Annotated in this window: 98 protein-coding genes, 2 pseudogenes and 1 riboswitch (1 of these 101 running past the window's edge); of the genes and pseudogenes, 65 read left to right on the top strand and 35 right to left on the bottom strand. The window is 73.1% G+C overall.

Features of this window, described 5'->3' with window-relative positions; genetic code table 11:
* From carB to ACFYZ3_RS05085, 9 genes are all read left to right on the top strand, one after another.
* Positions 1-370, top strand: the final stretch of a protein-coding gene (gene carB, locus ACFYZ3_RS05125) for a carbamoyl-phosphate synthase large subunit (RefSeq protein ID WP_388514100.1). The gene continues 2939 nt to the left of window position 1, outside the view; only the last 370 of its 3309 coding nucleotides appear in the window; its start codon lies beyond the left edge, outside the window; it ends in the stop codon at positions 368-370.
* 51 nt (positions 371-421) lie between these two features.
* Positions 422-1528, top strand: coding sequence for a quinone-dependent dihydroorotate dehydrogenase (locus ACFYZ3_RS05120; protein WP_388514098.1), 1107 nt, complete (start codon positions 422-424; stop codon positions 1526-1528).
* Positions 1525-2370 carry an orotidine-5'-phosphate decarboxylase gene (pyrF, locus tag ACFYZ3_RS05115; protein WP_388514097.1) on the top strand — a complete coding sequence of 282 codons (846 nt, stop codon included), beginning with the start codon at positions 1525-1527 and terminating at the stop codon, positions 2368-2370. Before ACFYZ3_RS05120 ends, pyrF begins: the two co-directional genes overlap by 4 nt.
* Positions 2371-2593: 223 nt before the next feature.
* The gene (locus tag ACFYZ3_RS05110) at positions 2594-2917 is read left to right on the top strand and encodes an integration host factor (RefSeq protein ID WP_003977346.1); all 324 of its coding nucleotides are present in this window, start codon (positions 2594-2596) and stop codon (positions 2915-2917) included.
* Positions 2918-2954: 37 nt separating this feature from the next.
* Positions 2955-3548, top strand: a complete 594-nt coding sequence (gene gmk, locus ACFYZ3_RS05105; RefSeq protein WP_003977347.1) for a guanylate kinase — start codon at positions 2955-2957, stop codon at positions 3546-3548.
* A gap of 62 nt (positions 3549-3610) precedes the next feature.
* The gene (gene rpoZ, locus ACFYZ3_RS05100) at positions 3611-3883 is read left to right on the top strand and encodes a DNA-directed RNA polymerase subunit omega (RefSeq protein ID WP_003977348.1); all 273 of its coding nucleotides are present in this window, start codon (positions 3611-3613) and stop codon (positions 3881-3883) included.
* 169 nt (positions 3884-4052) lie between these two features.
* The gene (gene coaBC, locus ACFYZ3_RS05095) at positions 4053-5255 is read left to right on the top strand and encodes a bifunctional phosphopantothenoylcysteine decarboxylase/phosphopantothenate--cysteine ligase CoaBC (RefSeq protein ID WP_388514096.1); all 1203 of its coding nucleotides are present in this window, start codon (positions 4053-4055) and stop codon (positions 5253-5255) included.
* A gap of 239 nt (positions 5256-5494) precedes the next feature.
* The gene (metK, locus tag ACFYZ3_RS05090) at positions 5495-6703 is read left to right on the top strand and encodes a methionine adenosyltransferase (RefSeq protein ID WP_087810371.1); all 1209 of its coding nucleotides are present in this window, start codon (positions 5495-5497) and stop codon (positions 6701-6703) included.
* Positions 6704-6827: 124 nt separating this feature from the next.
* Positions 6828-8978 carry a primosomal protein N' gene (locus ACFYZ3_RS05085; RefSeq protein WP_388514094.1) on the top strand — a complete coding sequence of 717 codons (2151 nt, stop codon included), beginning with the start codon at positions 6828-6830 and terminating at the stop codon, positions 8976-8978.
* A 62-nt stretch (positions 8979-9040) separates the two neighbouring features.
* Here ACFYZ3_RS05085 and ACFYZ3_RS05080 read toward each other — a convergent pair whose 3' ends face one another.
* The gene (locus ACFYZ3_RS05080; protein ID WP_388514092.1) at positions 9041-9592 is read right to left on the bottom strand and encodes a hypothetical protein; all 552 of its coding nucleotides are present in this window, start codon (positions 9590-9592) and stop codon (positions 9041-9043) included.
* 307 nt (positions 9593-9899) lie between these two features.
* On the opposite strand from ACFYZ3_RS05080, the gene fmt reads away from it, so the two are divergent.
* Complete coding sequence (fmt, locus tag ACFYZ3_RS05075; protein ID WP_388514091.1) at positions 9900-10832, top strand: methionyl-tRNA formyltransferase; 933 nt, start codon at positions 9900-9902, stop codon at positions 10830-10832.
* A gap of 88 nt (positions 10833-10920) precedes the next feature.
* Positions 10921-12348, top strand: a complete 1428-nt coding sequence (locus tag ACFYZ3_RS05070) for an RsmB/NOP family class I SAM-dependent RNA methyltransferase (RefSeq protein ID WP_388514090.1) — start codon at positions 10921-10923, stop codon at positions 12346-12348.
* Positions 12349-12384: 36 nt separating this feature from the next.
* Here ACFYZ3_RS05070 and ACFYZ3_RS05065 read toward each other — a convergent pair whose 3' ends face one another.
* Positions 12385-12681, bottom strand: a complete 297-nt coding sequence (locus tag ACFYZ3_RS05065) for a trypco2 family protein (RefSeq protein WP_016325785.1) — start codon at positions 12679-12681, stop codon at positions 12385-12387.
* A 75-nt stretch (positions 12682-12756) separates the two neighbouring features.
* On the opposite strand from ACFYZ3_RS05065, the gene ACFYZ3_RS05060 reads away from it, so the two are divergent.
* The 13 genes from ACFYZ3_RS05060 (at position 12757) to ACFYZ3_RS05000 (ending at position 28731) form a co-directional block, all read left to right on the top strand.
* A complete protein-coding gene (locus tag ACFYZ3_RS05060; RefSeq protein WP_388514089.1) occupies positions 12757-14646 on the top strand; it encodes a trypsin-like serine protease in 1890 nt (629 codons plus the stop codon).
* Positions 14647-14695: 49 nt separating this feature from the next.
* Complete coding sequence (locus ACFYZ3_RS05055; protein WP_388514087.1) at positions 14696-17059, top strand: tetratricopeptide repeat protein; 2364 nt, start codon at positions 14696-14698, stop codon at positions 17057-17059.
* A 67-nt stretch (positions 17060-17126) separates the two neighbouring features.
* Entirely contained in the window at positions 17127-18602 is a 1476-nt protein-coding gene (locus tag ACFYZ3_RS05050) for a VWA domain-containing protein (protein WP_388514086.1), read from the top strand.
* The gene (locus ACFYZ3_RS05045; protein ID WP_361010929.1) at positions 18599-19537 is read left to right on the top strand and encodes a hypothetical protein; all 939 of its coding nucleotides are present in this window, start codon (positions 18599-18601) and stop codon (positions 19535-19537) included. Before ACFYZ3_RS05050 ends, ACFYZ3_RS05045 begins: the two co-directional genes overlap by 4 nt.
* On the top strand, positions 19534-20739 hold the full coding sequence (locus ACFYZ3_RS05040; RefSeq protein WP_388514085.1) for an ABC transporter substrate-binding protein: 1206 nt from the start codon (positions 19534-19536) through the stop codon (positions 20737-20739). The genes ACFYZ3_RS05045 and ACFYZ3_RS05040 overlap by 4 nt, the downstream gene beginning before the upstream one ends.
* A gap of 128 nt (positions 20740-20867) precedes the next feature.
* On the top strand, positions 20868-21554 hold the full coding sequence (rpe, locus tag ACFYZ3_RS05035) for a ribulose-phosphate 3-epimerase (protein WP_388514084.1): 687 nt from the start codon (positions 20868-20870) through the stop codon (positions 21552-21554).
* A 77-nt stretch (positions 21555-21631) separates the two neighbouring features.
* Positions 21632-22675, top strand: a complete 1044-nt coding sequence (locus ACFYZ3_RS05030) for a sugar-binding transcriptional regulator (RefSeq protein ID WP_087810377.1) — start codon at positions 21632-21634, stop codon at positions 22673-22675.
* Between the two features lie 40 nt (positions 22676-22715).
* Positions 22716-23069 (top strand): barstar family protein, encoded by a 354-nt coding sequence (locus ACFYZ3_RS05025; RefSeq protein ID WP_388514083.1) that lies wholly within the window; start codon positions 22716-22718, stop codon positions 23067-23069.
* 108 nt (positions 23070-23177) lie between these two features.
* Positions 23178-24620, top strand: a complete 1443-nt coding sequence (locus tag ACFYZ3_RS05020; protein WP_388514081.1) for a GuaB1 family IMP dehydrogenase-related protein — start codon at positions 23178-23180, stop codon at positions 24618-24620.
* Between the two features lie 72 nt (positions 24621-24692).
* The gene (locus ACFYZ3_RS05015; protein WP_388514079.1) at positions 24693-25088 is read left to right on the top strand and encodes a hypothetical protein; all 396 of its coding nucleotides are present in this window, start codon (positions 24693-24695) and stop codon (positions 25086-25088) included.
* 297 nt (positions 25089-25385) lie between these two features.
* Positions 25386-26876, top strand: coding sequence for an amino acid permease (locus ACFYZ3_RS05010; protein ID WP_388514077.1), 1491 nt, complete (start codon positions 25386-25388; stop codon positions 26874-26876).
* 15 nt (positions 26877-26891) lie between these two features.
* A complete protein-coding gene (locus ACFYZ3_RS05005; protein ID WP_003977367.1) occupies positions 26892-27344 on the top strand; it encodes an Lrp/AsnC family transcriptional regulator in 453 nt (150 codons plus the stop codon).
* 148 nt (positions 27345-27492) lie between these two features.
* Entirely contained in the window at positions 27493-28731 is a 1239-nt protein-coding gene (locus ACFYZ3_RS05000) for an MFS transporter (RefSeq protein WP_388514075.1), read from the top strand.
* Here the strand turns inward: ACFYZ3_RS05000 and ACFYZ3_RS04995 are convergent.
* On the bottom strand, positions 28679-29236 hold the full coding sequence (locus tag ACFYZ3_RS04995) for a Repetin (protein ID WP_388514073.1): 558 nt from the start codon (positions 29234-29236) through the stop codon (positions 28679-28681). The genes ACFYZ3_RS05000 and ACFYZ3_RS04995 overlap by 53 nt on opposite strands.
* Positions 29237-29545: 309 nt before the next feature.
* On the opposite strand from ACFYZ3_RS04995, the gene ACFYZ3_RS04990 reads away from it, so the two are divergent.
* Positions 29546-30334 (top strand): carbon-nitrogen hydrolase family protein, encoded by a 789-nt coding sequence (locus ACFYZ3_RS04990; protein ID WP_388514072.1) that lies wholly within the window; start codon positions 29546-29548, stop codon positions 30332-30334.
* Between the two features lie 61 nt (positions 30335-30395).
* On the top strand, positions 30396-32093 hold the full coding sequence (locus ACFYZ3_RS04985; RefSeq protein ID WP_388514071.1) for a flavin monoamine oxidase family protein: 1698 nt from the start codon (positions 30396-30398) through the stop codon (positions 32091-32093).
* Positions 32094-32098: 5 nt separating this feature from the next.
* Here ACFYZ3_RS04985 and ACFYZ3_RS04980 read toward each other — a convergent pair whose 3' ends face one another.
* Both ACFYZ3_RS04980 and ACFYZ3_RS04975 read right to left on the bottom strand, forming a co-directional pair.
* Complete coding sequence (locus ACFYZ3_RS04980; protein WP_388514070.1) at positions 32099-33031, bottom strand: LLM class F420-dependent oxidoreductase; 933 nt, start codon at positions 33029-33031, stop codon at positions 32099-32101.
* A gap of 132 nt (positions 33032-33163) precedes the next feature.
* Complete coding sequence (locus tag ACFYZ3_RS04975) at positions 33164-33859, bottom strand: DUF5995 family protein (protein WP_388514068.1); 696 nt, start codon at positions 33857-33859, stop codon at positions 33164-33166.
* Between the two features lie 173 nt (positions 33860-34032).
* Here ACFYZ3_RS04975 and ACFYZ3_RS04970 point away from each other — a divergent pair, with 173 nt between their 5' ends.
* Positions 34033-35178: a glycoside hydrolase family 6 protein gene (locus tag ACFYZ3_RS04970; protein WP_388514067.1), complete on the top strand. Its 1146-nt coding sequence runs from the start codon at positions 34033-34035 to the stop codon at positions 35176-35178.
* On the opposite strand, the gene ACFYZ3_RS04965 is transcribed toward ACFYZ3_RS04970, so the two are convergent.
* Entirely contained in the window at positions 35160-36590 is a 1431-nt protein-coding gene (locus ACFYZ3_RS04965) for a uracil-xanthine permease family protein (protein ID WP_388514066.1), read from the bottom strand. The genes ACFYZ3_RS04970 and ACFYZ3_RS04965 overlap by 19 nt on opposite strands.
* Before the next feature lie 181 nt (positions 36591-36771).
* Between ACFYZ3_RS04965 and ACFYZ3_RS04960 the strand changes: the two genes are divergently transcribed.
* A complete protein-coding gene (locus ACFYZ3_RS04960; RefSeq protein WP_388514065.1) occupies positions 36772-37239 on the top strand; it encodes an acyl-CoA thioesterase in 468 nt (155 codons plus the stop codon).
* On the opposite strand, the gene ACFYZ3_RS04955 is transcribed toward ACFYZ3_RS04960, so the two are convergent.
* A complete protein-coding gene (locus ACFYZ3_RS04955; protein WP_388514063.1) occupies positions 37199-38410 on the bottom strand; it encodes an MFS transporter in 1212 nt (403 codons plus the stop codon). The two genes, ACFYZ3_RS04960 and ACFYZ3_RS04955, sit on opposite strands and share 41 nt — an antisense overlap.
* A 112-nt stretch (positions 38411-38522) precedes the next feature.
* Here ACFYZ3_RS04955 and ACFYZ3_RS04950 point away from each other — a divergent pair, with 112 nt between their 5' ends.
* Entirely contained in the window at positions 38523-39722 is a 1200-nt protein-coding gene (locus ACFYZ3_RS04950) for an ROK family transcriptional regulator (RefSeq protein ID WP_388514061.1), read from the top strand.
* Positions 39723-40142: 420 nt separating this feature from the next.
* Here the strand turns inward: ACFYZ3_RS04950 and ACFYZ3_RS04945 are convergent, their stop codons facing one another.
* The 5 genes and pseudogenes from ACFYZ3_RS04945 to ACFYZ3_RS04925 form a co-directional block, all read right to left on the bottom strand.
* Complete coding sequence (locus ACFYZ3_RS04945; protein WP_388514060.1) at positions 40143-40592, bottom strand: hypothetical protein; 450 nt, start codon at positions 40590-40592, stop codon at positions 40143-40145.
* Positions 40589-41353, bottom strand: coding sequence for an SDR family oxidoreductase (locus tag ACFYZ3_RS04940; RefSeq protein WP_388514059.1), 765 nt, complete (start codon positions 41351-41353; stop codon positions 40589-40591). Before ACFYZ3_RS04940 ends, ACFYZ3_RS04945 begins: the two co-directional genes overlap by 4 nt.
* Positions 41354-41456: 103 nt before the next feature.
* Positions 41457-42062, bottom strand: a complete 606-nt coding sequence (locus tag ACFYZ3_RS04935) for a sigma factor-like helix-turn-helix DNA-binding protein (protein WP_388514057.1) — start codon at positions 42060-42062, stop codon at positions 41457-41459.
* 158 nt (positions 42063-42220) lie between these two features.
* Positions 42221-42310, bottom strand: a pseudogene (locus tag ACFYZ3_RS04930) (RNA polymerase subunit sigma-24); the annotation flags it as partial.
* 172 nt (positions 42311-42482) lie between these two features.
* Entirely contained in the window at positions 42483-44852 is a 2370-nt protein-coding gene (locus tag ACFYZ3_RS04925; RefSeq protein ID WP_388514056.1) for a chitinase C-terminal domain-containing protein, read from the bottom strand.
* Positions 44853-45067: 215 nt separating this feature from the next.
* A riboswitch (FMN riboswitch) is annotated at positions 45068-45198 on the top strand.
* Positions 45199-45346: 148 nt separating this feature from the next.
* On the opposite strand from ACFYZ3_RS04925, the gene ACFYZ3_RS04920 reads away from it, so the two are divergent.
* The 9 genes from ACFYZ3_RS04920 (at position 45347) to ACFYZ3_RS04880 (ending at position 52690) form a co-directional block, all read left to right on the top strand.
* Entirely contained in the window at positions 45347-45949 is a 603-nt protein-coding gene (locus tag ACFYZ3_RS04920) for a riboflavin synthase (protein WP_388514055.1), read from the top strand.
* Positions 45946-46590 (top strand): nicotinamide mononucleotide transporter family protein, encoded by a 645-nt coding sequence (locus ACFYZ3_RS04915; protein ID WP_356866685.1) that lies wholly within the window; start codon positions 45946-45948, stop codon positions 46588-46590. The genes ACFYZ3_RS04920 and ACFYZ3_RS04915 overlap by 4 nt, the downstream gene beginning before the upstream one ends.
* Positions 46587-47876, top strand: coding sequence for a bifunctional 3,4-dihydroxy-2-butanone-4-phosphate synthase/GTP cyclohydrolase II (locus tag ACFYZ3_RS04910; protein ID WP_388514053.1), 1290 nt, complete (start codon positions 46587-46589; stop codon positions 47874-47876). The genes ACFYZ3_RS04915 and ACFYZ3_RS04910 overlap by 4 nt, the downstream gene beginning before the upstream one ends.
* Before the next feature lie 27 nt (positions 47877-47903).
* Entirely contained in the window at positions 47904-48389 is a 486-nt protein-coding gene (gene ribH / locus ACFYZ3_RS04905) for a 6,7-dimethyl-8-ribityllumazine synthase (RefSeq protein ID WP_003977385.1), read from the top strand.
* Positions 48390-48423: 34 nt separating this feature from the next.
* Entirely contained in the window at positions 48424-48696 is a 273-nt protein-coding gene (locus ACFYZ3_RS04900) for a phosphoribosyl-ATP diphosphatase (protein ID WP_289911437.1), read from the top strand.
* Positions 48697-48744: 48 nt separating this feature from the next.
* A complete protein-coding gene (gene hisG / locus ACFYZ3_RS04895) occupies positions 48745-49602 on the top strand; it encodes an ATP phosphoribosyltransferase (RefSeq protein ID WP_388514052.1) in 858 nt (285 codons plus the stop codon).
* A gap of 41 nt (positions 49603-49643) precedes the next feature.
* The gene (locus ACFYZ3_RS04890) at positions 49644-50114 is read left to right on the top strand and encodes a PH domain-containing protein (protein WP_388514051.1); all 471 of its coding nucleotides are present in this window, start codon (positions 49644-49646) and stop codon (positions 50112-50114) included.
* A gap of 204 nt (positions 50115-50318) precedes the next feature.
* Entirely contained in the window at positions 50319-51650 is a 1332-nt protein-coding gene (locus ACFYZ3_RS04885) for a hemolysin family protein (protein ID WP_388514050.1), read from the top strand.
* Positions 51647-52690: a hemolysin family protein gene (locus ACFYZ3_RS04880; protein WP_388514049.1), complete on the top strand. Its 1044-nt coding sequence runs from the start codon at positions 51647-51649 to the stop codon at positions 52688-52690. Before ACFYZ3_RS04885 ends, ACFYZ3_RS04880 begins: the two co-directional genes overlap by 4 nt.
* 166 nt (positions 52691-52856) lie before the next feature.
* Here ACFYZ3_RS04880 and ACFYZ3_RS04875 read toward each other — a convergent pair whose 3' ends face one another.
* Positions 52857-54713 (bottom strand): AAA family ATPase, encoded by a 1857-nt coding sequence (locus tag ACFYZ3_RS04875; RefSeq protein ID WP_388514048.1) that lies wholly within the window; start codon positions 54711-54713, stop codon positions 52857-52859.
* A gap of 428 nt (positions 54714-55141) precedes the next feature.
* Positions 55142-55762 (bottom strand): uridine kinase, encoded by a 621-nt coding sequence (locus ACFYZ3_RS04870; protein ID WP_388514839.1) that lies wholly within the window; start codon positions 55760-55762, stop codon positions 55142-55144.
* A gap of 184 nt (positions 55763-55946) precedes the next feature.
* Here ACFYZ3_RS04870 and ACFYZ3_RS04865 point away from each other — a divergent pair, with 184 nt between their 5' ends.
* The 3 genes from ACFYZ3_RS04865 (at position 55947) to ACFYZ3_RS04855 (ending at position 58369) form a co-directional block, all read left to right on the top strand.
* Complete coding sequence (locus ACFYZ3_RS04865) at positions 55947-57338, top strand: peptidase C39 family protein (protein WP_388514046.1); 1392 nt, start codon at positions 55947-55949, stop codon at positions 57336-57338.
* Positions 57339-57457: 119 nt separating this feature from the next.
* Entirely contained in the window at positions 57458-57601 is a 144-nt protein-coding gene (locus ACFYZ3_RS04860) for an SCO1431 family membrane protein (protein WP_385360057.1), read from the top strand.
* A gap of 105 nt (positions 57602-57706) precedes the next feature.
* Positions 57707-58369 carry a TetR/AcrR family transcriptional regulator gene (locus tag ACFYZ3_RS04855; RefSeq protein WP_388514044.1) on the top strand — a complete coding sequence of 221 codons (663 nt, stop codon included), beginning with the start codon at positions 57707-57709 and terminating at the stop codon, positions 58367-58369.
* A 97-nt stretch (positions 58370-58466) separates the two neighbouring features.
* Here the strand turns inward: ACFYZ3_RS04855 and ACFYZ3_RS04850 are convergent, their stop codons facing one another.
* The gene (locus ACFYZ3_RS04850) at positions 58467-59720 is read right to left on the bottom strand and encodes a glycoside hydrolase family 18 protein (RefSeq protein ID WP_388514043.1); all 1254 of its coding nucleotides are present in this window, start codon (positions 59718-59720) and stop codon (positions 58467-58469) included.
* 380 nt (positions 59721-60100) lie between these two features.
* On the opposite strand from ACFYZ3_RS04850, the gene ACFYZ3_RS04845 reads away from it, so the two are divergent.
* Positions 60101-61276 (top strand): acyl-CoA dehydrogenase family protein, encoded by a 1176-nt coding sequence (locus ACFYZ3_RS04845; RefSeq protein ID WP_388514042.1) that lies wholly within the window; start codon positions 60101-60103, stop codon positions 61274-61276.
* On the opposite strand, the gene ACFYZ3_RS04840 is transcribed toward ACFYZ3_RS04845, so the two are convergent.
* Together ACFYZ3_RS04840 and ACFYZ3_RS04835 are read right to left on the bottom strand one after the other, a co-directional pair.
* Positions 61239-61553 (bottom strand): hypothetical protein, encoded by a 315-nt coding sequence (locus tag ACFYZ3_RS04840; RefSeq protein WP_388514041.1) that lies wholly within the window; start codon positions 61551-61553, stop codon positions 61239-61241. The genes ACFYZ3_RS04845 and ACFYZ3_RS04840 overlap by 38 nt on opposite strands.
* 164 nt (positions 61554-61717) lie before the next feature.
* Entirely contained in the window at positions 61718-62155 is a 438-nt protein-coding gene (locus tag ACFYZ3_RS04835) for a hypothetical protein (RefSeq protein ID WP_388514039.1), read from the bottom strand.
* A gap of 267 nt (positions 62156-62422) precedes the next feature.
* Between ACFYZ3_RS04835 and ACFYZ3_RS04830 the strand changes: the two genes are divergently transcribed.
* The 4 genes from ACFYZ3_RS04830 to fxsA all read left to right on the top strand — a co-directional run bounded on the left by ACFYZ3_RS04830 (position 62423) and on the right by fxsA (position 66638).
* A complete protein-coding gene (locus ACFYZ3_RS04830) occupies positions 62423-62863 on the top strand; it encodes an Lrp/AsnC family transcriptional regulator (protein WP_104633953.1) in 441 nt (146 codons plus the stop codon).
* Positions 62864-62952: 89 nt separating this feature from the next.
* Positions 62953-64557 carry an amidohydrolase gene (locus ACFYZ3_RS04825; RefSeq protein ID WP_388514037.1) on the top strand — a complete coding sequence of 535 codons (1605 nt, stop codon included), beginning with the start codon at positions 62953-62955 and terminating at the stop codon, positions 64555-64557.
* A gap of 525 nt (positions 64558-65082) precedes the next feature.
* Positions 65083-66006, top strand: a complete 924-nt coding sequence (locus tag ACFYZ3_RS04820) for a polyprenol monophosphomannose synthase (protein WP_388514035.1) — start codon at positions 65083-65085, stop codon at positions 66004-66006.
* 47 nt (positions 66007-66053) lie between these two features.
* Positions 66054-66638 carry an FxsA family membrane protein gene (fxsA, locus tag ACFYZ3_RS04815; protein WP_388514033.1) on the top strand — a complete coding sequence of 195 codons (585 nt, stop codon included), beginning with the start codon at positions 66054-66056 and terminating at the stop codon, positions 66636-66638.
* A 103-nt stretch (positions 66639-66741) separates the two neighbouring features.
* On the opposite strand, the gene ACFYZ3_RS04810 is transcribed toward fxsA, so the two are convergent.
* From ACFYZ3_RS04810 to ACFYZ3_RS04795, 4 genes are all read right to left on the bottom strand, one after another.
* Positions 66742-67116: an RNA polymerase-binding protein RbpA gene (locus tag ACFYZ3_RS04810; RefSeq protein WP_003977404.1), complete on the bottom strand. Its 375-nt coding sequence runs from the start codon at positions 67114-67116 to the stop codon at positions 66742-66744.
* Between the two features lie 277 nt (positions 67117-67393).
* On the bottom strand, positions 67394-68749 hold the full coding sequence (locus tag ACFYZ3_RS04805) for an MFS transporter (protein ID WP_388514031.1): 1356 nt from the start codon (positions 68747-68749) through the stop codon (positions 67394-67396).
* 52 nt (positions 68750-68801) lie between these two features.
* Positions 68802-69569: a glycerophosphodiester phosphodiesterase gene (locus tag ACFYZ3_RS04800; protein WP_388514030.1), complete on the bottom strand. Its 768-nt coding sequence runs from the start codon at positions 69567-69569 to the stop codon at positions 68802-68804.
* Complete coding sequence (locus tag ACFYZ3_RS04795) at positions 69566-70330, bottom strand: YitT family protein (protein WP_388514028.1); 765 nt, start codon at positions 70328-70330, stop codon at positions 69566-69568. Before ACFYZ3_RS04795 ends, ACFYZ3_RS04800 begins: the two co-directional genes overlap by 4 nt.
* 66 nt (positions 70331-70396) lie before the next feature.
* Here ACFYZ3_RS04795 and ACFYZ3_RS04790 point away from each other — a divergent pair, with 66 nt between their 5' ends.
* The gene (locus ACFYZ3_RS04790; RefSeq protein ID WP_388514027.1) at positions 70397-71899 is read left to right on the top strand and encodes a PLP-dependent aminotransferase family protein; all 1503 of its coding nucleotides are present in this window, start codon (positions 70397-70399) and stop codon (positions 71897-71899) included.
* Between the two features lie 362 nt (positions 71900-72261).
* On the opposite strand, the gene ACFYZ3_RS04785 is transcribed toward ACFYZ3_RS04790, so the two are convergent.
* Entirely contained in the window at positions 72262-74028 is a 1767-nt protein-coding gene (locus ACFYZ3_RS04785) for a hypothetical protein (RefSeq protein ID WP_388514026.1), read from the bottom strand.
* Positions 74029-74080: 52 nt separating this feature from the next.
* Positions 74081-74275, bottom strand: coding sequence for a hypothetical protein (locus tag ACFYZ3_RS04780; RefSeq protein WP_003977410.1), 195 nt, complete (start codon positions 74273-74275; stop codon positions 74081-74083).
* Positions 74276-74476: 201 nt separating this feature from the next.
* On the opposite strand from ACFYZ3_RS04780, the gene ACFYZ3_RS04775 reads away from it, so the two are divergent.
* The 4 genes and pseudogenes from ACFYZ3_RS04775 to ACFYZ3_RS04760 all read left to right on the top strand — a co-directional run bounded on the left by ACFYZ3_RS04775 (position 74477) and on the right by ACFYZ3_RS04760 (position 79132).
* Positions 74477-74869 carry an ankyrin repeat domain-containing protein gene (locus ACFYZ3_RS04775; RefSeq protein WP_361011061.1) on the top strand — a complete coding sequence of 131 codons (393 nt, stop codon included), beginning with the start codon at positions 74477-74479 and terminating at the stop codon, positions 74867-74869.
* Positions 74870-75203: 334 nt separating this feature from the next.
* Positions 75204-76622 carry a HEAT repeat domain-containing protein gene (locus tag ACFYZ3_RS04770; protein WP_388514025.1) on the top strand — a complete coding sequence of 473 codons (1419 nt, stop codon included), beginning with the start codon at positions 75204-75206 and terminating at the stop codon, positions 76620-76622.
* A gap of 214 nt (positions 76623-76836) precedes the next feature.
* Positions 76837-77963, top strand: a pseudogene (locus ACFYZ3_RS04765) (glycosyltransferase family 4 protein).
* Positions 77960-79132 (top strand): glycosyltransferase, encoded by a 1173-nt coding sequence (locus ACFYZ3_RS04760; protein WP_388514023.1) that lies wholly within the window; start codon positions 77960-77962, stop codon positions 79130-79132. Before ACFYZ3_RS04765 ends, ACFYZ3_RS04760 begins: the two are co-directional and overlap by 4 nt.
* A 142-nt stretch (positions 79133-79274) precedes the next feature.
* Here the strand turns inward: ACFYZ3_RS04760 and ACFYZ3_RS04755 are convergent, their stop codons facing one another.
* Together ACFYZ3_RS04755 and ACFYZ3_RS04750 are read right to left on the bottom strand one after the other, a co-directional pair.
* The gene (locus ACFYZ3_RS04755; RefSeq protein WP_388514022.1) at positions 79275-80114 is read right to left on the bottom strand and encodes a putative hydro-lyase; all 840 of its coding nucleotides are present in this window, start codon (positions 80112-80114) and stop codon (positions 79275-79277) included.
* Positions 80111-81433 carry an MFS transporter gene (locus ACFYZ3_RS04750; protein WP_388514020.1) on the bottom strand — a complete coding sequence of 441 codons (1323 nt, stop codon included), beginning with the start codon at positions 81431-81433 and terminating at the stop codon, positions 80111-80113. The genes ACFYZ3_RS04755 and ACFYZ3_RS04750 overlap by 4 nt, the downstream gene beginning before the upstream one ends.
* A gap of 129 nt (positions 81434-81562) precedes the next feature.
* On the opposite strand from ACFYZ3_RS04750, the gene ACFYZ3_RS04745 reads away from it, so the two are divergent.
* The 4 genes from ACFYZ3_RS04745 (at position 81563) to ACFYZ3_RS04730 (ending at position 89580) form a co-directional block, all read left to right on the top strand.
* On the top strand, positions 81563-82258 hold the full coding sequence (locus ACFYZ3_RS04745) for a GntR family transcriptional regulator (RefSeq protein ID WP_388514018.1): 696 nt from the start codon (positions 81563-81565) through the stop codon (positions 82256-82258).
* Between the two features lie 105 nt (positions 82259-82363).
* A complete protein-coding gene (locus tag ACFYZ3_RS04740) occupies positions 82364-83890 on the top strand; it encodes a hypothetical protein (RefSeq protein ID WP_388514016.1) in 1527 nt (508 codons plus the stop codon).
* 88 nt (positions 83891-83978) lie between these two features.
* Entirely contained in the window at positions 83979-84860 is an 882-nt protein-coding gene (locus ACFYZ3_RS04735) for a hypothetical protein (RefSeq protein WP_388514015.1), read from the top strand.
* A 55-nt stretch (positions 84861-84915) separates the two neighbouring features.
* Entirely contained in the window at positions 84916-89580 is a 4665-nt protein-coding gene (locus ACFYZ3_RS04730) for a hypothetical protein (RefSeq protein WP_388514013.1), read from the top strand.
* On the opposite strand, the gene ACFYZ3_RS04725 is transcribed toward ACFYZ3_RS04730, so the two are convergent.
* The 5 genes from ACFYZ3_RS04725 to ACFYZ3_RS04705 form a co-directional block, all read right to left on the bottom strand.
* On the bottom strand, positions 89577-90707 hold the full coding sequence (locus ACFYZ3_RS04725) for an aromatic ring-hydroxylating dioxygenase subunit alpha (RefSeq protein ID WP_388514011.1): 1131 nt from the start codon (positions 90705-90707) through the stop codon (positions 89577-89579). The genes ACFYZ3_RS04730 and ACFYZ3_RS04725 overlap by 4 nt on opposite strands.
* Positions 90704-91852: an N-methyl-L-tryptophan oxidase gene (gene solA, locus ACFYZ3_RS04720; RefSeq protein ID WP_388514009.1), complete on the bottom strand. Its 1149-nt coding sequence runs from the start codon at positions 91850-91852 to the stop codon at positions 90704-90706. The genes ACFYZ3_RS04725 and solA overlap by 4 nt, the downstream gene beginning before the upstream one ends.
* 21 nt (positions 91853-91873) lie before the next feature.
* Entirely contained in the window at positions 91874-94330 is a 2457-nt protein-coding gene (locus ACFYZ3_RS04715) for an FAD-dependent oxidoreductase (protein ID WP_388514008.1), read from the bottom strand.
* Positions 94327-95412 carry an S-(hydroxymethyl)mycothiol dehydrogenase gene (locus tag ACFYZ3_RS04710; protein ID WP_388514006.1) on the bottom strand — a complete coding sequence of 362 codons (1086 nt, stop codon included), beginning with the start codon at positions 95410-95412 and terminating at the stop codon, positions 94327-94329. Before ACFYZ3_RS04710 ends, ACFYZ3_RS04715 begins: the two co-directional genes overlap by 4 nt.
* A 158-nt stretch (positions 95413-95570) precedes the next feature.
* On the bottom strand, positions 95571-96398 hold the full coding sequence (locus ACFYZ3_RS04705; protein ID WP_388514004.1) for an IclR family transcriptional regulator: 828 nt from the start codon (positions 96396-96398) through the stop codon (positions 95571-95573).
* A gap of 208 nt (positions 96399-96606) precedes the next feature.
* On the opposite strand from ACFYZ3_RS04705, the gene ACFYZ3_RS04700 reads away from it, so the two are divergent.
* Both ACFYZ3_RS04700 and ACFYZ3_RS04695 read left to right on the top strand, forming a co-directional pair.
* Positions 96607-96933: a bifunctional 3-phenylpropionate/cinnamic acid dioxygenase ferredoxin subunit gene (locus ACFYZ3_RS04700; RefSeq protein WP_388514002.1), complete on the top strand. Its 327-nt coding sequence runs from the start codon at positions 96607-96609 to the stop codon at positions 96931-96933.
* Positions 96930-98168, top strand: a complete 1239-nt coding sequence (locus tag ACFYZ3_RS04695; RefSeq protein ID WP_388514001.1) for an NAD(P)/FAD-dependent oxidoreductase — start codon at positions 96930-96932, stop codon at positions 98166-98168. Before ACFYZ3_RS04700 ends, ACFYZ3_RS04695 begins: the two co-directional genes overlap by 4 nt.
* A 39-nt stretch (positions 98169-98207) precedes the next feature.
* Here ACFYZ3_RS04695 and ACFYZ3_RS04690 read toward each other — a convergent pair whose 3' ends face one another.
* Positions 98208-98744, bottom strand: coding sequence for a hypothetical protein (locus ACFYZ3_RS04690; protein ID WP_388514838.1), 537 nt, complete (start codon positions 98742-98744; stop codon positions 98208-98210).
* Between the two features lie 425 nt (positions 98745-99169).
* On the opposite strand from ACFYZ3_RS04690, the gene ACFYZ3_RS04685 reads away from it, so the two are divergent.
* The 4 genes from ACFYZ3_RS04685 to ACFYZ3_RS04670 are packed head-to-tail and all read left to right on the top strand — an operon-like array spanning position 99170 to position 103445.
* On the top strand, positions 99170-101953 hold the full coding sequence (locus ACFYZ3_RS04685; protein ID WP_388513999.1) for a nitrate- and nitrite sensing domain-containing protein: 2784 nt from the start codon (positions 99170-99172) through the stop codon (positions 101951-101953).
* Positions 101950-102384, top strand: a complete 435-nt coding sequence (locus tag ACFYZ3_RS04680; RefSeq protein ID WP_052837959.1) for a roadblock/LC7 domain-containing protein — start codon at positions 101950-101952, stop codon at positions 102382-102384. Before ACFYZ3_RS04685 ends, ACFYZ3_RS04680 begins: the two co-directional genes overlap by 4 nt.
* A gap of 10 nt (positions 102385-102394) precedes the next feature.
* The gene (locus ACFYZ3_RS04675; protein ID WP_361011105.1) at positions 102395-102790 is read left to right on the top strand and encodes a DUF742 domain-containing protein; all 396 of its coding nucleotides are present in this window, start codon (positions 102395-102397) and stop codon (positions 102788-102790) included.
* Between the two features lie 49 nt (positions 102791-102839).
* Positions 102840-103445, top strand: coding sequence for an ATP/GTP-binding protein (locus ACFYZ3_RS04670; RefSeq protein WP_388513998.1), 606 nt, complete (start codon positions 102840-102842; stop codon positions 103443-103445).
* A 265-nt stretch (positions 103446-103710) separates the two neighbouring features.
* Here ACFYZ3_RS04670 and ACFYZ3_RS04665 read toward each other — a convergent pair whose 3' ends face one another.
* Positions 103711-105336 (bottom strand): GGDEF domain-containing protein, encoded by a 1626-nt coding sequence (locus ACFYZ3_RS04665; RefSeq protein WP_388513997.1) that lies wholly within the window; start codon positions 105334-105336, stop codon positions 103711-103713.
* 149 nt (positions 105337-105485) lie between these two features.
* Between ACFYZ3_RS04665 and ACFYZ3_RS04660 the strand changes: the two genes are divergently transcribed.
* Both ACFYZ3_RS04660 and ACFYZ3_RS04655 read left to right on the top strand, forming a co-directional pair.
* Positions 105486-106310, top strand: coding sequence for a M15 family metallopeptidase (locus tag ACFYZ3_RS04660; RefSeq protein ID WP_388513996.1), 825 nt, complete (start codon positions 105486-105488; stop codon positions 106308-106310).
* 47 nt (positions 106311-106357) lie between these two features.
* Positions 106358-106894: an NUDIX domain-containing protein gene (locus ACFYZ3_RS04655; RefSeq protein ID WP_388513995.1), complete on the top strand. Its 537-nt coding sequence runs from the start codon at positions 106358-106360 to the stop codon at positions 106892-106894.
* Here the strand turns inward: ACFYZ3_RS04655 and ACFYZ3_RS04650 are convergent.
* Positions 106885-109272: a glycoside hydrolase family 31 protein gene (locus ACFYZ3_RS04650; RefSeq protein ID WP_388513994.1), complete on the bottom strand. Its 2388-nt coding sequence runs from the start codon at positions 109270-109272 to the stop codon at positions 106885-106887. The genes ACFYZ3_RS04655 and ACFYZ3_RS04650 overlap by 10 nt on opposite strands.
* A 213-nt stretch (positions 109273-109485) precedes the next feature.
* Here ACFYZ3_RS04650 and ACFYZ3_RS04645 point away from each other — a divergent pair, with 213 nt between their 5' ends.
* On the top strand, positions 109486-111462 hold the full coding sequence (locus ACFYZ3_RS04645; RefSeq protein WP_388513993.1) for an acetoacetate--CoA ligase: 1977 nt from the start codon (positions 109486-109488) through the stop codon (positions 111460-111462).
* 121 nt (positions 111463-111583) lie between these two features.
* Positions 111584-112486: a hypothetical protein gene (locus tag ACFYZ3_RS04640; RefSeq protein ID WP_388513992.1), complete on the top strand. Its 903-nt coding sequence runs from the start codon at positions 111584-111586 to the stop codon at positions 112484-112486.
* A 75-nt stretch (positions 112487-112561) separates the two neighbouring features.
* On the opposite strand, the gene ptsP is transcribed toward ACFYZ3_RS04640, so the two are convergent.
* Both ptsP and ACFYZ3_RS04630 read right to left on the bottom strand, forming a co-directional pair.
* Positions 112562-114232 carry a phosphoenolpyruvate--protein phosphotransferase gene (ptsP, locus tag ACFYZ3_RS04635; RefSeq protein WP_388513991.1) on the bottom strand — a complete coding sequence of 557 codons (1671 nt, stop codon included), beginning with the start codon at positions 114230-114232 and terminating at the stop codon, positions 112562-112564.
* An 86-nt stretch (positions 114233-114318) separates the two neighbouring features.
* A complete protein-coding gene (locus ACFYZ3_RS04630; protein WP_104635706.1) occupies positions 114319-114768 on the bottom strand; it encodes a PTS glucose transporter subunit IIA in 450 nt (149 codons plus the stop codon).
* Positions 114769-115343 lie beyond the last annotated feature (575 nt).

The following is a 115343-nucleotide window of genomic DNA, read 5'->3' as shown; positions in this document are numbered from 1 at the left end:
CGAACTGGTCGCCCACGGCTTCGAGCTGATGGCCACCTCCGGCACCGCCGAGGTCCTCAAGCGCAACGGCATCAACGCCACGGTCGTGCGCAAGCAGTCCGAGGGCACCGGCCCGAACGGCGAGAAGACCATCGTCCAGCTGATCCACGACGGCGAGGTCGACCTCATCGTCAACACCCCGTACGGCACCGGCGGCCGCCTCGACGGCTACGACATCCGGACGGCGGCCGTGGCCCGCTCCGTGCCCTGCCTGACCACGGTCCAGGCGCTGGCGGCGGCGGTGCAGGGCATCGACGCCCTCAACCACGGCGACGTGGGAGTGCGCTCACTCCAGGAACACGCCGAATTCCTGATCGCCGCCCGCGACTAGCAGCCCCGAGGGGGACACCGGAAACGGTGTCCCCCTCTTCATGAGGACACCATGTACAAGATCTTCTTCTCTCTCGTCTTCAAGCGGATGGACCCGGAGCAGGCCCACCACCTCGCCTTCCGCTGGATCCGCCTGGCCGTCCGCGTCCCCGTCCTGCGCACCTTCGTCGCCGCCGCGCTCGCGCCCCGGTACGAGGAACTGCGCACCGAGGCGCTCGGTCTGCGCATGCACGGCCCCTTCGGGCTCGCCGCGGGCTTCGACAAGAACGCGGTCGCGATCGACGGCATGGCGATGCTGGGCTTCGACCACGTCGAGATCGGCACGGTCACGGGGGAGCCGCAGCCCGGCAACCCCAAGAAGCGGCTGTTCCGGCTGGTGGGCGACCGCGCGCTGATCAACCGCATGGGCTTCAACAACGACGGCTCGCTGGCCGTCGCGGCCCGGCTGGCCTCCCGCACGCCCGTCTTCCGCACCGTCGTCGGCGTCAACATCGGCAAGACGAAGGTCGTCCCGGAGGAGGAGGCCGTCGGCGACTACGTGAAGTCCGCCGAGCGGCTGGCCCCGCACGCCGACTACCTCGTCGTCAACGTCTCCTCGCCCAACACGCCCGGCCTGCGCAACCTCCAGGCCACCGAGGCGCTGCGCCCGCTGCTGAGCGCGGTCCGCGAGGCCGCCGACCGCGCGGTGACCGCCCGGCGGGTGCCGCTGCTGGTCAAGATCGCGCCCGACCTCGCCGACGAGGACGTGGACGCGGTGGCCGACCTGGCCGTGGAGCTGGGCCTGGACGGCATCATCGCCACCAACACCACCATCGCGCGCGAGGGCCTCGGCCTGACCTCCTCGCCCGCCCTCGTCGGGGAGACCGGCGGTCTGTCCGGGGCCCCGCTCAAGGCACGCTCCCTGGAGGTGCTGCGCCGCCTCTACGCGCGCGTGGGCGACCGGATCATCCTGGTCGGCGTCGGCGGCGTGGAGACGGCCGAGGACGCCTGGGAGCGCATCCTGGCCGGTGCCACGCTGGTCCAGGGCTACAGCGCGTTCATCTACGAAGGGCCCTTCTGGGGCCGAGCCATCCACAAGGGGCTCGCCGCCCGCCTGCGGCAGAGCCCGTACGCCACCCTCGCCGACGCGGTCGGCGCCGACGTGAGGAAGCACGCATGACGGTGATGGAACCCTTCGGTGCCCGGCTGCGCCGCGCGATGGACGAGCGCGGCCCCCTGTGCGTCGGCATCGACCCGCACGCCTCCCTGCTCGCCGAGTGGGGCCTGAACGACGACGTGGCCGGGCTGGAGCGCTTCAGCCGCACCGTCGTGGAGGCGATGGCCGACCGGGTCGCCGTCCTCAAGCCGCAGAGCGCCTTCTTCGAGCGGTTCGGCTCGCGCGGTGTCGCGGTCCTGGAGAAGTCGGTCGAGGAGGCGCGGGCGGCCGGTGCGCTGGTCGTCATGGACGCCAAGCGCGGCGACATCGGCTCGACCATGACCGCGTACGCCGAGTCGTTCCTGCACAAGGACGCGCCGCTGTTCTCGGACGCGCTGACCGTGTCCCCGTACCTCGGCTACGGCTCGCTGAAGCCGGCCGTCGACCTGGCGCGCGAGAGCGGCGCGGGCCTGTTCGTGCTGGCGCTGACCTCCAACCCGGAGGGCGGCGAGGTCCAGCACGCGGTCCGGGGCGACGGGCGCAGCGTCGGGGCGACGATGCTGGCTCACCTGGCCGCCGAGAACGCGGGCGAGGAGCCGCTGGGCTCCTTCGGCGCGGTGGTCGGTGCCACGCTCGGCGACCTGTCCTCGTACGACCTGGGCATCAACGGTCCGCTGCTGGCGCCGGGCATCGGTGCCCAGGGGGCCACGCCCGCGGACCTGCCGCGCGTGTTCGGCGCGGCGGTGCGCAACGTGGTGCCGAACGTCAGCCGGGGTGTCCTTCGTCACGGCCCCGACGTGGCCGCGTTGCGGACGGCCGCCGACCGCTTCGCGGCGGAGATCCGGACCGCGGTCACGGCGTCCTGACCCTGGATACATCCTCAAATCAGAGGGAGTATGTCCTAAATGTCCGGCCTGGCGGAGGCTGACCAGGACTTTTCCGCTGTTCTCGCTGACTCTGGCGGACTTGACCGCTAGTCTCCGTCGAGAGTCAACGGGCGAGCGTGTTGCTCGTGGCTCACCAGGTGAGGGGCGACTAGGTTCCTCACCGGTCCGTATCCGACAGTTCGACATCCGAGGTGACGTAGGCGTGGCTCTTCCGCCCCTTACCCCTGAACAGCGCGCAGCCGCGCTCGAAAAGGCCGCCGCGGCTCGCCGGGAGCGGGCCGAGGTCAAGAATCGACTCAAGCACTCCGGCGCCTCCCTCCACGAGGTCATCAAGCAGGGTCAGGAGAACGACGTCATCGGCAAGATGAAGGTCTCCGCCCTCCTCGAGTCCCTGCCGGGCGTGGGCAAAGTCCGCGCCAAGCAGATCATGGAGCGACTGGGCATCTCCGAGAGCCGCCGCGTGCGCGGTCTCGGGTCCAACCAGATCGCGTCCCTGGAGCGCGAGTTCGGCAGCACCGGCAGCTGAGTCCGGACCACTCCGGGATTGCTGGAATAATCGCTGCATGGCTGCAACACCCCGGGGGACGTCCCCCGTACCCCCGGACGCACGTCCGCGGCTGACCGTGCTCTCCGGCCCCTCGGGGGTCGGCAAGAGCACGGTCGTCGCCCATATGCGCAAGGAACACCCCGAGGTATGGCTGTCGGTCTCGGCGACGACCCGCAGGCCCCGCCCCGGCGAGCAGCACGGTGTCCACTACTTCTTCGTCAGCGACGAGGAGATGGACAAGCTGATCGCCAACGGCGAGCTGCTGGAGTGGGCCGAGTTCGCCGGCAACCGCTACGGCACGCCGCGCACGGCCGTACTGGAGCGCCTGGAGGCCGGTGAGCCGGTCCTCCTGGAGATCGACCTCCAGGGAGCGCGGCAGGTCCGCGAGTCCATGCCCGAGGCCCGGCTGGTGTTCCTGGCCCCGCCCTCCTGGGACGAGCTGGTGCGCAGGCTCACCGGCCGGGGCACCGAACCGCCCGAGGTGATCGAGCGCCGCCTCGCCGCGGCCAAGGTCGAGCTGGCGGCCGAGCCGGAGTTCGACCAGACCCTGGTGAACACCTCCGTCGAGGACGTGGCCCGCGAGCTGCTAGCCTTGACGAACGTCGTGTGATCGCCACTGGTCACCCCGTGGTCATCCCGACTGAATCTTTCCCATCCATCGGAAGGTAGAGCGTGTCCTCTTCCATCTCCGCGCCCGAGGGCATCATCAACCCGCCGATCGACGAGCTCCTCGAGGCCACGGACTCGAAGTACAGCCTCGTGATCTACGCGGCCAAGCGGGCCCGCCAGATCAACGCGTACTACTCGCAGCTCGGCGAGGGCCTCCTCGAGTACGTCGGTCCGCTCGTCGACACCCACGTCCACGAGAAGCCGCTCTCGATCGCCCTGCGCGAGATCAACGCGGGGCTGCTGACCTCCGAGGCCATCGAGGGTCCGGCGCAGTAACACCGGCGACATCGGCGGTAGTATCTTCAGCCTTACGCTGACTTATCCACAGGCCCGGCAGCCCGACTGTCGGGCCTGTGGTGTGTGATGGGTCGTACACGCAGTCCGCACGGCGCGCAGTCCGCACGGGGGCGTGGTCCGAGCGCGTAATCCGAGCCGGGGAGAGACGGTGGACAAGCCCAAGGTCGTTCTGGGGGTCAGCGGCGGCATCGCCGCGTACAAGGCCTGTGAGCTGCTGCGCAGACTCACCGAGTCCGGGCACGAGGTCCGGGTCGTCCCCACCGCCTCCGCGCTGCACTTCGTCGGCGCCGCCACCTGGTCCGCCCTGTCCGGCAACCCCGTGTCGACCGAGGTCTGGGACGACGTCCACGAGGTCCCGCACGTGCGCATCGGCCAGCACGCCGACCTGGTCGTCGTCGCCCCGGCCACCGCCGACATGCTCGCCAAGGCCGCCCATGGACTGGCCGACGACCTGCTCACCAACACCCTGCTCACCGCCCGCTGCCCGGTCGTCTTCGCGCCCGCGATGCACACCGAGATGTGGGAGCACCCGGCCACCCAGGAGAACGTGGCGACGCTGCGCCGCCGCGGCGCCGTGGTGATCGAGCCCGCCGTCGGCCGCCTCACCGGCGTCGACACCGGCAAGGGCCGGCTGCCCGACCCGGGCGAGATCTTCGAGGTCTGCCGCCGGGTGCTGGCCCGCGGTGTGCGCGAGCCCGACCTCGCCGGACGCCACGTCGTGGTCAGCGCGGGCGGCACCCGTGAGCCCCTCGACCCGGTCCGCTTCCTCGGCAACCGCTCCTCCGGCAAGCAGGGCTACGCCCTCGCCCGTACCGCGGCCGCCCGCGGCGCCCGCGTCACGCTCGTCGCGGCGAACGCCTCGATGCCGGACCCGGCCGGCGTGGACGTGGTGCCGGTCGGCACGGCGGTGGAGCTGCGCGAGGCGATGCTGCGCGCCGCGGCCGACGCCGACGCCGTCGTCATGGCCGCGGCGGTGGCGGACTTCCGGCCCGCGACGTACGCCGCCGGGAAGATCAAGAAGAAGGACGACCAGGAGCCCGCGCCGATCACCCTGGTGCGTAATCCGGACATCCTCGCGGAGATCTCCACGACCCGGGTCCGCTCCGGACAGGTGGTCGTCGGCTTCGCGGCCGAGACCGACGACGTGCTGGCCAACGGCCGGGCCAAGCTGAAGCGCAAGGGCTGCGACCTCCTCGTGGTGAACGAGGTGGGGGAGCGCAAGACCTTCGGCTCCGAGGAGAACGAGGCGGTGGTCCTGGGCGCCGACGGCAGCGAGACACCGGTCGCCCACGGCCCCAAGGAGGCCCTGGCCGACACGGTCTGGGACCTCGTCGCCCGGCGGCTGGAATGAATGACCCATTTGCTCGAAGGAGCCGCGAAGACGACGCATTCGAGCGTGGCGCCCCTGGCCAAGGACGCTTCCTTCTGGGCAGAATGCCCGTGCCGCAGGTCACAGCCCTCCCGAGAGCTGAGACAGGTGGGCCCGCGGCGAAGTGCGACCGATAAACTGTTCTCGGACGTCGCCGGGTGCAGCTCCCCGTGCCGTCCACCAATGATCAGCCAGCAGCCGCTGCAACCCCAGGGAGCGTTGTGTCCCGTCGCCTGTTCACCTCGGAGTCCGTGACCGAAGGTCACCCCGACAAGATCGCTGACCAGATCAGCGACACGATTCTCGACGCGCTTCTGCGCGAGGACCCGACCTCCCGGGTCGCCGTCGAAACCCTGATCACCACCGGCCTGGTGCACGTGGCCGGCGAGGTCACGACCAAGGCCTACGCGGACATCGCCAACCTGGTCCGCGGCAAGATCCTGGAGATCGGCTACGACTCCTCCAAGAAGGGCTTCGACGGCGCCTCCTGCGGCGTCTCGGTCTCCATCGGCGCCCAGTCCCCGGACATCGCCCAGGGCGTGGACACGGCCTACGAGAACCGAGTCGAGGGTGACGAGGACGAGCTGGACCGGCAGGGCGCCGGCGACCAGGGCCTGATGTTCGGCTACGCGTCCGACGAGACGCCGACGCTGATGCCGCTGCCGGTCTTCCTGGCGCACCGCCTGTCCAAGCGCCTGTCCGAGGTCCGCAAGAACGGCACGATCCCCTACCTGCGTCCGGACGGCAAGACCCAGGTCACCATCGAGTACGACGGCGACAAGGCCGTCCGGCTGGACACGGTCGTCGTCTCCTCCCAGCACGCGAGCGACATCGACCTGGAGTCGTTGCTGGCCCCGGACATCAAGGAGTTCGTCGTCGAGCCGGAGCTGAAGGCGCTCCTCGAGGACGGCATCAAGATCGACACGGAGAACTACCGCCTCCTGGTCAACCCGACCGGCCGCTTCGAGATCGGCGGCCCGATGGGCGACGCCGGTCTGACCGGCCGCAAGATCATCATCGACACCTACGGCGGCATGGCCCGGCACGGCGGCGGCGCCTTCTCCGGCAAGGACCCGTCGAAGGTGGACCGCTCCGCGGCGTACGCGATGCGCTGGGTCGCCAAGAACGTCGTGGCCGCGGGTCTCGCCGCGCGCTGCGAGGTCCAGGTCGCCTACGCCATCGGCAAGGCCGAGCCGGTCGGTCTGTTCGTGGAGACCTTCGGCACCGCCAAGGTCGACACCGAGAAGATCGAGAAGGCGATCGACGAGGTCTTCGACCTGCGCCCGGCCGCCATCATCCGCGATCTCGACCTGCTGCGCCCGATCTACGCCCAGACCGCGGCGTACGGTCACTTCGGCCGTGAGCTGCCCGACTTCACGTGGGAGCGCACCGACCGCGTGGACGCGCTGCGCGAGGCCGCGGGCCTGTAGGGATCCGGGGCGCACCGCGCCCCAGGGCACGTGACGAGGCCCGGCGCTCCCCGAGGGGGCGCCGGGCCTCGCCACATGTTCCGGCCCGGGCGGTGTTGTCAGTGGCCTTTGCGAGAATGCAGGCGTGAGCAGCGAGAACGGACCGGAGCAGGACGGCGCGCGGGACGCGCCGCCCGAGCAGCTCGCGCTCATCCGGGAGACGGTGCGCAGGACGGCGACGCCGAGGGCCAAGCCGCGCACCTGGCGCGGGGCCGCGCTCGCCAAGGAGCTGCCGGTCGCCAGGGTCCTCGTCGACAAGGGCGTGCTGCACCTCGACCGGTACTTCGACTACGCCGTACCCGAGGAGCTGGACGCCGAGGCCCAGCCGGGCGTGCGGGTGCGGGTGCGCTTCGGCGCCGGACGGCACCGGGTGCGGGACGGTCGGCGCGAGGGCGGCGGGCTCATCGACGGCTACCTCGTCGAGCGGCGGGCGGAGTCCGACTACGCCGGGCCGCTGGCCGCGCTGGCCCAGGTCGTCTCGCCCGAGCGGATCCTCGACGAAGAGCTGCTCGGCCTCGTCCGGGCGGTCGCGGACCGGTACGCGGGCAGCGTCGCCGACGTCCTCCAGCTCGCCGTACCACCGCGCAACGCGCGCGCCGAGAAGCGGACCTCGCCGCAGCCGCTGCCCGCACCACCGGTCCCCGAGCCGGGGTCGTGGGCGCGATACGAGCAGGGGGCCCCGTTCGTGGCCGCCCTCGCGTCCGGCGGCTCGCCCCGGGCGGTGTGGAACGCGCTGCCCGGCCCGCAGTGGACGGACGAGCTGGCGCGGGCCGTCGCGGCGACGCTGGCCTCCGGCCGGGGCGCCCTCGTGGTCCTCCCGGACGGGCGGGCGGTGGCCCGCGCCGACGCCGCGCTCACCGCGCTCCTGGGCGAGGGACGGCACGCGGTGCTCACCGCCGACGCCGGTCCCGAGAAGCGGTACGCGCAGTGGCTCGCGGTGCGCCGGGGGGCCGTACGGGCCGTGATCGGGACCAGGGCCGCCATGTTCGCGCCGGTTCGGGACCTCGGCCTGGTCGCCCTGTGGGACGACGGCGACGACAGCCACAGCGAGCCGCACGCCCCGCAGCCGCACGCGCGCGAGGTGCTGCTGCTGCGCGCCGCCCAGGACCGGTGCGCCTTCCTGCTGGGCGGCTGGAGCTGCACCGTGGAGGCGGCCCAGCTCGTGGAGACCGGCTGGGCCCGGCCGCTGATCGCCGCGCGGGAGCAGGTACGGGCCGCCGTGCCGCTGGTGCGGACCGTGGGGGACCAGGACCTGGCCCGGGACGAGGCCGCCCGCGCCGCGCGGCTGCCCACCCTGGCCTGGCAGGCCGTCCGGGACGGGCTGCGGCACGGACCGGTACTCGTGCAGGTGCCCCGGCGGGGTTACGTACCCCGGATGGCCTGCGCGGCGTGCCGGACCCCCGCGCGGTGCCGGCACTGTTCGGGGCCCCTGGAGGGGCAGGAGTCCGGATCCGCCCTGCGGTGCGGCTGGTGCGGGCGTGAGGAGAACGCCTGGCACTGCCCGGAGTGCGGGGCGTTCCGGTTGCGGGCGCAGATCGTGGGTGCCCGGCGCACCGCGGAGGAGCTGGGGCGGGCCTTCCCGGCCGTGCCCGTGCGCACCTCCGGGCGGGAGCACGTGCTGGACACCGTGCCCGAGACCCCGGCGCTGGTGGTGAGCACCCCGGGGGCCGAACCCGTGGCGGAGGGCGGCTACGCGGCGGCGCTGCTGCTCGACGGCTGGGCGATGCTCGGCCGTCCCGATCTGCGTGCCGGAGAGGACGCGCTGCGGCGTTGGCTGGCCGCCGCCGCCCTGGTACGCCCGCAGAGTGCCGGGGGCACCGTCGTCGCGGTCGCCGAGCCGACGCTGCGGCCGGTGCAGGCGCTGGTGCGCTGGGACCCGGCCGGACACGCGCTGCGAGAGCTGGCGGAACGGGCCGAGCTGGGCTTTCCGCCGGTGTCGCGGATGGCGGCCGTGGCGGGGCCGCCGGAGGCCGTGACCGGCTTCCTCGACGCGGTCGAACTGCCCCGGGAGGCGGAGGTGCTCGGCCCGGTGCCGCTGCCGGTCACGCCGGCGGGGCGGCCGCGGCGGGTCGGGGGGCCGCCGCCCGGGGAGCACTGGGAGCGTGCGCTGGTCCGGGTCCCGCCGGGGCGCGGGGCGGCGCTGGCCGGTGCGCTGAAGGCCGCCCAGGCGGCACGGACGGCCCGGGGGAGCGAAACGGCGGTGTGGGTGCGGATCGATCCGCCCGACATCGGGTGAGGCGTGGGACACGCCGCGGCCCCGCCCTCCCGGGGGTGCAGGGAGGGCGGGGCCGGTGCCGATCAGCCGTTGCGCGGGCCGGGGAAGGCGGTCGGACGGACCTCGTCGCGCAGGGACGGGCTGCCGGACGTCGGCTGGGTCGGCATGGAGCGGGCTGCCGGGACCGTGGGCACCGGAGGGAGACCCGAGCCCACGTTGACCGGGTGCGTACCCGTCGGCTCCTGGGTGTGCTCGGTGGCCTCGGCGGCGGACACCGTCTGGGCGGCGGCGCGTCGGGAGCCGTAGCGCCGGTGCACCGCCTGCTTGGTGACGCCGAGGGCGGAGCCCACCGCGTCCCACGAGAAGCCGAGCGAACGGTCGAAGTCGACGGCGGCCGTGACCAGGGTCTCGACGCTGTCCCGCAGCTCCTGGGCGAGACGGACGGTCGGGGCGGGGGCGCGTCCGTAGACGACGAAGCCCGTGGAGGGGCCGGAGCGGCGCGGGCGGTAGACGTTGCCCAACTGGGCGGTGAGGGTGCGCAGTGCGTCCACCTGCCGGCGGACCCGCTCGATGTCCCGCACCAGCAAGTGCAGGCTGGCCCGAGCCTGGGCGTCGTGGGTTGCGTGGTCGGCCATGAACAAGCCTCTCGAACCGGCGTTGAAAGGAATCGGGCCGCGCGGGCGGCCCGGTGTGTCAACTCTTTCTTGACCAACGTGCGGGTGCGGGGTTGGTCACGGGGTGGGGGCGTGGGGGTTTGTTCGTGCGCCCCCTCGGCCTTCGGCCTCGGGGGGTCTCCCACCCGCGCACCACCCGTTCGCCGTCGGTCGAGAGGCTGAGCTCTCCCGTGACGGTGCCGCGCCGTCGGCGGCTTTCCCTCGTTCGACGGCTCGTAGACTGGGGCGTCGCCCGCAACAGCCCCCGCCCGAGAGGCCCGTCCCACCCATGAAGCTCGTCTTCGCCGGTACCCCTGAGGTCGCCGTTCCCGCCCTGGACGCCCTGATCGCCTCCGGGCGGCACGAGGTGGCCGCCGTCGTCACGCGGCCCGACGCTCCGGCCGGGCGGGGGCGCCGGCTGGTCGCCTCTCCCGTGGCCGAGCGGGCGGAGGAGGCGGGCATCGAGGTGCTCAAGCCCGCGAAGCCGCGCGACCCCGACTTCCTGGAGCGGCTGCGCGAGATCGCACCCGACTGCTGCCCCGTCGTCGCCTACGGCGCCCTGCTGCCCCGCGTCGCCCTGGACGTGCCCGCCCGCGGCTGGGTCAACCTGCACTTCTCGCTGCTGCCCGCCTGGCGCGGCGCCGCCCCCGTGCAGCACGCGCTGATGGCGGGCGACGAGATCACCGGCGCGTCCACCTTCCTGATCGAGGAGGGCCTGGACTCCGGCCCCGTCTACGGGACGGTCACCGAGACCGTCCGCCCCACCGACACCAGCGGCGACCTGCTGACCCGGCTGGCCTTCGCCGGGGCCGGCCTGCTCGCGGCCACCATGGACGGCATCGAGGACGGCAGCCTGGAGGCCGTGCCGCAGCCGGGCGAGGGCGTCACCCTGGCACCGAAGATCACCGTCGAGGACGCCCGGGTCGACTGGACCGCCCCGGCGCTGCGCGTGGACCGGGTGGTGCGCGGCTGCACCCCTGCCCCCGGCGCCTGGACCACCTTCCGGGGCGAGCGGCTCAAGCTCGTGCAGGCCGTTCCGCTGCCCGACCGGAGCGACCTCGCTCCGGGGCAGCTCGCCGCCGGGAAGAACAACGTGTACGTCGGCACCGGCTCGCACGCCGTCGAGCTGCTGTGGGTCCAGGCGCAGGGCAAGAAGCCGATGCGGGCCGCGGACTGGGCGCGCGGGGCGCGGATCACCGAGGGCGAGCGGGTCGGCGACTGACCCGCGCCGCAGCGTCTCCGCTTCACCGTTCACCTGCCCGGCGTACGCTGGTCAGCGCACTTCACCCCACACCCGGAGCACCTTTTTCGTGAGCGAGCAGCCCCGCCGTCCCCGCAAACCCGGCAAGCCGTACCGCAGGCCCCAGAAGGACCCCGTCCGCATGCTCGCCTTCGAGGCGCTCAGGGCGGTGGACGAGCGGGACGCGTACGCCAACCTCGTCCTGCCGCCCCTGCTGCGCAAGGCGCGGGAGAAGGAGGGCCCCGAGAAGTTCGACGCCCGGGACGCGGCCCTGGCGACCGAGCTGGTGTACGGGACGCTGCGGCGGCAGGGGACGTACGACGCGATCATCGCGGACTGCGTGGACCGGCCGCTGCGCGAGGTCGACCCGCCGGTGCTCGACGTCCTCAGCCTGGGCGTGCACCAGCTGCTCGGGACGCGCATCCCGAGCCACGCCGCCGTCTCCGCCTCCGTGGAGCTGGCGCGGGTCGTGCTCGGGGACGGACGGGCCAAGTTCGTCAACGCCGTGCTGCGCAAGGTCGCCCGGGACGACCTGGACGGCTGGCTGGAGCGGGTCGCCCCGCCCTACGACGAGGATCCCGAGGACCACCTGGCCGTCGTGCACTCGCACCCGCGCTGGGTCGTCTCGGCGCTGTGGGACTCGCTGGGCGGCGGCCGGGCGGGCATCGAGGAGCTGCTGGCCGCCGACAACGAACGCCCCGAGGTCACCCTCGTCGCGCGGCCGGGCCGGGCCACCCGCGAGGAACTGCTCGGCGAGGAGGCCGCCGTACCGGGGCGCTGGTCGCCGTACGCGGTGCGGCTGAGCGAGGGCGGCGAACCCGGGGCCGTCGAGGCCGTGCGGGAGGGCCGCGCCGGCGTGCAGGACGAGGGCAGCCAGCTGGTCGCCCTGGCCCTCGCCAACGCGCCCCTGGACGGACCGGACCGGCGCTGGCTGGACGGGTGCGCGGGCCCGGGGGGCAAGGCCGCGCTCCTCGCCGCGCTCGCCGCCGAGCGGGGTGCCTTCCTGCTGGCCTCCGAGAAGCAGCCGCACCGCGCCGGGCTCGTGGCCAGGGCCCTGGACGGAAATCCCGGCCCGTACCAGGTGATCGCCGCCGACGGGACCCGCCCGGCGTGGCGGCCCGGGAGCTTCGACCGCGTCCTGGTCGACGTGCCGTGCACGGGCCTGGGCGCTCTGCGGCGCCGCCCCGAGGCGCGCTGGCGGCGCCGCCCCGAGGACCTGGACGGCTTCGCCCCGCTCCAGCGCGGGCTGCTGCGCAGCGCCCTGGAGGCCGTACGGGTCGGGGGCGTCGTCGCCTACGCGACCTGCTCGCCGCATCTCGCCGAGACCCGCGCCGTCGTCACGGACGTCCTGAAGCAGCACCCCGGCACCGAGCTGCTCGACGCCCGGCCGCTGCTGCCCGGCGTCCCCGGCCTGGGCGAGGGGCCCGACGTCCAGCTGTGGCCGCATGTGCACGGCACGGACGCCATGTACCTGGCGCTCGTGCGCCGGACCTCGTGAACGACGTCGTCGGCCGGACCTCGTGAACGACACCCCCTAGCGTCTGCTCACCTTCACCCGCTCCCCGCCCGCCAGCTCCGGTTTCAGGTCCACCTGGACCTGATGCGTGGTCTGGTGGTCGACGGAGCCGCCCAGTTCGGCCGTCACCACGCCGATCCGGACGCCGCCCCGGCCGCTGCCCGCGCGGTGGACCTGCACGGTGAAGGTCAGGCTCACGTTCTCCACGGCGAAACCGAGGTCCCGGCCCTCCGCGTCGGCGCGGGCCTCCTCCAGTTCGCCCCGGATCCGGCCGATCACCTCGGCCAGTCCCACGAAACCCGGTTCGTTCGTCAAATCGCCTCCGTACAAAGCCCGTTCACTCTTGTCGCAGCAGTATGCGACAGGAGCAGACGCCCGTATAGTTCGCATATGGCTGCTGGCGGGGGAGGCCCGGCCGTCTCGTCGATGACGACGCCGAGCTGGGCGGTGCGGATCCGGGGCGCGGACGGGGAGATCGCGGGAGCCGGCATTCTGCTGACTCCGCACTGGGTGCTCACCTGCGCCCATGTGGTGGACCGGACGGCGGACGTGATGACCGCGGAGTTCGTCGGCGCGGCCGGCCACGGCGTGCCCGCGGTCCCCGCCAGGCTGGAGCGCGACGCCTACGTGCCCGAGACGCTGGACGCCGACGGCGACCCCAGCGGAGATGTGGCGCTGCTGCGGCTGGAGCGGCCCCGCCCCGTCGAGGAAACGGTTCGGCTGCACCGGCTGTCCGCACCCAACCGTGAGGTGCGGATGTACGGCTTCCCGTACGAGCACAACGGCGGCATCTGGTTCCGCGCCACCGCCGTCGGGGTCTGCGGACGCGACGGACAGGTCCAGCTGATCCCTGCCAGCCCCGGTGAGCTGGCCAGCCCGGGGTGCAGCGGCGCGGGCGTCGCCGACAGCGACACCGGCGAGGTCATCGGCATGGTGCTCAGCGGCCAGGAGGACCGGCACGGCAACCGGTTCTCCTTCATGAGTCCGGTCGAGACCATCGTGCGCCACCTGCCCCGGCTCGACGACGTCACCACGGGTCCCAGCGCCGTCGACCCCCAACTGCGGTCCACCGCCGACGACATACTGCCGGAGCTGCTCGACCGGCCGTTCGCCCAGCGCCTCGCCGCCTGGCTGCGCGACGACGGCAGCCAGGTCAAGATCAGCGTCGTCCGGCACGGCGACGCGGCGCGCGAGGCCACTCTGCGCCGCGCCATCACCCTCGCCGACCGCGAGTTGCGCACACCGGTCTCCGTCGACCGGGCCTCCCTCGACCCGCCGGGCACCGTTCCGTCGGCCGGCGGTCACGACCTCGCCGTCTACGCGCAGGGGCGGACCTCGGCCGGTATCGCCGAGCGGATCGCCGAACGCCTGGGACTGACGCTGCACCCGGAGGAAGCCCCGCTCGACCGTATCCGCGCCGCGAGGGCCATCCTCAACCTGGTCGTCGTCGGAGTCGACGAGGCCGTCGATCCGCTCGGCGTGCTGGACCTGCTGGACGTGCTGCGTGCCGACGGCAGCCGCCTGCTGCTCGTCCTGCGCACCGCCGGGGACTGCTACCGCCGTGCCCGCGAGCAACTGGTCACCGGGCCCGCGCGGGGGCGGCGTGCCCGGCTCGTCGAGCGGCTGAGGGAGATCACCGGTCCGCTCGCCGAGGACCTGCGCGAACGCCTCGCCGCCGTGCTGCCGCAGGGTATGCGCCCCCTCGACGCCGACCTGGTGGCCGCACACGCCGCCCTCGCCGACCTGCTCCGCGCGGCGGGCGCAACGGACCCCGACGGGGACGGCCGTGGGGAAGCGGACCCCGGACCCGGCCCGGACCTCGCGCGGTACGAGCGGCTGGCCGACCGGGTCGGGGGCCGGCTGACGGCGGGTGTCGCGGCACTCGACCGGCTCCGCGACCGGCGCGACGAACTCGCCGGGCGCCTGCGGAGCTACCAGGTCCTGCATCAGCACTCCCTGCGGGGCGAGGAGGACCCGGCGGTGGACGGCCTCTACCTCCGGGCCCACACCCTGCTTCGGGCACGGCCCTGCGACGTACGCGCGGCGGAAGCGGCGGTGGACGCCTACACCCGGCGCGTCGACGGCCACGACGGCCACGACGGCCACGACGGAGGTGACGGCCACGACGGACCGGGCGCCCGGGACGGCCACGGGGCCCGGCACGGCCACCCCGCCCGGGAGGGCCACGGCGGTGGGGACAGTCACGGAACAAAGGACAGCCACGGAGCAAAGGACAGCCACGGAGCACCGGACGGCCACGGCGGAGGGGATGCGCCATGACACCGAGAACGGCCCGGCACGACCCACGGCCGCACGGGGAGTCACCGGCATGAGCGGAAGAGCATGCGCCAGAGCCGACTGCCGGGGCGGCCACATCATGGTCACCGGGTTCTGCGACACCTGCTTCCGCCGGCCCCTCGTACCCGAACCCTCCGCCACCCCGCCCGACACCGGCCCGGCCGGGCCTGACGCACCGGCGCAGCCCGCGCAGAGCCCGGGGGCCCCGACCGCCGGAGAGCTGGACCGCGACGGGCTGCTGGTCCTGCCCCACCTGTCCTCCCCGGATCCCTCCGAGGCCGCCGACACCGTCGCCCGGCCCCCCACCGGCGGCCGGCGCTGCGGCGTCGACAACTGCGCCGGCACCATCGGGGTCTCCTACGACGGCGGCCCCGCGCCCGACCACGGGTTCTGCCCGGAGTGCGGGACGGAGTACTCGTTCCGGCCGAAGCTGCGCCCCGGAGACCGGGTCGGCGGGCACTACACGGTGCTCGGCTACCTCGCCGTCGGCGGCCACGGCTGGGTCTACCTCGCCGAGGACACCCGGGTGCCCGGCCTGCACGTCGTCCTCAAGGGCCTGATCAACACCGGCGACGCCGTGGCCCGCCGGGCGGCCGTCGAGGAGCGCCGCTCGCTGACCACGCTGCACCACCGCGACATCGTCCGCATCGTCACCCACGTCCAGCACCAGGTGCCCGGCGACGCCGAACCGACCGGCTACATCGTGATGGAGTACGTCGGCGGCCGGTCCCTGTCCTGGATCCGCTTCGCCCCCGAGGAGGACCTGGCGCGGCTGTTCGGCGCCCGCGGCTTCGAGTTCGGGCACGTCATCACGTACGGCTGCAAGATCCTCGGCGCCCTGGAGTACCTGCACGACCGGGGCCTGCTCTACTGCGACATGAAGCCCGAGAACGTCATCCACTACGGCCGCGAGATCAAGGTCATCGACCTGGGCGCCATCCGCCGGATCGACGACCGCTCCTCCGGACTCGTCCACACCCACGGCTACGCCCCGCCGAAGCGCGAACGCGACCGGCGCGGACTCGACGTCGACAGCGACCTCTACACCGTCGGCCGGACCCTCAAGGTGCTCGCCGAACGCGCCACCCGGCCCGCCGGACTGGCCGCCCGCTCCTTCGAGGCGCTGATCCGCCGCGCCACCCATCCCGAGCCCGCCGCCCGGTTCCGTTCCGCGGCCGAGATGTCCCGCCAGCTGTGGGAGGTGCTGCGCGAGGACCAGGCCCTCGGCGGGCGCGACCCGTATCCCGAGCGCTCCACCCGCTTCGAGCCCACCGCGGCGGTCTTCGGCGCCGCCCTCGGCACCGTCCCGGCGCTCCAGTGGTGGACCCGGCGCCCCACGACCGGGACACCCGAGCTGCCGGACGGCGCCCCCGAACCCCGGGCGGTGGCCCGGGCCCTGCCCGTCCCGCTCCCCGACGCCTCGGACCCGGCGGCCGTACTGCTCGGCGGGCTCGCCGCGGACACCCCCGACCGCATCGCCGAACGGGCGGAGGGCGACCCGGCGCTGCGGACCGTGGAGACGGCGCTGTGGCTGTGCCGCGCCTATCTGGACGCCGGGGACGCCGCACGGGCCGAGGAGTGGGTGGCCCGCGCCAAGGGGTGGAGCGGCGACTACGACTGGCGGATCTTCTGGCACCGGGGACTGGTCCACCTGACGCGCGGCGCGGTGGACAAGGCGGAGGACGAGTTCGCCGCCACCTACGCGGCCCTGCCCGGCGAGGCGGCGCCCAAGCTGGCGCTGGGCTTCTGCGCCGAGTACCTCGCGGAGCGGCCCCGCGAATCCGCGGCGGGAGGAGCCGGACCGGCCGACGCACAGGCCGCCGCCCGGACGCGGGCCCGTGAGGCGCAGGCCGAGGAGTTCTACGAGGCCGTCCTGCGGCGCGACCCCACCCAGGGCAGCGCCGCCTTCGGACTGGCCCGCGTCCGGCTGCGCCGCGCCGGACGCCGCCCGGCCGTCGACGTCCTGGACGGCGTGCCGACCACCTCCCGGCACTACGACGCCGCCCGCGTCGCGGCGGTGCGGATCCTGACCGGCAGGCTGCCGGAGCGGCCCGCCCCGCTCGCCGCCGAACTGCGCGAGGCCGCCGAACGGCTGGCGGGGCTGCACCTGGACGGCAGCGGGTCCTGGGACCGGCTGGTGACCGAACTGCGCGAGCACGCGCTCGTCTGCCGCCCGCCCGGCGGCTGGGGGAAGGGCTTCCCCGCCGGCGAGCTGTTCGGCCCGCAGGACACCGAGGAGGTGCTGCGCACGCTGCTGTCCGGGTCGCTCAGGCGCCTCGCCGACCAGGCGGGCAGCGTCGGCGAGCGCGGCGACCTGCTGGACACGGCGTACGCGGTGCTCCCGGCACCGGCCGGGCTGCGCGAACTGGTGCGAGGGTGGCGGCGTACGGCGTGAGCACGAAGGCACGAGAGCACGTGAGGGTGCGAGGCAGCGACGACGGTGGGCGAGGGGGCACGGACACGTGGAGACAGGAACGCCCCGGACGGGCGAGGCCGCCGGACAGGTGGCGGCCGAACTGGAGATCAGCCAGTGGAAGTACCTGCCCAGTGAGGCGGGCGACCCGCAGATGCACGCGATCCTCAGCGTGCGCGTGGACGGCACCGGGGGCGACGGCCACCCGGGCGGCCCGTTGCTCGCGCAGGTGCTGGCCATGGACTGCTCCAGCTCGATGACCTGGCCGGTGGAGAAGCTGCACGCGGCGCAGCAGGCGGCCGTCGCGGCGATCCGCAAGCTGCCCGACGGCACCCCGTTCGCGGTGGTCCGGGGCAACGAGCAGGCGGCCGTGGTGTACCCGGACACCCCGCGCATGGCCCGCGCCTCCGCCCGCACCCGGGCGCGGGCGGAACGAGCGGTGCGCGAGACGGTCGCGGGCGGCGGCACCTGCATCGGCGCCTGGCTGGACCTGAGCCGCCGGCTGCTGACGGAGCAGGACGCCCCCATCGGGCACGTCCTGCTGCTCACCGACGGCAAGAACCAGCACGACGAGCAGATGCCACTCGACCGGGTGCTGGAGGAGTGCGCGGGCCGGTTCGTCTGCGACGCCTGGGGCATCGGTGACGGCTGGGACGGCCGGGAACTGCTGCGGATCACCAGCCGGCTGCACGGCAGCGCCTCCTCCGTGCGCGAGGAGGAGGCCCTGCCCGGGGAGTACGAGCAGTTGATGAACCGCCTGCTCACCAAGACCGTCCCCGAACTGGTCGTCTCCGTGACCGCCATGCCCGGGTGCACCGTGCGCTACCTCAAACAGGTCTTCCCCACCGAGGCGGAGCTGACCGCCGAGGACGGCACCGGCCGGTTCGTCACCCGGGCCTGGGGCGACGAGACGCGCCGCTACCAGCTCTGCCTGGCCGCCGACCCGACCGGCCGCCCACGTCGGGAGGATCTCCAGCTCGCCGTGGTCGCCGTCGACGTACCCGGCGGCGGCGAGGTCCGGCTGCCGCCGCCGCAGCCCTGCCTGGTGCACTGGACCGACGATCCGGCCCTGTCCCGGCACACCGACGCCCAGGTCGAGCACTTCGAGCAGCACCAGCGGCTCGGCGAGGCCGTCGCCGCCGCCACCGACGCCCATCGCCGGGGACAGCGCGACCTGGCCGAACAGCAGCTCGGCCGGGCCGTGCGGCTCGCCCACGCCATGGGCGCCGACGAGCAGCTGGCCCGGCTGGCCCGGCTGGTGCGGATCGAGGACGTGCCGTCCGGCCGGGTCGCCCTGCGCCCCGAGGTCACGGCCGTCGACTTCCAGCACCTGATCACCGCGAGCAGCCACAGCACCTACGGCCCCGCATCCGGCACCGGAACCGGCCTCGGGACCGGCTCCGGAGCGGCAGGCGGCGCGCCGGGCGGCGGGGCCATGGTGCCCTGCCCGGCCTGCTCGCGGAACGCTCCGGCGGCCGCCCGGTTCTGCCCGGCCTGCGGCCACCGCTTCGAGGCGCGGCCGTGAGCACCACCGGCCGGGACCTCGTACGCCGACTCAGGCTGCTCCTGGTGCTGGCGACCGCGACCACCCTCGCGCTGTTCTTCGCCTACCGAGGCGTGCACGACGACACCGTTCCCCTGTCCACCGCGAGCACGCCCGGCATCCGCGCCGTCGACACCGCGCAGAGCGCGCTGCGCCAGGCGAACGCCGTGGTCCGCGAGACCGGCGCCGAGGGCGACACCAGCGGCGAGTTCCTCACCCAGGTCTCGGTCGCCCAGCAGAGCCTCGCCCTGGCCGCCTCGGAGAACGTCACCGGCCTGGCGGGCCGCCACGACGTCCAGACCGTCACCGGGCTGATCGCCGTCTACTCGGGCTGGGTGGAGCGCCGGGGCCGCGAACCGGACGGCTCACCGCTGCGCGCCGCCTTCCTCCACTACGCCGAGAAGGTGCTCGGTCTCGAGGCCGAGGCCGGAACCGAGGGCGACATCATGAGCCGCCTGGACGCCCTGCGCGGCGAACAGCTGGCCGAGGCCCGGCGGCAGGCCGCCTTCCCCTGGGAGCTGTGGCTCGGCTGGTGCACCGTCGCGGTGCTGTACGCGGCCCTGTGCGGGGCGCTGCTGGAGAGCCAGCGGTTCCTGCGGCGCCGTTTCCGGCGGCCCGTGCAACTGCGGTTGCTGGCCGCCACCGCGGTGTGCGCCGTCGGCGTGCCCGTGCTGGCCTGGCAGACCGTCTCGGCGCACCGCGCGATGACCGACTCCGTCGCCGAGGTACGGGTGCCGCCGGCCGCCCCGGACGCCATCCCCGAGGTGGCCGACGAGGTGCAGGGCGCGCTCGCGGACGCCGGGTTCTGGGCCTCGCTGTCCGACTGGATACTGCTGGGAGGGGCCGTGGTGGTGGCGCTGACGCTGTGGGGACTGTGGCCGCGGATCGCCGAGTACCGGTTCCGGGGGCAGCGATGAGCCGCCCGAGCACCCGCACCCTCGGCATCCTCTGCCTCTGTCTGGTCCTGCTCGGGGCCGGGGTGTACGCCGGAGTGCGCTGGGCGCGCGACTGGCAGGGCTCGGTCACCCTGCTCGCCAACTGGAGCGGCACCGAGCGCGAGCAGTTCGAGGAGCACGTCATCGAGCCGTTCGAGGAGAAGTACCGGATCGACGTCGTCTACCAGGGCAGCTCCGCGCTCAGCCAGGTGCTGGCCGCCGACATGGCGGCCGGGAACCCGCCCGACGTGGCGGTGCTGCCCGGCCCCGGCGAACTGCTCGCCTACGCCGCCGACGGCCGGCTCCACCCGCTGGACGGCCTCTTCGACGCCCGTGACTACGACCGGTTCTGGGCTCCCGAGGTCACCGTGCCGGGACAGGGTGCCCACACGTACTGGCTGCCCGTGAAGACCGGCCTCAAGAGCATGGTGTGGTACGCCGGACCGGCACCGACGGCCGGGACGGCCGGCCCTCCGGCACGGTGGTGCGCCGGTCTGGAGTCCGGCGCGACCTCCGGCTGGCCGGGCACCGACTGGGTGGAGGACATCCTGCTCCAGCAGGCCGGTCCACGGGTGTACGAGGAGTGGGCCAACGGCAGGCTGCCGTGGACCGACGACGCCGTGCGCAGGGCCTGGACGACCTGGGCCGACCTGGTGGGCGCGGGCGACCGCGCCCGCGTCGAGCAGGTGCTGACCACCGCCTTCGACGCCGACTGCGGGCCGGGCCGCCTGGAGCACCAGGGTTCCTTCCGGGCCGGGCACTGGAGGGAGGAGGGCGGCGATCACGTCCACTCCTCCGAGGTCGTGCCCGGCGCCGGAGCGGAGGCCGGAGCCTGGGAGGTCTCCGGCGACCTCGCGGCCGTACTGAACCCGACCCCGGAGGCCGAGCGGCTGATCCGCTACCTCGCCGACCCCGACACCGCGCTGCCGGAGTACACGGCGAACAGGACGGCCGGGGCCGAGGGCGGCCAGGACGCCACCGAGCGGGAGATCGGGGCCATCCTGCGCGAACCCGGCCGAACCCGCTGCTGGGACGCCTCCGACGCGATGCCCCGCACCACCCGCGACGCCTTCCACCAGGCAGTCCTGCGCACCTTCGCCGACCCGACCGACCTGAACACCCGCCTGAAAGAACTCGAAGCGCTCCGCAGGTCCCAGAACCTGCCGGTATGCAGCGCCGGCTGAGACGCGCCCAGAAGGGGCGCGGGGAACTGCGCGAGCAACCCACCACCGGGCCCGCACCCGAAGAACAACCCCCACAACCCGAGGACCCGTCCCCGCCCACCCCCGGAGGGCATGGCAGGCTTGGGCCCATGGCCGCCCAGATCAACCCCAGCATCCTGTCCGCCGACTTCGCCCGCCTCGCGGACGAGGCCAAGGCGGTCGAGGGAGCCGACTGGCTCCACGTCGACGTCATGGACAACCACTTCGTCCCGAACCTCACGCTCGGTGTGCCGGTGGTCGAGTCCCTCGCCCGCGCGACCGACACCCCGCTGGACTGCCACCTGATGATCGAGGCCCCCGACCGCTGGGCACCGCAGTACGTGGAGGCGGGGGCCGGTTCCGTCACCTTCCACGCCGAGGCGGCCGCCGCGCCGGTGCGGCTGGCCCGGGAGATCCGGGCCAAGGGCGCCCGCGCGTCCATGGCGCTCAAGCCCGCGACGCCGATCGAGCCGTACGAGGACCTGCTCCCCGAACTCGACATGCTGCTGATCATGACGGTTGAACCCGGCTTCGGTGGGCAGGCGTTCCTGGACATCATGCTTCCGAAGATCCGCCGCACCCGTGAGCTGATCAAGAAGCACGGCCTGGAGCTGTGGCTCCAGGTCGACGGCGGAGTCTCGGCGTCCACGATCGAGCGGTGCGCCGAGGCCGGTGCCGACGTCTTCGTCGCGGGTTCCGCCGTGTACGGGGCGTCCGACCCGGCCGAGGCGGTACGTGCACTGCGCACGCAGGCCGACGCGGCGACCGCCAGGGCATCCTGGTCCTGCGACCACTGAGGAACAGAAAGTGAACGGCTCCCACCAGGGCTGATCAAGTGCGCCGAATCTGCAAGGATGAACGGCGTATCCAGAGTGTGAACAGCAGTGAGGAGATCGCCGTGTCGGGTATGTCGGCGGGCCGTTCAGCCATGCGGATGGGACCCGCTGAGCTGGTCCAGGCGGCGGCCATGGCCCGCCGCTTCTACCTCGAGGGCAAGTCCAAGATCCAGATCGCGGAGGAGTTCGGCGTCAGCCGCTTCAAGGTGGCCAGGGTTCTCGAGACCGCCCTCGAGCGGGACCTTGTACGCATCGAGATCCGGGTGCCGGCCGAGCTGGACGCCGAGCGCTCGGACGCCCTGCGGGCCCGCTACGGGCTTCGGCACGCCGTGGTGGTGGAGTCCCCGGCCGACGCCGAGGAGACACCCGACCCGGAGAATCTGGGGGAGGTGGCCGCCGACCTGCTCGGCGAGCTGGTCAACGAGGGCGACGTGCTGGGCCTGGCCTGGGGCCGGTCCACCATCCACATGGCGGCGGCGCTCGACCGGCTGCCGCCGTGCACCGTGGTGCAGCTGACGGGCGTGTACGACGCCGGGACCGCCGAGCGCGGCTCGGTGGAGGCCGTGCGCCGCGCCGCCCAGGTGTCGGGCGGCGACGCCCACCCCATCTACGCGCCGATGCTGCTGCCGGACGCCGCCACCGCGCAGGCGCTGCGGCACCAGACCGGGATCGCCCGGGCCTTCGAGTACTTCGACAAGGTCACGGTCGCCTGTGTCTCGATCGGCTCCTGGGAGCCCGGCATCTCGACCGTGCACGACATGCTCAGCGACGAGGAGCGCGCGCACTACGCCTCGCTCGGCGTCGCCGCCGAGATGTCCGCGCACCTCTTCGACGCCGAAGGGCGCCGGGTCGGGCGGGACCTGGGGGAGCGGTGCATCACCGTCAAGGCCGACCAGCTCCGGCGCATCCCCGAGGTCGTCGCGATCGCGGGCGGGCAGCGCAAGGCGGCGGCCATCGACGCGGTGCTGCGCTCCGGCCTCGTCACCAGCCTGGTCACGGACACGTCGGCCGCGGACTACCTGATGACGGCGGGCTCGGCACCGAAGTCGACGCTCAACCGGACGGACCCCGACGGGATCTGACGGCCGATCAGCAGCGGAAGTGCGAGAGGAGGGGCGCGACATGACCGAGGACGCCGCGGGACGGCTCGTGGTCACGCTGGACCTCGGCGGGGTCACGGACAAGGCGGGCCTGATGGACCGCTGCGCCCGTGACCTGGCGCTGCCCGACTGGTTCGGCCGGAACTGGGACGCGCTCGCCGACTCCCTCGCCGACCCCTCCGTGTGGCCCGAGGGTGCGGCGGACCGGGGGCTGGTCCTCGTCGTGGAGGGCTGGCGGGCGTACGCCGAGACGCGGCCGGACGAGTGGGCCGTCGCCGAGGAGGTCTTCGCCGAGGCCACCGACCGCGGCCCGGGGCTGTTCGTCACCCTCGGCCCTGGAGGAAGCTCCAAGGAGGCCGCTGACCAGCCTGGATGATCTGCCCGGGGACTATCGGCCACCCGTCATGGGACAATGAAGTACGTGCTCTTTCCCCCTGGCTGACCTGTCCGGGGGCCACCTCTGATCGACTGGGATGTGCAGCACGTGCGTTTCCTCAATGACATCCAGCCCTCGTACGACCTGACGTACGACGACGTGTTCATGGTGCCGAGCCGCTCCGCCGTCGGCTCCCGGCAGGGCGTGGACCTCGGCTCCCCGGACGGCACGGGCACCACGATCCCGCTGGTCGTCGCCAACATGACCGCCATCGCGGGCCGCCGGATGGCCGAGACGGTGGCCCGGCGCGGCGGCCTCGTGGTCATCCCGCAGGACATCCCGATCGAGGTCGTCACCGACGTCGTCTCCTGGGTGAAGAGCCGCCACCACGTCCTGGACACCCCGATCGTGCTGGCCCCGCACCAGACCGTCGCCGACGCGCTGTCCCTGCTCCCCAAGCGCGCGCACAACGCCGGTGTCGTCGTGGACGAGGACAACAAGCCGGTCGGCGTGGTCACGGACACCGACCTGTCCGGCGTCGACCGCTTCACCCAGCTCGAGGAGGTCATGTCCAAGGACCTGATCCTCATCGACGCCGACCTGGACCCGCGCGAGGCCTTCAACACCCTCGACGCGGCCAACCGGCGCTACGCGCCCGCCGTGGACAAGGACGGTCGCCTCGCCGGCATCCTCACCCGCAAGGGCGCCCTGCGCGCCACCCTGTACACCCCGGCCGTCGACGCGCAGGGCAGGCTCCGCATCGCCGCCGCCGTCGGCATCAACGGCGACGTGGCCGGCAAGGCCGAGCAACTGCTCGACGCGGGCGTGGACACCCTCGTCATCGACACCGCGCACGGCCACCAGGAGTCGATGATCAGCGCCGTCAAGGTGGTGCGCGACCTCGACCCGCGGGTCCCGATCGTCGCGGGCAACATCGTCTCCGCCCAGGGCGTGCGCGACCTGATCGAGGCGGGCGCCGACATCATCAAGGTCGGCGTGGGCCCGGGTGCCATGTGCACCACCCGGATGATGACCGGCGTGGGCCGGCCGCAGTTCTCCGCCGTCCTGGAGTGCGCCGCCGAGGCGAAGAAGTACGGCAAGCACGTGTGGGCCGACGGCGGTGTCCGCCACCCGCGCGACGTGGCGATGGCCCTCGCGGCCGGCGCGTCCAACGTGATGGTCGGCTCCTGGTTCGCGGGCACCTACGAGTCCCCGGGCGACCTCCAGCACGACGCCAACGGCCGCGCCTACAAGGAGTCCTTCGGCATGGCCTCCGCGCGCGCCGTGCGCAACCGCACCTCGGAGGAGTCGGCGTACGACCGGGCCCGCAAGGCGCTGTTCGAGGAGGGCATCTCCACCTCGCGGATGTTCCTCGACCCGGCCCGGCCCGGCGTCGAGGACCTGATCGACGCGATCATCGCGGGCGTCCGCTCGTCCTGCACCTACGCCGGTGCCGGCTCCCTGGAGGAGTTCGCCGAGAAGGCCATCGTCGGCGTCCAGAGCGCCGCCGGTTACGCCGAGGGCAAGCCGCTGCACGCCAGCTGGAGCTGACCGGCCCCGAAGTCCGGCCACATCGCGTCAGGGCGGCTTGACGTCAAGCCGCCCTGACGCGACGCTGGACGCATGACGACACCGCAGAGCGTCGAGCCGCAGCACACCCTGCTGACCGCCGTGGCCCGCCTCGACGAGCTGCGCGCCCGCGAGTCCCTCGCCGGGTTCGGCAGTGACGACGAGGCCCTGGACCGCCCCCAGCTCCTCGAACTGCTCGCGCTGGGCGAGGTGGTCGCCCGCAAGGCCGCCTACGGACGCCAGCTCACCGTCCGCGCCGCCCGCGAGGCCGGTGCCTCCTGGGCACAGATCGGAGCCGCCCTCGGCACCAGCAAGCAGGCCGCCTGGGAGGCGCACACGCGCTGGATCGACGCCCAGGAGGCCGCCCGCGGCCAACCCGGACAGATCGGCTTCGACGCCGCGGACGCGGCCGAGGCACGCGCCGCCGCGGGCGAGCCGGACAGCCACTGACCAGCCCCGATCCGCCGTCCGCCGCCCGCGGGCGCAGCACCGCGCACCCCGTGCGCAACGAACACCCGCGCTGCCGCGTCGAACGCAACGATCGTGTCCGAACGCGCAAGGTTGCTGCATTACCGGGGCACCGCCCCGCTCGTAGTGTTCTGCGCTGTACGTGGCGTGGCGGGGACCCCGCTCGGTGGGTTCCCGTTCTGCACGAGCGCGCCCGCAGGTCCCCGCCGCTCCCCAGGCCCGCCGGGAGCCGTCCGCCGACCCCGGCGGCGCGACCGGCAGCGACAAAGGAGTCAACGCGTGCTCGACCAAGGCGCACCCCCGCACCACGACGCATCGGCCACCCCCGCGTCCCCGGGCCTGGCCGCGCGCCTCATGCGCCGCAAGCCGGTGGAACGACTGGTCGCCGAGGGCGGCCAGGGCGAGGGCGGCAGCCTCCGCCGCTCCCTCGGCCTCTGGCAGCTCACGATGATCAGCATCGGAGCCACCCTCGGCACCGGCATCTTCGTCGTCCTCGGCGAGGCCGTCCCCAAGGCCGGACCGGCCGTCACACTGTCCTTCGTCATCGCGGGCCTCACCGCGCTCTTCTCGGCCCTGTCCTACGCCGAGCTGGCCGGCACCATCCCGGTCGCCGGATCCTCGTACTCGTACGCCTACGCCACGATGGGCGAACTGGTCGCCTGGATCTGCGGCTGGTGCCTGGTCCTGGAGTACGGCGTGTCCGTGGCCGCCGTCGCCGTCGGCTGGGGCGAGTACCTGAACGAGCTGCTCGACGGCACCATCGGCGTCACCCTCCCCGCGGCCCTGTCGGCACCGCCCGGCGACGGCGGGATCTTCAACCTCCCCGCGCTGATCGTCGTGCTCCTCGCCATGACGTTCCTGCTCGGCGGCGCCCGCGAGTCCGCCCGGGCCAACACGATCATGGTCGTCGTCAAGATCGCGGCGCTGGTGCTCTTCTGCGCGATCGGCGTGCAGGGCTTCCGCTCCGGCAACTACGAGCACTTCATGCCGCTGGGCATGGCCGGGGTCAGCGCGGCCGGCGCGACGCTCTTCTTCTCCTACATCGGCTTCGACGCCGCCTCCACCGCCGGCGAGGAGGCGAAGAACGCCCAGCGCGACCTGCCGCGCGCCATCATGCTGTCCCTGGTCATCGTCACGGTGCTGTACGTCCTGGTCGCGGCCGTCGCCGTCGGCGCCAAGCCGTGGCGGACCTTCACCGACTCCGAGGCCTCCCTCGCGCAGATCATGACCGACGTGACCGGGCAGAGCTTCTGGGGCACCCTGCTGGCCTTCTGCGCCGTCGTCGCCATCGCCAGCGTCGTCCTGACCGTCCTCTACGGCCAGACCCGCGTCCTGTTCGCCATGTCCCGCGACGGACTGGTGCCCAAGGTGTTCTCCCGGGTCCACCCGAAGACCGGCGCACCCCGCGCCAACACGCTGATCGTCTCCCTCTTCTGCGGCGTCCTCGCCGCCGCCGTCCCGCTCGGGCAGCTCGCCGACGCCACCAGCATCGGCACCCTCTTCGCCTTCGCCCTGGTCAACGTGGCCGTCGTGGTGCTGCGCCGGACCCGTCCCGACATGCGCCGCACCTTCCGCGTCCCGCTGTCGCCGGTCCTGCCCGCCCTCGGCCTCGCCTTCTGCGTCTGGATGATGGGCAGCCTGTCCACCGTCACCTGGGTGGTCTTCGGTGTCTGGATGGCCGTCGGGCTCGTGTTCTACTTCGTGTACGGCCACCGCCGCTCCCGACTCGCCGCACCGGACCCGTCCGAGGTCCGCACGCACCAGAAGTGAAGTGAACGACCCGCAGTGCTGAACGATCTCGACGAACGCATCGTGCACGCCCTCGCCGAGGACGCCCGCCGCTCCTACGCGGACATCGGGCAGTCGGTCGGCCTCTCCGCGCCCGCCGTGAAACGCCGCGTGGACCGGCTGCGCGCCACCGGCGCCATCACCGGCTTCACGGTCCGGGTCGACCCCGCCGCGCTCGGCTGGGAGACCGAGGGGTTCGTCGAGATCTTCTGCCGCCGCAACACCTCGCCCGAGACCATCCAGCGCGGCCTGGAGCGCTACCAGGAGGTCGTGGCCGCGTCCACCGTCACAGGCGACGCCGACGCGGTCGCCCAGGTCTTCGCCTCCGACATGCGCCACTTCGAGCGGGTCCTGGAGCGGATCGCCGGGGAACCCTTCGTGGAACGCACCAAGTCCGTGCTCGTGCTCTCGCCGCTGCTGCGGCGCTTCTCGTCGGGCTCGCCCACGTAATCCGGTGGGCAGGGCGCCGCGTGCCCTCTAGCATCGGTGCCATGACCTGGCGACATTGATCCACCCGCGCCACCCGTAGCGCCTCCTCCCGAGGGCCGCCCCGGACGCCGTACCTCCGGTGTCCGATCCGCCCCCTCGGGAAGGCCTCATGACTCTCTCCACCTCGCCCGGGCGTGCCCACGCACCCGCCGGCACCCGCCGGCTCGTGCGCACGCTGTACGTCTCCGCGTTCTGCGACGAGTTCGTCCTGCTCTACCCGGTGTACGCGCTGCTGTTCGCCGACACCGGTCTGTCCGTCTGGCAGACGGCCTCGCTGTTCGGCCTGTGGTCGCTGACCGGCGTGCTGCTCGAGGTGCCCTCCGGCGCCTGGGCCGATGCCGTCTCCCGGCGGCTGCTGCTGATCCTCGGCCCGCTGCTCACCGCCGCCGGCTTCGCGCTGTGGGTGCTCGCGCCCTGCTACGGCGCCTTCGCGCTCGGTTTCGTGCTGTGGGGCGCGGGCGGCGCGCTCGGCTCGGGCGCGCTGGAGGCGCTGGTCTACGACGAACTCGAGCGGGCCGGCGCGGCCGGCCACTACGCCCGCTTCATGGGCCGGGCCCGGGCGATCGGCATCGCCGCGACCATGTCCGCCATGGGCCTGGCCGGTCCGGTGTTCGCCTGGGGCGGCTACGACGCGGTGGGCGCCGCGAGCGTGCTCGCCTGCCTGACCGTGGCCGCCGTGGCCACCAGGTTCCCCGAGCACCGGACACCCTCCGGCGGCGGCGAACGCTGGTCCGCGACCCTGCGCGCCGGACTCGCCGACGCCCGCGCCGACCGGTCCGTGCGCGGCGCGCTGCTCCTCGTACCGGCCGTGACCGCGGTGTGGGGCGCGCTCGACGAGTACACGCCGCTGCTGGCGCGCGACACCGGCGTGGCGGCCGAGACCGTGCCCTGGCTGCTGCTGGTGATCTGGGCCGGTGCCACGGCCGGCAGCCTGCTGGCCGGTGTGGCAGAGCGCCTGACCGCCAACGGGTTCGCCGCCCTGCTGGCCGGTTCCGCGCTCGCCCTGGCCGTGGGGGGCCTCGCCGGCACACCGGCCGCCCTGGTCCTGGTGGCGCTCGCCTTCGGCGGCTTCCAGCTGGCGACCGTGCTGGCCGACGCCCGCCTCCAGCAGCGCATCGACGACACCGGGCGGGCCACCCTGACCTCGGTCGCGGGCCTCGGCACCGAGCTGGGCAACTTCGCCACCTACGGTGCCTACGCGGCGGCGGCCACGGTGTGGGGCCACGGCACCGCCTTCGCGCTCTCCGCGCTGCCGTACGTCCTGACGGCGCTGCTGCTGACCGGCGCCGCCCGGACTACAGCCGCGGCTGCCAGGGCACGACGTCGAAGTCGCCGGTCCCCTTCCTGACCTTCTCGAAGGGCGCCGACCCCACGCACCGGGGCAGCTCCCCGCCCTCCGCGGGGCTGCCCGTCGCCGCCCAGCTGTAGCCGAGGCGGTCGTGGCGGCCCAGGTCGTGGACGGTGATGCCGACCCGCTTGCCCTCCGCGCCGGGCAGGTCGGAGTCGGTGATGACGCCGGAGACGACGGCCACGTCACCGCCGGTCAGGAGACAGTCCACGGTGGCCTCGGCCCGCGCCCCCTTGCCGTCCAGGTAGTGGCTGAACGCGAAGGTCCCGGTCGCCTTCAATGGGTCCGCATTGTCCTCGGCCGCCAGATGGGCGTCGAAGGTGAAGGTGATGTCGTCCCCCGCCGACCGGTACAGCTTGGCGGTGCCGGTCAGGGCGGCGGCCTCCCTCGGGGGCGGGCCGTCGTGCGATCTCCCGTCGGGGCCGGCGGCGACGGCCGCGCCCGTGGTGACGGCGGTGAGCAGCAGGGCGGCGCAGAGCGCGGCGGTCGCGGTACGGCGTTTCATGGCGGTCGTCTCCCGTGGATCGAAGCCGGTGAACCGAACGGTCACCACTGTCCCGGCGCCGCGCCCGCACCACATCGCACCCAGGGCGGGAGCCGCCTCCGCCGCGCGGCGGGGACCGCCGGCCCGGTCTGCTCCCGGGGGACGAGGACCGCACCCGCCGGAGGGTGCGCAACGAATCGCCGTGCGGTGCCCGGGGCACGCAACGATCCGCTCACCGGCGCGCAACAGGTCCGTCTTGTCCGGCCGAGTCCGCCGACCGTACCGTCTATCTGGCCCCCCGAACCCCCCTGCGACCGGTGAGGAACACGCATGCGCACCGCCCTGCTCCAGAGCTCCGGCCGCCCCGGCTCCACCGCCGAGAACCTCAAGGTCCTCGACGAGGCCGCGGGCCGCGCCGCCGCCGCGGGAGCCGCGCTGCTCGTCACCTCCGAGCTGTTCCTGACCGGATACGCCATCGGCGACGCCGTCGGAGTCCTCGCCGAACCCGCCGACGGCGACGCGGCCGACGCCGTCGCGGAGATCGCCGGGCGCCACGGCCTGGCCGTCGCCTACGGGTACCCCGAGCGGGACGGCGAGCGTGTCTTCAACTCCGTCCAGCTCATCGCCGCGGACGGCACCCGGCTCGCGGGCTACCGCAAGACCCACCTCTTCGGCTGCTTCGAGCGCGACCACTTCACCCCTGGAGAACAGCCCGTCGTCCAGGCCGAGCTGAACGGCCTCACCGTCGGCCTGATGATCTGCTACGACGTCGAGTTCCCGGAGAACGTCCGCGCCCACGCCCTGGCCGGCACCGACCTGCTGCTCGTCCCGACCGCGCAGATGCACCCCTTCCAGTTCGTCGCCGAGTCGGTCGTGCCGGTGCGGGCCTTCGAGAACCAGATGTACGTCGCGTACGTCGACCGTGTCGGCCGGGAGGGCGAGTTCGAGTTCGTCGGCCTGTCCGTCCTCGCGGGGCCCGACGGCGTCGCCCGCGCCCGCGCCGGGCGGGCGGAGGAGCTGATCCTCGCCGACGTCGACCCGGCCTTCCTGGCCGCGTCCCGCGAGGCCAACCCGTACCTGAAGGACCGCCGCCCCGGCCTCTACGGCGCCCTCGCCTGAGCCCCGAACCGCGCGTCCCCCCGGTTCCGCCCGTTCCACCCGCGCAAGGAGTCCGTACCCCATGACGTCCACCGTGCCCAACGCGATCGAGCACGCAGACGAGCAGCAGCCGCCGATCACCATGTTCGGGCCGGACTTCCCGTACCCGTACGACGACTTCCTCGCCCACCCGGCGGGACTCGGTCAGATACCCGCCACCGAGCACGGCACCGAGGTCGCCGTCATCGGCGGCGGTCTGTCCGGCATCGTGGCCGCCTACGAGCTGATGAAGATGGGCCTGAGGCCCGTCGTCTACGAGGCCGACCGGATCGGCGGCCGCCTGCGCACCGTCGGCTTCGACGGCTGCGACCCCTCGCTGACCGCCGAGATGGGCGCGATGCGCTTTCCGCCGTCCTCCACCGCCCTCCAGCACTACATCGACCTGGTGGGCCTTCGGACCCAAGCCTTCCCCAACCCCCTCGCCGAGGCCACGCCGTCGACCGTCGTCGACCTCAAGGGCGAGTCGCACTACGCGGAGACCCTCGACGACCTGCCGCAGGTCTACCGGGACGTGGCCGACGCCTGGGCGAAGTGCCTCGAAGAGGGCGCCGACTTCACCGACATGAACCGCGCCCTGCGCGAGCGCGACGTCCCGCGCATCCGCGAGATCTGGGCGAAGCTGGTCGAGAAGCTCGACAACCAGACCTTCTACGGCTTCCTGTGCGACTCCGAGGCCTTCAAGTCCTTCCGGCACCGCGAGATCTTCGGCCAGGTCGGCTTCGGCACCGGCGGCTGGGACACCGACTTCCCCAACTCCATCCTGGAGATCCTCCGCGTCGTCTACACCGAGGCCGACGACCACCACCGCGGCATCGTCGGCGGCTCCCAGCAGCTGCCGCTCAGGCTCTGGGAGCGCGAGCCCGAGAAGATCGTCCACTGGCCGCACGGCACCTCGCTGAAGTCCCTGCACGCGGACGGCGAACCCCGCCCGGCCGTGACCCGGCTGAACCGCACCGCGGGCAACCGCATCACCGTGACCGACGCCGACGGCGACATCCGCACCTACCGGGCGGCGATCTTCACCGCCCAGTCCTGGATGCTGCTCTCGAAGATCGCCTGCGACGACTCGCTCTTCCCGATCGACCACTGGACCGCGATCGAGCGGACCCACTACATGGAGTCCAGCAAGCTCTTCGTGCCCGTCGACCGGCCCTTCTGGCTCGACAAGGACGAGGTCACCGGCCGGGACGTCATGTCGATGACGCTCACCGACCGCATGACCCGCGGCACCTACCTCCTCGACGACGGACCGGACAGGCCCGCCGTCATCTGCCTCTCCTACACCTGGTGCGACGACAGCCTGAAGTGGCTGCCGCTGTCCGCGAACGAGCGGATGGAGGTCATGCTGAAGTCGCTCGGCGAGATCTACCCGAAGGTCGACATCAGGAAGCACGTCATCGGCAACCCGGTGACGGTCTCCTGGGAGAACGAGCCCTACTTCATGGGCGCGTTCAAGGCCAACCTGCCCGGGCACTACCGCTACCAGCGGCGCCTGTTCACGCACTTCATGCAGGAACGGCTGCCGGAGGACAAGCGGGGCATCTTCCTCGCCGGAGACGACATCTCCTGGACGGCCGGCTGGGCCGAGGGCGCCGTCCAGACCGCGCTGAACGCGGTCTGGGGCGTCATGCACCACCTGGGCGGCGAGACCGACCCGACCAACCCCGGCCCCGGCGACCTGTACGAGGAGATCGCGCCGGTGGAGCTCCCCGAGGACTAGGGGCCCTAGACCCCGGCCGCCCTCGCCTTCTCGTACACCTGGGCGGCGACGTCCTTGAGTTCCTCGGCGTCGCGCGTGGTGCTCTGCACGTCGATGAGGATCACGTCGAAGCCGACCTCGGCGTGCGCGGCCAGGTCCTCGACGATCTGGTCGACGCCGCCCTGGAAGGGACGGCGGTCGGAGCCCTCGTAGTTCTTGGCGCTGTAGCGGGTGTTGACCCGCAGCACCGTCCGGAGGGGCTTCGTGCGGCCCCGCTCGGCGGCCAGTTCCCGCAGTTCCCGCAACTGCGCGGCGACGGTCTCGGCGCCGAGACCGGTCGGCAGCCAGCCGTCGGCGTGGTCGACCAGGCGGCGCCGGGCCCGGCCGCTGCCGCCCGCCGCCAGCAGGATCGGGATCGGCCGGGCGGGTTTGGGACCGACCACGGCGGACGCGATCTTCGTGACCTCGCCGTCGTACACCACCGGATCGGGCCCCCATACCGCGCGGCACACCCCGATCAGCTCGTCGAGGGCGGCGCCGCGCTCGGCGAACGGCCGCACGGAGGCCGCCGCGTACTCGTCGTGCGACCAGCCGGTGCCGAAGCCCGCCACCACCCGGCCGCCGCTCGCCGCGTCCAGCGTGGCCAGCGACTTGGCCAGCTGGAAGGGGAGGTGCAGCGGGGCGACCAGCACGCTCGTGCCCAGCCGGGCCCGCTCCGTGACCGCGGCGGCCAGGGCGAGGGTGACCAGCGGCTCCGCCACGCTCCGGTACGTGTCCGGCCAGGGCAGTCCCTCGATGCCGTAGAGCCCCTGGGTCGCGGGCTCCGGGAACAGGGCGCGCTCGAACACCCACAGGCTCTCGTAGCCCATCCGCTCCGCCGCGCGCGCCACGTCGGGGACGTCCTTGCCGATGTCGTACTGCCGCATCTGAGGGAGGCCGAGTCCGAGCCGGGTCGTCATACCGGGGTGCTCCTTCGCAGTCGGGGTGCGATGTCGCCCATGGTTCCCACCGGGTTGCCCATGGGACCCAACAGTTTCAACGTACAGCGATCGCACGGGTGTTCCGCGACCGCACACGCGAGAACCGGCCGGTCAGTCCGGCAGCGGTGTGAGCAGCATGCGGCCCGCGAAGCCCACCGCGGCGTCCAGCCGTACGGTGAACTCCCCGGCGACGTCCGGCAGCCGGCGCAGGGCCCACAGCGCGCGGGCCGCCGCCCAGGTGGCCTCGCGGGCGCGGTCCAGGCTCCAGGAGCCCAGCAGATGGGTCAGCGGGTCGGCGATCTGCAGGAGATCGGGACCCGGCATCAGCTCGTCGCGGATGCGCTCCTCCAGCGAGACGAGGAGATCGCCCACGCGGTCGAACTCGTCCTCCAGGTCGACGGGTTCGCAGCCGAGCGTACGACAGGTGTCCACCACGGCCAGCGCGAGGTCGTGGCCGATGTGCGCGTTGATGCCCGCCAGCGCGAACTGCAGCGGCCGTACCCCGGGATGGCGGCGGAACTGGAACAGGGGGCGCCAGCAGGCGGGCGGACGGCGGTCCTCCTCCGCCGTGTCCACGGCGGCCAGATAGCGCTCCGCGAACCGCACGTCCAGCGCGGTCGCGGCCGAGGCGTCCGCGAACCGGCCGCCGTCGATGTGCCGGTCCACGGCCTCCGTGACGGCGAGGTAGACGCGGTTGAAGACCGCCACTCCGTCCCGGGCCGGCAGCTCGGTGTCGAGGGCGCGCATCCGGGACAGGACGGTGTCCACCGTCGAGGCGGCCGTCGGGACTTGCTCGCAGTGCGCCATGGCCGCAGCGTCGCAGCTTTAGGCTGACGGGAGTGCCGGCGGGCCCGACGCTTCCCCAGAACGGGGGAACGCGCCCGCCGCGCGGGGGAGGGGGACCGTACGTGTCAGGCCGTCGTGCCCGGCGTCGGGCTGCTCGCAGGACCGGGCGCAGGCGGGCCGCGGGACGCGGTGCGATGGTCGCGGCCGCGTCCGTCGTCGTCGCCGTGGGGACCGCCGCCGGAATGCTCACCGCGCTCGGCGACGAGGACGGCGGCGGCGCCGACGCCGGCCGCCCGCGGGCGACCCACTCGGTGCGGCTGGACGCCCTGCCCGTCTCCCCGTCCCCGTCCGCGTCGGCGGTGTCGTCGCGATCCGCGTCGACGTCGGCCTCGCCGTCACCGACCGCCGGGAAGCCCACCTCCTCTCCTTCGCCGAAGCGGAACCTCACGAAGCGGGAACCCCGGGCGAAGGACGCCGCCAGCCGGCTCTACCGGCACCCCGACTCCCAGGTCCTCGACTGGGTCCGGGCCCACCCCGACGACCCGCGGCAGGACGTCATCGCGTCCCGGATCGCCGGCCATCCGGCCGCCGTCTGGTTCGCCGACCACACACCGGCCACCATCACCTCCCGGGTCCGCGCCGTGACCGCCGCGGGCGCCGCCCAGGGCCGGGTGCCGGTCCTCGTGCCGTACGCGATACCCGACCGCGACTGCGGCGGCCACTCGGAGGGCGGCGCGCCCGACCTCGCCGCCTACGACGCCTGGATCGACCGGTTCGCCGCCGGGCTGGGCTCCGGCGAGGTGATCGTCGTGCTGGAGCCCGACTCGGTCGCCCAGTCCGAGTGCCTGTCCGCCGGTGGGCGTGCCGACCGCTTCGCCTCCCTGGCACGCGCCGGGCGGGTCATGAAGGACGCCAACCCGGCCGCCCGGGTGTACTACGACGCGGGCCACTCCGGCTGGCACGCGCCCGCCAAGCAGGCAAGCTGGCTGAAACAGGCCGGTGCCGCCTCGGCCGACTCCTCCGACGGCGTCTTCAGCAACGTCTCCAACTTCCACACCACCGCCGACGAGGTCGCCTACGACCGCGCCGTCCTCGACGCCCTCGGCGGCCCGGCGAGCCTCGGCGCCGTGATCGACACCAGCCGCAACGGCAACGGCGCCGCGCCGGACGGCGAGTGGTGCGACCCGGCCGGCCGCAGGATCGGTCACGCACCGACCCTGAGCACCGGCATGGGGCGCATCGACGCCTACCTGTGGGTCAAGCTCCCGGGGGAGTCCGACGGCTGCAAGGGGGAACCGGGCACGTTCACCCCGTCGTACGCCTACGACCTGGCGCGCTGAGTCCCGTCGCCGTCACCGCCGCCCGCGCCGCCTTCCGCCGTCTTCGCGTCGTACGACGACGTGCCCTCGTCCAGCAGCGGCTGCTGCGTCTTGAGGTGGGCCGGGGCGAAGGCGCGCAGCGCGTGGTAGCCGGTGATGACGACCAGGGTGCCGAGCGCGATGCCGCTGAGCGAGAACGTGTCGGTGAACTCCATGCTGACGTTGCCGACGCCGATGATGATGCCCGCGGCGGCCGGCACCAGGTTCAGCGGGTTGCGCATGTCCACCTTGGCGTTGATCCAGATCTGCGCGCCGAGCAGCCCGATCATGCCGTAGAGGATGACGGTGATGCCGCCGAGGACGCCGCCCGGGATCGCCGCCACGACCGCGCCGAACTTCGGGCAGAGGCCGAAGAGCAGGGCGAAACCCGCCGCCGCCCAGTAGGCGGCCGTCGAGTAGACCCGGGTCGCGGCCATCACGCCGATGTTCTCGGAATACGTGGTGTTGGGCGGGCCACCGACGGCGGTGGAGAGCACCGAGCCGATGCCGTCGGCCGAGATCGCCGTACCGAGCCGGTCGTCGAGGTTGTCCCCGGTCATCTCGCCGACCGCCTTGACGTGCCCGGCGTTCTCCGCGATCAGGGCGATGACGACCGGCAGCGCCACCAGGATCGCCGACCACTCGAAGCTCGGCCCGTGGAAGGACGGCAGCCCGATCCAGTCGGCCTGGCCCACGGCGGAGAAGTCCAGCCGCCAGTGGTCGGTCAGCTTGCCGCTGCCGTCCACCGAGTGGATCTTCCCGAAGATCCGGTCGAGCGCCCAGGACAGGACGTACCCGAAGACCAGCCCCAGGAAGATCGCGATCCGGGACCAGAAACCGCGCAGACAGACCACGGCCAGACCCGTGAACAGCATCACGAACAGCGCCGTCCACTGGTCCTGCGGCCAGTACGTGGACGCGGTCACCGGGGCCAGGTTGAAGCCGATGAGCATCACCACCGCGCCGGTGACGACCGGCGGCATCGCGGCGTGGATGATCCGCGCCCCGAACCGCTGCACGGCGAGCCCCACCAGGAACAGCGCGACGCCGACGACGAGGACCGCGCCGGTCACCGTGGCGCTGGTGCCGCCCTGCGCCCGGATGACGGCGGCGACGCCGACGAAGGAGAGCGAGCAGCCGAGGTAACTGGGCACCCGGCCGCGGGTGGCGAGCAGGAAGATGACGGTCGCGACGCCCGACATCATGATCGCGAGGTTGGGGTCCAGGCCCATCAGGACCGGAGCCACGAAGGACGCCCCGAACATGGCCACCACGTGCTGGGCGCCGAGCCCGGCCGTGCGGGGCCACGAGAGCCGTTCGTCGGGGCGGACCACCGCTCCGGGGGCGGGTACCTTCCCGTCCCCGTGCAGTTTCCAACGCACGCCGAGGTCCATGGTGAGGTTTCGCTTTCTCTGTGCCGAGGTCTGACCGGACCATTGTCGGGGGTGCCCGGCCGTGCGGTTGACCTGCGCCCTTCGCCGAAGGGCGTCCTGAGCGTCCGCTTAGGATGATGGTGGTCCCCGTACCTGTGCCGAGAGACCGCGCATACCACCCCGCACCACCCAGGAGCCCGCCGTGACCGCCGAAGCGCCCGCCGCCCCCGTCCCGCCCGCCGTCCCCCACGGCCGGCTCGTCCCCGTGACCGTCCACTTCGACGACCTGGACGCCCTCGGACTGCTGCACAACGCCCGCTACCCGGTGATGGTCGAGCGGGCCTGGACGGAGCTGTGGGCCGGGCACGGCGTCCGGTTCGAGGGCGACTGGGAGGCGGCCGGCGACGCCTGCAACGCGGTCAGGGAACTGACGATCGGCTACGAGGCGCCGGTCACCCGCCCCGGCGCGTACGCCGTCCACCTGTGGCTGGACCGGCTCGGCACCACCGGACTGACCTACGGCTTCCGGTTCTGCTCGGCGGACGGCGCCACCACCTACGCCCGCGGCACCCGGGTGCTGGTCCGGCTGGACGCGCGTACGCTGCGCCCGGCGCCGTGGAGCGAGGCGTTCAGGTCTGCCGGTCGGACACTTCTGCGACCGGCGGACTGATCTTGGGGCGGTTCCGGTCGCCGGACCGCAGCACCCGCGCGAACACCACCAGGCAGCAGGCCAGCAGGGTCACCAGGCCGAACGACACCACCAGGCTGGTCGCCTGGGCCAGGCCGCCGATCGCGCTCGGCGCGACCAGGCCCGAGGTGTACGTGACGGTCGCGACGCCCGCGATGGCCAGGCTCGGGTTGGAGCCGGCCCGGCCGGCCGCGGCGAAGCACAGCGGGACGACCACGGCGATGCCGAGGCCCATCAGCGCGAAGCCGGTCATCGCCACCGCAGGATGGCCGCCGGCCACGACGAGCAGACCGCCGAGGGTGGCCAGCACGCCGCTCACCCGTACCGTGCGCACCGCGCCGAACCGGTCCACCACCTTGTCGCCGGCGAGCCGGGCCAGCGCCATCGTCAGCGTGAAGCCCGTCGTGCAGGCCGCCGCCAGACCGGCCGAGGCCTCCAGCTCGTCCCGCAGATAGACCGCGGACCAGTCCAGGCTCGCGCCCTCCGCGAACACCGCGCAGAACCCGACGGCGCCGATCAGCAGGGCCGACCTGGGCGGCAGCGCGAAGCGCGGCGGCGGGTCCTCGTCCTCGGCGGGCTGGAGGTCCAGCACCCACGTGCAGGCGACCAGGCCCGTCGCGGTCAGCACCGCGGCGGCCAGGAGATGGTGTGTCCTGGCGTCCGTGCCCAAGTGGGCGGCGAGCGTCCCGGCCGCCGAACCGATCAGCGCGCCCACGCTCCACATGCCGTGCAGCCCGGACATGATCGACTTGTCCAGACGGTTCTCGGTCTCGACGCCCAGGGCGTTCATCGCCACGTCCGACATGCCCGCCGTGGCGCCGTAGACGAACAGGGCGAGACACAGGGTCAGCAGGTTCGGGGCGAGGGAGGGCAGGATCAGCGCCAGCGTCCACAGGGCCAGCAGGCCGCGCAGGGCGGCGCGGGCGCCGAAGCGGTGGGTGACGCGGCCGGCCAGCGGCATGGCGAGGGAGGCGCCGAGCGCCGGGAAGGCGAGCGCCAGCCCCAACTGGCCCGCGCTCACGCCGGCATGGTCCTGGATCCAGGGCACGCGGGTCGCGAAGGAGCCGGTGACGGAGCCGTGCACGGCGAACACGGCCGCCACGGCGTACCGGGCGTGTCTCACCTCGCGCTGCCCGTAGGTCCCTGTGCTCATGGTCCACCCCTCCGAGTCCGTCAATCCGCGGCGTAAACTATCAGGGAGCCTGCCTGATAGATAGTGGATTACCGGTGCGGCCCCCGCGCCGCCGATCTGGAAGGATCCCGGCATGCCCGCATCCCCGAGCACCGCCCGGGCCATCAACGACCGGCTCGCCCTTCATCTGCTCCAGCAGGAGGGCCCGTTGACGGCCGGGCAGTTGAAGCAGCTGACCGGCCTGTCCCGGCCCACCGTCGCCGACCTCGTCGAACGCCTCACCGCCTCCGGACTGATCGAGGTGGCGGGGGAGTCCGGCGAGCAGCGCCGCGGACCCAACGCGAAGCTGTACGGCATCGTCGCCGAGCGCGCCTACCTCGCCGCCCTCGACGTGCGCACCGAAGGCGTCGCCGTGCTCGTCTCCGACCTGCTCGGCCGGGTCCTCGCCGAGGCGTCCGTGCCCATCGACGACCACTCCGGCACCGGTCCCGCCGTGGAGCAGGCGGTGAGCCTGGTCGAGCGCGCGGTCAAGGAGGCCGGCGCCGACCGGCTGCACACCGTAGGCATCGGCGCACCCGGCCTGATCGACCCGGCCGGCGGCGAACTCCGGGACTCCAGCGGGCTGCCGGAGTGGCACCGCCGCCTGATGGCCGCGCTCCAGGAGAAGTTCCCCGAGGCGCGGGTCGGCGTCGAGAACGAGACCAACCTCGCCGCCCTGGCCGAACAGCGCGACGGTGCCGCCCGCGACCGGGACACCTTCGTCCTCCTCTGGCTCGGCCTCGGCATCGGCGCCGCCGTCGTGCTGGACGGCACCCTGCGCCGGGGCGTGTCCGGGGGCGCGGGCGAGATCGGCTTCATGCCGGTGCCGGGCACCGCGGGCCTGCCCTCCGCCACCGACTGCGACGGAGGCTTCCACTCCGTGGCGGGTTCGGCGGCGGTGACCGCCCTCGCGGCGGAGCACGGCGTGACGGCCCGACCCGTCGGGCCCGAGCCGCATGCCGCCGCGCTGGTCCGGGAGGCGGTACGCCGGTCGGCGTCCGGGGGCGACCCCGTCGCCGACCGGTTCCTCGACGCGCTCGCCGACCGCGTCGTCCTCGGCGCCGCCGCCGTCGTCTCCGTCCTCGACCCCGGCTGCCTGGTCCTCGCCGGCGAGATCGGCCGGGCCGGCGCCGACGCCCTCGCCGACCGCGTCCAGCACCGGCTCACCCGCATGTCACCGCTGGCCACGGAGGTACGGCCCAGCACTCTGGGCGGCGGCGCGGTGCTGCGCGGCGCCCTGCTCACCGCCCGCGACCGCGCGCAGGACGAGATCTTCGCGCCGCCGGAGCGGTAGCCTGCGGCGCTTCGGCGGGCAGCCGACCGCCCCCGGAGACGGCGGTGCCCGGAGCGCCCGGACGCGACCGCCCGCGTGGCCGGGAGCCGTGCGGGTGCGGGGCCGACGGGCATGGCCGGTGCGTCGGCGTCGCCGGGTGGCGGTCGATGACGCCCGGCTTCGGGGACGGTCCCCGCCCGGCGACCCCAGGTCGTTGGCGGGGGCATGCCCCGTCCCCGCCCGGCGACCCCAGGTCGTTGGCGGGGGCATGCCCGGCGGCCCTACGTCCTGGACCGGGGCATGCCCGGGCGCCCTGCCCTCCCCGCCGCCGTCGACCCCACCGCGGGCTGCGCCACCTCGGCCGCCGCGCTCCTGGGGCCTGTCCGGCGGATCATGCCGCGGACGCGAGGTCTGGCACGCCTCCCCCACTGCGGGGTCGGCTCAGGAAGTGGACCGGCGTCGGGCGGGCCGGCGTTCCGCGGGGTCCGGTGCCCGGAACGCCGTGTCGTCCGCCGCGAGCCACACCAGTACCGCCGGGAGCAGGACCGCCGCTCCCAGCAGGGCCATGAAGCCCGCGGCGCTCGCCGCCGACAGGGGCTCCAGATGCCGGGCGTGGAACAGGAGGTGGGCGACGGAGGAGACCAGGTAGGCCACCAGGGACGTGAGCACCAGGCGGCGCTCCATCACCGTCACCGCCGCGCACAGCACCACGGCGAGCGCGAGGCTCGCCCCGCCGAAGTCACGGAGCAGATGCTCGTTGTAGGGCGGCAGGTGCGACACCCAGGGCCACTTCCAGAACAGCTCGGGCAGCAGCAGGATCCACAGCCCCAGCACCACCTGGCCACCCGCGAGCAGCCCCAGCCCCGCCCGCAGCCACACCCGTCTGTTCATCCGCGCCGCCCGTCCTCCCCGCCGCCGAACCGCATCGCCAGGTACTCCTCGAACGTGCCCTTGCCGACCGCGTGTTCGGGTGCGAGGTGCCCGCCGGCGCGGAACGCGCGGTAAGTCTTCCCCGCGAGCGGCACGCTCACCACGGCCCGCCGGCGTCCCGTCGCGCCCAGATAGGCGCGGGCCAGCGACGCGAAGGTGCGCACCTCGGGACCGCCCACGTCCGGCACCCGCCCGGCGGGCGCCCCCTGGGCCAGTCCGGCGAGCCGGTCCGCGACCTCCGCCACCTCCACCGGCTGGTCGGAGGCATGGGCGGGCAGCACCACGACCGGCAGCCTGGCCAGCGCCTGGAGCATCTGCACCACCAGGTCGTGGAACTGGGTCGTCCGCAGCACCGTCCACCCGATCCCCGACTCCTCCACCAGCTTCTCGACCGCGAACTTGGTCCGGTAGTAGCCGAGCGGCACCCGGTCGACGCCGACGATCGAGATGTAGACCAGGTGGGCCACCCCGGCCCGCCGCGCCGCCGCGATCAGGTTCGCGGCCGACCGCTCGTCCCCGCCGCGCTGTGTGGTCGCACAGTGCACGACGGTGTCGACACCGGCGAGCGCCGTGTCCGGACCGCTGCCGCCCTGCCGCAGGTCGACGGCGTACGGCTCGCTGTGCCGGCTGAGCACCCGCACCTCGTGCCCGTCGGCGCGCAGCCGTTCGGTGACGCGCCGGCCGAGCGTTCCGGTGCCGCCGGTCACCAGGATCGTGGTCATGCTGTTCAGCCCCTGTCGGACGTGGGGCTCCCGGGTGGAGCGCCCTGTCGTCAGCTGGGACCGTGCGGCACCCGCGAAATGTGACATCGCCGGGGCGGAATTCTCAGGGCCGGGCCAGCTGACGGCCTGCGAACCCCAGTTTGTCCGGGTTCAGCACGGCGTGCAGCTCGCCGATCGCACCGCCGCGCAGCCCGAAGGACAGCACGCCGACCAGGTCCGCACCCGAGCGGGCGATGAGGGCGGGCGCGCCGTTGACCTCGGCGAGGGCGAGTTCCCAGCCCGTCGCGAAGCGCTGCATCGCACCCACCACGAAGCGCAGGACCTTGTCCCGGCCCTCGACGGGGCGACGGGCCGCGGAGACCTTGCCGCCGCCGTCGCTCCACCAGGTCACGTCCTCGGCGAGCAGCTTCTCCAGACCCGCCAGGTCGCCCTCGCGCGCCGCGGTGAGGAAGGACGCGACCAGCCGCTCCCGCCGCCCGGGCGCGGGCTCGAACCGGGACCCCGGCTCGCCCACCCGCCGTACCGCCCGCCGGTGCAGCTGACGGCAGTTGGCCTCGCCCAGATCGAGCACCCCGGCGATCTCGCGGTACCCGTACGCGAAGGCCTCCCGCAGCACGTACACCGCCCTCTCGGTCGGTGTGAGGTGTTCCAGGAGCAGGAGCAGCGCCGTGGACACGGCGTCGCGCTGCTCGGCCGACTCTGGGGGCACCGCCCGCGCCCTTCAGGCAGTGGGGGAGGACCCAGCGTGCCGTCCGCGGTGACGACGGGCTCCGGCAGCCAGGTGCCGACGTAGCTCTCGCGCCGGGCGCGGGCGGAGGTGAGCCGGGTCAGACAGAGGTTCGTGACGACCTTGGCCAGCCAGGCCCCCGGCTGCTCGATCCCCGCCCGGTCCGCCGCGGCGAAGCGCGGCCAGGCGTCCTGGACCGCGTCCTCGGCCTCGTGGGCGGAGCCCAGCATGCGGTAGGCGATGCCGAACAGCCGGGGGCGGTGGCGTTCGAACTCGTCGGCTGCGCTCGGGGTGGTCGCGGCGGTCATGACGGCACCCTGCCAGAGCCCGGCAGGGCGCGTTGGGGGACCCGGCGGCGGGCAAGGGCCTTCGTCACCGCCGCCGGGCCCGTCCGGGCGGGCGTCAGCAGGCGCCGAGGTCCTGCCAGACACCCCATTCACCGGTGGTTCCGGGCTCCTCGCCCTTCGTCCACCACTTGGACTTCCACGTGTGCCCCTGGTGGGACACCGTGGTGCCGCCGCCGTACGACGAGGCCGTGTCCCAGGCCGGGGCGGTGCACTGCCCGGTGCCGTCCGTCGGGCTGGGGCTCGGCCCCGGGGACTCGGTGCCCGTGGGGGTCGGCGTGGGCGTCTGCGTCCCGGGGTCCACCACGGTCGTGCCCCGGGCGAGGTCACCGGCCAGGGCGTACGCCTTGCCGCCGATCGTCACCGTCCAGTTCGACGGGGTCGACACGGGCAGGTAGTAGTTGAACGCCAGGTCGACGGTCGCGCCCGGCGCCAGCGACTGCCACGCGGGCAGCTTCAGCGACACCCGGTGGAAGTCACCCTGCAGACCGCCCGCGTTGCCGCCCGTGTGGTCACTGTGAATGACCTTGGTACCGAAACCGGACTGGTCGGAGGCGTTCCCCGGGGCCGAGGTCCCGTAGTCGAACTGGAACTCGGTGCCACCCGGCAGTGCGGCCTTCGTGTTGTTGGTGATCCGCAGCTTGGGCGTGATCGGGTAGTTGGAGTCGCCCAGCTTGAAGTCGGTGAACTCCACGTCCACGTTCACGGCCTGTGCGGGCAGGTCCGCGTTGGACTTCTTCGCGCCGTACGGCGCGGCCGACTTGAACGTGTCGTACATCAGCGAGGTGAGGGTGTCGCCCCTCTCGTACTGGCCCTTGGCGGCGTTCCAGCCGTAGTCGCCGGCCAGCTCCCAGATCATCGCGCCGCCGATGCCGCGGTCCACCACGTAGTCGGCCTTGGCCCCGACCGACTGCTCGTCCTCGGTGGACAGGAACACCTTCTTCTCGGCGTTCCACAGCCAGGGGGCGACCAGCGTCGCGTCGTACTTGCGGGCGTAGGTGCCCGTCAGCTTCGTGTCCGCCGGGAAGCCGTAGTCGGTGAGGTAGTCGCCGACGATGCCCTTCTCCAGGTTCTTGGCGTGCCACATCGGGTTGGAGCCCGCCGGGGACTCCTTGCCGTCGGTGTCGAGGTCGTGCCAGAGGTTGTCGATGCCGACGGCGCCGTCACCGCACTTGGTCAGGCCGGATCCCGCCGGGCAGGTGGACGCGGAGGCCTTGCCCCACAGGCCGTCGGTGCCGCCCTGGACGTTCTTGTGGCCGCGGGTGTAGTACGGCAGGCCGATGTTGATGCGGCCGGCCGGCATCGAGCCGCGGAAGTAGTGGTAGGCCCAGTCGGTGTTGAGGTAGCCGATGCCGCCGTACTGGGCGCTGCCGTAGACGCCCGCGGCGGCCAGTTCGGCGTCCCTGCCGTCGTCGAAGAGCGAGGCGTTCGGGCCGACGTACTCGTTCCAGGCGCCGTGCAGGTCGTAGGACATGATGTTGACGTAGTCCAGGTACTTCTGGACCTGGAAGGTCTCCATGCCGCGCAGCAGGTACCCGGAGGACGGCGCGGCCACGGAGAGCAGGTAGTGCCGGCCGTCCGCGGCGCCCGCGCGGTCCAGCTTCTCGCGCAGCGTCCTCATCAGCGCCGCGTAGCCCTTGACCAGCCCGGCCCGGCGGCCGTTGGCGAAGGACCAGTCGAGCGGGTTGCCCGCGTCCTTCATCGTCGTCGGGTACTCGTAGTCGATGTCGACGCCGTTGAAGCCGTACTTGCGGACGAAGTCGACCGCCGAATCCGCGAAGGTGTCTATGCCCGCCTGGTTGACCGAGCCGTCGGCGTTGGTGGCCATCGAGTAGAAGCCGCCCGAGTCCACGCGCGAGCCGTCGTCCGCGAAGTAGCCCCCCGTCTCGGCCCAGCCGCCCACCGAGATCATCGTCTTGACGTCCGGGTGCTGCTTCTTGAACTTGTTGAGCAGGTTGAAGTGGCCCTTGTAGGGGAGGTCCGGGTCCATCTCGGCGCCCTCGACCCCGGGCCAGGTCATGCCGGTCGCCGCGTTCTTCTCGCCGTCCGATCCCACGGAGAGCCTGTTGCCGCCGTCGACGTGCGCGAAGGCGTAGTTGATGTGGGTGATCCTGTCCCACGGGATGTCCGAGGCGAGGTAGGCCGGCTTGCCGTCCTTGCCCGTGCGCCAGCCCGTGAAGTAGCCGATCACCCGGCGCGGGTGGTCGGCGCCCATCCTCTCCCTGCCGTCGGCGTCGTAGACCGAGCAGTAGGGGACGTCGACGCCGGGGGTCTCGTAGAGCCCGTCGGGGCGACAGGACTCCTGGTCGGCGGCTTGGGACGCGGTCGCCGGGAGACCGGCGAGCAGCAGGCCGGCGACGGCGGCGACCGCCGCGAACAGGGCCGGCCCCGCTCTGTGGCGGGATCTGGAGCGTGACGGGGAAGGCACAGTCGGTTCCTCTCCACGGAAGTTGCGCAGACCCTAGAGAGGACTAGACCAGTGAGTCAATAGGTATGGACCAATCTCAAGGCGGGTGGACGGCCGCCCAGTTGGAGCGGAAGCGGCAGGGGTCCGGTCGCGGGAAGAGCGTTCTGTGAGCCACTCCACACCCTCCGTTCGCATGGACGGGGATCAGTCGTGGCACACTGGCCGTGTACCAGAAGCAGCGCACTCCGGGGTCGGTGAAAGTCCGAACCGGCGGTTACAGTCCGCGACCCGGTCGCCTCCAGCGACCGGTTGACCAGGTGAAATTCCTGGACCGACGGTTAAAGTCCGGATGGGAGGCAGTGCGCGGCGGGCGAGCATTCGTGCGCGCCGCCGAATTCTGGGCGTGCCCGTCAGGGGTGCGCCCTGTGCGGCGTCGCTCCCGGTGTCCTCGTTCGTGACTCTGTCGTTCCGACAGCCCCGGAGTCCGTGCCCGAAGAGGCAGGAGGACCCGGGAAGTGTTCACCGGAATCGTCGAAGAGCTGGGCGAGATCACCGCAGTCGAGACCCTCGACGACGCCTGTCGCTTCCGCGTGCGCGGCCCCGCGGTCACCGAAGGCGCCCGGCACGGCGACTCGATCGCCGTCAACGGCGTCTGCCTCACGGTCGTCGACCACGAGGGCGACGCGTTCACCGCCGACGTGATGGCCGAGACCCTCAACCGCTCCAGCCTCGGCGCCCTCGCCGTCGGCTCCCGCGTCAACCTGGAGCGCCCCACCGCCGTCGGCGCCCGGCTCGGCGGGCACATCGTGCAGGGCCACGTCGACGGCACCGGCGAGATCCTGGAGCGCAAGCCCTCCGAGCACTGGGAGATCGTCAAGATCTCGCTGCCCGCCGACCTCGCCCGCTACGTCGTGGAGAAGGGCTCCATCACCGTCGACGGCATCAGCCTCACCGTGGTCGACGCGGGCCCCGACTTCTTCACGGTCAGCCTCATCCCCACCACCCTCGCCCTGACCACGCTCGGCATCAAGCAGCCCGGCGACCCGGTCAACCTCGAGGTCGACGTCATCGCGAAGTACGTCGAGCGGCTGCTCGGCACCCAGGGGGGCACCCGGTGAACTGGCTCAACTCCGAGGCGTTCACGCTCTTCGACCAGCACATCAAGTGGTCGGACATGATCGGCAACGTGATCGGTCTGCTCGGCCTCGCCCTCGGCTGGCGGCGCTCGATCTGGACCTGGCCCGTGCAGTTCGCCTCCGGGCTCGTCCTCTTCGCGGCCTTCGCCACCGCCCACCTCTCCGGCAGCGCCGGCAAGCAGATCGTCGTCATGGTCGTCGCCGCCTGGGGCTTCTGGCAGTGGAACCGCGGCCGTCGGCAGACCCAGGACGGCTCCGTCGCCGTACGGTTCGCCACCTGGCGCGAACGCGGCGCGCTGGCCGCCGCGGCCGCCGTCGGCACCCTCGCGGTCGGCGGCCTGTTCACCGCCTTCCCCACCCTGTCCTGGGACCCCTGGCCGGACGCGTACATCTTCGTCGGCACCGTCGTCGCCATGTACGCCCAGGCCCGCGGCATGGTCGAGTTCTGGTTCGCCTGGCTGCTCGTCGACCTCGTCGGCGTTCCGCTGAACTTCGCCAACGGCTTCGCCTTCTCCGGCTTCGTCTACGTCCTCTACGGCGCGCTCGTCCTGTGGGGCCTGCGCGACTGGTGGCTGCGCTCGCGCAACGCGGCCCGCCCCCTCCCGGAAGGAGCGCCCGCATGAGCACGGCACCCATCCTCTACAGCCCCGACGGCCCCGAGGACCTCGTCCTCGACCCCGTCGAACAGGCCGTCGCCGACATCGCCGCCGGCCGCCCCGTCGTGGTCGTCGACGACGAGAACCGCGAGAACGAGGGCGACCTCGTCATCGCCGCCGAGAAGGCGACCGAGGAGATCGTCGCCTTCATGATGACCGAGTGCCGCGGCCTGATCTGCGCCCCCATGGAGGGCGAGGAACTGGACCGGCTCCGGCTCCCGCAGATGGTCGACGACAACACCGAGTCGATGAAGACCGCCTTCACCGTCTCCGTGGACGCCACCGCCGCGCACGGCGTCAGCACCGGCATCTCCGCCGCCGACCGCGCCACCACCCTCCGGCTCCTGGCGGGCGGCACCGCCGAACCCACCGACCTGGTCCGCCCCGGGCACGTCTTCCCGCTGCGCGCCCGGCCCGGCGGCGTGCTCGTCCGCAACGGCCACACCGAGGCCGCCGTCGACCTGGCCCGCCTCGCGGGACTGCGCCCGGCCGGCGCCATCGTGGAGATCGCCGGCGAGGACGGGCGCATGCTGCGGCTGCCCGAGCTGATCCCGTTCGCCCGCAAGCACGGACTGACGATCATCTCCATCGAGGACCTCATCGCCTACCGGCGCAGCGAGGAACCCACCGTCCGCCGCGAGGCCGAGGTCCGGCTGCCCACCAGGCACGGCGAGTTCACGGCGTACGGCTACCGCTCCACGGTCGACGGCGTCGAGCACATCGCCCTCGTGCACGGCGAGATCGGCGACGGCCAGGACGTCCTGGTCCGCGTCCACTCCGAGTGCCTCACCGGCGACGTCTTCGGCTCCCAGCGCTGCGACTGCGGCCCCCAGCTCGACGCCTCCCTGGACCGCATCCAGGCCGAGGGCCGGGGAGTCGTCGTCTACCTGCGCGGCCACGAGGGGCGCGGCATCGGCCTGATGTCCAAGCTGCGCGCCTACGAGCTCCAGGAGCGCGGCCGCGACACCCTCGACGCCAACCTGGAACTCGGCCTGCCCGCCGACGCCCGCGACTACGGAGCCGGCGCCCAGATCCTCCAGGACCTGGGCGTGCGCGCCGTGCGCCTCATGACCAACAACCCGGACAAGAGCGACGCCCTGGAACGGCACGGCATCACGGTCACCGGCCGCGAGCCCATGCCCGTCCAGGCCGGCGAGCACAACCTCCGCTACCTGCGCACCAAGCGGGACCGGATGGGACACGACCTGCCCTGGCTGGACACGACCCCCGTGTCCACCTGCGGCAACCAGTAAGCAAGCGATACGAGGAGACACGTACACGTGAGCGGCAAGGGCGCACCGGAACTGTCCGTACGCAACGTCGGGGACCTCAGGGTCGCCGTGATCGCGTCGCAGTGGCACGACAAGGTGATGGACGGACTGGTGGACGGCGCCCTGCGCGCCCTGCACGAGCTCGGAATCGACGAGCCGACCCTGCTCAGGGTCCCCGGCAGCTTCGAACTGCCGGTGGTCGCCAAGGTCCTCGCGGGCCGCGGCTACGACGCGATCGTCGCCCTCGGCGTCGTCATCCGCGGCGGAACCCCCCACTTCGACTACGTCTGCCAGGGCGTCACCCAGGGCCTGGTCCAGGTGTCCGTCGAGACCGGCGTCCCCGTCGGCTTCGGCGTCCTCACCTGCGACACCGAGGAGCAGGCCCTGGACCGGGCCGGCATCGAGGGCTCCAGCGAGGACAAGGGACACGAGGCGGTGACGGCGGCCGTCGCCACGGCGGCCACGCTCCGCTCAGTATCCGAACCGTGGCGCTAGGCCGGTCGGCACTACGCGTAAAGTGGGCGGCACCATGTCCAAGAAGACTTTCGAGGAGCTCTTCACCGAGCTCCAGCACAAGGCAGCAGGCGGCGACCCCGCCACCTCCCGCACCGCCGAGCTGGTGGACAAGGGGGTCCATGCCATCGGCAAGAAGGTCGTCGAGGAGGCCGCCGAGGTCTGGATGGCCGCCGAGTACGAGGGCAAGGACGCGGCGGCCGAGGAGATCTCCCAGCTGCTGTACCACGTCCAGGTGATGATGGTCGCCCGCGGCATCTCCCTGGACGACGTCTACGCCCACCTGTAAAGCCGGACCCCCTTCTCTCCGCCCCTTCACACAAAGGAAGCCGACCTCATGCTGCGCATCGCCGTCCCCAACAAGGGTTCCCTGTCAGGCCCCGCGGGGGAGATGCTGCATGAGGCCGGCTACCAGCAGCGCCGCGAGTCCAAGGAGCTGCGGATCGTCGACCCGGTCAACGAGGTCGAGTTCTTCTACCTCCGCCCCCGCGACATCGCGATCTACGTCTCCTCGGGCAAGCTCGACATCGGCATCACGGGCCGCGACCTGCTGGTCGACTCCGGCGCCCACGCCGAGGAGATCCTCCCGCTCGGCTTCGCCCGCTCCACCTTCCGCTTCGCCGGCAAGCCCGGCGCCGCGAACGGCATCGACGACCTCAAGGGCCGTACCGTCGCCACCTCCTACGAGGGCATCGTCGCCGCCCACCTGGCCGACCGGGGCATCGACGCCTCCGTCGTCCACCTGGACGGCGCCGTCGAGACCGCCATCGAGCTGGGCGTCGCCGAGGTCATCGCGGACGTCGTGGAGACCGGCACCTCCCTGCGCAACGCGGGCCTGGAGGTCTTCGGCGAGCCCATCATGAAGTCCGAGGCCGTCGTGATCCGCCGCTCGGACGCGGAGCCCGACGAGACCACCGAGCCCAAGGTCCAGCAGTTCCTGCGCCGCCTCCAGGGCGTCCTGGTGGCCCGGACCTACGTGATGATGGACTACGACTGCCGGGTGGAGCAGCTGGAGAAGGCCGTGGCGCTCACCCCCGGTCTGGAGTCCCCGACCGTGTCCCCGCTGCACAACGAGGGCTGGGTCGCCGTCCGCGCGATGGTCCCGGCCAAGGAGGCCCAGCGGATCATGGACGACCTGTACGAGATCGGCGCCCGGGCCATCCTGACCACGGCCATCCACGCCTGCCGGCTCTGACCCGCCGCCGCCCCAGGAGCACGCCCGGAGCCACCCACGCCATGCCCGACACCACGCCGGACCACCTGCCGGCCCTGCCCGTCACCTTCCGTCCCGGACGCACCCGTGCCGTCCTGATCGTCCTCGCGGTCGTCACCTTCGTGACCGTCACGGTGCTCGGGACGGTGCTGGCCGGCCTCGGCCCGGGGGAGCGCCTCAGCTTCGTGCTGACCGCACTCCTCCTGGCGGGTGTGCTGCTCCTGCTGGCCCGGCCCCGGGTCGTCGCCGACGAGACGGGCGTCACGGTCGTCAACCTGACCGCCAGGCGGCGCCTGGCGTGGCCCGAGATCCTCCGGGTCAACCTCCGCCAGGGCGACCCCTGGGTCTTCCTCGACCTCAGCGACGGCACCAGCCTGCCCGCGCTCGGCATCCAGCCCGGCATCGCCAAGCAGCAGGCCCTCGCCGACGCACGTGCTCTGCGCGACCTCGTGGAGGCCCGTTCCGGTGCCCTCCCCGAGGCACCGCGTGACTAGACGCGGCGCCGCCGACCCTGCCGCGGGCCCCCTTTTCGTGATTAATCTGGGAACGAGGACGCGGACGTCGCGTCCTCGCCCCCGTCGCTCCGCCCGGTGCGCGGGGTTCCTGCTACCCGAGGAGTGACTCCCTCCGGCGATGGACGGACCGTCCTGCAGTACCTGCGCCGCCCCCTGCTGTGACACCCCACAGGCGGCGGCCTCATGACCACCCCCCTGCTGCTCCTGGCAGCCGCGTTCCTGCTGATCCTCGCCAACGGCTTCTTCGTCGCGGCCGAGTTCGGCCTCGTGACCGTCGAACGGGCCGACGCCGAACAGGCCGCCGCGGCCGGCGACCGGCGCGCCCACCGGGTCGTCGAGTCCCTCAAGGAGCTGTCCTTCCAGCTCTCCGGCACCCAGCTCGGGATCACCATCACCTCCCTCGTCGTCGGCATGCTCGCCGAGCCGGCGCTGGCCCGGCTGCTCGACGGCCCGTTCACGGCCGTCGGCGTCCCCGACGGCGCCGTGTCCGGCGTGTCGGTCGTCGTCGGCATGCTGCTGGCCTCCGCCGTGCAGATGGTGATCGGCGAACTGGTGCCCAAGAACTGGGCGGTGTCCAAGCCGCTCCAGGTCGCGCGCTTCGTCGCCGGGCCCCAGCACGCCTTCGCCCGGCTCTTCCACCCGGTGATCGCCGCGCTCAACACCGTGGCCAACCGCCTGGTCCGCACGCTGGGCATCGAACCCGCCGAGGAACTGGCCTCCGCCCGCACCCCCGGCGAACTGGTCTCCCTGGCCCGGCACTCCGCCCGGGCCGGCGCCCTGGAACAGGACACCGCCGACCTCTTCGTACGGACCCTCTCCCTCGGCGAACTGACCGCCCAGCACGTCATGACCCCCCGCGTGAAGGTCAGCGCCCTGCACTCCTCGGCCACCGCCGAGGACGTCGTCAACCTGACCCGCGCCACCGGCCTGTCCCGCTTCCCCGTCTACCGGGAGAAGATCGACGAGATCGTCGGCATGGTCCACCTCAAGGACGCCCTCGCCGTCCCCGTGCACGACCGGCTGCGCACTCCCGCCGGCCGGATCGCCCGTCCGGCGCTGCTCGTCCCCGAGACCCTGCCCGTGAGGCCGCTGCTGACCCGGTTGCGCAGCGAGCAGCCCATCGCGGTCGTGGTCGACGAGTACGGCGGCACGGCCGGAGTCGTCACCCTGGAGGACATCGTCGAGGAGATCGTCGGCGAGGTCCGCGACGAGCACGACGGACTCGACGCGCCCGAACTGGCCCCTGCCCCGCCCGAGGACGGCCGCCCCGCCTGGGACGTCGACGGCAGCTGCCGCGTGGACGCCCTGCGCCGCGTCGGCCTGGACGCGCCCGAGGGCCCGTACGAGACCGTGGCCGGACTCGTCGCCGACCTGCTCGGCCGCATCCCGGCCGTCGGCGACCGCGCGGAGCTGCCCGGCTGGCGGCTCTCCGTCCGCCAGGTCGGCCACTACCGCGCCGAGCGGATACGCCTCGTGCGCACCGCCGCGGTCTCCGCGCTGGAGGCCGCGCGATGAGCGTCCTGCAACTTCTCTTCGCCGCGCTGCTCGTGCTCGCCAACGGCTTCTTCGTCGGCGCCGAGTTCGCGCTCGTCTCCGTGCGCCGCAGCCAGATCGAACCGCTCGGCACCACCCGCGCCCGGCAGGTGCTGTACGGCCTGGAACGGCTGCCGCAGATGATGGCCGCCGCCCAGTTCGGCATCACCGTCTGCTCGCTCACCCTCGGCGCGGTCGCCGAGCCGACCGTCGCGCACCTCCTGGAGCCGGTCTTCGAGTGGATCCACCTGCCGCACGGCATGATCCACCCGCTCGGCTACGTCATCGCGCTGGCCGCCGTGGTCTTCTGCCACCTGGTCATCGGCGAGATGGTCCCGAAGAACCTCGCGATGGCCGCCCCCGAGAAGGCCGCGCTGTGGCTCAGCCCCGGCCTGGTCGCCTTCGCCCGCCTGTGCAGGCCGATCACCGTCGCGCTCGGCGCCTGCGCCCAGGGCATCCTGCGGCTCTTCCACGTCGAGCCCAAGGACGAGGTCGAGGCCGTCTTCACCAGCGAGCAGCTCAACCGGCTGGTGGAGGACGCCGGCCAGGCCGGACTGCTCGACCCGGAGGAGCAGGAACGCCTCGAGGACGCCCTGGAACTGGGCTCCCGCCCGGTGACGGACGTACTCCTGCCACGCGAGTCCCTGGTGACGGTCAGCCCCTCGGTCACACCGGGGGAGATCGTCGCGCTCACCGCCCGCACCGGGTACTCGCGCTTCCCGATCGCGGCGGACCAGGGCGCCTTCATGGGGTACCTGCACGTCAAGGACGTCCTCGACCTGGAGGAGTCCGACCGCGCCGTCCCCCAGCACCTGTGGCGCCCGATGACCACGCTGCGTCCCGAACTCCCCCTGGACGACGCCCTCACGGTGATGCGCCGCGCGGCGACCCACCTGGCCCAGGTCACGGACCCGTCGGGCAGGGTGCTCGGCCTGGTCGCGCTGGAGGACGTACTGGAACTCCTGGTGGGCGAGGTCCGCGACCCGGCCCACAGAAACAGAGAGGTAACCCTGGCCACGTAGCCCCCCGCCGCTGCGGGCGGCCGTGCTCTCCGCCGCCGCTGCGGGCGGCCGTGCCCTCCGCCGTCGCTGCGGGCAGTCGTGCCGCTGGGGCGGCACGGGTGGGCGCAGCGGCACCCCGCACCGCCGGGCTGCGCTCCCGCCCCCCCACCGCACCGAGGCTCGGCCCCTACACGGCCGACGGCCCCCCGGGCCCCCGCCCCGACAGCACTTCGCCATACGCCTGCATCAGATCCGGCAACCGCAACGTCGCCAGATCGTCCCGGCTCAACACCCCCGGATACACGGACAACCGCAGATCCCGGTACGCACAGCTCTTCTCGTACAGCGTCCGCAGAAACCGCCCGTTCCCCAACTCGTCGATCCACCCCTGATCCACCACGTGCCCGGCGATCGACCGCAACTCGTCCAGCGCCTCCTCGTCCCACACGTCCCCGTTCTCCGCCGCGAGCACCTCCCCGATCGAGGTCAGCTCCAGCGGCCGGTACGACGGAAAGTCCACCCGTGTCGTGAATCGCGAGGACAGCCCCGGATTGGCGCCCAGCAGCCGGTCCATGCCCTCCGGATAGCCGGCCAGGATCACCACCAGGTGGTCCCGGTTGTCCTCGGCCCGCTTCAACAGCACCTGAAGCGCCTCGTCGCCGTACGCGTCACCCTTGCCGTACCCGGAGTTGGACAGGGAGTACGCCTCGTCGACGAAGAGGACACCGCCGAGGGCGGAGTCGATCAGCTCGTTCGCCTTCACGGCGGTCTGCCCCAGGTACTCGCCGACCAGATCCGCCCGCTGCGCCTCCACCAGGTGGTCGCCGCCGAGCAGTCCGAGGGCGTAGAAGACCCGGCCCAGGATGCGGGCCACGGTGGTCTTGCCGGTGCCGGAGGGGCCGGAGAAGACGAAGTGACGTTTGGGCGGCTGCACGGGCAGGCCCTGCCCGGCCCGCAGCCGTGCCATGTTCAGCTGCGCGGACAACGCCTTGACCTGGCGCTTCACCGGTTCCAGGCCCACCATCCGCTCCAGCTCGGCGAGCGCCTCCTCCAGCAGTGCCGGATCGGTGGGCCCGCTGGGCAGGGACGGGTCGGGCCCGCCCGCCTTCTCGCGCACCGAAGACCCGCCGAGCGGGGGCAGCGGGGCGGACGGCGCGGGCTCCGGGGCGGAGACCTTGACGCCGCGCTCCTCGGTGCCGAACAGCGGGTCGAGCCCGTCCAGACCGTCCGCCCCCACACCCGCCTGCGCGTAACCGGTGAGGTCCGCCGAGTCGTCGTAGCCGTCGCCCTCGGCGATCGCGGCCAGCCGGGCCGAGGTGTCCATGAAGGCGGGGTCGACGCGGTGCACCGCCCGGTACAGCGGGAGGGCGGCGGCGCTGCGTCCGGTGCCCTCGTGGGCCCTCGCCAGCCAGTAGCGCAGCTCCTTGCGCTGCGGCTGCTCGCTGCGGCACCGCATCAGGGCCGCCGAAAGGAGCGGTTCGGCCTGCCCGTACATCTCCAGGCGGACCCGGGCCATGCCGCTGAACAGCCCGGCCTCGATGCCGAGTAAGGGGTCGCCGAGCAGTGGGTCGGTGTGCCGGACGAGCTGCTCCCAGTCCTTGACGAGGTAGGCGCGGCACGCGTGCAGGAAGCGGACCTGCGCGTCGGAGTCCACCGGTGGCAGCCCGGCCAGGGCGCGGTCCAGCTCCGGGACGTGCCGGCCGTCCAGCCAGTGCGAGGCGTGCGCCAGCAGCAGGTCGCGCGGCTTCTCCAGCACGGGCTGCACCCACCAGCCCAGCCAGTACCAGGAGTTGAGCGTCCGGCGGTGGCGGGCCCGCTGCTCGCCGAAGCGGTCGCGGTTGCGGAACATTCGCAGGAGCGCGTTCGTGGTGTCGACGCGCAGCGCGTGCAGTCCCAGCCACCCGTCGGCCATCGTGGGATCGATCCGCACCGCCGCCCGGAACTCCTCCTCCGCCTGCGGGTAGGCCCCCATGGTGTAGGCGTCCACGCCGCGCAGCCAGGCGAGTTCGGCCGGGGCCTGTGGGCCCTGCGTGCCGAAGTCCATCACGTCCCCCACCTACGTGCCCCCGTCGGTATGCCACCGAGCCGTCGCTCGTCGGCCGCCTCGGTCAACGGCTGTACCGCGGACCGGAGTTGCAGGTGCGTGCGGCAATCTCCCGTAGGTCGCACCGAGGGCATCGTACCCGCGGTGGTCATTCCTCCGAAGGGTGCGGGAGGGGTCGTTCCGCGAGGTGGGAGCGGGCGGGGCGCACGACCGGACGGTGACCGAGGGTGAGCGTATGGCGTCACGGAGGAGCCGGAAGGCGTGCTCAGGACAGAACGAAGCCCCCGATCACGGGGGAACAACCGGGGGCTTCGCGTCTGTCGGCGGCTTCGAACTGCCGCACATTCAGAACGTAAGACCTGTACGGCCCCTGGGTCAAGCGAAGTTGGGGCACGTCGGCGGGTTGCCGGGTCGCGATCTTCACGAGTTCAGCACATTGCCGAAGGTCCGTCACCCTGCGTGAGGAAGTGGGCTCCGGAGGTGCTCCCCGCCGGCCCCGGCAGCACCTCGTACCCCTGTTCGCGCTGTCGCACCAGAAGGTGCGCGAAGGGGCGCGAGGGGTCCTCGGCGAAGTGCCGGCGCTCGGCCGGGATCCACCCGTCCCAGAACGTCCGCTGTTCCGCTCCGTCGCGCGCCCGCCCCCGCGCCCACGCCCGCTCCGCGGGCAGGTCCATCCACAGGAGTCCGGCCAGGTGCGGCCGCAGTGCCCCGCGGCCGGCGCCGACGCCCTCGACCAGGACCATCGGAGCGGGCTCCAGGGGGAGCGGTGCGCCGAAACGCCGGGTCCGCCAGTCGTACGGCGCGTAGTGCGCGGTCTCACCGCGCCCCAGAGGCTCGATCACCTGGGCGAGCAGTCGCCCGGTCCAGCCGAACAGCTCGTCGTGACTGGCGATGTCGTCGAGGTGCAGCACCGGCGCACCGCCCAGTCCGGCCGCCAGCCGCGCGGCGAAGGTGGACTTGCCGGACCCGGCGTGTCCGTCGACACCGATCAGACGTACGGGTCCGCAGGAGGGGTGAAGCCGGCGGAGCCGGGCTGCGAGGTCGAGGATGGCGGATCCTGTGGGTGGCGCGGGGCGGACATGTTCAGTCGCACTCTAACCAGTGGTCGACACCAATAAAGGTGGCGTGGCGGGCGTGGAAGTGCTGGCAGGAGCGGGCACCTGCGGCCATAGTTGGCGCACGACCGTGCAAAGACGGACCCGCCCGACCCGGACACCTGGGGGTCTCCCGCTCATGAGCAGAGTCGAACAGCCGTCCCGCAGAGCCCTCCTGGCCGCAGCCGTCGCCGCGGCCGCCATGACCGGCGGAGCGATCCCGGCGACCGCCCGCGCCGCGTCCGGCGCGAGTGCCGACGGTGGCGCCGCGGACCCCGACCGGGACGGCGCCCGGCGGCCGGTGGACTACCGCGCCTGGACCACCTTCAGCGACTGGCGGCGCGGGACCGTGCGGGGCGCCCGGCCCGTCGCAGGCGCCCGCCCGGGCGTCGTGATCGGCGCCCCGGCCGGCACCGTCGACTACGCCGACCCGCACACCGGCACCACCGCCGCCTGGGAGTACGCGACCTGGACCTCCCCCGTCCACCGGCTCGCGGTGCCCTCGACGGAGGTCATCGCCTCCTGGAACGCGCACACGCCGAGCGGCACCTGGATCCAGGTCGAGTTGAAGGGCACCTACTCCGACGGCACGGACACGCCCTGGTACGTGATGGGCCGCTGGACGGCCGGCGACGGCGCCGACGACATCGGGCGGACCTCGGTCGACGACCAGGGCGACGGCAGGAGCAGCATCTGGACCGACACGTTCTCGATCGACGACGCCTCCACCGGCCTGCGCCTGGTCTCCCACCGGCTCCGGCTCACCCTCTACCGCCGCCCCGGTACGAGGAGCACGCCCACCGTATGGCGGCTCGGCGCGATGGGCTCCGACGTCCCCGACCGCTTCACCGTGCCGGCCTCCGCCCCCGGGTACGCCGGGGAACTGCGCGTTCCGCGCTACTCGCAGGAGATCCACAAGGGCCAGTACCCGGAGTACGACAACGGCGGCGAGGCCTGGTGCAGCCCCACCTCCTCTCAGATGATCATCGAGTACTGGGGCGGCCGTCTCACCGAGGAGCAGCTCGCCTGGGTCGACCCCTCCTACGCCGACCCGCAGGTCTGCCACGCCGCCCGGTACACGTACGACAACCAGTACGAGGGCTGCGGCAACTGGCCCTTCAACGCCGCCTACGCCGCCACCTTCAAGGGCCTCCAGGGCGTGGTCACCCGCCTCGGCTCCCTCACCGACCTGGAGACGCTGATCGCGGCCGGCATCCCGGCCATAACGTCCCAGTCGTTCCTGGAGGAGGAGCTGACCGGGGCGGGCTACGGCACCTCCGGCCACCTGATGACCGTGATCGGCTTCACCGCCGACGGCGACGTGATCGCCAACGACCCGGCCTCGGACGACAACGACGCCGTGCGCCGGGTCTACAAGCGGCGCGAGTGGGAGAACATCTGGCTCAGGACGAAGCGGTACAACGCCAGTGGCAAGGTCGTCTCCGGCACCGGCGGCGTCTGCTACCTGTACTTCCCTGCCCACCCCGGCCCGCGGCAGCGCAAGGCCCTCGCGGCGGTGGGCGTGCGCTGAGCGGACCGGGGTGGGCCGCTGTGACCAAACTCTCGGCCGCAAAAGCCGCTCACGGTGGCAAGGTGGACACCGTGAGCGGGGGGACTCCGCCAAGCCGAACCCGAGATCAGCGAGAAGCCATGACCGCACACACCGCAGCCGCCACCCGTGTCCGTACCGGCGGCCCCAAGGACGACGACGGCCCGAAGATCCTGGAGCACGTCATGGGCTGGACCCTCGTCGTCGTGGTCGCGATGCTCGTGGTCCAGCTGGGCCTTCTGTGACGCGACCGGCGGACCGTCCGTGACGTGACCCAGGTGTGACCTGCCCCACGACCCGACCTGCCATACTGCGGAGGTCCCGCCGCCCGTAGGAGACCAGGGTCGAAATTGAATATCAGTCAACAACGTGCCGACGCCCGTCCCCGGGCACGCGGCACCGAGCGCTCGATGGCACGCCGCGCCGAACTCATCGCCATCGGGCGGAGGTTGTTCGCCGACACGTCCTACGACGCGCTCTCGATGGACGACATCGCCCGCCAGGCGCATGTCGCCAAGGGGCTGATCTACTACTACTTCCAGTCCAAGCGGGGCTACTACCTGGCGATCATCCAGGACTCCGTCGCCGGCCTCGTCACCACCGCGGCGCGCGGCACCGAACTGCCGCAGGTGGACCGCGTCCACCGCACCATCGACGGCTATCTGCGCTACGCCGAGCACAACCAGGCCGCCTACCGCACCATCGTCAGCGGCGGAGTCGGCTTCGACGCCGAGGTGCACGGCATCCGGGACGGGGTGCGGGAGGCGATCGTCGCCACCATCGCCGAAGGGGCGTACGGCCGTTCGGACATCGGTCCGCTGGCCCGCATGGGCCTGCTCGCCTGGGTGTGCAGCGTCGAGGGCGCCACCCTGGACTGGATCGGCCGGCCCGGACTGTCCCGCGAGACCATGCGCGAACTGCTGGTGAAGTCGCTCGGCGGCACGCTGCGCGCCATCGAGGAACTGGACCCCGCCTACCCGGCCCCGGCCCCGGCCCGCCGCGACGACGCCTGACGACCGCGAGGACGTCTGACGGCCGCGAGGACGCCGACGAAGGGGCGGAAACCAGAGCAGGTCCCCGCCCCTTCGCCCCCCGTACGCGCCAGGTGGTTCAGTCGATCGCCTTGATCAGCTCACCGTTCGCGGTGTCGCCGCTCAGCTCCCAGAAGAAGGTGCCGCCCAGACCCTGCTCGTTCTTGTACGCCATCTTGGTGGCGATGGTCTGGGGGGTGTCGTAACTCCACCAGTCGCTGCCGCACTTGGCGTACGCGGTGCCGCCCACCGTGCCGGTCGCGGGGCAGCTGGTCTTGAGCACCTTGTAGTCCTCGATGCCGTTCTCGTGCGTGCCCTTCGCCGGGCCGGTCGCGGTGCCGCCCGGTTCCGACTGGGTGACGCCGGTCCAGCCGCGGCCGTAGAAGCCGAGGCCGAGCAGGAGCTTCGAGGGCGGGACGCCGAGCCCCTTGAGCTTCGCGATCGTCGCCGAGGTGTGGAAGTCCTCCTTCGGAATGCCGGAGTACGAGGTCAGCGGCGAGTGCGGAGCGGTCGGTCCGGTGGCGTCCCAGGCGCCGAAGAAGTCGTACGTCATCGGGTTGTACCAGTCGACGTACTGCGCGGCACCGGCGTAGTCCGCCGCGTCGATCTTGCCGCCCGCCGTGGCATCCGCCGTGATCGCCGCGGTGACCAGGTAGTCCTGGCCGAACTTGGCGCGCAGGGCGCCCATCAGCTTCGGGAAGGCGTCGCGGCCGCTGGTGTCGCAGCTCAGGCCGCAGGCGTTCGGGTACTCCCAGTCGATGTCGATGCCGTCGAAGACGTCGGCCCACTTGGAGTTCTCGACCAGGTCGTAGCAGGACTGCGCGAACGCCTCCGGGTTCTGCGCGGCCTGCGCGAAGCCGCCGGACCAGGTCCAGCCGCCGAACGACCAGAGGATCTTCAGGTCGGGGTGCTTCTGCTTCAGCTTGAGCAGCTGGTTGAAGTTGCCGCGCAGCGGCTGGTCCCAGGTGTCCGCGACGCCGTCGACGGAGTCGGCCGCGGTGTAGGCCTTGTCGGTCGCCGCGTAGGCGTCGCCCATGGCGCACTTGCCGCCGGTGACGTTGCCGAACGAGTAGTTGATGTGGGTGAGTCTGTCGGCGGAGCCCGACGACTCGATGTTCTTGACGTGGTAGTTGCGGTCGTAGACGCCCCATTCGGTGAAGTAGCCGACGACCTTGGACCCGGCCGCGGCCTGCGCGGCGGGTGCCTCGGCCTGCGCGGCGGTGGCCGTGGCGGGGCCGGCCCCGGCCAGCAGACCGGCACCGAGGGCGACGGTGCACAGGGCGGAGAACAGCGTCCGGATGGGGCGGACGCGGGGGAGGTGCGGGACGTGCATCGGGTGTCTCCTCGTGGGGGGATGAGGGAAACGCGCGCCGATTGGCATGAACGCGGAAATGCGCTCGGTCCGTCACCGTAGGAGGACTAGACCAGTGCGGTCAATGGTTCGGACCATCCTTGATTCCCGAAGCCGGAATCCACCCGGAATCCCGTCCCCCGCCAGCCCGGCCGGGGTCATTCCCGGAATTCTTTGAGTAAGCGGTCGTTAACTGGTGACTCCATGCCTCCGATCGGGCATACTCACAGCGCACAGCCGCTGGTCAGCAGCTTCCGCGACCCGGGAGTGCGAGCATCGGCCAGGCCCGAACGACCCGGCGGAGCCGCCTCCACCCAAGGCGCACGTCCGCCGATGTGCCCGACAGGGAGGAGAGCGTCGCCATGCCCGACCGCGCCCCGCAGCCGGTGGACCGGCAACTGCCCACGGACGAGGCACGGGACCTGATCTCGCTCGTCCGCGACATCGCGCAGCGTGAGATCGCCCCGGACGCGGCCGGGGAGGAGGACACCGGACGCTTCCCGCGCGAGGTCTTCACCCTCCTGTCCGACTCCGGCCTCCTCGGACTGCCCTACGACGCCGAGTTCGGCGGCGGGGAGCAGCCGTACGAGGTCTACCTCCAGGTCCTGGAGGAGCTGGCCGCGGCCAGGCTCACCGTCGGCCTCGGCGTCAGCGTGCACACGCTCGCCTCCTACGCGCTCGCCACGTACGGCACCAAGGAGCAGCAGGCCGAGCACCTGCCGGCGATGCTCGGCGGCGGCCTGCTCGGCGCCTACTGCCTCTCCGAGCCCGCCTCCGGCTCCGACGCCGCCTCGCTGCGCACCAAGGCCGTGCGCGAAAGCGGCGGAGACTGGGTGATCACCGGCACCAAGGCGTGGATCACGCACGGCGGCATCGCCGACTTCTACACCGTCATGGCGCGTACGGGCGAGGACGGGCCGCGCGGCATCACCGCCTTCCTGGTTCCCGGTGACGCCGAGGGGCTGAGCGCCGCGGTGCCCGAGAAGAAGATGGGACTCAAGGGCTCGCCCACCGCGCAGGTCCACCTGGACGGGGTGCGGGTGCCTGACGCCCGGCGCATCGGCGACGAGGGGCAGGGCTTCGCGATCGCCCTGTCCGCGCTCGAATCAGGCCGGCTCGGCATCGCCGCCTGCGCGATCGGCGTGGCCCAGGCGGCGCTGGACGAGGCGGTGTCCTACGCGGCCGAGCGGCGGCAGTTCGGCAAGCCGATCGCCGACTTCCAGGGGCTGCGCTTCATGCTCGCCGACATGGCGACGCAGATCGAGGCGGGCCGTGCCCTGTACCTGACGGCGGCCCGACTGCGCGACGCCGGGCTGCCGTTCGCCAAGCAGGCCGCGATGGCCAAGCTGCACTGCACCGACACGGCGATGCGGGTCACCACCGACGCCGTGCAGATCCTCGGCGGGTACGGCTACACCGCCGACTTCCCGGCCGAGCGGTACATGCGCGAGGCCAAGGTGCTCCAGATCGTCGAGGGCACCAACCAGATCCAGCGGATGGTCATCGCCCGTCACCTCGCGGGTCCCGAGGAGCGGTGAGGTCGGCGGCGACGGCGAAGCCGCCGCCGCGGAAGTCGCCGGTGGTGAAGAAGTCACCCGTGGCGAAGAAGTCCCCGAGACCGCGCGGGGGTTCCGCGAGCCTGACCCACTCCGGGTCGTGGCGTCCTGGCAGGGTGCGGCCGCCGTCGGCCCAGGTCCGCATCAGCTCACGGTAGATCGGCGGGTCCGGGATCTGCGGGGCCGGCGGAACCGGCCCCGCCGGCACCGGCACGAACACGCGGCGCCGACTCCCGGTCGACGAGTACGTGGGGGTCATACCCGGGCAACGCGGCGAAGCGCGGACAGGTCACCGGCGAAGGCAATCGAGCGTGAGTTCGTGGGCGTCCGCCACCGAACCGCGCCACGGCATCCTGCGGGCCGTGGCGCGTGCGGGGTGACGGAATGGGTGGGCGAGCCCCTCGAACCGGGTGCCCGGGTGTCTCAGGCCGCTTCGCGCCGCATCGTCGGCACCCGCATCGGGCGCGAGCCCGGGCCGCCGACGTGGGAGAAGGGCTGGGTCCGCCAGTCGAGACCCCGGGGGAGCGTCAACAGCAGGGCGGTGTCCTGCTCGTGGGGCCGCAGCGACTCGTCCGCGGGACGCGCCTCGGTGGCCCTGCGGCCGGTGCCGGCGCAGACCGTGAGCCCGAACGGGTTCCACGGGGAGGCGCACAGGGCGTGCTCCGGCAGCGTCTCCTCGTCCGCCAGCAGGGCGATGGGCTGCGCGCAGTCCGGGCAGAACACCCGGTACATCTCGAAGGTGTCGTAGGCGTCGAGTTCCTCGTCGTCGAAGGCGTCCGGTTCGACGCCCTCCGATACGGGCTCGACGACCGGCTGCTGCCGCTTGGGCGCGGTACGACCAGGGCGCTTAAGACTCTGCATGGGATTCTCCCCCTCGGGCTGGGCCGTGACGGCACTGCGGCCTCGACCACAGCAAGCACTTCCCGTCCCTCCTCCGGGGTAATCACGAGAACATCACGGAGAACGTTCAACTAGTGTGGTCTTCGTCACATGCCGCTCGCAGATGTCCCGTGCGGCGGGTTTGTCCCCACCCGGACCCCGTCCGACGACCCGTCACATCACGAACGGGGCATGACCCGGACTGCTCAGGTGTCCGGGGAGGTCAACGGCACTGTAGGTTCTTGCGCCATGGAGGAGCTGGACCGACAGATCGTGCAGCTGCTCGTCAAGGACGGGCGGATGAGCTACACCGACCTGGGCAAGGCCACGGGCCTGTCCACGTCGGCCGTGCACCAGCGGGTGCGGCGGCTGGAACAGCGTGGCGTCGTCCGCGGTTACGCCGCGGTCGTCGACCCGGAAGCCGTCGGGCTGCCGATGACCGCCTTCATCTCGGTGAAACCGTTCGACCCCAGCGCCCCCGACGACATCGCGGACCGCCTCGCCGGGGTCCCCGAGATCGAGGCCTGCCACAGCGTCGCGGGCGACGAGAACTACATCCTCAAGGTCCGGGTGGCCACCCCGCACGAGCTGGAGGAACTGCTCGCCCGGGTCCGCTCCCTCGCCGGTGTCTCGACCCGCACCACCGTGGTCCTGTCGACCCCCTACGAGTCCCGCCCGCCGCGCATCTGACGGCGCCCGCGCGGGAGTGCGGGGCCACGGCCGCGCGCCCGGCCGCCCCGGCTGCCGGGCGGCGCCCGCGAGGGGCGAGACTGGTGTCCATGAGTGAGTCCACCACCCCGTCCTCGACCGTCCTGCTGCGCCGCGGCGAGGTCCACAGTCCCGCCGACCCCTTCGCGACGGCCATGGTCGTCGAACGCGGCCAGGTCGCCTGGGTCGGCTCGGAGGGCGCCGCGGACGCCTTCGCGGACGGGGTCGACGAGGTGATCGACCTGGACGGCGCGCTCGTCACCCCGGCGTTCACCGACGCACACGTGCACACCACCGCCACCGGCCTCGCCCTCACCGGGCTCGACCTGTCCGGTGCCCCCACCCGCGAGGCGGCCCTCGCCCTCGTACAGGACTTCGCCGCCGCCCGCCCGGACGACCGCGTGCTTCTCGGCCACGGCTGGGACGCCGCGCGCTGGCCCGACGGGCGGCCGCCGACGCGCGCCGAACTGGACGCCGCGACCGGTGGCCGTCCCCTCTATCTCAGCCGGATCGACGTCCACTCGGCCGTCGTCACCACCGCCCTGCTCGACCTGGCGCCCGGTGACCTCGCCCGCGGGGACGGCCCGCTCACCGGCGACGCCCACCACGCCGTACGCGCCGCCGCCCTCGGGGCCGTCACCCCGGCCCAGCGCACCGGGGCCCAGCGCGCCGCCCTCGCGCACGCCGCCTCGCTCGGCATCGGAACCGTTCACGAATGCGCAGGCCCGGACATCTCCTCCGAGGACGATCTCACCGGCCTGCTGCGCCTGTCCGCCGAGGAGCCCGGGCCGCGGGTGATCGGCTACTGGGCCGAACAGGACGTCGACAAGGCGCGGGAACTGGGCGCCGTCGGGGCCGCCGGGGACCTCTTCGTCGACGGCTCCCTCGGCTCCCACACCGCCTGCCTGCACCAGCCCTACGCCGACGCCGGCCACACCGGCACCGCCCACCTGGACGCCGCCGCCGTCGCCGCACACGTCGTCGCCTGTACCGAGGCGGGCCTCCAGGCGGGCTTCCACGCCATCGGTGACGCCGCCGTGAGTGCCGTCGTGGAGGGAGTGCGCGCCGCCGCCGACAAGATCGGCCTCGCTCGGGTCCGCGCCGCCCGCCACCGGATCGAGCACGCCGAGATGCTCACGCCCGAGACGGTCGCGGCCTTCGCCGAGCTGGGCCTGACCGCCTCCGTCCAGCCCGCCTTCGACGCGCTCTGGGGCGGCGAGGACGGCATGTACGCTCAGCGCCTGGGCGCCGAGCGGGCCCGCACGCTCAATCCCTTCGCCGCCCTGCTGCGCGCCGGCGTGCCGCTCGCCTTCGGCTCCGACAGCCCCGTCACGCCCCTCGATCCGTGGGGCACCGTCCGGGCCGCCGCCTTCCACCGCACCCCTGAGTACCGGGTCTCCGTCCGCGCCGCGTTCACGGCGCACACCCGCGGCGGCTGGCGGGCGATCGGCCGCGACGACGCGGGTGTCCTGGTGCCGGGCGTGCCCGCGGACTACGCCGTGTGGCGTACCGGCGAACTCGTGGTCCAGGCCCCGGACGACCGGGTGGCCCGCTGGTCGACCGACCCGCGCTCCGGCACCCCCGGCCTGCCCGATCTCACCCCCGGCCGGGACCTGCCCGTCTGCCTGCGAACGGTGGTGGGCGGCCGGACCGTCTTCGTACGGCCGGGCGAGTGATCTCGACGGCCGACGGGGCGATGATCTTCGCGCGGCCCCGACCTGCGTCTCCTCCGCGCTGACCTGCGCTTTGACATCAAAGGTGCAGGTGGAACGACTGTTGACAGGCGACGGCGGGGGGCCGGTAGGTTCGGCCGAGTCCACCACCGGACGCCCGACCGGGGAATCTTCCGCAGACGCGTCGCGGCGCAGCTGAGTCAGGGACGGTGTGCCGCACCGGGGCACCGCCACTGGGAGCCAGGCTCAGTGCCCGCACCGCGACGAGGGAACGTTCCGGCCGGTCGGGAGGTGTGACCCGGGTGGGGCCCGGGCGCTCAGTAGACAACGGCCTAGGTCGACCCGCAGCCGGCGGGTCCCGGGCCGGCCCGAAGGGCGCCGGGCCCCCATCCGTCGCACAAACGGCCTGAATCGGCCATCCCTACCCCGGTTCCGGGAAAACGACACCACCGTACGGCCGTCCTGTCACGTCGGCGCAGGCCGCGGCGATTATGGTGGTCCTCTGTGTACGGACACGAAGGGGCAGTGGTGAACGACGGCGACGGGACGCCCGCGGCTGCGGGGCGGGAGAGGCGGTTCGGCCCCCTGGGCACGGCCCTGGTGATCATCCCGACCTACAACGAGGCGGAGAACATCAAGGCGATCGTCACGCGTGTGCGCGAGGCGGTCCCAGAGGCCCACGTTCTCGTGGCCGACGACAACAGCCCCGACGGCACCGGCGAGCTCGCCGACGAACTGGCGGCGGGGGACGACCGCGTCCAGGTCATGCACCGCAAGGGCAAGGAAGGGCTGGGCGCCGCCTACCTCGCCGGCTTCCACTGGGGCCTGGAGCACGGCTACGACGTGCTGATCGAGATGGACGCCGACGGCTCCCACCAGCCCGAGGAACTGCCCCGCCTGCTGACCGCCCTCAAGGGCGCCGACCTCGTGCTGGGCTCCCGCTGGGTGCCCGGCGGCCGGGTGGTGAACTGGCCCAAGTCCCGCGAGATCATCTCGCGCGGCGGCAGCATGTACTCGCGGATCGCACTCGATCTTCCGCTGCGCGACATCACCGGCGGCTACCGCGCCTTCCGCCGCGAGACCCTGGAGGGGCTCGGCCTCGACGAGGTCGCCTCCCAGGGCTACTGCTTCCAGGTCGACCTCGCCCGCCGGGCGATCAAGGCCGGCTATCACGTCGTGGAGGTGCCAATCACGTTCGTCGAGCGGGAACTGGGCGACTCCAAGATGAGCCGCGACATCCTGGTGGAGGCCCTGTGGCGGGTCACCACGTGGGGCGTGGGGGAGAGGGTCGGCAAGGTGCTCGGCCGCGACAAGCAGCCCGGCACGGCCGCCGACGGGCAGACGGCTTCGAGCGAGAAGCGGACGGCCTCGGGCGACAAGTCGACAGATTCCCGTGACCAGTCGGGGGATTCCCGTGACGAGTCGGCGAAGGCGTCCGACGCCAAGGCCTGAGGGGCCCTCTTATGCCGCACTGAGCCGGGGCCAGGCACACTGGGAGTATGACGACTGGCGCCCAGACCCCCAGGTCCCCTGCCCGGCCTCCGCGCTCCCGGCTGCGCACGTTCCTGCCGCTGGGCGCCGCCGCCTGGCTCGTGCTGGAGATCTGGCTGCTGATCCTGGTCGCGGGGGCGTCCAGCGGTTTCGTGGTGTTCCTGCTCCTGGTCGCCGGTGTCGTCCTCGGCTCCCTGGTCATCAAGGCGGCCGGCCGCCGGGCCTTCCGGAACCTCACGGAGACTCTCAACCAGCAGCAGTCGACCATGCGGGCGGGCGTGCCGCCCGAGGCCCGTCCGAACAGCGAGGGCAACGGCCTGATGATGCTGGGCGGGCTGCTCCTGATCCTGCCCGGCCTGATCTCGGACGCGCTCGGCCTGCTCATGCTGCTGCCCCCAGTGCAGAAGGGCGTCAGCCGCTACGCCCAGCGGACGGTGGAGCGCAAGCTCCGCGACGCCGGGCCCGGCACCCTGGGCGACGCCTTCCGCCAGGCCCGGATGCACCAGCCGGACGGCAAGGTCGTCCAGGGCGAGGTCATACGGGACGACCCGGACGACACGCCGCAGGACCCGCGCCCTCCGCTGACGCGCTGAGCCCGCGCTCCGGGCTCGGCACGCCAAAACCGCGGGTGCCGTACATGAAGCTCATGTACGGCACCCGCGGTTTTTGTTCGGTTGTGTCGCCTACGGTTTCCCGCTACGCACTCTTGCGGCTGTCTCGCGGATGCACCGCGATGTTCATCGCGCCGGAGCGCAGAACGGCCAGCCGCTCCTCGAGGACCTCTTCGAGTTCCTCGCGGGTGCGTCGCTCCATCAGCATGTCCCAGTGCGTACGCGCGGGCTTGGCCTTCTTCTCCTCAGGGCCGTCGCCGTCAACCAGGAGTGCCTGGGCCCCGCAGACCTTGCACTCCCACTCCGGCGGGATCTCCGCCTCGACCGAGAAGGGCATCTCGAATCGATGCCCCTTCTCGCATGCGTACTCCACGGCCTGGCGCGGGGCCAGGTCGATGCCGCGGTCCGTCTCGTAGCTGGTCACCACGAGGCGCGTGCCGCGAAGAGCTCGCTCACTCATGAATCGTGCCTCCCGGGCTTGTCGCCCACAGGACAGGTGTCGCTGTCGTCGTCATCCGGTCAACGTCCGGGCGGCGGTAAAGATTCCCGTCCCGACTCCCGATCCGGGCCCTGCGTCGCCGTCGCAGCCGCAGCCTTGCAACCAGTGCAGTACCCGCCGACGTCCGGTTTGTCACCTCTGCTGGCAGATGTGACATAGCGATTCGGCACCTTTGACGCGCAGTAACGGTACGCCTGGCAGGCCAAACGCGTACACTACAGCCCTTTCGCGCCGAGTGCTAAATCCTTTCGGGTACCGGGTTGCCCGCGTCGCCGATCGCCCGCCGGACCGGGACCCGCGCGAGCAGCACGAACCCGATGACGAAGAAGGCCACCAGCGAGATGATCGCGTCCCGGTAGCTCCCGGTCAGCTGGTAGGTCAGCCCGAAGAGCAGCGGCCCGAGCCAGCTCATCCCGCGGTCGCTCAGCTCGTACGCCGAGAAGTACTCGGCCTCCTTGCCCGGCGGTACCAGGTGGGAGAACAGGGAGCGGGACAGCGCCTGGCTGCCGCCCAGGACGAGTCCGATCCCGGCGGCCAGCACGAAGAACCACACCGGCGCCCCGGCCGGCAGGAAGTACCCGGCCGCGAGGGTCACCGTCCAGGCGACCAGCGACCCGAGGATCGTGCGTTTGGCGCCGTACCTCCGGGCGAGTCGGCCCAGGCCCAGCGCGCCCGCCACCGCCAGCACCTGGACCAGCAGCACCGCCACGATGAGCGTGGACTGTCCGAGGTCCAGTTCCTCGGAGCCGTAGACCGAGGCCTGGGAGATCACCGTCTGGATGCCGTCGTTGTAGACCAGGTACGCCAGCAGGAAGGCCAGCGTCAGCGGGCGGCGGCGCATGTCGCGGACGGTCGCCGCGAGCTGCCGGAACCCGGGCAGCGCGGCCTCCCGGGCCACCGCGCGCCGGTCGCGCAGCCGCCGGAGCGGAATGAGCGCGAAGGCGCCCCACCACAGTCCCGCCGACGCCAGACAGATGCGGACCGCCGCGCTCTCGCTCAGTCCGAAGGAATCGTGGCCGGTGTAGAGGACCAGATTGACGACCAGGACCAGGGAGCCGGCCGCGTAGCCGAAGGCCCAGCCGCGGGAGGAGACCGCGTCGCGCTCCTCGGGCGGGGCGATCTGGGGCAGATAGGAGTTGTAGAGCATCATCGCGACCGACTGCGCCGCGTTGGCGACGACCAGGAGCAGACCGCCCAGCAGATAGCGGTCGCCGCCGAGGAAGAACATGCCGGTCGTCGCCGCGGCGCCGGTGTAGGCGGCGGCGGCCAGCAGCGGTTTCTTGCGTCCCGAGCGGTCGGCCGCCGCGCCCACCAGGGGCATCACCAGCACCGCCACGATCACCGACAGCGACACCGAGTACGCGAAGAACGACCCGGCGCGCACCGGTATGCCCAGCGGGTGGACGTACCCGTCCGCGTCCGCCGCCGACTCCGCGACCGAGGTGAGATAGGGCCCCAGGAAAACGGTGAGCACGCTCGTCGAGTAGACGGAGCACGCCCAGTCGTAGAAGTACCAGCCACGCTGCTCGCGTCGCCGTTCGGCGGCCGGGTCGGCCCCGTCCGCCGCATCCGACCGCAGGGTGTCGGTGCCCACCGTGCCCTCGCCTCCCCGTGAACGCGCACCGTCCCCGGGATGCGGCCGGGTCTCATCCCCAGGCGCCGCGGTCCTCCATGACCTTGCGCAGTGTGTCGATGTGATCGGTCATGATGCCATCCACTCCCAGGTCCAGAAGCCGGTGCATGCGGTCCGGATCGTTCACCGTCCAGACGTGCACCTGCAGCCCGCGCGCGTGTGCGGCCCGCAGGAAGCGGAGATCCACCACCGGGATGCCCGACTGCGTCTCGGGAACCTGCGCGGCCACCGCCGAGCGGCGCGGCGTGACCGGCACGCCCCAGGAGCGCAGCCGCAGACCGAGGACGCCTCGGGTCCCGTACGAGGTGGCCAGGCGCGGACCGGCCAGCCGCTGGGCGCGGACCACGCGCGCCTCGGAGAACGAGCCGACGCAGACCCGGTCCCAGGCGTCGTGCCGGCCGATCAGCTCCAGGAGCGGCTCCAGCGCGGGCTCCGCCTTCACGTCGATGTTCCAGCGCACCCCCGGGAAGGTCTCCAGGAGCTCCTCGAAGAGCGGCACCGGTTCCTCGCCCGCCACGCGCGCGTGGCGCACGTTCTCCCACGGCAGGTCGGCGATCCGCCCGGCCCCGTCCGTCACCCGGTCCAGCGTCGCGTCGTGGAAGGCGACGAGCTTCCCGTCGCGCGTGGCGTGCACGTCGGTCTCGATGTACCGGTAGCCCGCCTCCACCGCGCGGCGGAACTGCCGCAGCGTGTTCTCCAGGCCGTTCGCCGCCCCGCCCCGGTGGGCGAAGGCGATGGGTCCCGGATGGTCGAGATAGGGGTGGCGTATCGGGGTGGTCACCGACGCAGTATCGCGCGCCGGGGTTGACCGGCGGCAACCACCGTGCTGCCGTCCGGCGCCGGCGGCACGGCGAACACGCGCAGGAACACCTGGGCGAGCGGGCCGATCGACACGGCGTAGAGCAGGGTGCCGAGGCCCACCGTGCCGCCGAGCGCGAAGCCCGTCACCACGACCGTGATCTCGACGGCAGTCCGCACCAGACGCACCGAGAGCCCCGTGCACCGGTTCAGCCCCGTCATCAGGCCGTCCCGAGGGCCGGGGCCGAAGCGCGCGGCGATGTACAGCCCGGTCGCCGCGCCGTTCAGGACGATGCCCGCCACCATCGCGGCGATCCGCAGCGTCCAGCCGTGGGCGTCCGGCACGACGCCCAGGGTGGCGTCCATCGCGGCGCCGATCACGAGGACGTTGGAGACCGTGCCGAGGCCAGGCCGCTGGCGCAGCGGGATCCACAGCAGCAGGACCACCGCGCCCACGACGGTCAGCACCACGCCCATCGACAGCCCGGTGTGCTCCGCGAGGCCCTGGTGCAGCACGTTCCACGGTTCGAGGCCGAGCCCGGACCTGACCAGCAGCGCCGAACTCGCTCCGTACAGGACGAGACCGCCGTAGAGCTGGGTCAGCCGCCGCGCGAGTCGCCCGGACTGCCCGGACCGCCTGGACTGCCGCAACTGCCTGGACTGCCGCAACTGCCTGGACTGCCGCAACTGCCTGGACTGCCTGGACAAGAAGTGCCCCCTGGGGTGGTGGTAGTGGACTGCCACATGACACCCTGTGGCTTGAGAAGAAGAGTCAACCATGGCCAATTCGGGGAAGGTGGACTGATTTTCATGGCGCAGTGGACCTCGGCCGTGGGAGCGGGGCAGCTCGCGCGGCTGCTCGGCTCCCAGCAGGACCGCCCGGCCGGGCCCGGCACGCGCCGTCCACCGGCCTACCGCGCGCTCGCCGACGGCATCCGGCTGCTCGTGCTGGAGGGCCGCGTCCCGGTCGCCGCCCGGCTGCCCGCCGAACGCGAACTGGCCCTCGCCCTGACCGTCAGCCGCACCACCGTCGCCGCCGCCTACGAGGCGCTGCGTGCCGAGGGTTTCCTGGAGTCCCGGCGGGGGGCGGGCAGCTGGACCGCGGTTCCGGCCGGGAACCCGCTGCCGGCGCGCGGACTCGAGCCGCTGCCCCCCGAGGCGCTCGGCTCGGTGATCGACCTGGGCTGCGCGGCGCTGCCCGCACCCGAGCCCTGGCTCACCCGCGCGGTGCAGGGCGCCCTTGAGGAGCTGCCGCCGTACGCACACACCCACGGCGACTACCCGGCCGGACTGCCCGCGCTGCGGGCGATGATCGCCGAGCGCTACACCGCTCGGGGCATCCCCACCATGCCCGAGCAGATCATGGTGACCACGGGGGCGATGGGTGCCATCGACGCCATCTGCCACCTCTTCGGCGGGCGGGGCGAGCGCATCGCCGTGGAGTCCCCGTCCTACGCCAACATCCTCCAGCTGATGCGCGAGGCCGGGGCCCGGCTGGTGCCCGTCGCGATGGCCGAGGGCCTCACCGGCTGGGACGTGGACCGCTGGCGCCAGGTGCTGCGCGACGCCGCGCCCCGCATCGCCTACGTCGTCGCCGACTTCCACAACCCCACCGGCGCGCTCGCCGACGACGACCAGCGGCGGCGGCTGGTCGACGCGGCCCGCTCGGCGGGGACGGTGCTCGTCGCCGACGAGACGATGAGCGAGCTGTGGCTGGACGACGACGTCGAGATGCCGCGTCCCGTGTGCGCCTTCGACCCGGCCGGTTCCACCGTGATCACCGTCGGCTCCGCGAGCAAGGCCTTCTGGGCCGGGATGCGCATCGGCTGGGTCCGTGCCGCGCCCGACGTGATCCGCAGCCTGGTCGCCGCGCGGGCCTACGCCGACCTGGGCACACCGGTGCTGGAGCAGCTCGCCGTGAACTGGCTGTTCAGCACCGGCGGCTGGGAGCAGGCCGTGACGGTGCGCCGCGAGCAGGCCCGGCAGAACCGGGACGAGCTGGTGGCGGCGGTGCGCCGGGAGCTGCCCGACTGGGAGTTCGAGGTGCCCCGCGGTGGGCTCACCCTCTGGGTGCGCACGGGGGGCCTGTCGGGATCCCGGCTCGCCGAGGCGGGGGAACGGGTGGGCGTCCGCGTCCCGTCCGGGCCGCGCTTCGGGGTCGACGGTGCCTTCGAGGGGTACGTCCGGCTGCCGTTCACGGTCGGCGGCGCGGTGGCCGAGGAGGCGGCGGTACGCCTGGCCGCGGCGGCCCGGCTGGTGGAAAGCGGCGGCGTCGGCGGCGGTGGCGAGGCACCGCGGACGTTCGTGGCCTGAGGCCTGTCCGGCAGGGGCGTCGGGGGCCTTCGCCCGCGAAGTCCCGGTGGGCGGAGAGCCCCTGTCCGTTCGCCCGCCCGCCCGTGCCGGAGACGGTGGCGATGTGCCGAGTCGGCAACGGCCGGCGATGCGGCGGGCATGCGCGCCGCACCTGCCTTGGCGTGCCTGTCCGGGACGCCGTGGCCGCCGGTCCGCGAGGCGGGTGGACGCGCACGGGCGGGTCGCACCTGTGACCGTCGTGCGCCCCGGTGAAGGCGCTGTGGCCGCCGGGCCCCGCGGGGTCGCCGGGAGGGACGCGGGCGGGCGGTGGAGAGGCGGCGGGGCCGGGACGGGCGGTGGGGTGCGTCGTCCCGGCCGGGGCGTCAGGAGGTCTCCGCCGCGACCGCGTCGGCGGGAACCGTCTCAGCGGGCGCGTGCTCGGCCGGCGTCCCGGCCGTCGCCTTCTCCGCCGTCACCGGGGTCGGCTCCGCGTCCGTCGCGGTCGCCCCCGGCTCGCTCACCACCACGTGGACCGGGGCGTCCTTCTTCTCCATGGAGACGGTCTTCACCTTCGCCTCGGCCTCCGCTTCCACCTCTGCCTCGGCCTCCGGGGGCAGAGGTGCCTGCTCCCCGTCCGCCGGTGTCGTGCGCGGGGGGAGCAGGTCGAGCACCGCCTGCCGGTGGGCCTCGCTCGTCGCGTCGTCGTACGGGTCCGGGGTGGCCGGTACCTGGAGGCGGTGCACCGGGCCGGTGCCCAGGCGGGCGTATCCCCGGCCGGGCGGGACCTGGTCGAGCGGAGTGGTGTGCGGGGGAGCGCCCAGCGCGTTCGCCAGCTCGTCCGCGGTGGCCGGGCCGAGCACGACACGCGCGCGTGTGTGCTGCCGTACGGCGTCGGTGAGGCCGTCCAGGGCGTCGAGCTGGTCGGCGACGACCACCGTCACGTTCGCCGCCCGGCCGTGCCGCAGGGGGACCTGGAGCAGGGTCTGCGGGTCGCGGCGCCCGCCCGTGTCGGCGAGGTGCGTGAACGCGGTCGGACGGTCCAGGAAGACCCACAGCGGCCGCCGGGTGTCCTCCGGTGCCGCCAGGCCCTGCTGACGGGCCCGGTTCACGGCGATCAGCCGCCGCTCCGTCTCCGCGGCGGCCCACTCCAGGCTGGTCAGCGCGCCGGTGAGCCCGCACTCCACGGCCAGGACGCCGTCCCGGCCGACCAGGCAGGCGTACTCGCCGGTGCCGCCGCCGTCCACGATCAGCAGGTCGCCGTGGTGCAGCGCCTGGAGGGCGACCGAGCGCAGCAGGGTGGACGTGCCGGTGCCGGGCTGCCCCAGGACCAGCAGGTGGGGCTCGGTCGAGCGGATGCCGGTGCGCCAGACGACCGGCGGTACGTCCCGCTGCTCCACGCCGTGGGTGAGCGGGAGCGTGCGCTGGACGCGTGTCGGGTCGGTGAAGCCGAGGACGGTCTCGCCGGGCGCCGTCACGAAACGCTGGGCGGCGATGTCGGTGGGGAGCGCCGCGAGCACGTCGACGGAGAGGTGGTTGGCCTCCTCGTCCCAGGTGAAGCGGTACTCCCGGCCCCGGCCGGACTTCGCGGTGAGCAGGTGCTCGATCCGCGCCCGGGACTCCGCCTCCCCGTCGGTGAAGTAGGCGGGGTAGCGGATCACCAGATGGGCGACGCGCCCGTCCTCGTCGAACTCGTGGGCCGGGAACGCCTTCTCCCACCCGCCGCCGTGGGCGTACAGGGGGTCGGGGTCCTCCGCGATCGAGAAGTACGGGACCAGCGCCTCGTAGAGCGACTGCAGACGCCTGGTCCGGGTGTCGTCGGCGCCCTCGGGTGCCGCCGGGGTGCGTTCCCTGCCCTGCCAGGCTGCCGCCGCCATCAGGACGATGACGGCGAGCAGCGGGCCGTACGGCACGAGCGCCACGACCAGGACCACCGAGGCCACCAGGAACAGCAGCGCGCCGCGCCGGTCCTTGGGGGTCTCGGTCCATCTGCGCCGCGCGGCCGCGGCCAGTCGGCGCAGACCGCGGGCGATGGTGATCAGCGGCTGGAGGACGTCGGTGGCGCTGTCGGCCGCCGTCCGGGCCAGCTCCCGGCTCCGGGCGAGCTGTGCGCCGCCGTTGCTCAGAATGCGGGGGAGGGGCCGCCGGGCCACTGCTGCCTCCTGGAGGTGCGTACGTGCGGATGTCGGGCGGGGGAACGGGTCGTCAGAACTTGATGCCGCCGAGGAGCCCCGCCAGGCTCTCGCCGCCCGCCTTGATGCTCGGGGCGATGGCCGTACTCGCGAGATAGAACCCGAACAGTACGGCGACCAGTGCGTGCGAGGCCTTGAGGCCGTCCTTGCGGAAGAAGATGAAGACGACGATGCCGAGCAGGACCACGCCTGAGATCGAGAGGATCATGTGAGTTCTCCTGGTTCACGGGGACAGTCACCATGAGTACTTCCAGGCTCACAGCATGTATCCATACGATAAAAGGTGCAAATGGGGGAAATTCGACCGAATTACCTCAAGTGGCGGAGCGGTCCTTGGGCCGCTCGGGTGCGCCGCGAGCCAGTACCCTGGCGATTTGCCGAATGTTCGCAGTGAGAGGTGGTCCGGCCGATGAGTGAAGCCCCCGACCCCGAGGTCGTGGAGCTGGCGACCAAGATCTTCGATCTGGCCCGGCAGGGGCGGACCGAGGAGCTGGTGGCGTACGTGGACGCCGGTGTCCCGGCCGATCTCACCAACGACCGCGGCGACTCACTCGTCATGCTCGCCGCCTACCACGGCCACGCCGACGCGGTGCGTGCGCTGCTGACCCGCGGCGCCGACGCCGACCGTGTCAACGACCGGGGTCAGACGCCGCTCGCCGGAGCCGCCTTCAAGGGTGAGATCGACGTGACCAAGGCGCTGCTGGAAGCGGGCGCGGACCCGGCGGCGGGCACCCCGTCGGCCGTCGACACGGCCCGGATGTTCGCCCGGACGGACCTGCTGGAGCTGTTCGGCGCCCGGTGACAGGGCGGTGGAGAGGGTCCTGTCCGGACCTGCTCCACATTTTCTGACCAGGGAAAACACTGAAAACGGGGGAGGCGGTACAGGGCCGCCGAAATTTCGGTCGCGGCAGATGTGACCGCCGGGCCATCATGACGACGTGGTTCACGGACGTGATGGCTGGGCAGGTGTTGCCGCACCGCGCGGGCCGTGACTCGGCCCGCAAGGGCCACCGACGAGAGGCAGAGGAACATGGTCTTCAGCAAGCAAGAGACGGCGGGCGCTCCGACGTGTTGGCGCACGGCCAGGTAACGCGTGCTCCCCGGTTGCGTCGACGCTTGATGTGAGGCTGTTTCCCATGTTCGATCCGGTCATAGCGCCCAGCGGTACGCTGCTCGGCCTGCTTCAGCGGGGTCGCGGCGACGGCACGCTGCACGCGCTCACCGCTCCGCGCGCCGAAGCGCTCGCGGCGCTGAACCACTGTGTGCTCCACGACCCCCGCCACGACTGGCAGGTCGAGAACCGCTCCCTCTACTACGCCCGCCTCTACCTCGACCTGAACGGCGAGCTGGACGCGATCGAGGCCCATCTCTTCGACCCCGAGGACGTCCTGGACGCCGACGAGTCGCGCACCGGGCTGGCCCTCGCCGTCCTCGGCCACCTCGCCTCCTACGGCAGGCTGGACGCGCTCCAGCTGCTGCGCCGGTACGCCGCCCACGGCGTCAACTGGGCGTGGGCCCTGGACGAGCTGGCGCTGCGCGACGACGACGCGGGACTGCGCGCCCTCGCCGCGCCCGTCCTGGCCCGCTTCCCGCGCGACGCCGAGGGCGAGGCCGAGCTGGCCGCCGCGGTACGGGACGCCTTCGAGCCCCGGCCCTGGCGCCTGTGGGCCGACGACCCCCGCGAATCGATCGCCACGCGCGTGCGTGCCGCCCAGGAGACGGGCTGCTTCGACCGCTGGCAGCGCCAGATGGACTCCTCCGGGCCGCGCCCCGGCTGGAGCGTGCGAGCCGTCTTCGAGTGGGCCGAGCAGGGAGTCGAGCGCGGCACCCCGCTCCATGTGCCGGCCGCCCGCTGCCTCACGGCCGTCGCCGGGCCCGAGGACCGGCCCGAGATCGTCGAGGCCGCGCGGTCGGGCACCGAGGGCGCCCGCTGCACCGCCCTGCGCTATCTCGCCGACAGCAACGACCCGGACGTCCTCGACCTGATCGACGGCGCCGTGGCGACGGGGTCGACACCCGTCGTGGAGGCCGCCGTCGCCGCGTACGAGCGCATGCGCAGCCTGGCCGCCGTCGACCGCGCCCGCGGCTGGGTGCACCGGCCCGACGCCCTGGGAGCCGCCGCCGGACGGGTGCTGGCCTGCCGGGGCGCCGCCCAGGACCGCGATCTCGTGCTCGCCGCGCTGCGGGAGGCGGTACGCGGAGAAGGCCCCGACGCGCCGACCCTGTGGACCCTCGTCGACGGCACCGGGCGGCTCGGCATCGCCTGCGCCGCGCCCGTACTGCGCCACATCTACCGCGAAACCGCCTCCTCCCACCTGCGCGGCCGGGCCGCCCGCGCGCTGGCCGCCACGGATCCGTCCTTCGCGGCGGGCTTCGCCATCGAGTGCCTGTGGGACTGCGAGGAGACCACCCGCGAACTCGCCGCCCGCCACGCCGAGACCGGCGACAACCGCGTCGTCGAACGGCTGCGCAGGCTTGCCACCGACCCGGCCGAGGAGGACGAGGTCCAGACGGCGGTACGCAGCCGCTTCGGACCGGACGCGCCCACCGTGTGAGAGCCCCGGCACCGGCGCGGCGGAGAGCCGCGCCGGCCGCGCGGCCCGAGCCCGGGGCCGGGGCCGCGCCGGGTGAACGGCGGGTGGCCCGTGGCTCAGCCGGGCGTGGCCGTGGTCCGGCCCGCCGGGTGGGCGGGGCAACGCTCACGGGACGTTCCTCGGCCGGAAAGATCGACGTTGACGCGAGCACGTCCAGTCCGGCGACAACACCGGTATGCGTGTCGTCATCGTGACCGAATCCTTTCCCCCCGATGTCAACGGCGTCGCCCACTGCGCGCTCCAGACCGCCCGGCACCTCGTGGACCGCGGTCACGACTGCGTCGTCGTCGCGCCGGCCACCTCCGCCGCCGCCGAGGCGGACGCGCAGGCTCCGTGCCGCGTCGTCCGCATCCCCTCCCTCCCGCTCCCCGGCTACCCGCAGGTCCGCGTCGCTCTGCCCAGCCGGCGGGTCGCCGCCGCGATCGCCGAGCACCGCGCGGACCTGGTCCACCTGGCGGGGCCCTTCGTCCTCGGCGTCCGGGGCATGGCCGCCGCCGCCCGGCTCGGCGTCCCGGCCGTGGCCGTCTACCAGACCGACCTCGCCGGCTACGCCCGTACGTACATGGGGGCGGGCGAGGCGGCCGCCTGGCGGCGCATCCGCTCCGTGCACGCCGCCGCCGACCTCACCCTCGCCCCGTCCAGCGCGGCCCTGCGCGACCTCGAGGCGCACGGCGTGCCGCGGGTGGGGCTGTGGCCGCGCGGAGTGGACACCGACCGTTTCCGGCCCGACCGGCGGGACACGGCGCTGCGTCGCGCACTCGCCCCGAACGGCGAACCGATCGTCGGCTACGTCGGCCGCCTCGCTCCCGAGAAGCAGGTGGAGCTGCTGTCCGGTGCCTGCGCCCTGGACGGCGTGCGCGTCGTGGTCGTCGGCGACGGACCCAGCCGCCTAGGGCTGGAGCAGACGCTGCCGCGCGCCGTCTTCCTCGGCCGCCGGACCAGCGACGAACTCGCCCGGATCTTCGCCTCACTGGACGTCTTCGTCCACACCGGCCCCTTCGAGACGTTCTGCCAGACCGTGCAGGAGGCCATGGCGAGCGGTGTGCCCGTCGTCGCGCCGGCGGCGGGCGGACCGCTGGACCTCGTGGCCCACGGGCGCACCGGACTGCTCGTGCCGCCGCGCGACGCCGCCGCCGTGCGGGACGCCGTGTGGTCCCTGTCCGCGGACCCCGGACTGCGGGGCGCCTACGGTGCCGCCGGGAGGACCACGGTGGAGGGACGGACCTGGGCGGCCGTCGGCGACCGGCTGATCGGCACTACACCGACGTGCTCGCCGCCCGGGAGGCGGTGCTGGCGGCATGAGCGCGCTGCGGATCGTCCGGCTCGCCAACTTCGTCACCCCCGCGTCCGGTGGCCTGCGCACCGCGCTGCGCGAGCTGGGCAAGGGGTACCGCGCGGCCGGACACGAACCCGTACTCGTCGTTCCCGGCCGGCACGCGGACGACCGGGAGACCGAACAGGGCCGGGTGATCACGCTCCCGGGGCCGCCGCTGCCGGGCACCGGCGGATACCGCGTCCTGACCGACCGGAGGCGCCTGGCCGCCCTGCTGGAGGAGCTGGCCCCCGACCGCCTGGAGGTGTCCGACCGCACCACTCTGCGGTGGACCGGCAGGTGGGCCCGGCGCGCCCGGGTCCCCGCCGTGATGGTCTCCCACGAGACCACCGACGGCGTACTGCGCACCTGGGGCCTGCCCGAAGGCGCGGCCCGACGCTCCGCCGACGCCCTCAACGTCCGGACGGCGCACGCCTACGCGCGCGTGGTGTGCACCACGGAGTTCGCCGAACGGGAGTTCGTCCGCATCGGGGCCCGCAACGTCGTACGGGCGCCGCTCGGCGTCGACCTCACCGGACGGCACCCGAGGCTGCGCGACCCGGGGACGAGGGCCCGGTACGCGCGCGGGGACGAGACGCTGCTGGTGATGTGCTCCCGGCTGTCCGTGGAGAAGCGGCCCGGTACGGCACTCGACGCGCTGGCGGAGCTCCGGCGGCGCGGCGGACGGGCGGTACTGGTGGTGGCCGGGGACGGGCCGCTGCGCCCGCGACTCGAACAGCGGGCGCGGTCCCGGGGGCTGCCGGTGACCTTCCTCGGCCACGTCGCCGACCCCGGTCTGCTCGGTGCCCTCCAGGCATCCGCCGACGTGTGTCTGGCCCCTGGTCCCGCCGAGACCTTCGGGCTCGCCGCGCTGGAGGCGATGGCGTGCGGCACGCCCGTGGCGGCGAGCGCGTCCTCGGCGCTGCCGGAGGTGATCGGCGCCGCCGGTGCCGTCGCCGCCGACCGCGGGGACGCCGATCGCGGGGAGGCCTTCGCGGACGCCGTGGAGCTGCTCCTGGCGCGCCGGGAGCGGGACCGTCGGGGGGCGGCACGCGCGCGGGCCGAGTGCTTCGGCTGGAACACGGCCGTCGAGGCGTTCCTGGCCGCGCACGAGGCGACCCGCCCGACGCGTCCCGCGCTGCCGGAGGCAGCGCCGTGAGACCCGCCCGCTCCGCGGGCCTCGGGGACCCGGCCGGCGCCGGGTGGCCGGGCGGCGCCCGCCGTCGACGGAGCGGCCCCGGCCGGTGTGACCCGGCCGTGGCCGCAGACCGTCCCCCGAGCCATGTCGTGGCAAGCGGGGATCACGCCACCCGGTACTGCTCGTCACGGGCGTCGGTGAGGAACATCTGTCCTGGGGCGTGGGTGAGTGCGAAGGGCGGCCGCGAGGCCATGACCGCCGCCTGCGGAGTCACGCCGCAGGCCCAGAACACCGGGATGTCGTCCGGCTCGAGGTCCACCGCCTCGCCGAAGTCGGGCTGGTCCAGGTCGTCGATGCCGAGCGCCGACGGGTCCCCGCAGTGCACGGGGCTGCCGTGCACCGCCGGGAGCAGGCTGCTCTCGTGGATCGCCGCCGACAGGTGCGCGGGCGGCACCGGACGCATCGAGACCACCATCGGCCCGCGCAGTCGCCCGGCCGGACGGCACGCGCGCGAGGTGACGTACATCGGGACGTTGCGGCCCTGCTCGACGTGGCGGATCGGGACACCGGCCGAGGCCAGCGCCCACTCGAAGGTGAAACTGCACCCGATCAGGAACGTCACCAGGTCGTCCCGCCAGTGCTCCAGCACGTCCGTCGGCTCGTCCACCAGCTCGCCGTCCCGCCACACCCGGTAGCGCGGCAGATCGGTGCGCAGGTCGGCGCCGTCGGCGAGCACGGTGGTCCAGGACCCGGCGTCGGTGACGTCGAGCACCGGGCAGGGCTGCGGGTTGCGGGTGCAGAACAGCAGCATGTCGTAGGCCCAGTCGGCGGGCACCGAGATCAGGTTGGCCTGGGTGTGGCCGGCGGCGACCCCGGCCGTGGGGCCGCTCAGCCCCTTCCGGAAGCGGGCGCGGGCCGTCTTCGGACTCCACGCGTGCGCGTGCTCGTCGACGAGGGCCAGTGGCCGGTCCCCGGTCGCGGAGTGTCGACGGTTCCTGCTCATGCCAGTTCCGTTCCGCGCGTCTCCGGCAGCCCCAGCAGGGCCAGCGCCGCGATGCCGTAGCCGATGGCGCCGAAGACCAGTGCGCCGCCCACGCCCCAGCTGTCGGCGAGGAAGCCGACCGTGGTGGGGAAGACGGCACCCACGGCGCGTCCGGTGTTGTACGTGAAGCCCTGGCCCGCGCCCCGCACCGCCGTCGGGTACAGCTCGCTCAGATACGAGCCGAACCCGCTGAAGATGGCCGACATGCAGAAGCCGAGGGGGAAACCCAGCACCAGGAGCAGGGTGTCGGCGCCGCTGGGGATGTTCGCGTACGCCAGGATGCAGACCGCCGACAGCAGTGCGAAGAGCCAGATGTTGCGCCTGCGGCCCAGCACGTCGGTGAGCACACCGCCGGTGAGGTAGCCGAGGAAGGCGCCCGAGATGAGGAACGTCAGGTAGCCGCCGGTGCCGACGACCGACAGGTCGCGCTCGTCCTTCAGATACGTCGGAACCCAGGTGGCGAGGGTGTAGTAGCCGCCCTGGACGCCGGTGGACAGCAGGCTCGCGAAGAGCGTGATGCGCAACAGCCCCGGTGAGGCCGCCGTGCCCGGTTTGAAGATCGCCGCGAACGAACCCTTGCCGGCTCCCTTCTGCCGGACCTCGGCGGCCCGCGGCGCGTCCTGGACGCTGCGCCGCACCCACACCACGAGCAGGGCGGGCAGCGCACCCGTCCAGAACATGACACGCCAGGCCAGGTCGTCCCCGGCCAGCGAGAAGACCAGCGTGTACACGAGCACCGCGAGGGCCCACCCCACGGCCCAGGAGCTCTGGATCGCGCCCAGCGTGCGCCCGCGGTGCCTGGGGCTCGCGTACTCGGCGACCAGGATGGCGCCGACCGCCCACTCGCCGCCGAAGCCGAGGCCCTGGAGGGCGCGGAAGACGAGCAGCGTCTCGTAGTTGGGCGCGAAGCCGCAGGCCACCGTGAACACGGCGTAGGTGATCACGGTGAGCAGCAGCGCCCTGACCCGGCCGACGCGGTCCGCCAGCACACCCGCGAGCGCGCCGCCGATCGCCGAGACGACCAGCGTGACCGTGGTGAGCAGCCCGGTCTGGCCGCTGTCCAGACCGAAGTACGCGGCCAGCGCGACCATGGTCAGGGGCAGCGTGAAGTAGTCGTAGGAATCGAGGGCGTAGCCGCCGAACGCGCCGCCGAAGGCGCGGCGGCCCCGCGGGCCGAGGGCGCGCAGCCAGCCGAACGGGCCGTCTTCGGAGGGGCGTTCGGCCGTGCCGGCGGGGTGGGTGTCGGCGGGGACGGCCGGCGGGGAAGGGGGTGTGCTCATGGTGCACCTCGCAGGGGGAGGACGGAGAGTGCGGATCGAGCGGGGACTTGAAGGCACCGTAGGGGATCGTTCAACGATCCCTCAATACCCCTGTTGTTTCGTTCTGGTATCTGCGATTGAATTCCGGGCATGGCAGAGCAGTTGACGGGACTGGCCGACGACCGCGCCCTCCTCGGGCGCACCAGCACCGCCGAGCGGGTCTCGGACATCCTCAGGAGCCGGATAGCCGAGGGCTACTTCCCGCCCGGGACCCGCTTGTCGGAGGACAGCATCGGCGGCGCCCTGGGTGTCTCCCGCAACACCCTGCGCGAGTCGTTCCGCCTGCTCACGCACGAACGGCTGCTGGTCCACGAGCTGAACCGGGGCGTCTTCGTCCGGGTCCTCACCGTCGAGGACGTCGAGGACATCTACCGCACCCGCTCCCTGGTGGAGTGCGCCGTCGTCCGCGGCCTCGGCGAGCCGCCGTACCCGCTGGACGGGCTCGCCGAGGCCGTCGAGGACGGGCGGCGGTCGGCCCGCGAAGGTGACTGGAAAGGCGTGGGTACGGCCAACATCCACTTCCACCGGGAACTGGTGGCCCTTGCCGGCAGCGAACGCACCGACGAACTGATGCGCAGCGTCTTCGCCGAACTGCGCCTCGCCTTCCACGTCGTGGACGACCCCCGGCGCCTGCACGAGCCGTACATCGCCCGGAACGCGGAGATCCTCGCGGCCCTGGAGAGCGGCGAGCGGGAGACGGCGGCGCGACTGCTCGCGGTCTACCTGGAGAACTCGCTGGAGCGCGTCGTGGAGGTCTACCTGCGCCGGGTCGGGGACGAGGGGTAGCCGCGAGTCTTGGGCCCGGGCGGCACGGCAGTCGGCCACGGTGCCCGGGGCGGCCCATCTGCGTCGTTTGGGTCGATGTCAGACCGAGGACCTAGTCTGTGCACCGTGACTTCGCCTGCATCGACGGACAGCGTTCCGCCCCAGCTCAGCGCGGGGCCGCGCCCCGCACCGGGCCCGGCCGCCGACGAAGGGCTGGCGCGGCGGCTGCGCGCGCTCGCCTGCACGGCGCCGCTGCACGACCTCGACGCACGCAAGGCCAACCTCGCCGGTGAGTACTCGGTGTACGGCATGGCGGAGGTCGCCCTCGCCGCCATCGACCTCGTCACACTGAACATGGACTTCGACACGGGTGCCGACCACGACCAGATAGTGGCCAGGCTCATCCCGCGCGTCGCCGCCCAGGCCCCGCACCGCACCGCCGCCGAGCACGAACGGGTGGCCCGCTGGGTCCTGGAGAACCTGATCAACGTCGGCAGCGTCGACCGCGGCTTCCGCGCGGTGTACGGCACCTTCGGGCCCGACGGCACCTACGTCCGCCGCGACTACGACTTCAAACTGCTCGAAGAGGTCCCCGGCCCCGGCGGCACCGTCTACCTGCGCACCACCGACGAGGCGGTCAACGTCCTCGTCGGCGCCCTGGACACCGACGTCACCAGCGCCCAGATCGCCGCCGAGGTCAAGCTCGAGGTGCTGATCAGCCGCGGCCGTCTCGCCGACGCCCAGCTCGCCGCCGAGCAGGCCCGGTACCGGACCGTCCAGTACTCGGAGACGCTCCGCCGCGCCCTGGACGCCACCCGGCGCAACGTCCGCGCGGTCGACTGGCTCGGCGCCGTCCCCGACATGATCGCCGAGGCCCTGGACCACGTCGCCGACCGGTACCGGCACGAGAACGCGATCCTCACCAACATCCGCAAGGCCCGCGACGAGACCGAGGACGCCGAGCACAAGCGCCGCGCCGCCGAGCTGGTCGACATCGTCAAGGACTGCATCCGCCGCCACACCCAGCTCCAGTCCCGCCTCCTGGAGGCCGGCCCGCTCTTCCGCGCCGAACAGGACCGGCAGGCCTTCGCCACCCCCCTGACCACCTCCGGCCTCGACCTGTACGGCCATCTCGTCGCCCCCGTGCTGCCGTTGCCCGTGGAGCGGGCGCTGCGCGTCACCGACGCCTACTTCGCCCGCGGCACCGGCCTGCGCACGCCCGTCTCCGTCCGGGTCGGCGATCTCGTCGACATTCTCCTCACCCCGCCGGTGGAGCGGGAGCACCTGGGCGCCGAGATGCCCGAGCCCGACCTGATCGCCACCCCGGACGACAGCCGCTTCAGCGAGGAGCAGCTCGCCGCGGCCATGGAACTGCTCGACCTGCCGCACGACGCCCCGCGCCGGCTCTCGGGGCTGCTGGCCGACGCCCGCGCCCGCGACGCCGAACTGCCGTACCTCGTCGCGCTGCTGGCCGTCCACGCGGCCAGCCCGCCGGTCGGCACCGCCTACCGCCAGGGGGAGCCGAAGCTGCTGTTCGCCGTCGACGACGGCACCGAGCTGGACGACCCCGAGTTCGGCGGCGCCGACCTCATCGTCGGCACGGCACTGCTGGACGCGGCGGGAATGGCGGCGGACCGGACGGAGGCGGCATGACCGGCCCGCACCGCCCCGCCGACCGCCCCGGCCACCACCTCACCCACCACCGCGGCACAGCGCGACAGCACAGCGAGGAGCACCGACCGTGACCGAGTACGTCGACCGGAGCGAACCGGAGGCGGGTGCCGCGCCGGCCACGGCGGCCGTCACGCCCGCCGACGCCGCCGACGCGGCGCGGCTCGTCGCCTTCGGCCTCCAGCCCAAGCTGCTGCCCGCCCGCGACCAGGAGTACGCCGACCTGCTGCGCCGCTACCGCGAGGATCCGCCCTTCGCCCGGCTCACCGACGCCGTGGCGGCCGGCCTGGGGCTGATCGTCCTTGAGGTGTCCCCGCGCGCGGGGATGGCCGTGGCCGCCGCCGAGGACTCGGTGTTCGCCGTCCGCATGGGCGACTACGCGCGCCGGGCCGCCACCGACTCCGGCGACCGCTTCCTGCACGGCCTCGCCCACCTCGCCGTGGCCGCCATGGCCTACCCGCGCCCCGAGGACCTCGCCGACGACGGCTACATCGGCCGCGTCACGGTCAACGGCGTGGACGCCTTCGTCCGCCAGGCCTGCCGCAGACTCGAGGAGCGGGCCGAGCAGCAGGGCGAGAACACCGACCCGGCCACCGACGCCCCGGGCCTGGAGGCCGCCTGGCGGATCTGGGTCAGGCGCAGCGCGACCGGCGCCACCAAGGACGCGCGCAGACTCCCCGGCTCCACCACCGGCATCGTCGGCAAGGCCGCCGCGTTCCTCACCGAGTCCGGCTTCCTCCAGCGCACCGGCGACGACCACGGCGGCACCTACCGCACGACGGCCCGCTACCAGCTCCAGGTGCGCGACATGGCGGGCAGCGCCGCCCTGACCGAGCTGCTCGACCTGGGGGTCGTCCCGGTCACCGACGGCACGGCGACGCTGCTGCCCGCCGAGGAGACCGACGACCTGGAGCTGGTCGCCGACGCCGGCCTGCCCTTCCACTCCTCCTGACCCCGCCCGACCGCCCCGCCCGTCCCCGACGTCCGAAGACTTACGAGAGTCCGCCATGTACGAGCTGTCCCGGGTCCGCCTCTACTCCATCGGACCCGCCGGTGCGCGCTACGCCGACACCGTGCTTGACCTGCGCGGTGTGGGCGAGCCCGTGCCGGATCCCGCGCCCACGCAGGCGGAGTTCTTCGAGGAGGAGCCCGTCGGCCCGCCGCGCCGGCCCGCGCCCGCCGGTGTGCTCTTCCTGGAGAACGGCGGCGGCAAGTCCGTGCTCCTCAAGCTGATCTTCTCGGTGATGCTGCCGGGCCACCGCAACACCCTGGGCGGCGCCAGCTCCGGCGTGCTGCGCAAGTTCCTGCTCGCCGACGACTGCGGCCATGTGGCGCTGGAGTGGCAGCACGTGCAGACCGGCGAGTGCGTCGTCGTCGGCAAGGTCAGCGAGTGGCGCGGGCGGCAGGTCTCGGGCGACCCGCGGAAGTTCGCCGAGGCCTGGTACTCCTTCCGGCCAGGACCCGGACTGACCCTGGACAACCTGCCGGTCGCCGAGGCCACCGCCGTCCGCCCGTCCGTAGAGGGCGCCTCCGGCGCGCAGGGCAGGCGGCGCACCATGAAGGGCTTCCGGGACGCGCTCACCGAGGCCGGCAAGGCCTACCCGCACCTGGAGGTGCACTGGGAGGAGATCCACGACCGCTGGATCGAGCACCTCGGCGACCTCGGGCTCGACCCCGAACTCTTCCGCTACCAACGCGAGATGAACGCGGACGAGGGCGAGGCCGCCGGCCTCTTCGCGGTCAAGAAGGACTCCGACTTCACCGACCTGCTGCTGCGGGCCGTCACCGACACCCGCGACACCGACGGCCTCGCCGACCTGGTCGGCGGCTTCGGCAACAAGCTGGGCCGGCGCGCCGAGCTGATCGCCGAACGGGACTTCACCGCCGGATCCGTCGACCTCCTGGGCCGGATCGTCGAGGCCGCCGAGGCGCGCACCCGCGCGCGAGACATCCACACCGCCGCCGAACGCCGCACCAGGAACCTGGCCCGGCGGCTCACCGCGCGCGGCGCCCAGGAGCGGGTGCGGGCCTCGGACCTCGCCCAGCGCGTCACGGCCGCCGCGTACGCCGTCACGCACGCCGAGTCCGCCCGGGACCGCAGTGCCCTCATCGCCGCCGAACTCGCCTACCGGCACGCCTCGCTGGCCCTGACCGGCGCCGAGAAGGCCGCCGCAGCCCAGAAGCGCGAACTGGCCGAGGCCCGCACCCTGCACTCCGCCTGGCAGGCCGCCGAGGCCGTGCTGCGCCACCGCGCCGCCGCCGACCGGGTCGCCCGCGTGTCCGCGGCCATCCAGGAGGCCGAGCGGGACGCCGCCCCGGCGCTCGCCGCCCGCGCCAAGGCCGCCGTCGCTCTCGTCCGCACCCTGCACGCGGCGGCCGGAAAGGCCGAACACCACGCCAACGAGGAGGAGGCGAGGTCCGCCGCCCTCCAGGAGGTCAGCGACGCCGCCCACCGGGACTCCACCACCGCCGCCACCGAGGCGCAGCGCGCCCGCAGCGAGGCCGGACACCTGCGCCAGCGCCTCACCGAGGTCGAGCAGGAGACCGCCGAGGCCGTCCGTGCGGGCTGGCTGGACGACAGTGCGCCCGACGCCGACCCCGCCCGCGCCGCCCTCGCGGCCAGCGACGCGGAGAAGACGACCGTCGCCGCGTGGGACACCGCCCGCGAGACGGCCGGCCGGGCCACCGAACACGCGCGCGAGGCCGCCGCCGCGGAGAGCCGTGCCGAACTGACCGCGGCCCGCGCGGCGGACGCCGCCACCGCGGCCGAGCGCGCCCACGAGGCCGAGCGGCGCACCGCCGAGGCGCTGGCCGCCGAGGAGCGGCTCGCGGAGCTGCTCGGCCTGGCCGCCGAGGCCCGCCCCGGCATCCCGCAGCCCCGCAGGGACGCGGACCGCGACGACCGGGCCGCCGCTCCCACCGCGACGGACGGCGCCCTGACCCCCGAGGAACTCGACCGCTTCGCCGACGAGCTGCGCGAACTGCTCGACGACACCGTCTCCTCCGCCGAACGCCAGCTGTTCGACCTGCGCACCGCCGCGGCCGACGACTCCCGCATCCTCGGCGCGCTCGGCGACGGCGGACTGCTGCCCCCGGGACCGGACGTGCTGGCCACCGTCGAGTTCCTCGGCGAGCACGGCATCCCCGCCCTGCCCGGCTGGCGCTACCTCGCCCAGGCCGTCGACCCCGCCGACCACGCGCGCGTGCTGGGCGCCCGCCCCGAGCTGGTCGACGGCGTGATCATCACCGACCCGGACTCGCACACCCGGGCCCGCGAGGTACTCGGCGACGCGGCCCTGCTGCCGCGCTCCGCCGTCGCCGTGGGCACCGCCGCCGCCCTCCTCGCCCCGACCCCGGCCCCCGAGTCAGGCACCGGCGACGTCTTCCTCGTACCGCCGAACCCGGCCATGCACGACGAGCAGGCGGCCGACGAGGAGCGGCACGCGCTGCGCGCCCGGGCGGGCGAGCGGGACGAGGAGATCCGCACCCTCGCCGCCCGGCTCGGCAAGGACCGGGAGCTGGCGGCCCGGCTCGCCTCCTGGCGCACCGGCTGCCCGGCCGGACGCCTCGCGGAACTCGCCAGGACCGCAGAGGAGGCCCGCGCCTTCGCCGAGGAGACCGAGGCCGAGCTGACCGAGGCCCGCACCCTGCGCGCCGAGGCCGACGAGCGGGCCGCCGAGGCCGTCCACCTGAGGGACGAGCGGCAGGAGGCCGCGCAGAAGGCCCGCCGCGCCGCCGACGCCCTCGCCGGACTCGCCTTCCGGCTGCGCGAGCGCGCCGGCTGGCAGGTCAGCCTCCGTGAGCTGGCCGACGAGGGCGCCGAGGCCGAGGCCCGCGCCCAGGCCTGCCTGGAACGGGCCCGCGCCGCCGACGAGGACCGGCGAGCCGCCCAGCGCGCCGCCGACGACGCCCGCCGCACCGCCCGCGCGCTGCGCGCCGAGCGCTCCGAGATCGCCGGCGCCCCCGACGACGTACCCGAAGAGGCACCCGGGGACGGCACCGAGGCGCCGAAGGCGTCCCTGCCCGACCTCCGCGAGGCCTACCGCGCCGCCTCCCAGGTGTACGAGAAGGTCGGCGTCGGCGCCGACCTGCGCGCCGAACAGGCCCGCGCGGAGAGCGACGAGAGCGCCGCCCGCGCGGATCTCGACCGGCTCAGCAACAAGGTCCGCACCCGCGCCGCACAGCTCCTGGAGTCGCCCGACGGCTCCGACGGGCCCTCCCGGCAGGCTGCCGCCGCCCGCGCGGAGGAACTGGTGCAGCTCCTGGAAACACGCATGTCGAGCGCGAGCGAACAACTCGGCCGGCTGCGCGGCGAGGCCGAACGGCACGCGCCCGAGGACGGCGACACCCACACCGACCTCCCCGAGGAACTCCTGCCGCGCGACGCCGAGCACGCCCAGACCCTGCTGCGCACGGCGACCGGCGAACTCTCCACCCGCACCGAGGCCCTGGCCCGGGCCCGCGAGGCCCACGCCGAACTGCTCGACGCGCACCGCGCCGCCGAGGACGCCGCGGGCGGCTTCGACGAGATCGCCGCCATGCTCCGCGACCTGCTGCGCGAACACGCGCCCGAGGAGGAGCAGGAGGAGCCCGAGCCCTACCCGGGCGACCTGGAGGAGGCCCGCCGGTCGGCCGCCGAGGCCCGCCGTTCGCTGCGCGGCTGCGCCGCCGACCTGTCCGCCGCCGAGGCCGCCGTGCGCGAGGCGAGCGACGTCCTCGTCCGGCACGCCAACTCCACCCGCTACGAGCAGGTCCGCACCCCCGCCCGCCAGCAGATCCGCGAACTGCCCGCCGCCGCACTGCCCGAGCACGCGGCCAAGTGGGCGGACGCCTTCGCGCCCCGGCTCCGCGTCCTCACCGACGAGCTGGCCCAGCTGGAGCGCAACCGCGACTCGATCGTGGACCGGCTGCGCGGACTGGTCGAGTCCGCCCTCGCCACCCTCCGCTCCGCCCAGCGCCTGTCCCGGCTGCCGGAGGGCCTCGGCGAGTGGTCCGGGCAGGAGTTCCTGCGCATCCGCTTCGAGGAGCCCGACCAGGCCACCCTCACCGAGCGGCTCGGCGAGGTCGTCGACGAGGCCACTCGCGCGGCCGTGAAGAAGAACTCCGACCTGCGCCGCGACGGCATGTCCCTGCTGCTGCGGGGCGTCGCCGCCGCCCTGCAGCCCAAGGGCGTCGCCGTCGAGATCCTCAAGCCCGACGCCGTGCTGCGCGCCGAGCGCGTCCCCGTCGGCCAGATGGGCGACGTCTTCTCCGGCGGCCAGCTGCTCACCGCCGCCATCGCCCTGTACTGCACGATGGCCGCGCTGCGCAGCAACGACCGGGGCCGCGACCGGCACCGCCACGCCGGCACCCTGTTCCTCGACAACCCCATCGGCCGCGCCAACGCCACCTACCTGCTGGAGCTCCAGCGGGCCGTGTCCGACGCGCTCGGCGTCCAGCTCCTCTACACCACCGGCTTGTTCGACACGACCGCGCTGGCCGAGTTCCCGCTGGTCATCCGGCTGCGCAACGACGCCGACCTCCGGGCGGGCCTGAAGTACATCAGCGTGGAGGAGCACCTCAGGCCCGGCCTGCCCCAGCCGACGCCCGCCGCCGAGGGGGAGGGCGAGGCGGTGCACAGCGAGATCACCGCGACCCGCATGTTCAAGCGTCCGGCCCAGTCACCGGCCTAGGCCGGGCGCGAGCCCAGCCGGCCGAGCAGCCAGTCGTGGAAGATCCCGATGTGGTGCTCGGTCGGCACCAGCACCCCGCCCGCGCGGTAGGCCCGGGACGCCATGGCCGGCTGGGTCCGCTCGCAGGCCGCGAAGTCCTGGGCGTTGACCCGGTGGAACAGCTCGACCGACTTCGACAGGTCCGCCCCGGACGCCACGACCTCGGGTGCGTACAGCCAGTCGCACTCGACGACCGTGCGGTCCTCGGCCAGCGGGAACATGCGGTGCAGGATCACATGGTCCGGCACGAGGTTCACGAAGACCGTCGGCCGCACGGTGACCGCGTAGTAGCGGCGGTCCTGACCGTCCGACACCTCGGGCAGCCTGCCGAAGCCCGCGCTGCCGTCGACCGTGAAGCCCTCCACGCCCTCGCCGAACTCGGCACCGTGCCCCACGTAGTACTGTGCCGCGTAGCCGTCGGCGAACTCGGGCAGGACGTCGGTGAGTTCGGGATGGATGGTCGCGCAGTGGTAGCACTCCATGAAGTTCTCGACGATCAGCTTCCAGTTGGCCCGCACGTCGTACCGGACGCGCCGGCCGAGCGCGAGCCTCTCGGTCCCGTACCGCTCGACGGCGGCCGGATCGCCGAGCCGTTCGACCACCGCCCCGCGCACCGTCTCCTCGAACGAGGGCGGCTCCTCGGCCAGGCACACCCAGGCATAACCGAGCCACTCGCGCAGGGCCACCTCGACCAGGCCGTACGCCGACCGGTCGACGTCCGCCATCTTCGGCAGGTCGGGCGCGGCGATCAGCCTGCCGTCGAGATCGTAGGTCCACGCGTGGTACGGGCACTGGAGGGTGCGGCGCACCTGGCCGGACTCCTCCAGGCACAGCCGGGCGCCGCGGTGCCGGCAGATGTTGAGGAAGGCGCGCAGGTCGCCGGTGCGGGTCCGTGTGACGATCACGCTCTCGCGGCCGACCTGCACGGTGCGGAAGGAACCGGGCCGTTCGAGGTCGGCGCCGCGCACGGCGCAGAACCACAGGGCCTCGAAGACGTGCCGCTGCTCCGCGCGGAAGACCTCCGGGTCGGTGTAGTAGTGGCCCGGCAGCGTCGGCACGAGGCTGGAGGGCAGGGGAGTCGTCGTCACGTGCGTACTCCTCGGGCGGGGTCGAAGAGACCGATGGGGTGCGCGGTGGTGCCCGTCAGGGCCAGGTCGGCGAGGATCTCCCCGACCACGGGCACGAACTTGAAGCCGTGCCCGGAGAAGCCGCACGCCACCGTGACCGAGTCGGGGTGCGCCGGGTGGCGGGCGATGACGAAGTGCTCGTCGGGCGTGGTGGTGTACATGCAGGTCGCGGCCTTGCGGAAGGTGCCGGGCAGATCGGGGATGCGGCCGGACATGTGGTCCGCCATGGCCCGCACCTCGTGCTCGTGCACGGTGCGGTCGATCGTCTCGGGGGTCGTGGCCCGCCCCTTGCGGAAGAAGGCGACCTTGGCGCCGTCGTCGGGGCCGTCGATGGCCGGGAAGCCGTAGACCTGGACACCGGCCGCGTCCTCCCAGACATAGATCGGATGGCTCGCGGGGCGGAAGGGGCGGATGCCGCCGCGCGGCTGGAACCAGTACATGACCTGCCGCTCGACCGTGAGGGGCACCCCGAGGTCGGCGAGCAGCCGCGGCGCCCACGCCCCCGGGCAGACCACAAGGTGGGAGGCGGTGTAGGTGTTCTCGGCGGTGTGCACCCGCACACCGTCCCGGTACGGCTCCCAGCGGGTCGTCGGCTCGTCGAAGTGCAGGTCGGCGCCCTGCCGGGTGGCGAGCTGGAGATGGGCGGCCACCGTGTTCTCGGGGCGGAGCAGCCCGGCCCTGGCCTCGTACAGGGCGACCTCGTCGTCACCGGGCGTCAGCGTCGGAAAGCGGCGGCGGATCTCCCGGGCGTCCAGCATCTCGTACGGCAGGTCCCACTCGCGGGCCGAGCGCAGCGAGCCGGAGACGGTCCACGCGTCGGGGCGGCCGATCATCAGCCCGCCGCAGAGCAGGGAGATGTCCCGGCCGGTGGACCGTTCCAGGTCCTCGTACAGCTCGTAGGCGCGCAGCAGCAGCGGAACGTAGGCCGGGTCCTCGAAGTACGACTGGCGGGTGATCCGCGAACCGCCGTGGCTGGACCCCCGGTTGTGCACCGGGCCGAACCTCTCCAGGCCCAGTACCCGCACGCCCCGGGCGGAGAGGTGATGGGCGGCGGCGCTGCCCATGCCGCCGAGACCGATGACGATCACGTCGTAGGTGGGGGACAACTCGGGACCTCCTGGGGGCGGTCAACGGCGGATGCGGGTCATCTTCGGGTCGAACAGGGGCTCCTCGGCGACGGTGGCGGGCACCTTCTCGCCGAAGTACTCCACGTGCACACCGGTGCCGTCGGCCAGCCCCGCCGGGAGCCAGGCGTACGCGACACAGCGGCCGAGGGTGTAGCCGTACGCGGCGCTGGTCACGTACCCGGCGGGAGCGCCGTCCAGGTACACCGGTTCCCTGCCGAGCACCACGGCGGCGGGGTCGTCGAGGAGCAGGGGTGTGAGCCGCCGCTCCGGTTCGCCCGCGCGCTCCAGCGCCGGCCTGCCGACGAAGTCCGCCTTGTCCATGCGGACCGCGAAGCCGACGCCCGCCTCGTAGGGGTTGTCCTCGTCGGTCATGTCCCTGCCCCAGGCCCGGTACCCCTTCTCCAGCCGCAGGGAGTCGAAGGCGGAGCGCCCGGCGGCGATCACGCCGAGTCCGCGCCCGGCCTCCCACAGGGTGTCCCAGAGCCTGAGCCCCAGATCGGCCGTGGTGTACAGCTCCCAGCCCAGCTCACCCACGTAGCTCAGGCGCAGCGCGGTGACCGGGACGTGGCCGACCCAGGTCTGCTTGGCGCGGAAGTAGCCGAACGCCTCGTGCGAGAAGTCGTCCGGGGTGAGCGGCTGGACGAGGTCGCGGGCGAGCGGGCCCCAGACGCCGACGCAGCAGGTGCCGGAGGTGATGTCCCTGACGTGGACACCGTCCGGCGCGTGGCGCAGCAGGTGGTCCAGGTCGGCGGGGGAGTTGGCACCGACCTGGAAGCGGTCGGGGGCGAGGCGGGCGACGGTGAGGTCCGAGCGGATGCCGCCGGTTTCGTCGAGGAGGAGCGTGTAGGTGACCGCGCCGGGCCTCTTGCGGAGGTTGTTGCTGGTCATGCGGTCGAGGAAGGCCAGGGCGCCGGGGCCGGTGACCTCCAGGCGGCGCAACGGGGTTATGTCGTACAGGGCGACCCGCTCACGGGTGGCGCGTGCCTCCGCCGCCGCGATCGGGGACCAGTGGCGGGCCGACCAGGCGTCGCGGCCGGGTAGACGCAGGTCCGCGGCGAGAGGCGCGTTCGCCTCGTACCAGTGCGGGCGTTCCCAGCCGCCGCCCTCCAGGAAGTACGCGCCGAGCTGCTGCTGACGGGCGTGGAAAGGACTGACCCGGAGCGGACGCGGCCGCTCCATCGGCTGGAGCGGGTGGACGACGTCGTACACCTCCACGAACTGCTGTGCCCCGCGCTCACGGACGTACGCCGGTGAACGCTGCGCCTCCTCGAACCGCGTGAGGTCGCACTCGTGCACATCGATCGACGGCCGCCCGTTCACCATCCACTCGGCGACGGCCTTGGCGACCCCGGCCGAGTGGGTCACCCAGACCGCCTCAGCCAGCCAGAAGCCCCGCAGCGCGCGGGACTCGCCGAGGACCGGCATGCCGTCCGGAGTGAAGGAGAAGACTCCGTTGAAACCCGACTCGACCTCGGACCCGCGCAGGGCGGGCATCAGCCGGCGGCAGTCCTCCCAGCTGGACGCCCAGTCCTCGGCAGTGAAGGGGTACGACGACGGCATGTCCATGCCCCGGGCGCGGGCCTCGTCGTGACCGGGGACGGCGAACGGGTCCACGGGCAGCGGACGGTGGGCGTAGGAGCCGATGCCGAGACGGTCGCCGTGTTCGCGGAAGTACAGGTCCCGGTCCTGGAAGCGGAGGATCGGCTTCGAGGCCTCCGCCGTGGCGCCGTGCAGCTCGGGCAGCGGTCCGGTCCGCGCGTACTGATGGGCGAGCGGTTGCAGGGGGACGTCGACTCCCGCCATGCGGCCGACGACCGGTCCCCAGAAACCCGCCGCGGAGACGACGTGGTCGGCGGGGAAGGCGCCCCGGTCGGTGACGACGCCCGTGACCCTGCCGTCCTCCCGCTCGATGCCGGTGACGGTGTGCCGGTCCAGGGCACGGGCGCCCCGGGCGACGGCGCGGTCCAGCTGGGCGCGGGAGGCGTGCAGGGCGTGGGCCAGGCCGTCTCCGGGGGTGTGGAAGCCGCCGAGGACCACCGACGCGTCGAGCAGCGGCCAGAGTTCCTTGCAGCGGGCGGCGCCGACGATCTCGCCGTGCACGCCCCAGGAGGCGGCGTACCCGGCCCGGCGGTGCAGGTCGGCGAGGCGTTCCGGGGTGGTCGCCAGCTCCAGACCGCCGACCCGCCGGAAGCACGGCACGCCGTCCGAGGCGAGGGAGGTGAACTTCTCGACGGTGTACCGGGCGAAGGCAGTCAGGGTGCGGGACGGACTGGTGCGGAAGACCAGGCCGGGCGCGTGCGAGCTGGAGCCGCCGGGGGCGGGTAGCGGGCCCTGTTCGAGGACGGTGACGTCCGTCCAGCCGCGGGCGGTCAGTTCGTCGGCGAGGGAGCAGCCGACGATGCCGGCACCGATGACCACCACGCGCGGCGGGCGGCGGCCGGGGTCACGGGTGCTCACAGGACCACCACCGAGCGCAGCACCTCGCCGCGGTGCATCCTGGCGAACGCCTCCTCCACCCCGTCCAGCGTCGTCGTCTCCGAGACGAAGGCACCCAGGTCCAGCAGCCCGTGCAGGTACTGGTCGACCAGGAACGGGAAGTCGCGGCTGGGCAGGCAGTCGCCGTACCAGGACGACTTGATCGCGCCGCCGCGCGAGAAGACGTCGGCGAGCGGGAGCTCGACCGTCGTCCCGGGCGTGGGGACACCGACCTGGACCAGCACTCCGGCGTGGTCGCGCATGTAGAACGCCTGGCGGAACGTCTCAGAGAGGCCCACCGCGTCGATCGCGATGTCCACGCCGTGGCCGTCGGTGAGGGCACGGACCGCTTCGACCGGGTCGGTGCCGCGGGAGTCGACGGTGTGCGTGGCGCCGAACCGTTCCGCCCGGTCCAGCTTCCGGCCGTCCACGTCGACCGCGATGACCTTCACGGCGCCGTTCAGGGCGGCGCCCGCGATCGCCGCGTCGCCCACGCCCCCGCAGCCGATGACGGCGACCGAGTCGCCCCGCCCCACCCTGCCGGTGTGAACGGCGGCGCCGTATCCGGCCATCACCCCGCAGCCGACGAGACCGGCGGCCTCGGGCCGGGCGGCCGGGTCGACCTTCACCGCCTGACCGGCCGCGACCAGCGTCTTCTCCGCGAACGCCCCGATGCCGAGGGCGGCGGTCAGCGGGGTGCCGTCCGAAAGCGCCATCGGCTGGGCGGCGTTGCGCGACCGGAAGCAGTACCAGGGGCGGCCGCGCCGGCAGGACCGGCAGTCCCCGCAGGGAGCCCGCCACGCCAGCACGACGTAGTCGCCCGGCGCGAGTGCGCCCACGCCCTCGCCGACGGCCTCGACCGTGCCGGCCGCCTCGTGACCCAGCAGGAACGGGAAGTCGTCCGTGACCGCACCCTCCCGGTAGTGCAGATCCGTGTGACAGACCCCGCAGGCCTGCACCGCGACCAGCACCTCGCCGGGTCCCGGATCCGGGACGACGATCGTCTGCACCTCGACGGGTGCGCCCCTCTTCACAGCGACTACGGCACGGACCTCGTGTGGCACGACAAGCTCCTCTGCTGTTGCGCATAGCACGATGGGTTGCGCGGTGAGGAACATAGTGGGAACGCCGTCCAGGGGCCGTCAAGAGGTACGGGTCAACCCCTGGGCAAAAGGAAACGGGACGGCCGGAACACACCGACGGCGCCGCCCCCGGCGCCCGGTCAGCCGCCGTAGCCCATGCGGCGGGACAGTTCGGCCCCCGCCGCCGAGGTGCGCTTCGCCAGGTCCGGCAGGCGGTCCGGGGTCAGCCGGTACACCGGGCCGGAGACGCTGATCGACGCGATCACCTTGCCGTCGTGGGACCGGACGGGCGCGGCCACCGCGGCCAGTCCGATCTCCAGCTCCTCCTGGGTGATCGCGTAGCCCTGCCCGGTCACGGTCTCCAACTCGCCGCGCAGCACCGCCGCGCCGGTGACGGTGTGCTCGGTGAACCGGTGCAGCGGGCGGGCCAGCAGGCCCTCGCGCAACGTGGGCGGCAGATGCGCGAGCAGCACCTTGCCGCTGGCGGTGGCGTGCAGCGGGGTGCGCCGGCCGAGCCAGTTCTGCGCGGTCACGGAGGCGGTGCCCCGGGCCTGCATGACGTTGACCGCCGCGTCGTCGTCCAGGACCGCGATGTTCGCCGTCTCGCCGAGTTCGTCGGCGAGTTCGCGGCAGACCGGCACGCCCTCCTGCGAGATGTCCAGCCGTACCGCGGCCGCCCCCGCGAGGCGCAGCACGCCGGCGCCCAGGTAGTACTTGCCGCGCTCCTTCTCCTGGGCCACCAGTCCGCGGTTCTCCAGCACGCCCAGCAGCCGGAAGGCGGTGGACTTGTGCACCTCCAGTTCGTCGGCGATCTCGGTGACGCCCGCCTCGCCGTGCCGGGCGAGGATCTCCAGCACGCTCACGGCGCGGTCCACGGACTGCACGGCGCTCGCCGCGCCCCGGCCGCCGGCCTGCTTGTTCGCCACGCGGTCCTCACGATGGTCGGGCTGCCTCTGTGTGCGGGTCATGGCTCAACTCTCATCACCTGACGGCCCTGTGGGGACCGCGTCTGCGGGAAGCCCTTGACGACACGGGCACCCGCCCCGGATTCTGTTGCGCATAGCGCTCTCCAGTGCGCCATGTGAAACATCATGTTACTCAAGCGTCCGGATCCCGGAAGGGTACGCGTACCGCGGCCCGACAGGACCCGCGTTCCGGACCGAGAGGGGAGCCCCCATGATTCCGGTCTGCCACCTCGAAGACCTCCCCAAGGGCGAGTCCGCCCGTGTCGCGTCCACTCCGCCGATCGCCGTCTTCCACACCGACGACGGCGATCTCTACGCCATCGACGACACCTGCAGCCACCAGGACGCCTCCCTGTCCGAGGGCTGGCTCGAGGGCTGCCTGGTCGAATGCCCGCTGCACGCCGCCTCGTTCGACCTGCGCACCGGTCGGCCCACCTGCCTGCCGGCCCGCAGGCCCGTGCGCACCCACCGGGTCTCCGTCGACGACGACGGCGTCGTCCACGTCCACCTCGCCGCCGAGGAGGGAAGCGCCGCATGAGGACCGTGACCGTCGTCGGTGCCTCGCTGGCCGGCCTGTACGCCGCCCGGGAACTGCGGGCCCAGGGCTTCGACGGCCGCCTGGTGATCGTCGGCGACGAACCGCACCGGCCCTACGACCGGCCGCCCCTCTCCAAGGAGTACCTCACCGGCGGGGCCGACGAGGACCGGCTGGCGCTCACCGACGCGGAGGAGACCGCCGACCTGGACGCCGAGTGGCTGCTCGGCGTCCGCGCCCGCGGACTGGACGCGCGCGGGCGTACCGTCCTGCTCGACGGCGGACGCACCGTCTCCACCGACGGCGTCGTCGTCGCCACCGGCGCGTCGGCCCGGCGTCTGACCGGTGACCGACGGCCCGGCGATCGACGGTCCGGCGATCGAATGTCCGGTGACCGACGGTCCGGTGACCGACTGCCCGGCGTCCACACGCTGCGGACCCTGGACGACGCCCGTGCCCTGCGTGCCGAACTCACCCGCGGGCCATGCCGGGTGGTCGTCGTCGGCGGCGGATTCATCGGTGCGGAGACCGCCTCCTCGTGCGCTGCCCTCGGCCACGAGGTCACGGTCGTCGAGGCCGCCGCGCTCCCGCTCGCGCTCCAGCTCGGACCCGAGATGGCCGCCGTGTGCGCCGCACTGCACCGCCGGGGTGGCGTCGGGCTGGTCACGGGCGCCTCCGTGAGCGCGCTGCGGGGCGGCGGGACCGTCACCGGGGTGGCACTCACCGACGGCCGCGTCCTGCCCGCCGAGGTGGTGATCGTCGGCATCGGGGCCACGCCCAACACCGCCTGGCTGGCGGGCTCGCCGCTGGTCCTGAACGACGGCGTCCTGTGCGACGACGGCTGTGTGACGTCCCTGCCGCAGGTGGTCGCCGTCGGTGATGTGGCCCGCGTCGGCGGTACCCGCGCGGAGCACTGGACCTCCGCCACCCGGCAGCCCCGGGCCGCCGTGGCCAACCTGCTCGCCGGACGCACCGTGGAGAGCGCGAGGTCGGTGCCGTACTTCTGGTCCGACCAGTACGGAGCCCGCCTTCAGTTCGCCGGCCGGCGGCGGGCGGGCGACACCGTCCGCGTCGTCGAGGGCCGGGTGAGCGACGACGCTCCGGGCGAGGACGGTCTTCTCGCCCGCTACGAGCGTGACGGCCGGACCACCGCCGTGCTCGCCGTGGACCGCCCCCGCTCCTTCATGAGGGCGCGGCGCGAACTCGCCGGCGAGGCCGACCGGGCGGTACCGGTGTAGTCGGTGGCGCTCGTCGTCCGGACGGCGCCACCCTGCCGCTCAGGGGTGCGTCAGCTGCCCCGTGCCGCCCCGCCGGCCTATCCGCCCCCGGCCCCGCTCGGCGGCCCGCGCCTGCCGCCTCGCTCGGCGACGCTCGCGGCGCATGGCTCGCGCGGTGCTGCTCGGCGCAGACACGACACCGTGCCGCTGGTTCCACACCTGCCGGGTCACCCACACGTCCAGCACGCCCCAGGTGGCCACCACCGTGCCCGCCACACTGCCGAGCACCATCGGGAACGCCAGCCAGGACTCCGCCAGCGTGCACAGGAAGGCCACCATCGCCAGTATCAGCGTCACGGCGACCACCAGCACCGCGCGCACGGCCGCCGTACGCACCGGATCCGGCAACCGGCGGCGCCGCGCGGGCTCCTCGCTCCACAACGGCCGGTACCCCGGCTGCCGCTCGCCCGCCCGAGAGTCCGGCCCGGTCGCCGCAGCGTCGCGATCCGGCACCTGCGCGCGCACCGGTGCGGTCTCCTCCGTCACCCCGGCCTGGCCGTCGTCCGCGGGCGCCCCGCGCCGCTCCGCCGTGCCCATCAACATGTCACTCCCCACCGCCGGCAGACCGCTCGTCCGTGTCCGAGGACACGTCTCCCCTCTGACTGCCCGGCTTGCACTGCTTTACGCCGCCCAGGGGCGGGATGCGGCTCCTGTGGCCGATTCCGCCTCCGTTTCCCGTAGTGAAGGACGAACGGCCGGTCCCCAAGATTCCCGAAAATCCCGCGCAGTCGAATAATTTCGGCCAATCCGCCCGTCAGGTCGTCGTGACCGCCTCGCGCCCGTCCGCCGATCCCGGGAGGCAATCTCCCGCAATGACCGGACAACTGACCATCACCTGCCGCGGGTGCGGAAGTTCGGCCTCCGGACGGGTCTTCGAGTTACCTGTGCGTCAGTAGTAGGCTCGCGCCGTTTGTTGACGCACATGAGTACCCCCACTGGTGGGGGTCGAGCTGGGGGAGGCCATGCGCTTTCGCGGGAAGTCGATCCGCCGGAAGATCGTGGCGCTGCTCCTCGTGCCGCTGGTGTCCCTGACCGCGATCTGGGCCTTCGCCACGGTCCTGACGGGCCGGGAGGCGGCACGGCTGTTCAGCGTCTCCGCCGTCGTCGAGGAGATCGGCTACCCGGTCGAGGACACCGTCCGTGTCCTCCAGCAGGAACGCCGCCAGACCCTCGTCCACCTCGCCGACCCCCGCGCCTCCGACGGGCTGGCCGCACTGGAGCGCAGCCGCAGGGCCACCGACGAGGCCGTCGCGGAGATCCGTCGCAACGCCGCCGACGCCGGTGTACGGGACGACCTCGGTCAGGCCGGGGACGAACGGCTCACCGCGGTACTGGACGCCTTCGACGGCATCGGTTCCCTGCGCCGCAGCGTCGAGGACGGCACCGTGGACCGTGCCCAGGCCCTCGGCCTCTACAACCGCCTGGTCGACCCCTGTCACGACCTGCTCGCCAACCTCAACGTCGTCGACGACGTGGGCCTCGACAAGCAGTACCGCGCGCTCGTCAACGTCTCCCGCGCCCGCGAGCTGCTCTCCCGTGAGGACGCCCTCCTCGGCTCCGCCCTGGTCACCGGACGGCTCAGCCGCACGGAGGTACGGGAGGTCTCCGACCTCGTCGCGCAGCGCACCGTGATGTACGACATCAACCTGCCGCTGCTGCCCGCCACCGAACGCGGCCGCTACCAGCGCTTCTGGAAGAACGCCTCCTCCGCCCCCCTCCGGGTCGCCGAGCAGGCCGCCGTCTCCTCCGACACCGGCACTCCGCGCGGAGTCACCGCCAAGAGCTGGGACACCGCCGCCGGGAGCGTCCTGAAGGAACTCGGCGACCTCGACGACAACGCCGCCGACCGCTACCAGGACCGCGTCGACCCGGTCGCCACCAGCACCATCGCCAAGGCCGTCGTCGCCGGAGCGCTCGGCCTGATCGCCCTGCTGTACTCCCTCTTCCTGTCCGTCCGCGTCGGCCGCTCCCTCATCCGCGACCTCAAGCAGCTGCGCCTGGAGGCCCACGAGGCCTCCGGTGTCCGCCTGCCCAGCGTGATGCGCCGCCTGTCGGCGGGCGAGGAGGTCGACGTCGAGACCGAGGTACCGCGCCTCGAGTACGACAGGAACGAGATGGGCGAGGTCGGCCAGGCCCTCAACACCCTTCAGCGGGCCGCCGTGGAAGCCGCCGTCAAGCAGGCCGAACTGCGCGCGGGCGTCTCCGAGGTCTTCGTCAACCTCGCCCGCCGCAGCCAGGTCCTCCTGCACAAGCAGCTGACCCTGCTCGACACCATGGAACGCCGGACCGAGGACACCGAGGAACTCGCCGACCTGTTCCGTCTGGACCACCTGACCACCCGCATGCGCCGGCACGCCGAGGGCCTGGTCATCCTCTCCGGCGCCGCACCCTCCCGGCAGTGGCGCAAGCCCGTCCAGCTGATGGACGTGGTGCGGGCCGCCGTCGCCGAGGTCGAGGACTACGAGCGCATCGAGGTCCGCAGGCTGCCGCGCGTCGCCGTCACCGGACCGGCGGTCGCCGACCTCACCCACCTGGTGGCCGAACTCCTGGAGAACGCCACGGTGTTCTCGCCGCCGCACACCGCGGTGCAGGTGCTGGGCGAGCGCGTTGCCAACGGATTCACCCTGGAGATCCACGACCGGGGTCTCGGCATGGCCGCCGACGCCCTCCTCGACGCCAATCTCCGGCTGGCCGAGACACCCGAGTTCGAGCTGTCCGACACCGACCGGCTCGGCCTGTTCGTCGTCAGCCGGCTCGCCCAGCGGCAGAACGTCCGGGTCTCCCTCCAGCCGTCCCCCTACGGCGGCACCACCGCGGTCGTCTTCGTCCCCGACGCGCTGCTCACCGACGACGCCCCGGACACCAACGGTGTCGGCTTCCGCCTCGACCGTCCCCAGCACGTCAAGGGCAAGGAGCGGGAGGAGGGCCGCCGTTCCGCCCTCTCCCACGTGCCCGCACGGCTCCCGGAGCGTCCGGCCGCGCTGCTGGACGGCCCCGTCGAACTGGAGGCGCCCGTGGACCTGGACGCCCTCGACGACCTCCCGGGCGCCCTCGACGACCAGGACAGCGAACGCGGCGGCCTGTTCCGCCCGCGCCGCTCCCTGGTCGCGGCCGACGACGACCAGGTGGGCCGCCGCACCGGACCGCGACGCCCCGAGTCCCGTCACGGTGACGAGGCGACGGCCGAGGACGGACCCGAGACGAACGCACCGGTGGCGCTGCCCCGCCGCCGCACTCCCAAGCTGGTCAGCTCGCACGGGCGCCCCGTCACCGAACGCGGCGCCCGGAACGGCGCCGACGAGCCGCCCGCGGCCGGCCCGGACCGGGCGGAGCCCCCGGCCGCGTCGCGCACCCGAGCGGACGAGCTGCCCGCTCTGCCCGCCCGCCGACGCGGAGATCGCGCCACCGACCGCACGACCGACCCCACCGAGGGCCCCACCACCGGACGCGGTGGCGGCGTGCCCACCGCGCGCGAGGACGCTGCGCCCCCGAGCGCCGACGCGGGGGCACTGCCCCGACGCGTCCGGCAGGCCAGTCTGGCCCCCCAGCTCAGGCAGAGCCCCGAACCGGCCGCCGAAGACCGCTCCGACCCCGCCGACCGTGACGCCGACGAGGTACGCAGCCGCATGGCCTCGCTCCAGCGCGGCTGGCAGCGCGGCCGCAAGGAGAACGCCACGGGTGACGACCCACCCGGTGGCACAGCACCATCAGCACCACGAGGAACGACAAAGGGGGACGGTCGATGACCGCACCGAAGGCGACCGGCCACACCGCGACCAAGTCCGGCGAGCTGAACTGGCTCCTCGACGACCTGGTGGACCGTGTCGCGAGCATCCGCAAGGCCGTCGTTCTGTCCGGCGACGGCCTGGCCACGGGCGTGTCCAAGGACCTGACCAGGGAGGACAGCGAGCACCTGGCCGCCGTGGCGTCCGGATTCCACAGCCTCGCCAAGGGCGTGGGCCGGCACTTCGAGGCGGGCAGCGTCCGGCAGACCGTCGTCGAACTCGACGAAGCCTTCCTCTTCGTCACCGCCGCCGGCGACGGGAGCTGTCTGGCCGTCCTGTCCGACGCCGACTCGGACGTCGGCCAGGTCGCCTACGAGATGACCCTGCTCGTCAAGCGGGTCGGCGTGCACCTGGGCACCGCGCCGCGCACCGATCTGCCCTCGGGCGGGTAAGTGGGATGACATGAGCGCAGACGGTCAGGGAAGAAACCACTGGTTCGACGACGAGGCCGGCCCCGTCGTCCGTCCGTACGCCATGACGCGCGGCCGCACCAGCAGCGCGGCCCAGCACCGCCTCGACCTGATCGCGGTGGTCGTCACGGAACCGCACGCGGACGATCCGGAGGCGGACGTCACCCTCTCCCCGGAGCACGTGGACATCGTCGGCCTGTGCCGCGAGGCCCCGCAGTCGGTCGCCGAACTCGCCGCCGGACTCGACCTCCCCATCGGAGTCGTGCGGGTCCTGGTCGGCGACCTCGTGGACATCGAACTCGTTCACGTCAACCGGCCCGTGCCCCCGGCCGAACTGCCGGACGAGAACATTCTGCGCGACGTGATCAACGGGTTGAGGGCACTGTGAGCCGGCCCCCGGGCCCGTCGGGCGGCGGCAGGTTAAGGAGAAGAGACCGATGATCTTCGGGCGTTCCCAGCGCGGCAAGCCGCCGGTCGAGCCCGTCACGCTCAAGATCCTGGTGGCCGGCGGGTTCGGCGTGGGCAAGACCACCCTCGTCGGCGCGGTCAGCGAGATCAGGCCGCTGCGCACCGAGGAGTTGCTCACCGAGGCCGGGCGGCCCGTCGACGACGTCAGCGGGGTGGAGGGCAAGCACACCACCACGGTCGCCATGGACTTCGGGCGGATCACCCTGCGCGAGGACCTGGTGCTGTACCTCTTCGGCACGCCCGGCCAGGAGCGGTTCTGGTTCATGTGGGACGAGCTGTCCGAGGGCGCACTGGGTGCCGTCGTGCTGGCCGACACCCGGCGCCTGGAGGACTGTTTCGCCGCCATCGACTACTTCGAGCGGCGCTCCATCCCGTTCGTGGTCGGCGTCAACTGCTTCGAGGGATCGGCGCGCTACCCGGGCGAGACCGTCCGCCAGGCCCTCGACCTCGACGAGGACGTGCCCCTGGTGATGTGCGACGCCCGGGACCGGGAGTCCGTCAAGGAGGTCCTCATCGGCGTCGTCCAGCACGCGATGGCCCAGGCGTCGGACCGCCGCCGGGCCGTCCCGACCTGAGGGCCCCGCGGGCCGTGCCGGCCTGAGGGCCCCGCCGACTGTCCCGACGTGAGGGCCCCGCCGACTGTCCCGACGTGAGGGCCCGCCGGGCGTTCCGACCTGAGGTCGTCGCCGTACGTCGTCGCCGTACGTCGTCGCCGTACGTCTCCCTCGTCCGTGCGGCCGGCCCTCCTCCGTCGCCCCGCGTTCCACCGCCCCGCGTCGGTCCGGTGCTCCCGGTCGTGCACCGGCGTCTCCACGTCGGTCGTGGCGAGCCGACCGGCGCTCAGCCCGCCGGGGCCGTCGTCCGGTCCGTACCGCGCCGGATTTCGTGGCCCGGCGCGTCCGCCCTGCCCAGTACCCAACTCGCTCCGCCCAACGCCTTCGCGGCCTGCTTCAGGGGCGCCAGGCGGGCCGCCGCCCGCCGGTGGTCCGGCACGCTGCCCGGCGGGCACAGGACCGTCGCCAGGGACAGCGTGACGGGCCGCCCGCCGGCCGACCACGACACGTCCAGCACGGAGGCAGCCAGCGGATCCAGCACCTCCGGGTCGCAGAGCACCAGGAAGTCGTCACCGCCGATGTGCCCCACGCGGGTCTCCCCGCCGGCCGTCCGCAGCAGCGTCCGTCCGACGGACCGGATCAGCTCGTCGCCCGCGGCGAACCCGGCCCCGTCGTTGACCTGCTTGAAGTGGTCCACGTCGAGCCAGCTCAGCGCGAACGCCCGCCCGGCCGCGATCCGCCGGTCCACCTCGTCCGTGATCGCCTGCGAACCGGGCAGTCGCGTCAGCGGATTGAGCCCCGCCGCCTCCTCCACCCGGCTCTCCGCCAGCGCCCGCACCAGGTCCGAGAGCCGAACGACGCCGACACACCGCCCGCGCGCGTCCACCACGGCCACGTCGTCCGACGTACGGCTCGGACCACCGACCGCGACGACGTCCAGCACCTCCCACGCCGTCGCGTCGACGCCCACCGTCCGCGGTGGGTCGCCGAGCTTCGCGGCGGGCCGGTCGGCATACAGGGCATGCCCGTAGCGCCCCGACATCGACAGCAGGAAGCGGGAGCGGTGCACCGAGCGCACCGGAATCCCGTCCCGGTCCACGAGCAGCACCCCGGACACCTCCGGCGAGCAGGTCAGCAGCGCCCGCACCCGCCCGGCCGAGGCCGTCGCCGGCAACAGCGCGGCCGGGCGCACGAACTGCCGTACCGACGGCCCCGGCCGAGGCGCCGGCACGAGGCCGGGGGAGCCGGGCGGAACGTACACGTCCGCCGCGGGCAGCCGTGCGGGCGGCGCGAACAGCTCGCCCTGCGCCAACTGCGCCCCCGCCGACCGCGCGACGGCGCACTGCGCCTCCGTCTCCACGCCCTCGACGGCCAGCAGCGCCCCCGACTCGTCGCACAGCACCCGCATCGCCCGCACGGCCGCCGGCCGCGCCAGCAGCGACGCGTCGAGCTTCACCAGCTCCGGCGCCAGGTCCGCCAGCAGCCGCAACGGAGCGTCCCCGTCACCGACCCCGTCCGCCGAGATCCGGAACCCCTGCCCCCGCAACCCGCCCACCGCGTCGAGGAGAGCCCGCCGCGGCACATGCGTGTACGGCGGGCACACGTCCAGCGTCACCTCCCACGGCAGCCGCCCCGCCTCGCGCACGGCGTCGTGCAGGGGCTGGAGACCACCGAGATCGGCGAGTGTGCCCGCGAACACGTTGACGTGCAGCGGCAGCAGCGTCTCCCGGCGCACCGCCGCACGCAGCGCCGACACCGCCAGCAGGGCGTCGACTTCGGGATCGCGCCGTGCCTCGGCGAGCACGTCGCCGCTCTCCGGCCGGGCCAGTATCTCCAGCGCCGCGACCCCGCCGGTCATCAGGTTGACCACCGGTTGGAAGGCGAAGCGGAGACTGTCCGTCCAGGAGCGCACGGGAGCAGGATGGCGCGGCAGGCCCCCAACCGGGCCCGGTTCACGCGACGTTCACGCAGGATTCCGGTGCGCTCACGCAGGGTGTGTCCGGCGAGTCGCGGTGCCGCCCACTTCCCTCCCGGAGCCCCGGCCTGATAAATGCAGGGGACATGACACGACTCTCCGCCGCCCTCCGCGGTCTGGCCACCACCTTCGCCGCCCTGCTCGCCGTCACCGCCGTCCCCGCCGCGTCCGCCCCCGCCACCGCGCAGGCACGGCACGAGCCGAGGGCCCCCGAGGACTTCGTGGCCCTGCGCGGCGTCGACCCGACGATCATCGAGGAGATGCGCTACGCCACCGCGCACAACTTCGTCGGGGAGCGCGTCGACGGCTACCGGCAGCCCCTGTGCATCCTCACCCGCCCCGCGGCCGAAGCCCTCCACCTCGCCCAGACCCGCCTGCTGCGGCAGGGCTACTCCCTCAAGGTGTACGACTGCTACCGGCCCCAGCGCGCCGTCGACCACTTCGTGCGCTGGGCCGAAGACCTCGACGACCAGGACATGAAGGCCGAGTTCTACCCGGACGTCGACAAGACCCGCCTCTTCGCCGACGGCTACATCGCCGAGAAATCCGGCCACAGCCGCGGCTCCACCGTGGACCTCACCCTCGTACGGCTCCCGGCCAGGCCCACCCGCCCGTACCACCCCGGACAGCCCCTGGTGCCCTGCTTCGCCCCGAAGGGCGAGCGCTTCCCCGACAACTCCGTCGACATGGGCACCGGCTACGACTGCTTCGACACCCGCTCGCACACCCTCGACCCCCGCATCGAGGGCGTCCAGCGTGCCAACCGGCTGCTGCTCAAGGACACCCTGGAGGACGTCGGCCTGGTGAACCTCCCCGAGGAATGGTGGCACTTCACCTACAAGCCCGAGCCCCACCCGGACACCTACTTCGACTTCCCGGTCTCCGCGAAGTCGCTCTCCGGCCGCCGCTGACCGGCCTGCCGGAGCCGTCTCCTCCGTAATCGGATACAGTCCGCCGCGTGTCCGAAACTCAAACCTCCGTTCCCAACTCCGCGGCCGACTCCCACTGTTCGAGCTGCGGATCGCCCTACGGAGAGGGCGTCTCCGGCTGGCCCCGCACCTGTCCCGGGTGCGGCACCGTGGCCTACCGCAACCCGCTGCCGGTCGCGGTGGCCCTCCAGCCCGTGTACGACACGCAGGGCACCGCCCTGGTCGTCATCACCCGCACCGTGACCCCCGCGCGCGGGGGCGTCGCCCTGCCCGGCGGCTACGTCGACGACCGCGAGGACTGGCGGCAGGCCGTCGTCCGCGAGCTCAAGGAGGAGACCGGCATCGACGCCGCGAGCCGCGACGTACGGCTCGCCGACGCCATGAGCTCGCCCGACGGCCACCTGCTGCTCTTCGGGCTGCTGCCCGAGCGGACGGCCGAGGGCCTGCCGCCCTCGGCCGCCACGGACGAGACCGAGGGATGGCACCTTTTGCGCAGGTCGGAAGAGCTCGCCTTCCCGCTCCACACCAGGGCCGTACGCGCCTTCTTCGAGGGCCGCTACATCTGAGCCGGGCGCTGAGCGAGCCCCCGGACGCGGACCGGGCAGGACGGCTCGCTCAGACCGTCCTCGCCCTCCCGCTCCACGACGACCCGCCGACCCTCCCGGCGGGACACATACCGTTCGATCTCCGGTTCCACCCAGCCGTCGCCCGCGTCCGGCACGACCAGCCCACCGCCGGTCCGCCCCCGCGCGGGCGCCCACACCTCGAGCTCCGGCCCACCGTCCGCTCCCCGCACCGGAATCACCGCTCCCGCGCGCGCGAACACCGGAATCCGCGCCGAAGGCGCGTCGACCAGCACCTGCGCCGGTCCTTCGTACGCCCGCTCCGTCACCACGTCGTACCAGCGGCCCCGCGGCAACCGCACCGCACGCCGGTCCGCCCCGGCACCGAGCACCGGGGCCACCAGCAGACAGTCGCCCAGCAGAAACGCGTCCTCGCAGTCCCGCAACGCCCGGTCCTCCGGCGCCGACCACCACAGGGGACGCACACAAGGAGCACCCGTACGCCGGGCCAGGTGCGCGAGCGTCACGAAGTACGGCAGCAGCCGCCGCCGCTCGAGAAGCGCCACGCGCGCGTGCTCCAGCACCTCGGCCCCGAACTCCCACGGCTCCCGGCGCCCCGCCCGCGGCCCGGCGTGGGTGCGGAACAGCGGGAGGTAGGCGGCCAGCTGCAACCACCGCAGATACAGCTCCGGGGACGGATCGCCCTCAAAAACGCCCACATCCGGCCCCGAGAACGGCACCCCGCACAGCCCGAGCCCCAGCACCCGCGCCAGCGACGCCCGCAACCCCGGCCACCCCGTGGCCGCGGCCCCGTACCAGGCGCCGCCGTAGCGCTGCAGGCCGGCCCACCCGGAACGGGAGAGGACGAACGGCCGCTCGTCGGGCGCCAGCGCCCGCAGCCCCTCGTAACCGGCCCGCGCCATGCACAACGCGTAGACGTTGTGCGCCTCCCTGTGATCACCGCCCCGGCCCTCCAGCACATGCCGGGCCGACCGCGGCAGCGTCGACTCCCCGAACGCGGCGAACGAGGTGGGCTCGTCCAGGTCGTGCCAGAACCCGGCGAACCCCTGCCCGAGCCGCTCCTCGTAGAGCCCGCCCCACCACTCGCGCACGCGCGCGTGGGTGAAGTCCGGGAAGACCACCTCCCCCGGACGCCCCACACCCCGGACGGCCGTCCCAGCCTCATCCCGCACGAACACGTCCCCGCGCCCTCCGCCCTCGTACACGAGGTTGCCGGGCGCGGCCCGGACCGCCGGCTCCACGGCCGACACCAGCCGGACCCCCTCCCTGCGCAGTTCCTCGGCGAGTACGGGCAGTTTCGGGAACCGCTCCTCGTCGACGGTGAAAACCTGCCGTGCAGTGCCGTGTCCGACGCCCAGATGCACCGCGTCCAGGGGCAGATCCCGCTCCTGATGACCGGCCACGACCCCCCTCAGGTCCTGCTCGTCGCCGGAACCCCACAGCGCGTGATGATGGCCGAGGGCCCACGCCGGCGGCAGCGCGGGCGCCCCGGTCAGCGACGCCCAGGCCAGCAGCACGCGCGCGGGGGTGCCCACCGTCACCCAGCACCGCAGCGGACCGCCGTCCATCCGCAGCACACTCCGCCCCGGCCGGTCGTGCCCCGACCCCGCCCCCTCCTCACCCTCCCGCAACGCCACCGTGCCGTCCCACGTGTTGTCGTGGAAGACCAGGTGCGTCCCGGCGTCCGCCACCACCAGCTGCACCGGCATCGTGACGGACGACGCGGACGACGCGTCCTCGGCGGCGGCGAAGGGCAGGCCGGGACCGGTGTTCCACAGCCGGTAGGTGCCATCGCGCAGCCGGGGCCCCGCGGACCGCCCCCCGAGCCCGAAGAACCGGGCGTCGGCCGCCACCTCCGACCGCTGCGTCCAGCGCGCGGGACCGCCGCCGACCGGCTCCCACCAGCGGGGCGGCAGCTCACGCCGCAGCACCACACCCCCGGGCGTACGCACCTCGACCGCGCCGTGCCGGGACACGGCCACCGTGGCGCGCTCCGCCACCACCCGCCAACCGCCGTCCTTGTCCGGCTCCAGCACCGCCCGCGGATCCGGCTCCGGACAGCGGCCCGCCAACGCGTACGAAGGCTCGGGACCGGCCCCGTCCCACCCCCAGAACACGGCTCCGTTCACCGCCACAAGAACACGCAGCTCCGAGCGGCCGAACCGGAGGACACCGCCCCCGGGCCCCGGCTCCACCTCCCGCAGCGGACCCGGCACCCGCGCCCGCTCCGCACCCCGGGGCGGCAGCCCGGCCGCATCGGCACGCCGCCTGCGCCACGCCGCCCGTACCGTACGCAACCCCTGCGCCACCCCCACGGAACCGACCGTCTTCATCGAACGCACCAGGTCACGACCGTCCATGCTGCTCACCCTGCCATCGACCGCCGCGCCCGGAGGCGTCGTTCAACTGCCGTTCACCCGTGACCGGACCACATCTTCATGTCACCGACTATGTGGGGCGCGCCCTGGTGCGGAAGTCGATCACATGGCATCGTCCCTGTCAGCCGCGTCACGCGCACACCCCAGCCCGTGCGCGGAGGACGCACACGACGCGCACAGTCCGGGAGCCGCCCCATGTCGACCGAGAACCCACAGCCGCTCTGGCAGCCGGATGCGCAACGCATCGCCGAGGCACGCATCACCAGGTTCCAGGCCTGGGCGGCCGAGCACCACGGAGCCCCGGCCGAGGGCGGATACGCGGCCCTGCACCGCTGGTCCGTCGAGGAGCTGGGCACCTTCTGGAAAGCCGTCACGGAATGGTTCGACGTCCGCTTCTCCACCCCCTACGCGCGCGTGCTCGGCGACCGGACCATGCCCGGAGCCCAGTGGTTCCCCGGCGCCACGCTGAACTACGCCGAACACGCCCTGCGCGCGGCCGGTGCCCGCCCGGACGAACCCGCCCTCCATTACGTCGACGAGACCCACGAGCCGACCCCCGTCACCTGGGCCGAGCTGCGCCGCCAGGTCGGCTCCCTGGCCGCCGAACTGCGCGCTCTCGGCGTAGGCCCGGGCGACCGTGTCAGCGGCTACCTCCCCAACGTCCCGCAGGCCGTGGTCGCCCTCCTCGCCACGGCCGCCGTGGGCGGAGTCTGGACCTCCTGCGCCCCCGACTTCGGCGCCCGCAGCGTCCTGGACCGCTTCCAGCAGGTCGAACCCGTCGTCCTGTTCACCGTCGACGGCTACCGCTACGGCGGCAAGGAACACGACCGCCGCGACACCGTCGCCGAACTCCGCCGGGAACTGCCCACCCTCCGCGCGGTGATCCACATCCCGCTCCTCGGCACCGAGGCCCCCGACGGCGCGCTGGACTGGGAGACCCTGACCGCCGCGGACACGGAACCGGTCTTCGAGCAGGTGCCCTTCGACCACCCCCTGTGGGTGCTCTACTCCTCCGGCACCACCGGCCTGCCCAAGGCCATCGTCCAGTCCCAGGGCGGCATCCTCGTCGAGCACCTCAAACAACTCGGCCTGCACTGCGACCTCGGCCCCGGGGACCGCTTCTTCTGGTACACCTCGACCGGCTGGATGATGTGGAACTTCCTCGTCTCCGGCCTGCTCACCGGCACCACGATCGTCCTCTACGACGGCAGCCCCGGCTTCCCCGCCACCGACGCCCAGTGGCGCATCGCGGAACGCACCGGCGCCACCCTCTTCGGCACCTCCGCCGCCTACGTCATGGCCTGCCGCAAGGCCGACGTCCACCCGGCCCGCGACCTGGACCTCTCCGCGATCCAGTGCGTCGCCACCACCGGCTCCCCGCTCCCGCCCGACGGCTTCCGCTGGCTGCACGACGAGTTCGCCGCGAGCGGTGCCGACCTGTGGATCGCCTCCGTCAGCGGCGGCACCGACGTCTGCTCCTGCTTCGCGGGCGCCGTCCCCACCCTCCCGGTCCACATCGGCGAACTCCAGGCCCCCGGCCTCGGCACGGACCTCCAGTCCTGGGACCCGAGCGGCAACCCCCTCACCGACGAGGTCGGCGAACTGGTTGTCACCAACCCCATGCCCTCGATGCCGATCCGCTTCTGGAACGACCCCGACGGCAGCCGCTACCACGACAGCTACTTCGACACCTACCCCGGCGTCTGGCGGCACGGCGACTGGATCACCCTCACCTCGCGCGGCTCCGTCGTCATCCACGGCCGCTCCGACTCCACCCTCAACCGGCAGGGGGTGCGCATGGGCTCGGCCGACATCTACGAGGCCGTCGAGCGACTCCCCGAGATCAGGGAATCCCTCGTCATCGGCATCGAACAGCCCGACGGCGGCTACTGGATGCCCCTCTTCGTGCACCTGGCCCCCGGCGCCACCCTCGACGACGCCCTCCTGGACCGCATCAAGCAGACCATCCGCGCCAACCTGTCCCCGCGCCACGTCCCCGACGAGGTCATCGAGGTGCCCGGCATCCCGCACACCCTGACCGGCAAACGCATCGAGGTCCCGGTCAAGCGCCTCCTCCAGGGCACGCCGCTCGACAAGGCCGTCAACCCCGGCTCCATCGACAACCTCGACCTGCTCCACTTCTACGAGGACCTGGCCCGCAAACGCTCCTGACCAGCACGCCGACGAGCCGGCCGCCCCGCACGGCGGCCGGCTCCCCGCGCCCGCCCCACGCCGTTGTCAGTGCTGCCGATTACTGTGAGTGAGCATTGATCGACCGTGCACAGGGGGAAACATGGCGCACACCGACCAGACCGACCAGACCATGCGACGCGTTCTGCGCCGCGAGATCGCGGGCACCATCGGCCTGCTCACCGACGAACACGACTTCCGCGCCATGCGGCGCTACCGCAGCTTCACCTTCCACGACCACACCGCCTACCTCCGTCAGGTGGAATCCCTGCTCAGGACCCGCGCGGCCCAGGGCACCCACACCACGGTCGCGCTCTTCGACCCGGAGGAGTACGCGGACTTCTGCACGGCGGCGGGCCTCGACGCCGACGCCTCCGCCAGCCGCGCCCGGTTCACCGCAGAACTCGCCGCCCACGGTCCCACCGTGCCCTACGAGGGCCAGCCCCTCACCGACCTGCTTCCGGCCCTCGTCGACGAAGCCGTCCGCAAGGCCACCTGGGAGTACACGTCGACCCTCCTCGCCCGCCTCGGCGACTGCGCCACCTGCGGGGAGAACCTCGGCCGCGCCGCTTTCACCCGGGCCACCGGCCTCCTGCGCCGCGTCCTCGACACGGCACCACCGGGCAGCCGGCACCTGGTCTGCAGTGTCTCGGGCCAACCGGAGGAGACCCTCGTCTCCGTCCTCCTCATCGACGAGGAGACCGACGGCACCCCGCACATCGACGAGGCCGAGGCCCTGGAGTTCACCAGCGTCCTCGCGCTCGGCCTGGCGACGCACAGCCCCGGCGGACTCGTCATGCGGATCAGCGCCCCGGGCGGCCCCGACCGCATCCACGGCTGGCGCCTGCGGGGATACGGCCTCGAACCCCTCACCGCCGCCGAGGTCTTCGACGCCTACTGCACCGACATCGAGTCCGGCGACCTCATCTCCCCGGAATCCAACGTCGACTACTGTGCACCGCCCGACCTGGGAGACGACCGCCTCCCACCGGGACACCACCACTGAACGCGGGCGGGGCGCCCCACCCGAAGGTGGAACGCCCCGCACCACAGCCCGAGCGGCAGGCCGCCGCACCCGGCCCTACTCGCCGGACAGCACCGCCTGCGCGGCGTTCCGCGCCTCCTCGGCGCTCTCCGCCGCCCGGGCGGCGGCCGCGGCACGCTCGCACTGCGCCAGCGTGAACTTCGCCAGCGTCGCCCGCACGTACGGCAGCGACGCCGCACCCATGGACAGGGAGGTGACACCGAGACCGGTCAGCACACACGCCAGCAGCGGATCCGAAGCGGCCTCGCCGCAGACACCGCAGCTCTTGCCCTCTGCCTTCGCCGCCTCGGCCGACAGTGCGACCAGGTCGAGCAGCGCCGGCTGCCACGGGTCCTGCAGCCGCGACACCGCGCCCACCTGACGGTCGGCGGCGAAGGTGTACTGCGCGAGGTCGTTCGTCCCCAGCGACAGGAACTCCACCTCCTGCAGCACCGAGCGCGCCCGCAGCGCGGCCGACGGGATCTCCACCATCGCGCCGAACTTCGCCCGCAGCCCGGCCTCGCGGCAGGCGTCGGCGAACGCCTTGGCATCCGCCCGGTCCGCCACCATCGGTGCCATGACCTCGAGGTAGACCGGCAGCCCCTCGGCCGCCTTCGCCAGCGCCGTCAGCTGCGTCCGCAGCACGTCCGGGTGGTCGAGCAGTGTGCGCAGACCGCGCACGCCGAGCGCGGGGTTCGGCTCGTCACCCGGGGTGAGGAAGTCCAGCGGCTTGTCGGCGCCGGCGTCCAGCACCCGCACGACGACCCGGCCCTCCGGGAACGCTTCCAGCACCTGACGGTAGGCGGTGATCTGCTTCTCCTCCGACGGAGCGTTCTCGCTGTCGTCGAGGAAGAGGAACTCGGTCCGGAACAGGCCGACACCCTCCGCGCCGGCCTCGACCGCCGCGGGCACGTCGGCGGGACCACCGATGTTCGCCAGCAGCGGCACCTTGTGACCGTCCGAGGTCGCACCCGGACCCGTCGCGGCGGCCAGCGCCGCCTTGCGCTCGGCTGCCTCGGCCGCCAGCCGTGCCTTCTTCTCCTCGGCGGGATTCACGAAGATCTCACCGGTGCTTCCGTCCACTGCCACGACGGTGCCCTCGGGAATCTCGCCGGCGCCCGGCAGGGCCACCACGGCGGGCACACCGAGCGCCCGCGCGAGAATCGCGCTGTGGCTGGTCGGTCCGCCCTCCTCGGTGACGAAGCCAAGGACGAGCGTCGGGTCGAGCAACGCGGTGTCGGCAGGCGCCAGATCCCGCGCGATGAGGACGTACGGCTCGTCGCTGTCCGGAACGCCCGGCATCGGGACCCCGAGCAGACGGGCGACGATACGATTCCGCACGTCGTCGAGGTCCGCCACGCGGCCGGCCAGGTACTCGCCGGCACCGGCCAGCAGGGCCCGGTAGGCGGCGAAGGCGTCGTACACGGCGCGCTCGGCCGTGCTCCCGACGGTGATCCGCCGCTCGACGTCGGCCATCAGCTCGGGGTCCTGGGCCATCATGGCCTGCGCCTCGAGCACGGCCTGCGCCTCGCCCCCGGCCAGGTTGCCGCGCGCCATCAGATCGGCCGCCACAGCTTCCACCGCCTTGCGGGCGCGCCCCTGCTCGCGCTCCGCGTCCTCGGCCGGAATCTGCTTCGCCGGCGGCTCCAGAACCGCCGTCCCCATGTGCCGAACCTCGCCGATCGCCACACCGTGGCTCACACCGACGCCTCGCAGCGTTGTCTCCATCTCACCCGTCCCGTTAGTGCGGCGGGTCCCGCCGCCGCGGTGGTTGTCCTACCAGCAGTCGATGCCGCCGTGCGACGGCACGCACGTCACTTCCAGAGGAAGAGACTCTCGCCGGCCTTCACGTCGCCGTCCTCGCGGAGGTCAGTGAGCGCCTCGGCGGTGGCCTCCAGTGCCACGATCGGGCAGACCGGCGACTTGCCCGCGGCCTCGACCGCGGCCGGGTCCCAGCGCACCACGCCCTGACCCCGCACGACGGTGTCGCCCTTGTTCACGAGCAGTTCGAAGCCCTCGCCGTTGAGCTGCACGGTGTCGATGCCGAGATGGGTCAGCACACCGTGCCCGCTCTCGTCGACGACGACGAAGGCGTGGGGGTGCAGCGAGACGATGACGCCGTCGACCGGGGCGACTGCCTCGGAGGGCTCCCGAACGGGGTCGATGGCGGTGCCCGGGCCGACCATGGCCCCGGAGAAGACGGGATCGGGCACGGCGGCCAGTCCGATGGCGCGTCCTGCGAGCGGGGACGAGACGGTGGTCATGGGAAGCCTCCCAGGGCGGGGATCTGTACGCGCCGTCACTGTCTTGTCCCGGACGGCACACTGAGCAGCAGGGTATGTCATAGGAAGTACCGGTTCCGCATGAGTGTTCCGATTAGAGGTCTAGACCACACTCCTCACGGATTTGCACCCGTTCCGCGACCCCGTGTACAGTCGTTAGCCCTGCCTGGGGCTGAGCGATGCGTAGCAAGGTGTCCTCGCCTCGGCAGCATCCAACTCATCAGATCCTATCGCTGGATCATCTTCTGCATGCCCGCAGGACGGTGGTCAAGAGCATCGGGAAAGCCTGATAGTGTTGGAAACACCGAAGGGGAGCGCCCGGAGGAAAGCCCGAGAGAGTCTCTTGGGTGAGTACAAAGGAAGCGTCCGTTCCTTGAGAACTCAACAGCGTGCCAAAAGTCAACGCCAGATATGTTGATACCCCGACCTGATCGGATCTCCGTTCGGGTTGAGGTTCCTTTGAAGTAACACACAGCGAGGACGCTGTGAACGGTCGGATTATTCCTCCGACTGTTCCGCTCTCGTGGTGTCGGCCGGATAACCGGTAAACATTCACG

The sequence above is a fragment of the Streptomyces sp. NPDC001599 genome (assembly GCF_042893535.1).
Taxonomy (GTDB): domain Bacteria; phylum Actinomycetota; class Actinomycetes; order Streptomycetales; family Streptomycetaceae; genus Streptomyces.
This window is presented reverse-complemented; position numbering and strand designations above follow the sequence as displayed.

Excerpts from the sequence above, each read along its gene's own strand:
- ACFYZ3_RS04630 (WP_104635706.1), bottom strand. The coding sequence starts at position 114,768 with ATGACCACCGTCTCGTCCCCGCTCGCAGGACGCGCCATCGGACTGGCC.
- ACFYZ3_RS04865 (WP_388514046.1), top strand. The coding sequence starts at position 55,947 with ATGAGCAGAGTCGAACAGCCGTCCCGCAGAGCCCTCCTGGCCGCAGCC.
- ACFYZ3_RS04890 (WP_388514051.1), top strand. The coding sequence starts at position 49,644 with ATGCCCGACACCACGCCGGACCACCTGCCGGCCCTGCCCGTCACCTTC.
- ACFYZ3_RS05025 (WP_388514083.1), top strand. The coding sequence starts at position 22,716 with ATGACCGAGGACGCCGCGGGACGGCTCGTGGTCACGCTGGACCTCGGC.
- ACFYZ3_RS04755 (WP_388514022.1), bottom strand. The coding sequence starts at position 80,114 with ATGAGCAGGAACCGTCGACACTCCGCGACCGGGGACCGGCCACTGGCC.
- ACFYZ3_RS04995 (WP_388514073.1), bottom strand. The coding sequence starts at position 29,236 with ATGAAACGCCGTACCGCGACCGCCGCGCTCTGCGCCGCCCTGCTGCTC.
- ACFYZ3_RS04745 (WP_388514018.1), top strand. The coding sequence starts at position 81,563 with ATGGCAGAGCAGTTGACGGGACTGGCCGACGACCGCGCCCTCCTCGGG.
- ACFYZ3_RS04910 (WP_388514053.1), top strand. The coding sequence starts at position 46,587 with ATGAGCACGGCACCCATCCTCTACAGCCCCGACGGCCCCGAGGACCTC.
- ACFYZ3_RS04660 (WP_388513996.1), top strand. The coding sequence starts at position 105,486 with ATGACACGACTCTCCGCCGCCCTCCGCGGTCTGGCCACCACCTTCGCC.
- ACFYZ3_RS04900 (WP_289911437.1), top strand. The coding sequence starts at position 48,424 with ATGTCCAAGAAGACTTTCGAGGAGCTCTTCACCGAGCTCCAGCACAAG.
- ACFYZ3_RS04945 (WP_388514060.1), bottom strand. The coding sequence starts at position 40,592 with ATGAACAGACGGGTGTGGCTGCGGGCGGGGCTGGGGCTGCTCGCGGGT.
- ACFYZ3_RS04640 (WP_388513992.1), top strand. The coding sequence starts at position 111,584 with ATGGCGCACACCGACCAGACCGACCAGACCATGCGACGCGTTCTGCGC.
- ACFYZ3_RS04700 (WP_388514002.1), top strand. The coding sequence starts at position 96,607 with ATGATTCCGGTCTGCCACCTCGAAGACCTCCCCAAGGGCGAGTCCGCC.
- rpe (WP_388514084.1), top strand. The coding sequence starts at position 20,868 with ATGGCCGCCCAGATCAACCCCAGCATCCTGTCCGCCGACTTCGCCCGC.
- ACFYZ3_RS04780 (WP_003977410.1), bottom strand. The coding sequence starts at position 74,275 with ATGATCCTCTCGATCTCAGGCGTGGTCCTGCTCGGCATCGTCGTCTTC.
- ACFYZ3_RS04730 (WP_388514013.1), top strand. The coding sequence starts at position 84,916 with ATGTACGAGCTGTCCCGGGTCCGCCTCTACTCCATCGGACCCGCCGGT.
- ACFYZ3_RS04885 (WP_388514050.1), top strand. The coding sequence starts at position 50,319 with ATGACCACCCCCCTGCTGCTCCTGGCAGCCGCGTTCCTGCTGATCCTC.
- ACFYZ3_RS05000 (WP_388514075.1), top strand. The coding sequence starts at position 27,493 with ATGACTCTCTCCACCTCGCCCGGGCGTGCCCACGCACCCGCCGGCACC.
- ACFYZ3_RS04790 (WP_388514027.1), top strand. The coding sequence starts at position 70,397 with ATGGCGCAGTGGACCTCGGCCGTGGGAGCGGGGCAGCTCGCGCGGCTG.
- ACFYZ3_RS04975 (WP_388514068.1), bottom strand. The coding sequence starts at position 33,859 with ATGGCGCACTGCGAGCAAGTCCCGACGGCCGCCTCGACGGTGGACACC.
- ACFYZ3_RS04880 (WP_388514049.1), top strand. The coding sequence starts at position 51,647 with ATGAGCGTCCTGCAACTTCTCTTCGCCGCGCTGCTCGTGCTCGCCAAC.
- ACFYZ3_RS05060 (WP_388514089.1), top strand. The coding sequence starts at position 12,757 with ATGGCTGCTGGCGGGGGAGGCCCGGCCGTCTCGTCGATGACGACGCCG.
- ACFYZ3_RS04775 (WP_361011061.1), top strand. The coding sequence starts at position 74,477 with ATGAGTGAAGCCCCCGACCCCGAGGTCGTGGAGCTGGCGACCAAGATC.
- pyrF (WP_388514097.1), top strand. The coding sequence starts at position 1,525 with ATGACGGTGATGGAACCCTTCGGTGCCCGGCTGCGCCGCGCGATGGAC.
- ACFYZ3_RS04980 (WP_388514070.1), bottom strand. The coding sequence starts at position 33,031 with ATGACGACCCGGCTCGGACTCGGCCTCCCTCAGATGCGGCAGTACGAC.
- ptsP (WP_388513991.1), bottom strand. The coding sequence starts at position 114,232 with ATGGAGACAACGCTGCGAGGCGTCGGTGTGAGCCACGGTGTGGCGATC.
- ACFYZ3_RS04830 (WP_104633953.1), top strand. The coding sequence starts at position 62,423 with ATGGAGGAGCTGGACCGACAGATCGTGCAGCTGCTCGTCAAGGACGGG.
- ACFYZ3_RS04825 (WP_388514037.1), top strand. The coding sequence starts at position 62,953 with ATGAGTGAGTCCACCACCCCGTCCTCGACCGTCCTGCTGCGCCGCGGC.
- hisG (WP_388514052.1), top strand. The coding sequence starts at position 48,745 with ATGCTGCGCATCGCCGTCCCCAACAAGGGTTCCCTGTCAGGCCCCGCG.
- ACFYZ3_RS04955 (WP_388514063.1), bottom strand. The coding sequence starts at position 38,410 with ATGAGCACAGGGACCTACGGGCAGCGCGAGGTGAGACACGCCCGGTAC.
- ACFYZ3_RS04770 (WP_388514025.1), top strand. The coding sequence starts at position 75,204 with ATGTTCGATCCGGTCATAGCGCCCAGCGGTACGCTGCTCGGCCTGCTT.
- ACFYZ3_RS04940 (WP_388514059.1), bottom strand. The coding sequence starts at position 41,353 with ATGACCACGATCCTGGTGACCGGCGGCACCGGAACGCTCGGCCGGCGC.
- ACFYZ3_RS04860 (WP_385360057.1), top strand. The coding sequence starts at position 57,458 with ATGACCGCACACACCGCAGCCGCCACCCGTGTCCGTACCGGCGGCCCC.
- gmk (WP_003977347.1), top strand. The coding sequence starts at position 2,955 with ATGGCTGCAACACCCCGGGGGACGTCCCCCGTACCCCCGGACGCACGT.
- ACFYZ3_RS04675 (WP_361011105.1), top strand. The coding sequence starts at position 102,395 with ATGAGCGCAGACGGTCAGGGAAGAAACCACTGGTTCGACGACGAGGCC.
- ACFYZ3_RS04970 (WP_388514067.1), top strand. The coding sequence starts at position 34,033 with ATGGTCGCGGCCGCGTCCGTCGTCGTCGCCGTGGGGACCGCCGCCGGA.
- ACFYZ3_RS04965 (WP_388514066.1), bottom strand. The coding sequence starts at position 36,590 with ATGGACCTCGGCGTGCGTTGGAAACTGCACGGGGACGGGAAGGTACCC.
- fxsA (WP_388514033.1), top strand. The coding sequence starts at position 66,054 with ATGACGACTGGCGCCCAGACCCCCAGGTCCCCTGCCCGGCCTCCGCGC.
- ACFYZ3_RS05040 (WP_388514085.1), top strand. The coding sequence starts at position 19,534 with ATGAGCCGCCCGAGCACCCGCACCCTCGGCATCCTCTGCCTCTGTCTG.
- ACFYZ3_RS04760 (WP_388514023.1), top strand. The coding sequence starts at position 77,960 with ATGAGCGCGCTGCGGATCGTCCGGCTCGCCAACTTCGTCACCCCCGCG.
- ACFYZ3_RS04845 (WP_388514042.1), top strand. The coding sequence starts at position 60,101 with ATGCCCGACCGCGCCCCGCAGCCGGTGGACCGGCAACTGCCCACGGAC.
- ACFYZ3_RS04750 (WP_388514020.1), bottom strand. The coding sequence starts at position 81,433 with ATGAGCACACCCCCTTCCCCGCCGGCCGTCCCCGCCGACACCCACCCC.
- ACFYZ3_RS04690 (WP_388514838.1), bottom strand. The coding sequence starts at position 98,744 with ATGGGCACGGCGGAGCGGCGCGGGGCGCCCGCGGACGACGGCCAGGCC.
- ACFYZ3_RS04670 (WP_388513998.1), top strand. The coding sequence starts at position 102,840 with ATGATCTTCGGGCGTTCCCAGCGCGGCAAGCCGCCGGTCGAGCCCGTC.
- ACFYZ3_RS05055 (WP_388514087.1), top strand. The coding sequence starts at position 14,696 with ATGAGCGGAAGAGCATGCGCCAGAGCCGACTGCCGGGGCGGCCACATC.
- ACFYZ3_RS04680 (WP_052837959.1), top strand. The coding sequence starts at position 101,950 with ATGACCGCACCGAAGGCGACCGGCCACACCGCGACCAAGTCCGGCGAG.
- ACFYZ3_RS04950 (WP_388514061.1), top strand. The coding sequence starts at position 38,523 with ATGCCCGCATCCCCGAGCACCGCCCGGGCCATCAACGACCGGCTCGCC.
- ACFYZ3_RS04850 (WP_388514043.1), bottom strand. The coding sequence starts at position 59,720 with ATGCACGTCCCGCACCTCCCCCGCGTCCGCCCCATCCGGACGCTGTTC.
- ACFYZ3_RS04705 (WP_388514004.1), bottom strand. The coding sequence starts at position 96,398 with ATGACCCGCACACAGAGGCAGCCCGACCATCGTGAGGACCGCGTGGCG.
- ACFYZ3_RS05120 (WP_388514098.1), top strand. The coding sequence starts at position 422 with ATGTACAAGATCTTCTTCTCTCTCGTCTTCAAGCGGATGGACCCGGAG.
- ACFYZ3_RS04835 (WP_388514039.1), bottom strand. The coding sequence starts at position 62,155 with ATGCAGAGTCTTAAGCGCCCTGGTCGTACCGCGCCCAAGCGGCAGCAG.
- ACFYZ3_RS04695 (WP_388514001.1), top strand. The coding sequence starts at position 96,930 with ATGAGGACCGTGACCGTCGTCGGTGCCTCGCTGGCCGGCCTGTACGCC.
- fmt (WP_388514091.1), top strand. The coding sequence starts at position 9,900 with ATGAAGCTCGTCTTCGCCGGTACCCCTGAGGTCGCCGTTCCCGCCCTG.
- ACFYZ3_RS04650 (WP_388513994.1), bottom strand. The coding sequence starts at position 109,272 with ATGGACGGTCGTGACCTGGTGCGTTCGATGAAGACGGTCGGTTCCGTG.
- ACFYZ3_RS04645 (WP_388513993.1), top strand. The coding sequence starts at position 109,486 with ATGTCGACCGAGAACCCACAGCCGCTCTGGCAGCCGGATGCGCAACGC.
- ACFYZ3_RS04810 (WP_003977404.1), bottom strand. The coding sequence starts at position 67,116 with ATGAGTGAGCGAGCTCTTCGCGGCACGCGCCTCGTGGTGACCAGCTAC.
- ACFYZ3_RS05080 (WP_388514092.1), bottom strand. The coding sequence starts at position 9,592 with ATGGCCGACCACGCAACCCACGACGCCCAGGCTCGGGCCAGCCTGCAC.
- ACFYZ3_RS04875 (WP_388514048.1), bottom strand. The coding sequence starts at position 54,713 with ATGGACTTCGGCACGCAGGGCCCACAGGCCCCGGCCGAACTCGCCTGG.
- ACFYZ3_RS04685 (WP_388513999.1), top strand. The coding sequence starts at position 99,170 with ATGCGCTTTCGCGGGAAGTCGATCCGCCGGAAGATCGTGGCGCTGCTC.
- ACFYZ3_RS04990 (WP_388514072.1), top strand. The coding sequence starts at position 29,546 with ATGCGCACCGCCCTGCTCCAGAGCTCCGGCCGCCCCGGCTCCACCGCC.
- ACFYZ3_RS04840 (WP_388514041.1), bottom strand. The coding sequence starts at position 61,553 with ATGACCCCCACGTACTCGTCGACCGGGAGTCGGCGCCGCGTGTTCGTG.
- ACFYZ3_RS04985 (WP_388514071.1), top strand. The coding sequence starts at position 30,396 with ATGACGTCCACCGTGCCCAACGCGATCGAGCACGCAGACGAGCAGCAG.
- ACFYZ3_RS05015 (WP_388514079.1), top strand. The coding sequence starts at position 24,693 with ATGACGACACCGCAGAGCGTCGAGCCGCAGCACACCCTGCTGACCGCC.